The organism is Streptomyces siamensis, from assembly GCF_039543605.1.
GTDB lineage: Bacteria > Actinomycetota > Actinomycetes > Streptomycetales > Streptomycetaceae > Streptomyces > Streptomyces siamensis.
The window spans coordinates 57,672-173,014 of sequence record NZ_BAABKB010000048.1; the positions used below are offsets into that span (position 1 = coordinate 57,672).

At 71.4% G+C, this 115,343-nt stretch carries 98 protein-coding genes and 1 pseudogene (2 of these 99 cut by a window edge); 31 read left to right on the top strand and 68 right to left on the bottom strand.

The annotated features are described in order from the left end of the window. The 6 genes from ABEB03_RS43045 to ABEB03_RS43070 all read right to left on the bottom strand — a co-directional run. A protein-coding gene (locus ABEB03_RS43045; RefSeq protein ID WP_345658547.1) for a glycosyl hydrolase family 95 catalytic domain-containing protein crosses the window boundary here: on the bottom strand, positions 1-1,495 show its 5' portion. It extends 1,046 nt beyond the left edge of the window; only the first 1,495 of its 2,541 coding nucleotides appear in the window; its start codon is at positions 1,493-1,495; its stop codon lies beyond the left edge, outside the window. Then, positions 1,492-3,477, bottom strand: a complete 1,986-nt coding sequence (locus ABEB03_RS43050; protein ID WP_345658548.1) for a beta-galactosidase — start codon at positions 3,475-3,477, stop codon at positions 1,492-1,494. The genes ABEB03_RS43045 and ABEB03_RS43050 overlap by 4 nt, the downstream gene beginning before the upstream one ends. Further along, entirely contained in the window at positions 3,477-5,708 is a 2,232-nt protein-coding gene (locus tag ABEB03_RS43055; protein ID WP_345658549.1) for a 1,4-beta-glucanase, read from the bottom strand. Before ABEB03_RS43055 ends, ABEB03_RS43050 begins: the two co-directional genes overlap by 1 nt. 279 nt (positions 5,709-5,987) lie before the next feature. Further along, on the bottom strand, positions 5,988-6,935 hold the full coding sequence (locus ABEB03_RS43060; protein ID WP_345658550.1) for a carbohydrate ABC transporter permease: 948 nt from the start codon (positions 6,933-6,935) through the stop codon (positions 5,988-5,990). Then, entirely contained in the window at positions 6,932-7,996 is a 1,065-nt protein-coding gene (locus tag ABEB03_RS43065; RefSeq protein WP_345658551.1) for an ABC transporter permease, read from the bottom strand. The genes ABEB03_RS43060 and ABEB03_RS43065 overlap by 4 nt, the downstream gene beginning before the upstream one ends. Positions 7,997-8,022: 26 nt before the next feature. After that, positions 8,023-9,699, bottom strand: a complete 1,677-nt coding sequence (locus ABEB03_RS43070) for an extracellular solute-binding protein (protein ID WP_345658552.1) — start codon at positions 9,697-9,699, stop codon at positions 8,023-8,025. A gap of 361 nt (positions 9,700-10,060) precedes the next feature. Here ABEB03_RS43070 and ABEB03_RS43075 point away from each other — a divergent pair, with 361 nt between their 5' ends. Continuing rightward, positions 10,061-12,904: a glycoside hydrolase family 3 C-terminal domain-containing protein gene (locus ABEB03_RS43075; RefSeq protein WP_345658553.1), complete on the top strand. Its 2,844-nt coding sequence runs from the start codon at positions 10,061-10,063 to the stop codon at positions 12,902-12,904. Positions 12,905-13,135: 231 nt separating this feature from the next. Here the strand turns inward: ABEB03_RS43075 and ABEB03_RS43080 are convergent, their stop codons facing one another. The 4 genes from ABEB03_RS43080 to ABEB03_RS43095 all read right to left on the bottom strand — a co-directional run bounded on the left by ABEB03_RS43080 (position 13,136) and on the right by ABEB03_RS43095 (position 20,141). Then, positions 13,136-13,582 carry an SRPBCC family protein gene (locus tag ABEB03_RS43080; RefSeq protein WP_345658554.1) on the bottom strand — a complete coding sequence of 149 codons (447 nt, stop codon included), beginning with the start codon at positions 13,580-13,582 and terminating at the stop codon, positions 13,136-13,138. Between the two features lie 220 nt (positions 13,583-13,802). After that, on the bottom strand, positions 13,803-15,248 hold the full coding sequence (locus ABEB03_RS43085) for an aldehyde dehydrogenase family protein (RefSeq protein WP_345658555.1): 1,446 nt from the start codon (positions 15,246-15,248) through the stop codon (positions 13,803-13,805). Positions 15,249-15,969: 721 nt separating this feature from the next. Beyond that, positions 15,970-17,628, bottom strand: coding sequence for a PucR family transcriptional regulator (locus ABEB03_RS43090; protein WP_345658556.1), 1,659 nt, complete (start codon positions 17,626-17,628; stop codon positions 15,970-15,972). Between the two features lie 119 nt (positions 17,629-17,747). Continuing rightward, positions 17,748-20,141, bottom strand: a complete 2,394-nt coding sequence (locus ABEB03_RS43095; protein ID WP_345658557.1) for a type IV secretory system conjugative DNA transfer family protein — start codon at positions 20,139-20,141, stop codon at positions 17,748-17,750. A 253-nt stretch (positions 20,142-20,394) separates the two neighbouring features. Here ABEB03_RS43095 and gabT point away from each other — a divergent pair, with 253 nt between their 5' ends. Both gabT and ABEB03_RS43105 read left to right on the top strand, forming a co-directional pair. Beyond that, positions 20,395-21,729, top strand: a complete 1,335-nt coding sequence (gabT, locus tag ABEB03_RS43100) for a 4-aminobutyrate--2-oxoglutarate transaminase (RefSeq protein ID WP_345658558.1) — start codon at positions 20,395-20,397, stop codon at positions 21,727-21,729. Positions 21,730-21,899: 170 nt separating this feature from the next. After that, positions 21,900-22,754, top strand: a complete 855-nt coding sequence (locus ABEB03_RS43105; protein ID WP_345658559.1) for a phosphatase PAP2 family protein — start codon at positions 21,900-21,902, stop codon at positions 22,752-22,754. Here the strand turns inward: ABEB03_RS43105 and ABEB03_RS43110 are convergent. From ABEB03_RS43110 to ABEB03_RS43145, 8 genes are all read right to left on the bottom strand, one after another. Beyond that, entirely contained in the window at positions 22,693-24,513 is a 1,821-nt protein-coding gene (locus tag ABEB03_RS43110) for a chitinase (protein WP_345658560.1), read from the bottom strand. The genes ABEB03_RS43105 and ABEB03_RS43110 overlap by 62 nt on opposite strands. Positions 24,514-24,621: 108 nt before the next feature. Continuing rightward, a complete protein-coding gene (locus tag ABEB03_RS43115) occupies positions 24,622-25,074 on the bottom strand; it encodes a bifunctional DNA primase/polymerase (protein WP_345658561.1) in 453 nt (150 codons plus the stop codon). Between the two features lie 191 nt (positions 25,075-25,265). Next, positions 25,266-26,693 carry an NAD(P)/FAD-dependent oxidoreductase gene (locus ABEB03_RS43120; RefSeq protein WP_345658562.1) on the bottom strand — a complete coding sequence of 476 codons (1,428 nt, stop codon included), beginning with the start codon at positions 26,691-26,693 and terminating at the stop codon, positions 25,266-25,268. A 21-nt stretch (positions 26,694-26,714) separates the two neighbouring features. Further along, on the bottom strand, positions 26,715-27,515 hold the full coding sequence (locus ABEB03_RS43125; protein WP_095936975.1) for an ABC transporter permease: 801 nt from the start codon (positions 27,513-27,515) through the stop codon (positions 26,715-26,717). Beyond that, positions 27,516-28,454, bottom strand: coding sequence for an ABC transporter permease (locus ABEB03_RS43130; protein WP_345658563.1), 939 nt, complete (start codon positions 28,452-28,454; stop codon positions 27,516-27,518). Then, on the bottom strand, positions 28,454-29,596 hold the full coding sequence (locus ABEB03_RS43135; protein WP_345658657.1) for an ABC transporter ATP-binding protein: 1,143 nt from the start codon (positions 29,594-29,596) through the stop codon (positions 28,454-28,456). Before ABEB03_RS43135 ends, ABEB03_RS43130 begins: the two co-directional genes overlap by 1 nt. Positions 29,597-29,601: 5 nt before the next feature. Then, positions 29,602-30,849, bottom strand: coding sequence for a polyamine ABC transporter substrate-binding protein (locus ABEB03_RS43140; protein ID WP_345658564.1), 1,248 nt, complete (start codon positions 30,847-30,849; stop codon positions 29,602-29,604). 80 nt (positions 30,850-30,929) lie between these two features. After that, a complete protein-coding gene (locus ABEB03_RS43145) occupies positions 30,930-32,456 on the bottom strand; it encodes a gamma-aminobutyraldehyde dehydrogenase (RefSeq protein WP_345658565.1) in 1,527 nt (508 codons plus the stop codon). A gap of 179 nt (positions 32,457-32,635) precedes the next feature. On the opposite strand from ABEB03_RS43145, the gene ABEB03_RS43150 reads away from it, so the two are divergent. Next, positions 32,636-33,217 carry an NADAR family protein gene (locus ABEB03_RS43150; RefSeq protein ID WP_345658566.1) on the top strand — a complete coding sequence of 194 codons (582 nt, stop codon included), beginning with the start codon at positions 32,636-32,638 and terminating at the stop codon, positions 33,215-33,217. An 85-nt stretch (positions 33,218-33,302) separates the two neighbouring features. On the opposite strand, the gene ABEB03_RS43155 is transcribed toward ABEB03_RS43150, so the two are convergent. Beyond that, positions 33,303-34,085 (bottom strand): DUF4190 domain-containing protein, encoded by a 783-nt coding sequence (locus ABEB03_RS43155; protein WP_345658567.1) that lies wholly within the window; start codon positions 34,083-34,085, stop codon positions 33,303-33,305. A 650-nt stretch (positions 34,086-34,735) separates the two neighbouring features. Here ABEB03_RS43155 and ABEB03_RS43160 point away from each other — a divergent pair. Beyond that, positions 34,736-35,849, top strand: a pseudogene (locus ABEB03_RS43160) (adenosine deaminase). A gap of 17 nt (positions 35,850-35,866) precedes the next feature. After that, positions 35,867-36,550 carry a glycerophosphodiester phosphodiesterase gene (locus ABEB03_RS43165; RefSeq protein ID WP_345658568.1) on the top strand — a complete coding sequence of 228 codons (684 nt, stop codon included), beginning with the start codon at positions 35,867-35,869 and terminating at the stop codon, positions 36,548-36,550. Positions 36,551-37,025: 475 nt separating this feature from the next. On the opposite strand, the gene ABEB03_RS43170 is transcribed toward ABEB03_RS43165, so the two are convergent. Beyond that, a complete protein-coding gene (locus ABEB03_RS43170; protein ID WP_345658569.1) occupies positions 37,026-37,667 on the bottom strand; it encodes an NADPH-dependent F420 reductase in 642 nt (213 codons plus the stop codon). 128 nt (positions 37,668-37,795) lie between these two features. Between ABEB03_RS43170 and ABEB03_RS43175 the strand changes: the two genes are divergently transcribed. Next, a complete protein-coding gene (locus ABEB03_RS43175; protein WP_345658571.1) occupies positions 37,796-38,155 on the top strand; it encodes a winged helix-turn-helix transcriptional regulator in 360 nt (119 codons plus the stop codon). 216 nt (positions 38,156-38,371) lie between these two features. Continuing rightward, the gene (locus ABEB03_RS43180; RefSeq protein ID WP_345658572.1) at positions 38,372-39,592 is read left to right on the top strand and encodes a serine hydrolase domain-containing protein; all 1,221 of its coding nucleotides are present in this window, start codon (positions 38,372-38,374) and stop codon (positions 39,590-39,592) included. Here the strand turns inward: ABEB03_RS43180 and ABEB03_RS43185 are convergent. Next, complete coding sequence (locus ABEB03_RS43185; protein ID WP_345658573.1) at positions 39,528-40,079, bottom strand: hypothetical protein; 552 nt, start codon at positions 40,077-40,079, stop codon at positions 39,528-39,530. The two genes, ABEB03_RS43180 and ABEB03_RS43185, sit on opposite strands and share 65 nt — an antisense overlap. 128 nt (positions 40,080-40,207) lie before the next feature. Next, entirely contained in the window at positions 40,208-41,572 is a 1,365-nt protein-coding gene (locus tag ABEB03_RS43190; RefSeq protein WP_345658574.1) for an FAD-dependent oxidoreductase, read from the bottom strand. A gap of 372 nt (positions 41,573-41,944) precedes the next feature. Between ABEB03_RS43190 and ABEB03_RS43195 the strand changes: the two genes are divergently transcribed. From ABEB03_RS43195 to ABEB03_RS43205, 3 genes are all read left to right on the top strand, one after another. Then, a complete protein-coding gene (locus ABEB03_RS43195; protein WP_345658576.1) occupies positions 41,945-42,334 on the top strand; it encodes a DUF6153 family protein in 390 nt (129 codons plus the stop codon). Positions 42,335-42,419: 85 nt separating this feature from the next. Further along, complete coding sequence (locus ABEB03_RS43200; RefSeq protein WP_345658577.1) at positions 42,420-43,082, top strand: DUF305 domain-containing protein; 663 nt, start codon at positions 42,420-42,422, stop codon at positions 43,080-43,082. Positions 43,083-43,454: 372 nt separating this feature from the next. Next, on the top strand, positions 43,455-44,738 hold the full coding sequence (locus ABEB03_RS43205; protein ID WP_345658578.1) for an FAD-dependent oxidoreductase: 1,284 nt from the start codon (positions 43,455-43,457) through the stop codon (positions 44,736-44,738). A gap of 24 nt (positions 44,739-44,762) precedes the next feature. Here the strand turns inward: ABEB03_RS43205 and ABEB03_RS43210 are convergent, their stop codons facing one another. The 4 genes from ABEB03_RS43210 to ABEB03_RS43225 form a co-directional block, all read right to left on the bottom strand. Continuing rightward, entirely contained in the window at positions 44,763-45,263 is a 501-nt protein-coding gene (locus ABEB03_RS43210; protein WP_345658579.1) for a hypothetical protein, read from the bottom strand. Continuing rightward, the gene (locus ABEB03_RS43215) at positions 45,247-45,738 is read right to left on the bottom strand and encodes an RNA polymerase sigma factor (RefSeq protein WP_028802489.1); all 492 of its coding nucleotides are present in this window, start codon (positions 45,736-45,738) and stop codon (positions 45,247-45,249) included. The genes ABEB03_RS43210 and ABEB03_RS43215 overlap by 17 nt, the downstream gene beginning before the upstream one ends. A 98-nt stretch (positions 45,739-45,836) precedes the next feature. After that, positions 45,837-46,448, bottom strand: a complete 612-nt coding sequence (locus ABEB03_RS43220; RefSeq protein WP_345658580.1) for a class F sortase — start codon at positions 46,446-46,448, stop codon at positions 45,837-45,839. Next, on the bottom strand, positions 46,445-46,834 hold the full coding sequence (locus ABEB03_RS43225; RefSeq protein WP_345658581.1) for a sortase-dependent protein: 390 nt from the start codon (positions 46,832-46,834) through the stop codon (positions 46,445-46,447). The genes ABEB03_RS43220 and ABEB03_RS43225 overlap by 4 nt, the downstream gene beginning before the upstream one ends. Positions 46,835-47,147: 313 nt before the next feature. Here ABEB03_RS43225 and ABEB03_RS43230 point away from each other — a divergent pair, with 313 nt between their 5' ends. The 5 genes from ABEB03_RS43230 (at position 47,148) to ABEB03_RS43250 (ending at position 52,650) form a co-directional block, all read left to right on the top strand. Then, on the top strand, positions 47,148-48,344 hold the full coding sequence (locus ABEB03_RS43230) for an exo-beta-N-acetylmuramidase NamZ family protein (RefSeq protein ID WP_345658582.1): 1,197 nt from the start codon (positions 47,148-47,150) through the stop codon (positions 48,342-48,344). Between the two features lie 145 nt (positions 48,345-48,489). Then, the gene (locus ABEB03_RS43235; RefSeq protein WP_345658583.1) at positions 48,490-49,482 is read left to right on the top strand and encodes a GNAT family N-acetyltransferase; all 993 of its coding nucleotides are present in this window, start codon (positions 48,490-48,492) and stop codon (positions 49,480-49,482) included. Further along, positions 49,479-50,819: an ABC transporter substrate-binding protein gene (locus ABEB03_RS43240; protein ID WP_345658584.1), complete on the top strand. Its 1,341-nt coding sequence runs from the start codon at positions 49,479-49,481 to the stop codon at positions 50,817-50,819. The genes ABEB03_RS43235 and ABEB03_RS43240 overlap by 4 nt, the downstream gene beginning before the upstream one ends. Further along, positions 50,813-51,784, top strand: a complete 972-nt coding sequence (locus tag ABEB03_RS43245; RefSeq protein WP_345658585.1) for a carbohydrate ABC transporter permease — start codon at positions 50,813-50,815, stop codon at positions 51,782-51,784. The genes ABEB03_RS43240 and ABEB03_RS43245 overlap by 7 nt, the downstream gene beginning before the upstream one ends. Beyond that, positions 51,781-52,650 carry a carbohydrate ABC transporter permease gene (locus ABEB03_RS43250; RefSeq protein WP_345658586.1) on the top strand — a complete coding sequence of 290 codons (870 nt, stop codon included), beginning with the start codon at positions 51,781-51,783 and terminating at the stop codon, positions 52,648-52,650. The genes ABEB03_RS43245 and ABEB03_RS43250 overlap by 4 nt, the downstream gene beginning before the upstream one ends. Before the next feature lie 90 nt (positions 52,651-52,740). Here ABEB03_RS43250 and ABEB03_RS43255 read toward each other — a convergent pair whose 3' ends face one another. Next, on the bottom strand, positions 52,741-53,931 hold the full coding sequence (locus ABEB03_RS43255; protein ID WP_345658588.1) for a polyamine ABC transporter substrate-binding protein: 1,191 nt from the start codon (positions 53,929-53,931) through the stop codon (positions 52,741-52,743). Between the two features lie 212 nt (positions 53,932-54,143). Further along, positions 54,144-55,583, bottom strand: a complete 1,440-nt coding sequence (locus tag ABEB03_RS43260) for a gamma-aminobutyraldehyde dehydrogenase (RefSeq protein WP_345658589.1) — start codon at positions 55,581-55,583, stop codon at positions 54,144-54,146. A 214-nt stretch (positions 55,584-55,797) separates the two neighbouring features. Here ABEB03_RS43260 and ABEB03_RS43265 point away from each other — a divergent pair, with 214 nt between their 5' ends. The 7 genes from ABEB03_RS43265 (at position 55,798) to ABEB03_RS43295 (ending at position 62,899) form a co-directional block, all read left to right on the top strand. After that, positions 55,798-56,313: an Lrp/AsnC family transcriptional regulator gene (locus ABEB03_RS43265; protein ID WP_345658590.1), complete on the top strand. Its 516-nt coding sequence runs from the start codon at positions 55,798-55,800 to the stop codon at positions 56,311-56,313. After that, positions 56,298-57,680, top strand: a complete 1,383-nt coding sequence (locus ABEB03_RS43270; protein WP_345658592.1) for an aspartate aminotransferase family protein — start codon at positions 56,298-56,300, stop codon at positions 57,678-57,680. The genes ABEB03_RS43265 and ABEB03_RS43270 overlap by 16 nt, the downstream gene beginning before the upstream one ends. Before the next feature lie 282 nt (positions 57,681-57,962). Beyond that, on the top strand, positions 57,963-58,700 hold the full coding sequence (locus ABEB03_RS43275; protein WP_345658593.1) for an ABC transporter ATP-binding protein: 738 nt from the start codon (positions 57,963-57,965) through the stop codon (positions 58,698-58,700). Then, on the top strand, positions 58,682-60,349 hold the full coding sequence (locus tag ABEB03_RS43280) for a hypothetical protein (protein WP_345658594.1): 1,668 nt from the start codon (positions 58,682-58,684) through the stop codon (positions 60,347-60,349). The genes ABEB03_RS43275 and ABEB03_RS43280 overlap by 19 nt, the downstream gene beginning before the upstream one ends. A gap of 95 nt (positions 60,350-60,444) precedes the next feature. Continuing rightward, on the top strand, positions 60,445-60,852 hold the full coding sequence (locus ABEB03_RS43285) for a VOC family protein (RefSeq protein WP_345658595.1): 408 nt from the start codon (positions 60,445-60,447) through the stop codon (positions 60,850-60,852). Positions 60,853-60,940: 88 nt separating this feature from the next. Continuing rightward, positions 60,941-62,056 carry an LOG family protein gene (locus ABEB03_RS43290; RefSeq protein WP_345658596.1) on the top strand — a complete coding sequence of 372 codons (1,116 nt, stop codon included), beginning with the start codon at positions 60,941-60,943 and terminating at the stop codon, positions 62,054-62,056. A gap of 159 nt (positions 62,057-62,215) precedes the next feature. Further along, positions 62,216-62,899 carry an LAETG motif-containing sortase-dependent surface protein gene (locus ABEB03_RS43295; RefSeq protein ID WP_345658597.1) on the top strand — a complete coding sequence of 228 codons (684 nt, stop codon included), beginning with the start codon at positions 62,216-62,218 and terminating at the stop codon, positions 62,897-62,899. Positions 62,900-63,047: 148 nt separating this feature from the next. Here ABEB03_RS43295 and ABEB03_RS43300 read toward each other — a convergent pair whose 3' ends face one another. The 5 genes from ABEB03_RS43300 to ABEB03_RS43320 all read right to left on the bottom strand — a co-directional run bounded on the left by ABEB03_RS43300 (position 63,048) and on the right by ABEB03_RS43320 (position 68,708). After that, positions 63,048-64,079, bottom strand: a complete 1,032-nt coding sequence (locus ABEB03_RS43300) for an ABC transporter ATP-binding protein (RefSeq protein WP_345658598.1) — start codon at positions 64,077-64,079, stop codon at positions 63,048-63,050. Between the two features lie 2 nt (positions 64,080-64,081). Next, positions 64,082-65,692 (bottom strand): ABC transporter permease, encoded by a 1,611-nt coding sequence (locus tag ABEB03_RS43305; protein WP_345658658.1) that lies wholly within the window; start codon positions 65,690-65,692, stop codon positions 64,082-64,084. A gap of 143 nt (positions 65,693-65,835) precedes the next feature. Next, a complete protein-coding gene (locus ABEB03_RS43310; RefSeq protein WP_345658599.1) occupies positions 65,836-66,936 on the bottom strand; it encodes a thiamine ABC transporter substrate-binding protein in 1,101 nt (366 codons plus the stop codon). A 250-nt stretch (positions 66,937-67,186) separates the two neighbouring features. Then, entirely contained in the window at positions 67,187-68,293 is a 1,107-nt protein-coding gene (gene rlmN / locus ABEB03_RS43315) for a dual-specificity RNA methyltransferase RlmN (RefSeq protein ID WP_345658600.1), read from the bottom strand. Between the two features lie 139 nt (positions 68,294-68,432). Continuing rightward, positions 68,433-68,708 (bottom strand): hypothetical protein, encoded by a 276-nt coding sequence (locus ABEB03_RS43320; RefSeq protein WP_345658661.1) that lies wholly within the window; start codon positions 68,706-68,708, stop codon positions 68,433-68,435. A gap of 437 nt (positions 68,709-69,145) precedes the next feature. On the opposite strand from ABEB03_RS43320, the gene ABEB03_RS43325 reads away from it, so the two are divergent. Further along, the gene (locus tag ABEB03_RS43325) at positions 69,146-69,940 is read left to right on the top strand and encodes a DUF1259 domain-containing protein (RefSeq protein WP_345658601.1); all 795 of its coding nucleotides are present in this window, start codon (positions 69,146-69,148) and stop codon (positions 69,938-69,940) included. Between the two features lie 338 nt (positions 69,941-70,278). On the opposite strand, the gene ABEB03_RS43330 is transcribed toward ABEB03_RS43325, so the two are convergent. Beyond that, positions 70,279-70,614, bottom strand: coding sequence for a hypothetical protein (locus ABEB03_RS43330; RefSeq protein WP_345658602.1), 336 nt, complete (start codon positions 70,612-70,614; stop codon positions 70,279-70,281). A 620-nt stretch (positions 70,615-71,234) separates the two neighbouring features. Further along, positions 71,235-72,986 carry an FAD-dependent oxidoreductase gene (locus ABEB03_RS43335; RefSeq protein WP_345658603.1) on the bottom strand — a complete coding sequence of 584 codons (1,752 nt, stop codon included), beginning with the start codon at positions 72,984-72,986 and terminating at the stop codon, positions 71,235-71,237. Positions 72,987-73,140: 154 nt separating this feature from the next. Between ABEB03_RS43335 and ABEB03_RS43340 the strand changes: the two genes are divergently transcribed. Beyond that, the gene (locus ABEB03_RS43340; RefSeq protein ID WP_345658604.1) at positions 73,141-73,479 is read left to right on the top strand and encodes a DUF6233 domain-containing protein; all 339 of its coding nucleotides are present in this window, start codon (positions 73,141-73,143) and stop codon (positions 73,477-73,479) included. Between the two features lie 109 nt (positions 73,480-73,588). After that, positions 73,589-74,329 carry a hypothetical protein gene (locus tag ABEB03_RS43345; protein WP_345658605.1) on the top strand — a complete coding sequence of 247 codons (741 nt, stop codon included), beginning with the start codon at positions 73,589-73,591 and terminating at the stop codon, positions 74,327-74,329. 227 nt (positions 74,330-74,556) lie between these two features. On the opposite strand, the gene ABEB03_RS43350 is transcribed toward ABEB03_RS43345, so the two are convergent. From ABEB03_RS43350 to rpsB, 6 genes are all read right to left on the bottom strand, one after another. Further along, positions 74,557-74,829 carry a hypothetical protein gene (locus tag ABEB03_RS43350; RefSeq protein WP_345658606.1) on the bottom strand — a complete coding sequence of 91 codons (273 nt, stop codon included), beginning with the start codon at positions 74,827-74,829 and terminating at the stop codon, positions 74,557-74,559. A 382-nt stretch (positions 74,830-75,211) separates the two neighbouring features. Continuing rightward, positions 75,212-76,351, bottom strand: a complete 1,140-nt coding sequence (locus tag ABEB03_RS43355; protein ID WP_345658607.1) for a phosphatidate cytidylyltransferase — start codon at positions 76,349-76,351, stop codon at positions 75,212-75,214. Then, complete coding sequence (frr, locus tag ABEB03_RS43360) at positions 76,351-76,908, bottom strand: ribosome recycling factor (RefSeq protein WP_028802465.1); 558 nt, start codon at positions 76,906-76,908, stop codon at positions 76,351-76,353. The genes ABEB03_RS43355 and frr overlap by 1 nt, the downstream gene beginning before the upstream one ends. A 189-nt stretch (positions 76,909-77,097) precedes the next feature. Further along, positions 77,098-77,868: a UMP kinase gene (pyrH, locus tag ABEB03_RS43365; protein ID WP_095936924.1), complete on the bottom strand. Its 771-nt coding sequence runs from the start codon at positions 77,866-77,868 to the stop codon at positions 77,098-77,100. Positions 77,869-78,059: 191 nt separating this feature from the next. Beyond that, positions 78,060-78,896, bottom strand: coding sequence for a translation elongation factor Ts (tsf, locus tag ABEB03_RS43370; protein ID WP_345658609.1), 837 nt, complete (start codon positions 78,894-78,896; stop codon positions 78,060-78,062). A gap of 96 nt (positions 78,897-78,992) precedes the next feature. Next, the gene (rpsB, locus tag ABEB03_RS43375) at positions 78,993-79,904 is read right to left on the bottom strand and encodes a 30S ribosomal protein S2 (RefSeq protein ID WP_345658610.1); all 912 of its coding nucleotides are present in this window, start codon (positions 79,902-79,904) and stop codon (positions 78,993-78,995) included. A 270-nt stretch (positions 79,905-80,174) separates the two neighbouring features. Here rpsB and ABEB03_RS43380 point away from each other — a divergent pair, with 270 nt between their 5' ends. Beyond that, complete coding sequence (locus ABEB03_RS43380) at positions 80,175-80,870, top strand: murein hydrolase activator EnvC family protein (RefSeq protein WP_345658612.1); 696 nt, start codon at positions 80,175-80,177, stop codon at positions 80,868-80,870. A gap of 158 nt (positions 80,871-81,028) precedes the next feature. Here the strand turns inward: ABEB03_RS43380 and ABEB03_RS43385 are convergent, their stop codons facing one another. The 18 genes from ABEB03_RS43385 to proS form a co-directional block, all read right to left on the bottom strand. After that, positions 81,029-81,586 carry a TetR/AcrR family transcriptional regulator gene (locus tag ABEB03_RS43385; protein ID WP_345658659.1) on the bottom strand — a complete coding sequence of 186 codons (558 nt, stop codon included), beginning with the start codon at positions 81,584-81,586 and terminating at the stop codon, positions 81,029-81,031. A gap of 140 nt (positions 81,587-81,726) precedes the next feature. Continuing rightward, on the bottom strand, positions 81,727-82,569 hold the full coding sequence (gene whiG / locus ABEB03_RS43390) for an RNA polymerase sigma factor WhiG (protein WP_028802460.1): 843 nt from the start codon (positions 82,567-82,569) through the stop codon (positions 81,727-81,729). Positions 82,570-82,842: 273 nt separating this feature from the next. Continuing rightward, a complete protein-coding gene (gene dprA, locus ABEB03_RS43395) occupies positions 82,843-83,988 on the bottom strand; it encodes a DNA-processing protein DprA (RefSeq protein WP_345658614.1) in 1,146 nt (381 codons plus the stop codon). After that, positions 83,985-85,610, bottom strand: a complete 1,626-nt coding sequence (locus ABEB03_RS43400) for a YifB family Mg chelatase-like AAA ATPase (RefSeq protein ID WP_345658616.1) — start codon at positions 85,608-85,610, stop codon at positions 83,985-83,987. Before ABEB03_RS43400 ends, dprA begins: the two co-directional genes overlap by 4 nt. Next, positions 85,610-86,011 (bottom strand): YraN family protein, encoded by a 402-nt coding sequence (locus ABEB03_RS43405; protein ID WP_345658617.1) that lies wholly within the window; start codon positions 86,009-86,011, stop codon positions 85,610-85,612. Before ABEB03_RS43405 ends, ABEB03_RS43400 begins: the two co-directional genes overlap by 1 nt. Before the next feature lie 178 nt (positions 86,012-86,189). Then, positions 86,190-86,498, bottom strand: coding sequence for a DUF2469 domain-containing protein (locus ABEB03_RS43410; protein ID WP_003965949.1), 309 nt, complete (start codon positions 86,496-86,498; stop codon positions 86,190-86,192). Between the two features lie 55 nt (positions 86,499-86,553). After that, on the bottom strand, positions 86,554-87,030 hold the full coding sequence (locus ABEB03_RS43415) for an NUDIX hydrolase (RefSeq protein WP_345658660.1): 477 nt from the start codon (positions 87,028-87,030) through the stop codon (positions 86,554-86,556). A 76-nt stretch (positions 87,031-87,106) separates the two neighbouring features. Next, positions 87,107-87,880, bottom strand: coding sequence for a signal peptidase I (gene lepB / locus ABEB03_RS43420; protein ID WP_345658618.1), 774 nt, complete (start codon positions 87,878-87,880; stop codon positions 87,107-87,109). 258 nt (positions 87,881-88,138) lie between these two features. Further along, positions 88,139-89,074 (bottom strand): signal peptidase I, encoded by a 936-nt coding sequence (lepB, locus tag ABEB03_RS43425; protein WP_425589388.1) that lies wholly within the window; start codon positions 89,072-89,074, stop codon positions 88,139-88,141. After that, entirely contained in the window at positions 88,968-90,059 is a 1,092-nt protein-coding gene (gene lepB / locus ABEB03_RS43430; protein WP_143658532.1) for a signal peptidase I, read from the bottom strand. The genes lepB (ABEB03_RS43425) and lepB (ABEB03_RS43430) overlap by 107 nt, the downstream gene beginning before the upstream one ends. Further along, a complete protein-coding gene (gene lepB, locus ABEB03_RS43435; protein ID WP_345658622.1) occupies positions 90,052-90,768 on the bottom strand; it encodes a signal peptidase I in 717 nt (238 codons plus the stop codon). The genes lepB (ABEB03_RS43430) and lepB (ABEB03_RS43435) overlap by 8 nt, the downstream gene beginning before the upstream one ends. An 83-nt stretch (positions 90,769-90,851) precedes the next feature. Further along, positions 90,852-91,202, bottom strand: a complete 351-nt coding sequence (rplS, locus tag ABEB03_RS43440) for a 50S ribosomal protein L19 (RefSeq protein WP_028802452.1) — start codon at positions 91,200-91,202, stop codon at positions 90,852-90,854. A gap of 132 nt (positions 91,203-91,334) precedes the next feature. Continuing rightward, entirely contained in the window at positions 91,335-92,156 is an 822-nt protein-coding gene (gene trmD, locus ABEB03_RS43445; protein WP_028802451.1) for a tRNA (guanosine(37)-N1)-methyltransferase TrmD, read from the bottom strand. Beyond that, positions 92,156-92,698 (bottom strand): ribosome maturation factor RimM, encoded by a 543-nt coding sequence (gene rimM, locus ABEB03_RS43450; RefSeq protein WP_345658624.1) that lies wholly within the window; start codon positions 92,696-92,698, stop codon positions 92,156-92,158. The genes trmD and rimM overlap by 1 nt, the downstream gene beginning before the upstream one ends. A gap of 84 nt (positions 92,699-92,782) precedes the next feature. Then, entirely contained in the window at positions 92,783-93,022 is a 240-nt protein-coding gene (locus tag ABEB03_RS43455; protein WP_149515387.1) for an RNA-binding protein, read from the bottom strand. Positions 93,023-93,024: 2 nt separating this feature from the next. Further along, entirely contained in the window at positions 93,025-93,444 is a 420-nt protein-coding gene (gene rpsP, locus ABEB03_RS43460) for a 30S ribosomal protein S16 (protein ID WP_345658625.1), read from the bottom strand. Positions 93,445-93,740: 296 nt separating this feature from the next. Next, positions 93,741-94,337, bottom strand: coding sequence for a hypothetical protein (locus ABEB03_RS43465; protein ID WP_028802448.1), 597 nt, complete (start codon positions 94,335-94,337; stop codon positions 93,741-93,743). Between the two features lie 250 nt (positions 94,338-94,587). After that, complete coding sequence (gene proS, locus ABEB03_RS43470; protein WP_345658626.1) at positions 94,588-96,003, bottom strand: proline--tRNA ligase; 1,416 nt, start codon at positions 96,001-96,003, stop codon at positions 94,588-94,590. A gap of 198 nt (positions 96,004-96,201) precedes the next feature. On the opposite strand from proS, the gene ABEB03_RS43475 reads away from it, so the two are divergent. Further along, positions 96,202-97,062 (top strand): SAM-dependent methyltransferase, encoded by an 861-nt coding sequence (locus ABEB03_RS43475; protein ID WP_345658627.1) that lies wholly within the window; start codon positions 96,202-96,204, stop codon positions 97,060-97,062. Positions 97,063-97,076: 14 nt separating this feature from the next. Here the strand turns inward: ABEB03_RS43475 and ftsH are convergent, their stop codons facing one another. The 6 genes from ftsH to nsdA all read right to left on the bottom strand — a co-directional run bounded on the left by ftsH (position 97,077) and on the right by nsdA (position 107,086). Then, on the bottom strand, positions 97,077-99,011 hold the full coding sequence (gene ftsH, locus ABEB03_RS43480; protein ID WP_345658628.1) for an ATP-dependent zinc metalloprotease FtsH: 1,935 nt from the start codon (positions 99,009-99,011) through the stop codon (positions 97,077-97,079). A 294-nt stretch (positions 99,012-99,305) separates the two neighbouring features. Continuing rightward, entirely contained in the window at positions 99,306-100,856 is a 1,551-nt protein-coding gene (gene ffh, locus ABEB03_RS43485) for a signal recognition particle protein (protein WP_345658630.1), read from the bottom strand. Positions 100,857-101,125: 269 nt separating this feature from the next. Further along, entirely contained in the window at positions 101,126-103,573 is a 2,448-nt protein-coding gene (locus ABEB03_RS43490; protein WP_345658632.1) for a [protein-PII] uridylyltransferase, read from the bottom strand. A gap of 25 nt (positions 103,574-103,598) precedes the next feature. Further along, positions 103,599-103,937: a P-II family nitrogen regulator gene (locus tag ABEB03_RS43495; RefSeq protein ID WP_086730248.1), complete on the bottom strand. Its 339-nt coding sequence runs from the start codon at positions 103,935-103,937 to the stop codon at positions 103,599-103,601. Beyond that, positions 103,934-105,274, bottom strand: a complete 1,341-nt coding sequence (locus tag ABEB03_RS43500; protein ID WP_345658633.1) for an ammonium transporter — start codon at positions 105,272-105,274, stop codon at positions 103,934-103,936. The genes ABEB03_RS43495 and ABEB03_RS43500 overlap by 4 nt, the downstream gene beginning before the upstream one ends. A 336-nt stretch (positions 105,275-105,610) precedes the next feature. Continuing rightward, positions 105,611-107,086 (bottom strand): transcriptional repressor NsdA, encoded by a 1,476-nt coding sequence (nsdA, locus tag ABEB03_RS43505; RefSeq protein WP_345658634.1) that lies wholly within the window; start codon positions 107,084-107,086, stop codon positions 105,611-105,613. 446 nt (positions 107,087-107,532) lie between these two features. Here nsdA and ABEB03_RS43510 point away from each other — a divergent pair, with 446 nt between their 5' ends. Further along, a complete protein-coding gene (locus tag ABEB03_RS43510) occupies positions 107,533-108,195 on the top strand; it encodes a bifunctional DNA primase/polymerase (RefSeq protein WP_345658635.1) in 663 nt (220 codons plus the stop codon). A 195-nt stretch (positions 108,196-108,390) separates the two neighbouring features. Here ABEB03_RS43510 and ftsY read toward each other — a convergent pair whose 3' ends face one another. Continuing rightward, entirely contained in the window at positions 108,391-109,599 is a 1,209-nt protein-coding gene (gene ftsY / locus ABEB03_RS43515; protein ID WP_345658636.1) for a signal recognition particle-docking protein FtsY, read from the bottom strand. Between the two features lie 109 nt (positions 109,600-109,708). On the opposite strand from ftsY, the gene ABEB03_RS43520 reads away from it, so the two are divergent. Beyond that, positions 109,709-111,295 carry a cytosine permease gene (locus ABEB03_RS43520; protein WP_345658637.1) on the top strand — a complete coding sequence of 529 codons (1,587 nt, stop codon included), beginning with the start codon at positions 109,709-109,711 and terminating at the stop codon, positions 111,293-111,295. A gap of 47 nt (positions 111,296-111,342) precedes the next feature. Further along, a complete protein-coding gene (locus ABEB03_RS43525) occupies positions 111,343-112,311 on the top strand; it encodes an LLM class flavin-dependent oxidoreductase (protein ID WP_345658638.1) in 969 nt (322 codons plus the stop codon). Positions 112,312-112,420: 109 nt separating this feature from the next. Here ABEB03_RS43525 and ABEB03_RS43530 read toward each other — a convergent pair whose 3' ends face one another. Then, complete coding sequence (locus tag ABEB03_RS43530) at positions 112,421-113,839, bottom strand: sugar porter family MFS transporter (protein WP_345658639.1); 1,419 nt, start codon at positions 113,837-113,839, stop codon at positions 112,421-112,423. A gap of 272 nt (positions 113,840-114,111) precedes the next feature. Then, positions 114,112-115,343: the 3' end of a chromosome segregation protein SMC gene (gene smc / locus ABEB03_RS43535; RefSeq protein WP_345658640.1), read on the bottom strand. 2,344 nt of this gene lie beyond the right edge of the window; the window shows 1,232 of its 3,576 coding nt (coding positions 2,345-3,576); its start codon lies beyond the right edge, outside the window; its stop codon occupies positions 114,112-114,114.

Sequence of the window (115,343 nt, forward strand, 5' to 3'; positions counted from 1 at the left end):
GCGCGTTGTCGCGCCACTGGGGGATCTGGGCGTGGATCAGTGCGGCATGCGCCTCGGTGACCTCCGGGAGCGCCGCCGCTGCCGCCGACGCGGTCTGGAGGTTGAGGTTGGCGTCCGTGGTGAACGCCCCGGACCAGGCGGTGTCCCAGTCGCCCGTCCACAGCCCGGTCAGTCGGGGCGGCAGGGTGCCGGCCGCGGACAGCAGGTGGTGGCGGCCGGCCGCGAAGAGCCGCTCCAGGAGAGCGGGGCTTTCGGGGCGGCGGATCAGCTCCGAGCCCTGCAGGGCGCGTTCGGCGGGGTCGGCGCGCAGGTCCAGCGTGACCCGCCGGTAGGCGGGGCGGTGCAGCGCGATGTGGCGGGCGAGCAGCCGGGCGTACGCGTCACCGCCGTCCGGCGCGGCATCTTCCGTCCGGTGCCGGTCCTGGTCACGGCGCCCGTGGCGGACTTGATCCCGGTCCCGGTCGCGCTCCCCGTCCCCGTGGCGGACCTGGTCCCGGCGCCCGTCCCGGTCCCGATCGTCGGGCCGCTCCGGATCGTCGTGGCTCTCGTCCGGGAGCAGCAGGTCGCGCAGCGCGCGGGCCTCCGCCGCCGCGTCCAGTTCACCCGTGTGCCGCCTCACCCGCGTCAGCAGGAGGACCGAGCGGGCGCCCTCGATCCGGACGCCGGGCAGCGCGGTCCGGGTCCGGCCGCCGGAGACGACGACGAGCGTCACCCCGGTGTACGCGCGGTCGCTGTCGGGGTAGCGGGCCCGCAGGGTGAGTACGGCGCCCTCGCCGGTCAGGACCGTGCCGTGCCCCACCGCGAGGCCTGCGGGGGCCCCGGGCAGCCGGTGGTCCAGGGTCACGTCGACGGTGAGGTCCGTGTCGGTGACGTACTGGACGACGACGTCGTCGGCGCGGGAGACGAAGACGTCGCTGCGCCAGCCGCCGCACACGGCGCCGACGACGCCGGTGGTGAAGTCGGCCTCGCGCCGGTAGGCCTGCCACCGCGCGGCCGGGCGGCGCAGCCGCACCTGGAAGGCGGGGTGGAAGGGCTGCACCCACAGCAGCGGGCGCCCGTCGGTGAAGTCCTCCCCGGCCGTGACGTCTCCGGCCAGCAAGCGGTCCTGAAGCTCCGTGAGACGGTCGGCGAGCGCCGGGGGCCGGGCGTCCGCGCTGCCGTTCGGCCTGACCAGGCGGTGATGGTTGACGATGATCCGGTCGGCGTTCGGATCCCCGAACACCATGGCGCCGTGTGTGCCGTTCCCGCTCAGGAAGGCGTCCTCCCAGCGGGCGGCGGGCAGCGGCTCCCAGGTGCCGTGGACGGGCCCGGTGCGGTCGCTCGTCCCGGGCACGGAGGAGGCCGGGTCGCCGTCGCGCCCGCTGGTCCGCCGGGCACCATGGCCCGAGCCGTGCGCGGACCCACTGCTGTCGCGCGTGCGGCCGATCGCGGACCCACTGCTGTCGCGCGTGCGGCCGATCGCGGACCCGCTGCTGTCACGGGTGGGGCCGGTCATGGCTGGAGCACCACCGCTCCGTGGCGCTCCAGCAGCACCGAGCCGGTCACAAGGTCGCCGGTGAGCAGGTCCCGATGGCGGCCCGGCACCTCGACCGTGACCGCGTCGGGCCGGTGGTTGAGCAGGAACAGCAGCGCGCCGCGCCGGACGGCCTCGACTCCGTCCGGAAGGCCTTCGAGCACCGGGCGCAGGCCGGCACGGTCCGCGACGCCGGTCAGCAGGGCCCGCAGCGCGTCGGGTTCGGGCAGGGTGGAGAGGTACCAGGCCGTGCCCCTGCGCAGCACCGCGGGCAGCCCGTCCAGTTCGCCGCCCTTGTACCCGGCCTCGACGACCGCGTCGTCCTCGGCCTCCAGCTCCTCGGACCACAGCGTCCCGCGAAAGCCGTCGCACTCGGCGCTCTCCCCCGCGTCCAGCGGCCACCACTCGTGCAGCGTGCGGATGCCGAAGAGCTCGCGGAGCCGGGCGTCCATGCCGCCGGGCCGGACCCGGTCGTCCTCGTCGGCGACACCGGCGAGGAAGCCGCAGACGAGGGTGCCGCCGTCGCGTACGTGGGCGAGGAGGTTGTCGATCGCGGCGTCCGTGAGCAGGTAGGGCTGCGGGGCGACGACGAGCCGGTACGCGGACAGGTCCTGCTCGGGGTGCGCGAAGTCCGTGGTGAGGTGTGCCTCCCACAGGGCGCGGTGCCAGGCCCGCAGGACCTCGGGGTAGTCGACCTCCTGGGAGAGGCGGCCGTCGTGTTCCCCCGCCCACCAGGAGTTCCAGTCGTGCAGCACGGCGACGTCGGCGGTGATGCGGGTGCCCGCCACCTCCGGGCCGATCACGGCGAGTTCGGCGCCGAGCTGCCTGACCTCCTGGAAGGTGCGCCCCCGCTCCCCCGCGTGGCCGACCATCGCCGAGTGGAACTTCTCGGCGCCCTGCCGGGACTGGCGCCACTGGAAGTAGCAGACGGCGTCGGCGCCGCGCGCCACGGCCTGGAGGGACCACAGCCGGTTGAGGCCGCGCGGCCTCGGGTGGTTGACGCCGCGCCAGTTGACCGCTCCGGCCGCCTGCTCCATGAGCATCCAGGGGCCGCCCGCCGCCTGGGAGCGCGTCATGTCCTGGACGAGCGCCCCGTACTGGGCGCCGAGGGGGTCGCGCGGGTCGGGATAGAGATCGACCGAGACGACGTCCTCCTCCCGGGCCCACCGCCACGCGTCCTGTCCCGCCCACAGGGGCATGAAGTTGCTGGTGACCGGGATGTGCGGGGTGTGCCGGCGGACGATGTCCCGCTCGGCGACGAAGCACTCCAGCAGCATGTCGGAGGTGAAGCGGCGGAAGTCGAGCACCTGCGTCGGGTTCTTCATGTAGTGGGCGTGGCGGGGCGGGAGGATCTCGCTCCACCGGTCGTAGCCCTGGCCCCAGAAGGCCGTGCCCCAGGCGTGGTTGAGGGCGTCGAGGGTCTGGTATCTGTCCTGGAGCCAGCGACGGAAGGCGGCGGCCGCCTCGTCGCCGTAGTCGTAGGTGCAGTACTCGTTGTTGATGTGCCACATCGTGAGGGCCGGGTGGCCCGCGTACCGGGCGGCCAGGTCGTCCGTGATGGCGGCGGCGTATCTGCGGTAGACGGCGCTGGAGTGCGAGAAGTGCTGGCGGGAGCCCCACCATTCGGTGCGGCCCTCCGCGTCGCGGGGCAGGGTCTCGGGGTGCAGGCGGCCCATCCACGGCGAGGGCGAGGAGGTGGGGGTGGCGAGGACGACGCCGACGCCGTGGTCGTGCATCAGGTCCATCAGCCGGTCGAGCCAGCCGAACTCGCGTGCCCCGGGACGTGGTTCGAGCTTCGCCCAGGAGAAGACGCCGAGGGTGACGGAGTTGACGGCGGCCTCCTTCATGAGGCGGACGTCCTCGTGCCAGGTTTCTTCGGGCCACTGCTCGGGGTTGTGGTCGCCTCCGAAGAGGATGCGGCCGCGGGTCGCGTCGGCGAGGCTCGGCCGCTGGTGTGCGCGCATCAGACCGGGTCTCCGTACTGGATGCCCCGGCCGTTGGTGCCGAGGTACACGCGGCCGTGGATACGGGGGTCGCCGGTGACGACCTCACCGGTCCAGCCCCACTGGTGGGCGTCGTCGTTGATCCGGATCCAGGTCCGGGCGGTGTCGTCGGAGCGGAGGACCGCGGTGCCCGGCCCGGTCGAGCCGACCTGGTAGAGGGCGGGGTAGTCCGCGCCGTCGGCCGCCTTTCCGAAGCCGAGGGTGTACGAGGCCCAGCAGCTGGTCACCTTGTCGAAGGCCGTGCCGCCGTCGGTGGAGCGGTACAGCCCGTTCCACTTCAGGCTCAGCCACAGGTCGCCGATGCGTCCCGGCGCCGCGGCCAGCCTGAACTGGTCGTCCCCGGAAGGCAGTCCGCCGGCGCGGGCACCGAAGGAGCTGCCGCCGTCCGTGCTCGTGTACAGCGTTCCCGTGTCCGTGTCGTACGCGTAGAACACGGTCGGGTCCACCGGGTCGGCGACCGGCGTGGCGCCCTTCGGGAAGGAGGGGACCTCGGCCCAGGTGGCGCCGCCGTCCGTCGAGCGGTGCGCCGCGTACTTGGTGCCGTCCCAGTGGACGAAGGACCACAGCAGGACGCCGCCGTCGGCGCTGACGGCGATCGGCCCCGGCGCGTCCTTGCCGAGGGCGGGCTGCGCCGGGAAGGGTGTCCAGGTCCGCCCTCCGTCGTGGGAATGGGCGCCGTTTCCGTTGTCGCCCCAGCCCGTGCGGACGACGTACGACGGCTCTGCCGCGGCCTGTGCCAGTCCCGTCGCCGTGCCGGACACGGGGTTCGTGGCCATGCCGCGCGAGGGGGACGCCGTGAGCCGCTCGTGGTGGAGGACGCCGATGTCCCCGACTCCGCTGATCAGATGCGCCGCGCCGGACGGGGGCGAGATCAGCAGGCGCACGGCCGACTCCTCCAGGCCCCGGATCTGCGGCGCCCAGTGCCTGAGGTCGCGGGTGGCGTAGAGGGTCGCTCCGGTGCCGTACACGACATGCCCGGAGTCGTACGGGTCGACGGCCACCGCCTGGATCCACCAGCCGAACTTGGGGGAGTCACCACCCCACTTGAGGTAGGGGGTCTCGGACACGTCGAGGACGGCCGTGTCCTTCAGGGAGGTCCAGGTACGGCCGCCGTCGGTGGTCCGGAACACGGTGTCGCCGTCCGCCCAGCGGTTGTTGGTGGACACCACGGCCGTGCCCGCCCTGCGGACGTCGGCCGCGATCCCGCCGTAGGCGAACGTGTCCGCCGAGCCGTCGGCCGTGGTGCCGCCCGGCCGGACGGGGGTCACCTCGGTCCATGTTCCGGTGGCGGTGCGCAGCTTGTGCACGCTGCCGTCGGTCTGGCCGTTGGGGCCGGGCGCGTCGCCGTACGTCACGTACAGCTCCCGTGTGTGCGGGTCGTACGCGGCGCGGAGCGGGATCCTGGCGGAGCTGCCGGCGGGCTGACCGGGGACGGCTTCCCAGCGGGTGCCGTCGGCCGTGCGGTAGAGGTTCGGCGTGCCCGGGGTGCCGTCGCCGTCGCCCCAGCCGGCGTAGACGGTGCGCCCGGCCGCGGCGAGGAACGTGACGCCCTGTCCGGTGGGGCTCGCCTTTGCCGGGAAACCGGTCGCGGCGGACCAGGTGGCCCCCCGGTCGGTGGACCTGAGCAGCCCGTCGTGCCGGGTGCCCAGCCACAGGACGGAGCTGTCGCGAGGATCGACGAGGAGGCGTTCTCCCGTGCCGCGCCCGTCCTCGTTGGCGCCGAGTTTCACGGACAGGTCGGTGCGCGCCCAGGTGCTGCCGCGGTCCTCGGAGCGCAGGACGGCGCCGTTGCCCGCCCAGGACTGCGCGTAGGTGCCGACGGCGAGGTACAGGCGGTCCGGGTGGGCGGGGTCGACGGCCAGTGCCTCCACGCCGAGCAGGTTCCAGTCGTCCCAGCCGAGGTGGTCGGTCAGCGGCGTCCAGCGGGCCGCCCGGTCGTCCCAGCGGTAGGCGCCGCCGATGTCGGTGCGGGCGTAGGCGAGACCGGGTACGGCGGGGTGGAAGAGGACACCGGTGACGAAGCCTGTGCCGCCGACGACGACGTTGCGCCAGCGGTACGGCGCCGGGTCCGCGTCGGCTCCGTCCGTCGGACCGCCCGGCGTCGCCGCGGCGACGCCGGGCATGGCGGCGACCACAGCCGCGGCGGCACTTCCGGCAAGCACAACTCGTCTGCCCGGTCGGGGCGTACGCATGACACACCTCGTTCGTGAAGGAGGAGAAGAGACATGGAAGGCACCGATCAAGGGCGGCAAGGGCAGCACCGTCAGGGGCGCGGGGAACTGCGCGACCGGCCACGACGCACCCGCGCCGGAAGGACGACCGGACCACCCACGGCCGACGTACCGAACCGGCCGGAGCAACGAGCAGAACGGACGGACCGGACCGACCGGAGCGGCGAACCGAAGGAGAGCGGTCGAAGCGGACCGGCCGGGCCGGAACCACGAAGCGAAGCAGAGCGGGCGGACCCCAGGTCAGCCCTTCACGGCCCCGGTGAGCATCCCCTTCTTGAAGTGCCGCTGGACGAAGGGCGAGAGGACGGCGACGGGCAGCAGCGCCAGCACCATGACGGCCATCTGGATGGCGAGCGGTGACAGTTGCCCGGTGTTCACCTGGGTCGCGAGACCGACCGGCCGCTCCTGCTTCTGCACCAGCTGGATCATGACGTTCTGCAACGGCATCATGTCCTGGTCGGTGAGGTAGATGGAGGCGTTGAACCAGGCGCTCCAGTACCCGACCGCGTAGAAGAGGGAGATCACCGCGAGCACGGCCCGCGACAACGGCATCACGATCTTCCAGAGAATGCGCCAGTCGCCCGCGCCGTCGATGCGTGCGCTGTCGACCAGTTCCGGCGAGATGCCCATGAAGAACGCGCGCAGTACCAGGATGTTGAAGACGCTGACCGCGCTCGGAAGGATCAGCGCGAGGTAGGTGTCGGTGAGACCGAGCGCCTGCACCAGCAGATAGGTGGGGATGAGTCCCGCGCCGAAGAACATGGTGGCGAGCAGCAGCATCAGCAGCCAGCGGTGACCGAGCGAGCCGATGCGCGACAGTCCGTACGCGCACAGGACCGAGACGGCCATGCTGAAGAGGGTGCCGACCAGTGTCACCCCGAGGCTGACCAGGGCGGCCCGTTGCACCTGGCCGCCGCCGAGCAGCTCCTGGTAGGCGATGAAGGTGACGCCCTTGGGGATCACCACCAGGCCTCCGGCGGCGTCGATGGTCTTCTTCGACTGCAGGCTCGTGACGATGACGATCCACAGCGGGAAGAGGATCGCGAGGGCGGCGAGCGTGAGGGCGAGCCCCTTGCCCGCGATCCCGGCCCTGCTCGGTTCCTCCTCCCAGGGCGGCCGGGGCGGCGCCGCCCACCGGCCCGGCGGGCGGGCGGGCCTGACGGCGGACTTGTCGATGACGGCGGTCATTTCTTGTACACCCCCTGCTCACCCATGAGATGGGCGACCTTGTTGGCGGTCAGGACGAGTCCGAGGCCCACGACGCCCTTGACGAGGCCGGCGGCAGCGGCGTACCCGAAGTCCTGGTTGCGGATGCCGTTCCACCACACGTAGGTGTCGAGGACCTCGGAGGCCCCGGGGCCCACGGAGTCGCGCTGGAGCAGCAGTTGCTCGAACCCGACCGTCAGCGCGTCGCCGACGCGGAGCACCAGCAGCAGGGCGATCACCGGGCGCAGCGCGGGCAGCGTGACGTGCCACATCCGCCGCCATCGTCCGGCGCCGTCCATCGCGGCGGCCTCGTACAGGTCGTTCGACACGGACGAGAGGGCGGCGAGGAAGACGATGATGCCCCAGCCCGCGTCCTTCCAGACGCCCTCCGCCGTCACCAGGAACTTGAAGATCCCCGGGTCGGTCATCAGGTCGATGCCCTTGTGTCCGTGCTGGCGCAGGGTCTGCGCGATGATGCCCGCGCCGCCGAAGATCTGCTGGAAGACGGTGACGACGAGGACCCACGAGAAGAAGTGCGGAAGGTACATGATCGCCTGGGCGACCGCCCGGACCCGGGGCCTGACCACGCTGTTGATGAGCAGCGCGAGCAGGATCGGGATCGGGAAGTAGAGCACCAGCTGGAGGAAGAAGAGCACGAAGGTGTTCTGCACCGCGTGCCAGAACGCCGAGTCCTCGAAGATCCGCTGGAAGTTCTCGAAGCCGACCCAGGGGCTCTGGAGCATGGCGACGAAGCCGTTGTCGCTCAGGTACGGGTCGTAGTCCTGGAAGGCGACGACGTTGCCGAGCACCGGTATGTAGGTGAAGACGAGGACCAGCGCGACCGCCGGCAGCGTCATCAGGATCAGGGTGCGGTCGCGTCGGAACCGCAGCCGCAGATCCAGCCGGCCGGTACGCCGCCCCGCCCGCCTCGCCGCACGTCTCGCGGCCGCCTTCCCGGCGCTCCCGCCGGGCGTGTCCCCGCCCGGCGTCCGCCCGCCCGTCTTCGCCTCGGCCCTGCTCCGGGGCACCGTGCTGTGCGACACGGCCTCCTCCTTGCCTCAGCCCTGGGTCACTTGGCCGCGGAGCCGTTGTCGTCGAGCAGCTTCTTGTACCAGGCGCGCAGGCCGTCGCCGCCCTTCTGCTTCCAGTCGGAGACCGCCTGCTGCATGTCGGCGATCTTCTTGCGGCCGCGCACGATGTCGTCCTCGAGCTGCTCGAAGTCGTTGGCGAGGTTGGTCCACCGGTTGGGTTCGGTGACGGTCAGGCCGTAGAAGGACGACTTCTTGGTGAAGGCGCCCATGCGCTGCTGCCACTCGACCTGGAGCCTGGCGATCTCGGGCAGGTCGGGGTGGGCGAGGTAGGCGGCCGGGTCGCCGGTGTAGTCGTAGGCGCCGTTGACCTCGTTGGTGCCCTGCGTGGTCTTGGTGGGCAGCCCCTTCTTGAGCTCGAAGTCGGCACCCTCGACGCCGTAGTCGGTGAGCATGCGCTCCTTGGTGCCGAAGGGGGCGGCACAGAAGTTGGCCAGCGCGAGGAAGTCCTTGATCTGCTGCTCGGACGCCTTCTTGTTGACGAAGGTGAAGATGTTGGCGGGCTGGACGGCCCACAGGGTGGGGTCGCCGCCGTCGTGGCCGAAGATGTCGAACGCGGCCATCTCGAAGTCGGCGTTCTGTGTGCGCTGTTCGGCGGTCTTGCCGTACCAGTAGGAAAGGTCGCCGTTGAAGACGAGCACCTGCCCGGCGCCGAACCGGTTGGACGCGTCGCCCTTGACGGCCTTGGCGTCGGGGTGCACCACGCCCGCCGCGTAGAGCTTGCGGGTCCACTCCAGGGCTTCGAGGTACTCGTCGGTCTCGATGCGGTTGATCAGCTTGCCGCCGTCGAGGTTCCACCACAGCGCCTTGTCGCTGCCGGACAGCACCCCGAACATGTTGAAGGCGGTCCACTTCAGGTCGTCGCAGGCCCACACCTTCGCCCTGGCGCTCGTCGCGTCCTTGGCCCAGGACAGGAACTCGTCCGCGCTCTTGGGGAGTTGGTACCCCTTCTTGGCGAAGAGGTCCTTGCGGTAGAAGGGCGCGATGTTGTTGACGTACGAGGCGGGCATCGGGATCGCGCGGAGCTTCCCGCCGAAGATGGCGCGCTGCCAGGCGTCGGTGGGGACGGCCGCGAGGTTCGGGTAGTCCTTGACCTTGTCGCCCGACAGGTACGGGCCGAGGTCGGCGAACTTGGCGTTGACGGCGCTGGGGATCTTGCCCATCAGGTTCCAGCCCGGGACGACCACCATGTCCGGGATGTCGCTGGAGGCGAGGACCGCGCCCAGCTTCTCGTCGTAGGTGTTGCCGTCCTGGTTCTGCCAGGTCACGTCGACGCCGACGGCCTCGTTCATGGCCTTGTAGTAGGCGTTGCCGTTGGACGGCGGGGTGCCCCACAGGGGCGCCATGACCTTCAGCTTGCCGCCGCTGCCGAGCTTCTTCGGCACCGACGACTTCAGCCCGTCCAGGGCGATCGCCTGGGTGAACCCCGCCGCCGAACCGTTCTTCGCCGGAATGTCGGGCGTCACGACGCTCGACGCCACGAAGGCCGGAAGGATCTTCCGGGCGTCCTTGCCGGAGGTCGTGCCCTCCTTGTTGCCGTCCTGCCCGCCGCAGGCGGTGAGCAGCGGCATGCCGCCGGCCACGGCGGCCGCGGCGACCGCCGTGGAGGCGAGGAAGCTTCTCCGGCTGGGAGCGGAGGTGGCGGAGTTCGGCGTCATTGCGTCAACCCTTCGTGGCGCACAGCAGGACACCCGGCGGTGGAGCCGTCGGCTGCGGTGTCTTGAGTGGAACTGGCTGAGCTGAAGCGGTCCTCGGAGATGCGGACTCCTGAGCGGCAGTCCCGCCAGTCGAAGCGCTTCGATGTTGCTGCGAGGTTAAGTGAACACCTGGGGACGCACAAGAGTCGTTTCCAAGATTCCTCGGAGGTGTGGACCAATCCGCGGCTGCCTTCTGGCACTTGACAACACAGCGAGGAATCGGAGTTGTTGCACCGAGGTGTCTTGACACCTGCCCCTCGGTCGAACCAGCATCGAAGCGCTTCGAAAGCTCCTCGTCGCTCCGTCGCAAAGGGATCACCAAGTGACCGCACAGACGCCTCCTACGCCGCCTTTCCGTGATCCGCGGCTGCCGTTCGCGAAGCGCATCGACGACCTGCTGGTGCGGCTCACCCTCGACGAACGCATCGCATTCCTGCACCAGTTCACGCCCGCCGTGGAACGGCTCGGCATCGCCGCCTTCCGGACCGGGCAGGAAGCCCTGCACGGGGTGGCCTGGATGGGCCCCGCGACCGTGTTCCCGCAGGCCGTGGGGCTCGGCGCGACCTGGAACGACGACCTGGTGCGCCGGGTCGGCGAAGCGGTCTCGGCGGAGGCTCGCGCGATGCGTGCCCGCGACGACCGCGTCGGCCTCAACGTCTGGTCCCCCACCGTCAATCTGCTGCGCCACCCGCTGTGGGGCCGCAACGAGGAGGGCTACTCGGAGGACCCCCGGCTCACCTCCGCCATCGCCACGGCGTACACGCGGGGCCTGCGCGGCGACCACCCGCTGTACTGGCGCACGGCGCCCGTCCTCAAGCACTGGCTCGCGCACAACAACGAGACGCGACGCGACACCACGTCGTCCTCGGTGCGCCCGCGCGTGCTGCACGAGTACGACCTGCCCGCCTTCCGCGCGACCGTCGAGGCGGGCGCGGTGGCCGGGGTGATGCCGGCGTACAACCTGGTCAACGGCCGCCCCAATCACGTCTCGCCGTACCTGCGCGAGCAGTTGCGCACCTGGACCGACCAGGAGCTGCTGGTCTGCTCGGACGCGGGCGCCCCCTCCAACCTGGTGGACTCCGAGCACTACTTCGACACCCACGAGGAGGCGACCGCCGCCGCCGTCCTGGCCGGCGTCGACAGCTTCACGGACCACGGCACGGACAGCTCGCGGATCGTCGCCCGTGTCCAGGGTGCCCTCGTCCAGGGCCTGTTGAGCGAGGCCGACATCGACGCCGCGGTCCGTCGCCAGCTGGACGTCCGCTTCCGGCTGGGCGAGTTCGACCCCGAGTCGGACCCGTACGCCGACGCCGAGGACTTCGACACCCCGGCCCACCGCGCGCTCGCCCAGGAGGCCGCCGAACAGGCGATCGTCCTGCTCAAGAACGACGGGTTGCTGCCGCTCGGCCCGGACGTCCGCGTCGCCGTCGTCGGGCTGCTCGCCGACGAGTGCAAGCTCGACTGGTACAGCGGCACGCTCATCCACCGCTCGACGCCGCTGGAGGGGCTGTACGAGCGGTTCGGCGCCGATCGCGTGCACTTCGCCGAAGGCGTGGACCGGGTCCGCCTGCGGACCACGCAGGGCACGCACCTGTCGGTGCCCGCCACCGACGGCGCCGCGGACGAGGTGAGCGGCGCCGCGGGCGCTCTGGACCCGGCCCTGCTGTCCGGCCGCACCGACCTGCCGCCGCTCACCGCCGACGGCCCCGGCACCGAGTTCGCGCTGATCGACTGGGGCGAGGGCGTGCTGACCCTGCGCGCCCCGGACGGCCGCTACCTGTCGGTCGCCGAGGACGGCTTCGTGCGTGCCTCCGCAGACCGGCCCGGCGGCTGGGTCGTCCAGGAGACCTTCCGCCTGGAACCCTCTCGGTCCCATGAGAACGGCCACCTCCTGAAGCACCTGGGGACGGGCAGGTACGTCACGGTCGCCGCCGACGGCGTGAAGGTTGCCGCGGAGAACCCGGCCGTCCTCTTCCTCGACTTCACCGAGCGGGGCACGGACGCCGTGGCGCGCGCGGCGGCCTCCGCGGACGTCGTCCTCGTCGTCGCGGGCAACGACCCGCACATCAACGGCCGCGAGACGGAGGACCGCACGACCCTGCGGCTGCCCGCGCACCAGGAGCGGCTGCTGCGCGCCGCCCGCGCCGCCAATCCGGCCACGGCCCTCGTCCTGGTGTCCGCGTACCCGTACGCCGTCGACGTCGCCGCGCTGCCGGCCGTCCTGTGGACCGCGCACGGCGGACAGGCCGCGGGCACGGCCCTGGCCCGCACCCTCGCCGGGGACGTCTCGCCCGCGGGCCGTCTTCCGCAGACCTGGTACGCCTTCGACGACGACCTGCCCGACCTCCTCGACTACGACGTGATCGGTGGCCGTCAGACCTACCTCTACTTCGAGGGCACGCCGCTGTTCCCCTTCGGGCACGGCCTGTCGTACACGTCGTTCGCCTACGCGGACCTCCGGGTCCGCAGGCACCCGGGCGGCCTGACGGTCTCGTTCGGCGTCACCAACACCGGCGGGACCACCGCCGACGAGGTGGCCCAGCTCTACGTGCGCGCCGTCGCCCCTTCCGTACCGCGTCCCCGACGCGAGCTGGCGGCGCACCACCGCGTCCGTCTCGCACCCGGCGCCTCGGCGGAGCTCTCCTTCGAAGTTCCCTGCTCCGCCTTGGAGTTCTGGGACGTGGCACTCAGCCGCCCGCGCCTGGAACCGGGTGGGTACGAGCTGCTCGCCGGTGCGTCCAGCGAGGACGTGCGGCTGCGTACGACGGTCGAGCTCGACGGTGAACCGGCCGTGCCCCGCCCCGTCCTCGAACACGGCCTGAACGCGGCCGACTTCGACGAACAGCGGGGGGCCGTCCTGGTCGACCGTACGCGGACGGCGGGGGACGCGGTGTCACCGGTGGACGGCGGAACGGCCGAACTCGTCTTCACCGCGTGCGACTTCGGCACCGGGGTCACGGACGTCTCCGTCGAGGCGGCGGGCGAGGGCGTCGTGGAACTGTCGCTGGACGGCGGCCGGTCGTACGTCGCGCTGACCGTCGCCTCGACGAAGGGGCCGTACGACTACGCGACGCTCGGCGCCGCCGTCACCGCCGACGGTGTGCGCGACGTCCACCTCAGACTGCGCGGACCGCTGCGGCTCGCGCACGTCGGCTTCTCCGGCTGAGGGTCCGCGGAAGCCGACGGAGGGCCCGGCACCGGGACACGGGTGCCGGGCCCTTCTCGGGGGGGGCGGGGCCGACAGGCGTGAGGCATCGGTGTCGGGCCTCCGGCTACGCGGCTCACGCACCCGGCCGCAGGGCCGGCAGGAGGAGGCATCGGTGCCGGGAGTCACGCACCCGGCCGCCGTCGGCCGGGGGCCGGGGCGGCTGCCGGCGGTGGCGGGGGCGGGCCCGACTCAGGAGGCCTCCACCGCCGCCTTGATGCGCCGGCCGAAGGCGTCCGCGTCCTTGCGCGCCGCGCTCAGCGCGAACCCGACCAGGAGCTTGCCGATGCCATGGCCTTCGAGGACGTTGAAGATCCTGACGCGCGTGGTGCCCTCACCGGTGGACTCCAGGTCGTAGCCGCCCTCGTCGGCCGTCACGACGTTCTTCGAGATCTCCGCCCAGCGGATCCGGTGGGGCGCCTCGAACGCGGTGATCCGGAACTGCCGGCCCGTCTTCATGCCGGCGTCCTTGACCGTGCTGGTGAAGACCGTGCCCACGGCCGTGGGGCCGTCCGGAGTCTTCGTGATCTCCTGGACCCGGGGGCTGAACTTCGGATCGTTCGTGCCCGCGGCGAGAAACGCGAAGACCTCGTCGATGGGACGGTCGACCTCGGTTGTCGCCTCGAACTGACCGGCCACGGTTCCTCCTGTGATGCGATCGGTTGATCCTCGTCCGAGGGCACGCGTCCGTGCCAGGCGCCTTCAGCCTACGAGCCGGACCGCGCCACCGCGCCCTGTTGCCGATTCCACCCGCCGGAGCACCCGCGGGCGGCCGTCTCCATGTCACGACATGCGGGCATACGCCGACGGCCGGAGCCCCCGCACAGCGGGCTCCGGCCGTCGGCTCGGGACGTGTGGGTCAGAGGGCGAGGCCCGTCAGAACCATCACGCGCTCGTAGGTGTAGTCGTCCATCGCGAAGCGCACGCCCTCGCGGCCCACGCCGGACTGCTTCACACCGCCGTACGGCATCTGGTCGGCGCGGTAGGACGGCACGTCGCCGACGACGACGCCGCCCACCTCCAGCGCACGGTGGGCGCGGAAGGCCGTCTGCAGGTCGTGCGTGAACACACCCGCCTGGAGGCCGTACTTGGAGTCGTTGACCGCCGCGAAGGCAGCGGCCTCGCCGTCCACCTTGCGCACGGTGAGGACGGGACCGAAGACCTCCTCGCAGGAGATCGTGGTGTCCGCCGGGACGTCGGCGAGCACGGTCGGCGCGTAGGAGGCGCCGTCCCGCTTGCCGCCGGTGAGCACACGGGCGCCGGCCGCGGCGGCCTCGTCCACCCACGCCTCGACGCGCTTGGCCGCGTCCTCGCTGACCAGCGGGCCGACGTCGGTCTTGTCGTCGGAGGGGTCACCGGTGACCTGGGCCTCGACGGCGGCGACGATGCGGGGCAGGAGCCGGTCGTACACCGACGCGTCGGCGATCACGCGCTGCACGGAGATGCAGGACTGGCCGCCCTGGTAGTTCGAGAAGGTCGCGATGCGGGTCGCGGCCCAGTCGAGGTCCTCGTCGCTGGCGAAGTCGGCCAGGACGACGGCCGCGCCGTTGCCTCCGAGCTCCAGGGTGCAGTGCTTGCGCGGCACCGAGTCCATGATCGCGTAACCGACCTTCTCGGAGCCGGTGAACGAGATGACGGGCAGGCGCTCGTCCTGGACCAGAGCGGGCATCCGCTCGTTCGACACCGGCAGGATGCTCCAGGAACCGGCCGGGAGCTCCGTCTCGGCGAGCAGGTCACCGATGATCAGGCCGGACAGGGGGGTGGCAGGGGCCGGCTTCAGGATGATCGGCGCGCCGGCGGCGATGGCCGGGGCGATCTTGTGGGCGCACAGGTTCAGCGGGAAGTTGAACGGCGCGATGCCGAGGACGACGCCCTTGGGGAAGCGACGGGTGAGGGCGAGGCGCCCCTGGCCACCGAGGTCGGTGTCGAGGCGCTGGGCCTCGCCGCCGTTGAAGCGGCGGGCCTCCTCGGCCGCGAACCGGAACACCGACACCGCGCGGCCGACCTCGCCGCGCGCCCACTTGATCGGCTTGCCGTTCTCCGCGGAGATGAGCTGCGCGATCTCCTCGGTGCGCTCGACCAGGCGCTTGCTGACGTGGTCGAGGGCGGCGGCGCGCACGTGGGCCGGGGTGGCGGCGAACTCGTCCCGCACGGCGTACGCGGCGGCGACGGCCTCCTCGACCTGGGCCTCGGTCGGCACGCTGACCTGTCCGACGACTCGGCCGTCCCACGGCGAGGTGACGTCGAACGTGGTCTCACCGGTGGCCTGGCGGCCGGCGAGCCAGAAGGCGTGGGTGGAAGTCATTGTCGAGTCCCGGCCCTTCCGTGTTGGGGGGTGTCGCTGGATGGTCCTGCGCTTTCACGATCCACGGTAGGGCCGGGGCGCGGGACGGTCGCTTGTCCGAGTCGTAGCAGTCAGCGGGTGGGATGCTCCGCTTTGGCACGGTGGGCGGTGTGTGCCTGTTCCCCAGGGTCTCCGCCCCCGGACCCCCTGATCGGCCTGGACGACCTCGTCCTCAAGCCCCGGACGGGCTGCGGCCTCGCCGCCGCCGGGCGGGACGGGGCGACCCGGTCACCAGGTGGGCTGGCGCTCGCCTCCGGCGGTGCTTGCCCGGCGGAGACCGGGGCCCCGGATCGGCCTGGACGGCCTCGTCCTCAAGCGCCGGACGGGCTACAGCCTCTCTGCCCCCGGACGGGCTACGACCTCGCCGCCGCCGGACGGGTCGGAGCGACGCGCTCGCCGGACTTGTTCGAAGCGGCCCGGCCACCAGGCCGGCTGGCGCTCGCCTCCGGCAGCGCATGCCCGCCGGAGACCCGGGCCCCGGATCGGCCTGGACGGCCTCGTCCTCAAGCGCCGGACGGGCTACAGCCTCTTTGCCCCCGGACGGGCTACGACCTCGCCGCCGGGCGGGGCGCAGCCTCTCCGCCCTCGGACGGGCCGAACCGAACCGCTCGCCGGACGAGCCGCAGCCTCGCCGCCGCCGGACAGACCGGAGCCACCCGTTCGCCGGGTGGGCCGGAGCGGGCTACTCCCCCGGTGCCGACGTCGCCTTCAGGGCCAGCCAGAGTTCCATGCGTACGTCGGGGTCGTCCAGGGAGCGGCCGAGGATCTCCTCGACGCGGCGCATGCGGTAGCGGAGGGTGTGCCGGTGCACTCCGAGGTCGGCGGCCGCGGCGTCCCACTGGCCGTGGCGGGACAGCCACGCCCGGAGTGAGGCCACCAGGTCGCCCCGGCCGGTCGCGTCGTGCTCGTGCAACGCGCGCAGCAGGCCGTCCGCGAAGGCCCGCACCGCGTCGTCCGCGAGCAGCGGCAGGACCGAGCCGGCCGCCAGCTCCTCGTGCTCGACGAGGAACCGTCCGCGTCGCCGCGCCACCGACAGGGCCTGCTCGGCCTGTTTGTAGGCGGCCGTCGCGGCGATCGGGCCGGCGGGCGCCGACAGCCCGACCACGAGTTCGTCCTCGTCCCCGGCGGGCTGTTCCCGTACGGCGGCGCGTGAGGCCTCCAGCGCGGCGGCGTACTCCCCGCACGAGGCGACCGCCGCGCCGCCGTCCACGGCGAGCACGACGAGCCGTTCGCCGTCGGGCACGACGAGGACGGACTCCCCGGAGCGCGCGGCGGCGGACTCGACGATCTCGGCGAGCCCGCCGAGCGGGTCGCCGTGGGTGTCGGGCACGGTGACGGCGGTCTGCGCGGGCGCCGCCGCGCCCACGCGCGCGTGTCCGTCGGCGTGCGCCCGCGCGGCCGACGCGGACGCCGATTCGGCGAGGATCAGCCGGAACGGGGCGTCCAGCAGCTCCCCGTACAGGTCCCCTGCGACGGCGCGGGCGTGGTCGGGCTCCCCGGCGAGCAGCATGCGCAGCACGGCGGCGCCGATCCGCTGTTCGGCCGCGTGCAGCGACCGCGACCGCTCCGTGGTGAGCGTGAGCAGGGCGATCGCCGAGTGCACGGCGTAGCGCTCCGCCGTGCCGAGGGCGGCGGCGGTGCCCACGGCGAGCGCGGCGCGCGGCCGTCGCCCGGTGCCGAGGGAGTGGAGCTCGACCCGGTCGTCGCCGCCGACGACGGAGCTGGCGGGCGCGGGCCGCTCCCGCAGCCGCTCCACGTCCGGGGTGAGCCGCGCGGCCCGGCGGCCCGCCCACTCGGGTGCGGTGGCGACGACGGCTCCGGAGGCGTCGTAGAGCGCCGCCCATCCGTCGACCTGTCCGGCGAGCGCGGCGAGGAGCCCCTCGGGTCCGTCGCTGAGGGCCTGCTTGGTGAGTTCGCGCTGCGCCGCGAACCCGGCGGTGACGGCCCGGTACTGGTCGGCGGCGATCGCGGCGGAGACGGCCTTGCTGATGGCGAGGAAGGGCGTGCGCCGGGGCACTTCGAGCAGCGGCAGCCCCTCCTCCTCGGCGGCGTCGACGAGTGCCTTCGGGATCTCCTCGTAGTTGACGCCGACGGCGAAACCGAGTCCGACGACCCCCGCCCCCACCAGGCGCTTCACATAGCGGCGCATGGCCTCCGGGTCCTCCGCGTCCAGCTTGAGCGCGGTGATCAGGAGGAGTTCCCCGCCCTCCATGTACGGCACGGGGTCGGAGAGCTCGCTGACGTGCGCCCAGCGGACGGGCACGTCCAAGCGGTCCTCGCCCGCGCGCACGGTCAGCTTGAGCGCGGAATGGTGGACGAGCGAGGCGAGCGTGGGGGGCATGGGGCGGGCCTTCAGGTCTGTGTGATCTCTGTGATCTTTTGGCCGCGGCGTATGAACGACCTGTGTCGATTCTGCCTCACCGTACGGTCGCCGCGTGACCCGATGCCCCTTCGTCCTGCTCAGCCGCGTAGATCCACCAGGAGGGGCGGTGCGTGCTCCCCCTTCACATTGGTCAGCGACAGCACCGCGTGCCCCGGTGGCACCGCGTGAGCCAGTTCGGACGCGGACCAACGCTCCCGCTCGACCTGGCGCACGGTGACGGCCTCCGTGGTGATGGCCTTGCCGGTGACCAGCTTGCGCAGGGCGTGCATGGCCCGGGTCATCGGCTGGTCGGCGAAGACAGCGTGCTGGGCGACATCCTTGGTCTCGACCCACTCCGTGCCCCAGGCGTCGGCGAACCGGGTGCCGTCCCAGGTCGTCACCCCGGCCAGCGCCATCCGGCAGCCGACCGCCCCGTACAGCGGTCCGTGCAGCGCCTCCGGTACGTCGGAGACCGTGCGCAGCGCGAGCACCACCCCGGCGTTCTGGGAGCGCAGGCGCTGAATGCGCCGTACCGACCCGGAGGTGACGGTGCCGGTGGCGTCGTCGAGGACCAGGGTGAGGAAGTGGTCGCGGGAGTCCTCCCGGGCGACCCCGGTGAACTGGGCCAGCACCAGCCGGGCGATCAGCCGCGCGGCCTCCTCGTGGCCGTGCTGGGGCAGGTCGATGCGGACCCGCAGCGGGTGGTGGACGACGGCCCGCAGCGAGAACGGGCGGATCGTGTCGCCGCCCGTGCCGAAGAAGCCGGCGAAGGCGGGCCGGTCGAGCAGGGCGAGCCGGTCGGCGAGCGCCGGGCCGGGGTCGCCGGGGCCGCCGGCCTGCCGGGCCCGGGCGTCGAGTTCGCGGCGCATCACCGCGTGCTCGGCGCCGGCCAGCCGCTCACGCAGGTCGGCGAGGGCGGCGGGGTCCCCGTCCAGCAGTTCCCGCAGGACGGGCAGCGCCGGGAAGCGGCCGTGCGCGGCCTGGTACGGGCCGAGCACCTGGGCCAGGGGGCGGGCCGCGCGCTCGGCGCCCACTCCGTCCAGGTCCCCGGCCAGTGCCTCGGCGAGGAATCCGGCCGCCTCGTCGGGGTCGGCGCTCTCTGCGTAGGGGTCCAGGTCGTGGACGGAGGCGGGGTCGCCGACGCGCACCACCACGTCGTAGGCCGAGTCGGGGCCCAGCTCGCCGCCCGGGGCGCCGACCGCGACGACGGCGCAGGCGCCGGTGAGGGCCTGGAGCGTCAGGGACTCCGCCACCGGGGCGAGCACCCGCCGGGTCTTGCCCGCGCCCGACGGCCCGACGAGCAGCAGCGAGGTGCGCAGCGTCTCCGGACCGAGGGCCGCGTCGACGCCGCCGTAGGCCAGCGGGGTGCGCTCGGCCTTCACCCACCGTCCGATGCGTACCTGCCCGGTGAGCAGGTCGTGCCGGGCGGCGCGGTGGGCGAGGTCGCGGGCGCCCGAGGGGTGCGTGAAGGCGGCGGCGCCCTGCCGCAGCACCGTGTCTGTGAAGTCGGCGAGCCGGCCCAGGCGCCGAGCCCCGGTCCAGCGGTGCTCGATCCGGGCACAATCCACGTCGTTCATCCGCCCGGCGAGCACCTCGGCGGTGAGCGCGTCGGCGACCTGCTGCTGTCCGGCCTCGCGCAGCTCGGGCCAGCGGGCCCGGGGCTGCTCGGCCGCCGGGGCGGGGTGGCCGTCCTGCGCGGCGCGGCGACGGGCGTCGCGCCGGGCCCGGAGCAGCGGCAACCAGTCACCGAGCAGGGCGCAGGGCCACAGCACGAGGAGGACGACCAGGACGTCGAGGACCTCCTTCGACGGCGATTCGTACACCCCGTACCCGCCGGTGATCAGCACGATCAGGGAGAACAGGGGGGTCATCACGGGCACCGGGTCCCAGCCGACGACCGGGAAGGCGTCCGGGAAGACGAAGCTGAGGACGACCAGGGCGAGCAGCGCGGCGAGCAGGGCCCGTGCGGGCTGGGGCTTGCGGCCGACGTAGTGCCGCACGACCGCCCACCAGCCGCCCAACCGGATCACGGCGTAGACGATCACCGCGAAGGAGAGACCGGCGTAGACCTCCAGCGCCTCCACGCCGGGGTAGGGCACCGCCTCGCCCTTGAGCGCCTTGGGTGTGGCCAGCGTGCCGCCCCACCACCAGTCGTCCGGGGTGAACAGGCGCAGCAGCGTGAACTCGTAGGGGACCTCACCGCGCCGCCAGAAGGACCAGACGATGATCCCGAGGGCCACCGGGACCAGCATCCCGGCGACCGTCATCGCGGAGAGCCGCTCCGCCTTGCGGGCCGCCTTCGGGCGCCGGTAGCCGAAGCGCCAGATGCCGGGTTCGGCCTCGGGCCGGTTCGCGTTGAGCCAGTCGGCCACCCGTGCGCCGGGGCTCCGCCCCGGCTGCGGGGGCACCCGTGTCGCGTCCGCGGGTCCCGCCGGGCGCGGCACCGGGTCCGCATGCGTGCCCCGCGCGTCCTGCGTCCCGTCGCTGTTCATCGCCCTTGCCCCCTGACCAGCCGTTCCGTCCACCATCAGCGAGTCAATCTAACGCCCCCGCAAGGGGAGTTCACCGCATACGCGGCCGGGCTCGCGGGGATGCACGGTTGCTCCGCTATGTCCACCGCGGACAAGCGTCCTCCCGGACAACGCCCACATGGAGCATGCCCAGTCCTCACCTACCGTCCTAGCCTGCGAGAAAAGAAGGCAAGCGTCCGAAACACCCCCAAGCAAGATCATCAGGGAGCCCCTCATGACCGCACTTCCGCAGGAGCGCCGCGTCGTCACCGCCATCCCCGGCCCGAAGTCGCAGGAGCTTCAGGCCCGCCGTACCGCCGCGGTCGCGGCCGGTGTGGGCTCCGTGCTCCCCGTGTTCACCACGCGCGCGGGCGGCGGCATCATCGAGGACGTCGACGGCAACCGGCTGATCGACTTCGGCTCCGGCATCGCCGTGACCAGCGTCGGCGCCAGCGCGGAGGCCGTCGTGCGCCGGGCTTCCGCCCAGCTCCAGGACTTCACCCACACCTGTTTCATGGTCACGCCGTACGAGGGCTACGTCGCCGTCGCCGAGGCGCTGGCCGAGCTGACCCCCGGTGACCACGACAAGAAGAGCGCCCTGTTCAACTCCGGCGCCGAGGCAGTCGAGAACGCCGTCAAGATCGCCCGCGCGTACACCAAGCGCCAGGCCGTCGTCGTCTTCGACCACGGCTACCACGGCCGTACCAACCTCACGATGGCGCTGACCGCGAAGAACATGCCGTACAAGCACGGCTTCGGTCCCTTCGCTCCCGAGGTCTACCGCGTTCCGGTGGCGTACGGCTACCGCTGGCTGACCGGCCCGGAGAACGCCGGCGCCGAGGCGTCCGCCCAGGCCATCGACATGATCAACAAGCAGATCGGGGCCGAGAACGTCGCCGCGATCATCATCGAGCCGGTCCTCGGCGAGGGCGGCTTCATCGAGCCCGCCAAGGGCTTCCTCCCGGCCATCAGCAAGTTCGCCAAGGACAACGGCATCGTCTTCGTCGCGGACGAGATCCAGTCCGGCTTCTGCCGCACCGGCCAGTGGTTCGCCTGCGAGGACGAGGGCATCGTCCCGGACCTGATCACCACCGCCAAGGGCATCGCGGGCGGCCTGCCGCTCGCCGCCGTCACCGGCCGCGCCGAGATCATGGACGCCGCGCACTCGGGTGGCCTCGGCGGCACCTACGGCGGCAACCCGGTGGCCTGCGCGGGCGCGCTCGGCGCGATCGAGACGATGAAGGAGCTCGACCTCAACGCCAAGGCGAAGGCGATCGAGGCGACGATGAAGTCGCGCCTGTCCGCCATGCAGGAGAAGTTCGACATCATCGGCGACATCCGTGGCCGTGGCGCCATGATCGCCATCGAGCTGGTCAAGGACCCGGCGACCAAGGAGCCGAACCCCGAGGCGACCGCCGCCCTGGCCAAGGCCTGCCACCAGGAGGGCCTGCTGGTCCTGACCTGTGGCACCTACGGCAACGTCCTCCGCTTCCTGCCCCCGCTGGTCATCGGCGAGGACCTCCTGAACGAGGGCCTCGACATCATCGAGCAGGCCTTCGCCCGCGTCTGACGCCCCACCCGCCCCGGCACCGGAACACGGTCCACCGGCCCCGCCGGGTTCCGGTCGGTTCCGGTGCCGGGGCATTCGGCGTAAGGGCGTGTGAAGAACGTGTGCGAGGTGCATGACGGGACGCGATTCCGTCTGTCGGAGCCGCACCCCCTGTCGTAGGTTCTACCCAGATGAGAGATACACCCCGCCCACAGGGGACTGTGGGTGACACCGGGTCGGGGCCTCCCCAGCTTCAGCCTGGTCGTGCCCTCGCGCACACACCCGGGGCTTCCGGCTCCGGATCTCCTCACCGATCGGACAGTCGCCCGCCCCAAACCCCCCGGGGCGCGCGGCAATCCGATCAGGACGGCCGCCCCGGAACCACCCCCCCTGTTCCGGGGCGGCCGACCTTCCTCCTCGGTCTTCCGGTTCTCCTCTTCGCGCTGATCACCTGGCAGGTGGCCGCCCATGGCGCGCTCGCCCGGGCGGACGAGCGCCTCAGCGGCCGGCTGGTCCGCCCGGACCGCACGGCCGAGCTCCTCGCCGACCTCGGCAACATCGCCGTCGCCGTCCCGGTCCTGGCCGTCGTCCTCGTCGGTGTGGCCGTCCGTGCCCGCCGTGCAGGCGCGGCCCGCTGGTGGCTCGCACCCACCGCAGCGGCGGTGCTGATGGCGGCCGTACCGGCACTGATCGTCCCGCTGAAGGAGCTCGTCGCCCGTCCGGGACCCCCGGTCATGGGCCCCGGCACGGGCTTCTTCCCCTCCGGCCACACGGCCACGGCCGCCATCGCGTACGGCGCCGCCACGCTGCTCCTCCTTCCCCGTCTGCGCACTCCGGGCGCCCGTCGCGCTCTGGTCGCCGCCTGTCTCGTCGTCAACGCCCTGGTCGCCTGCGGTCTGGTCCGCCGCGGCTATCACTGGCCGCTGGACGTGGTGGCGAGCTGGTGCCTGTGCACGGCGCTGCTGACGGGACTGTGGATGTTCCTCAGCCGAAGTAGCGGTCGAAGTTCGTCGAGAACTCCCAGCTCCCGAACCGGTCCCAGTTGACCGACCAGGTCATCAGGCCGCGCAGCCCCGGCCAGGTGCCGTGGGTGGCGTACGAGCCGCAGTTCGTCTTCTTGGTGAGGCAGTCGAGGGCCTTGGTCACCTCCGCCGGGGCGACGTAGCCGTTGCCCGCGTTGGTGGAGGCGGGCATGCCGATGGCGATCTGGTCGGGGCGCAGCGGCGGGAAGACGTTGTTCGCGTCGCCCGCGACCGGGAAGCCGGTGAGGAGCATGTCCGTCATGGCGATGTGGAAGTCCGCGCCGCCCATGGAGTGGTACTGGTTGTCGAGGCCCATGATCGGGCCGGAGTTGTAGTCCTGGACGTGCAGCAGGGTCAGGTCGTCGCGCAGGGCGTGGATGACCGGGAGGTACGCGCCGGCGCGCGGGTCCTGGCCGCCCCACTTGCCCGTGCCGTAGTACTGGTAGCCGAGCTGCACGAAGAAGGTCTCTGGGGCCATGCTCAGGACGAATTTCGAGCCGTACTTGGCCTTCAGGGTCTTCAGCGCCGAGATGAGGTTGACGACCACCGGTGTGGTCGGGTGCTTGAAGTCGGTGTCGCTCGCGTCGAGGGAGAGCGAGTGGCCCTCGAAGTCGATGTCGAGGCCGTCCAGGCCGTAGGTGTCGATGATCTTCGAGACCGAGGAGACGAAGGTGTCGCGGGCGGCCGTGGTGGTGAGCTGGACCTGGCCGTTCTGACCGCCGATCGAGATCAGCACCTTCTTGCCCGCGGCCTGCTTCGACTTGATCGCCGCCTTGAAGTCGGCGTCGCTCTCGACGGTGGGGCACTCGGTGGCCGGGCAGCGGTTGAAGCGGATGTCTCCCGAGGTGACGGAGGTCGGTTCGCCGAAGGCGAGGTCGATGACGTCCCAGCTGTCGGGCACGTCGGCCATACGGGTGTAGCCGGCGCCGTTGGCGAAGCTGGCGTGCAGGTAGCCGACGAGGGCGTGCGGGGGAAGGTCCGAGGAGCCGCCGCCGGAGCCCGCCGAGGTGGTGGCGGTGACCGTCGAGGACTTCGCGGACTCGCCGGCGTCGTTCGTCGCGGCGACCTGGAAGGAATAGGCGGTGGACGGCGTCAGTCCGCTCACGGTGGCCGAGGTGCCGGTGACGGTCTGGACCTTGACTCCGTCGCGGTAGACGGCGTACCCGGTGGCGCCGGCCACCGCGGACCAGGACAGGGCGACGGACGAGGAGCTGACGGTGCCGACGGTCAGGCCGGTGGGCGCGGCGGGCGGCTGCCCCGCGTCGACGCCGGGGCCGACCAGGGAGACGTCGTCGGCGTAGTAGGTGCCGGTGCCGTACCAGCCGTGCGTGTAGAGCGTGACCTTGGTGGTGGAGGGCCCGGTGCGGAAGGTCGTGGTCAGCTTCTGCCAGTCGGCGGCCGACTGGGTCCAGGTGGACACGTCGGTGGTGCCGGTGCCGGTGGCGCCGAGGTAGACGTAACTGCCCCGGACGTAGCCGGAGAGGGTGTACTGCGCGTCGGGTTTGACGGTCACGGTCTGCGAGCACTGCGCGTAGTCGCTGCCGGCCGGGGTCGCCTTCAGCGCCGAACTGCCGCTCCTGACGGGTGAGGTGACGGTGCTGCCCGCCGTGCAGGTCCAGCCGTCCAGGCCCGACTCGAACCCGCCGTTGCGGGCGAGGTCCGCGTCGGCCGCACGGGCGGCCGACGAGAGCGCGGCAAGGCCGGGCACGGCAAGGGCGGTCGCCGTGCACACGGCGATGAGTCTGCGACGCGAGAACGGTCCGGTGCGTCCGGTGCGATCCACAACTGCCTCCGGGCATGGGGGAAATGGGAGGGTGGAGCGCGCCCAACTTGGTCCAGACCAATTCGGTTGTCAAGACCTCTGACAGGCGCGGGACCCACCCGCGCGCCTCTAGCGACCCTCGTTCCCGGCCAGCCCCGCCGCCGCCTCGTGCATGGCCAGTTCGAGCAGTGCCGGATCGGTGAGCGTGCCCGAGCCGTCGGGCGGAACCAGCCAGCGGACCCCACCGGTCGACCGGCCCGGGTAGGGCACCACGATCCACGTGCCGCTGCCCGCCGTGCGCACCCCGGTGCCGAGCCACCGCGCCGCGGTGCCCGCGGGCACGAAGAACCCCATCCGGGCGTCGCCGAAGTCGACGAGCACGGGCCCCGGCTGGTCGATCACCCGGGTGAGCACGTCGAGCGTCGGATAGCCGAGTTCGCCCGGCAGGATGAGCACGTCCCAGGCCCGGCCGGCGGGCAGCAGGGCGACTCCCATCGGGTTGCGCTCCCACTCCCATCGGCAGGCCTCGGGGTCCGGTGCCACCGACGTCAGCCACTCGACCGCCGCCTTCGCCCCTGTCATGACGGAACCTCCCTCTCTGCTGCGACGCCGGTCGCGTCACAGGGGAGAGGGAGGTTCGGGCCGGGCATTACGCGGGTTCTGGCTGCTTGTGGGCAGTGAACCGGGTCACACCGTGCGAGCAGGGCGTGCGCCGACGGATCAGGAACGCCTCCACGCGCCCCGCCCGCCGGCCGGCTCACCCCGCCCGTGGGTCAGCTGTCGAAGCCGAGCCCCAGCCTGTCCATCGCCCGCAGCCACAGATTGCGCCGACCGCCGTGCGCGTCCGCCCGCGCCAGCGACCACTTGGTCAGGGCGATCCCGGTCCAGGCGAAGGGCTCGGGCGGGAAGGGCAGCGGCTTCCTGCGGACCATGTCCAGTTCGGTGCGCTCCGTCCGCTCCCCCGCCAGCAGGTCGAGCATCACGTCCGCACCGAACCGCGTCGCCCCCACTCCGAGGCCCGTGTACCCGGCCGCGTACGCCACCTTGCCCTGGTGGGCGGTGCCGAAGAAGGCCGAGAAACGCGAGCAGGTGTCGATGGCGCCGCCCCAGGCGTGCGTGAAGCGGACGCCCTCCAACTGCGGGAAGCAGGTGAAGAAGTGCTCCGCGAGCTTCGCGTACGTCTCCGGACGGTCGTCGTACTCGGCGCGCACCCGGCCGCCGTACGGGTAGATCGCGTCATAGCCGCCCCACAGGATCCGGTTGTCGGCCGACAACCGGAAGTAGTGGAACTGGTTGGCCGAGTCGCCGAGGCCCTGACGGTTCTTCCACCCGACGGACGCCAGCTGGTCCGCCGTCAGCGGCTCGGTCATCAGGGCGTAGTCGTAGACCGGGACGGTGTAGGAGCGGACGCGCTTGACCAGGTTCGGGAAGATGTTGGTGCCGAGGGCGACCCGGCGGGCGCGGACCGAGCCGTACGGGGTGCGGACGGCCATCCCCGCGCCGTACGCCTTCAATTGGAGCGCGGGCGTGTGCTCGTACACCCGCACGCCGAGCCGGAGGCACGCCTCCTTCAAACCCCAGGCCAGCTTGGCCGGGTGGAGCATGGCGACGCCCCGGCGGTCGTACAGGCCGGCCAGGAAGGTCGGCGAGTCGACCTGTTCCCGCACCGCGTCGGTGTCCAGGAACTCGACGCCGTCGGCGAGGCCGGCCCGCTCCAGCTCCGCGTGCCAGTCGCGCAGCTCGGACGCCTGGTGCGGCTCGGTGGCGACGTCGATCTCACCGGTGCGCTCGAAGTCGCAGTCGAGGGAGTAGCGGGCGACCGTCGCCTCGATCTCGTCGAGGTTGCGGGCGCCCAGCTCCTCCAACGTGCCGATCTCGTCCGGCCAGCGGGTGAGACCGTTGGCCAGGCCGTGCGTGAGGGAAGCGGCGCAGAAGCCGCCGTTACGGCCGGAGGCGGCCCAGCCCACCTCACGGCCCTCGACGAGGACCACCTCGCGCCCGGGATCGCGCTCCTTGGCGAGCAGCGCGGTCCACAGTCCGCTGTAGCCGCCACCGACGACGAGCAGATCACAGGTCTCGGCGCCGGTGAGCGCGGGCTCGGGGTGGGGCTTGCCGGGGTCGTCCAGCCAGTACGAGACCGGCTGGACGTCGGAAAGAGACTTCGTCCACTGATTACCACGGGTCATGGCGCTAGGGGCCATGATTTCAACTCCCTACGAGCGTTATGCCTTTTGCTTGTTCCGGCGATTTCCTACGACCATGCCGGCCAGGACGAACAGTACGGCGACGAGGAACATGGCCGTACCGATGACATTGATCTGAACGGGTGTTCCGCGCTGCGCCGATCCCCACACGAACATGGGGAAGGTGACGGTCGAACCCGCGTTGAAATTGGTGATGATGAAGTCGTCGAAGGAGAGCGCGAAGGACAGCAGCGCGCCCGCCGCGATACCGGGTGCCGCGATGGGCAGGGTGACCCGCAGGAAGGTCTGCACGGGACCGGCGTACAGGTCCTGCGCCGCCTGTTCCAGGCGCGGGTCCATCGACATCACCCGTGCCTTGACCGCGGTGACGACGAAGCTGAGGCAGAACATGATGTGGGCGATCAGGATCGTCCAGAAGCCCAGCTGGGCACCGAGGTTGAGGAAGAGCGTGAGCAGCGAGGCCGCCATGACGACCTCGGGCATCGCCATCGGCAGGAAGATCAGCGAGTTGATCGCTCCCCGCGCGCGGAAGCGGTAGCGGACCAGCGCGAAGGCGATCATCGTGCCGAGGACGGTCGCTCCGACCGTCGCCCACAGGGCGATCTGGAGGCTGATCGAGAGCGAGCCGCACATGTCGGCGACGCCGCACGGATCCTTCCAGGCGTCCGTGGAGAACTGCTGCCATTCGTAGTTGAAGCGTCCCTTCGGTTTGTTGAAGGAGAACACCGTGACGATGACGTTCGGCAGGAGCAGGTATCCGAGCGTCACCAGTCCAGCTATGACGACGAGATGGCGCTTGAGCCAGTTGACGAAGGCCATTTAAACCAGATCCTCCGTCCCGGACCTGCGGATGTAGAGGGTGACCATGAGGAGAATCGCCGCCATGAGGATGAACGAGAGGGCGGCGGCCGTCGGATAGTCGAGCACACGCAGGAACTGCGTCTGGATGACGTTTCCGATCATGCGGGTGTCGGTGGAGCCGAGGAGTTCGGCGTTCACGTAGTCGCCGGAGGCCGGAATGAACGTGAGCAGCGTGCCGGAGACGACACCGGGCATCGACAGCGGGAAGGTGACCTTCCGGAAGGTCGTGAACGGCTTGGCGTACAGGTCGCCCGCCGCTTCGTGCAGCCGCCCGTCGATGCGCTCCAGCGAGGTGTAGAGCGGCAGGATCATGAACGGCAGGAAGTTGTACGTCAGACCGCAGACCACCGCGAGCGGCGTGGCCAGGACGCGGTCCCCCGACGTCATGCCGAGCCAGCTGGTGACGTCCAGGAGGTGCAGCGAGTTGAGGGCGCCGACGACCGGGCCGCCGTCGGCGAGGATGGTCTTCCAGGCCAGCGTGCGGATCAGGAAGCTGGTGAAGAACGGCGCGATCACCAGGATCATGATCAGGTTGCGCCAGCGGCCCGCGCGGAACGCGATGAGATACGCCAGCGGGTACCCCAGCAGCAGGCACAGGATCGTCGCGGAGCCCGCGTAGAGCACCGAGCGCACGAACTGCGGCCAGTACTCGGACAGGGCGTCCCAGTAGGTCGCGAGGTGCCAGGTGACCTTGTAGCCGTCCTCCAGGGAGCCCGTCTGCACGGACGTGGAGGCCTGGTAGATCATCGGCAGCGCGAAGAAGACCAGCAGCCACAGGATGCCGGGCAGGAGCAGCCAGTACGGCGTCCAGCGGCCCCTCTTGCGCGGGGGCTTGCTCTCCGGGGTCTTCGTGACGGTGGGGTCGAGAGGCGGCGGCGCCTCCGTGAGCGTCGACATCAGGCGGCCTCCTCCTCGACGCCCGCGTCGATGTCCTGAGCCGCGTCCAGGCCGAAGGTGTGGGCCGGGTTCCAGTGCAGGACGACTTCGGCGCCGGGCACGAGCCGGGAGTCGCGGTCGATGTTCTGGGCGTAGACCTCGAACTCGGGGCAGACCGGGCTGTCGATCACGTACTGCGTGGAGACGCCGATGAAGCTGGAGTCGGCGATCCGGCCCGTGATGCGGTTGCGGCCGGCCGGGATCTCGCCGGCGTCCTCGGCGTGCGTGAGGGAGATCTTCTCCGGGCGCACCCCGACCAACACCTTGCCGCCGGTGGTCGCCGGGGCGGAACATCGCGCCTGGGGCAGGGTGAGCTTGCCGCCGCCCGCCTTGAGGACTATCTCGTCGCCGCCGCGGGAGTCGACCTCGGCCTCGATGAGGTTGGAGGTGCCGAGGAAGTTGGCGACGAAGGTGGTCTGCGGGTTCTCGTACAGGTCGGCGGGCGCGCCGAGCTGCTCGACACGGCCCGCGTTCATCACGGCGACCGTGTCGGCCATCGTCATGGCCTCCTCCTGGTCGTGCGTGACGTGGACGAAGGTGATGCCGACCTCGGTCTGGATCCGCTTGAGCTCCAGCTGCATCTGGCGGCGCAGCTTGAGGTCGAGGGCGCCGAGGGGCTCGTCGAGGAGCAGCACCTTGGGGTGGTTGATCAGCGCGCGGGCCACGGCGACGCGCTGCTGCTGGCCACCGGAGAGCTGGTGAGGCTTCTTGCGTGCCTGCTCGCCCAGCTGCACCAGGTCGAGCATCTCCTCCACCTGCTTCTTCACCGACTTGATGCCGCGCCGGCGCAGACCGAAGGCGACGTTCTCGAAGATGTCGAGGTGCGGGAAGAGGGCGTAGGACTGGAAGACCGTGTTCACCGGGCGCTTGTAGGGCGGCAGGTGGGTGACCTCCTGGTCGCCGAGGAAGACGGTGCCCGAGGTCGGGTCCTCCAGGCCGGCGATCATGCGCAGGGTGGTGGTCTTGCCGCAGCCGGAGGCGCCGAGCAGGGCGAAGAACGAACCCTGCGGCACGGTCAGGTCGAGCGGGTGCACGGCCGTGAAGGAGCCGTACGTCTTGCTGATCCCGGAGAGGCGGACGTCGCCGCTGTTGTCTGTCGTCATCATCGTCACGCCCCTGTGAGCTTCGCGAACTTCGCTTCGTAGGCCGTCTCTTCCTTCGGCGACAGTGCGCGGAAGGAATGCGACTTCGCGGCCATGACCTTGTCGGGAATGATCAGCGGGTTGTCCGCCGCGGATTTGTCGATCTTCGCGAGGTAGGGCTTCACTCCGTCGACGGGCGACACGTAGTTGATGTACGCGGCGAGTCGGGCGGCCGGCTCGGGCTCGTAGTAGTAGTCGATGAGCCGCTCGGCGTTCGTCTTGTGGCGCGCCTTGTTCGGGATCAGCATGTTGTCGGTCGACGTCATGTATCCGCTGTCCGGGATGACGAAGTCGACGTCCGGGCTGTCCGCCTTGAGCTGCACGATGTCACCGCCCCAGGCCACGCAGGCCGCCAGGTCGCCCTTGGTGAGGTCGGACGTGTAGTCGTTGCCCGTGAAGCGCCGGATCTGACCCTTGTCGACGCCCTTCTGGATACGGGCGATCGCCGCGTCGTAGTCGTCGGCGGTGAACTTCTCCGGGTCCTTGCCCATGTCGAGCAACGTCATGCCGATGCTGTCGCGCATCTCCGACAGGAAGCCGACGCGCCCCTTGAGCTTGGGGTTGTCGAGCAGGTCGGAGACCGACCTCACCTCGATGCCGTCGAGCGCCTTCTTGTTGAAGGCGATGACGGTGGAGATGCCCTGCCACGGGTACGAGTAGGCGCGGCCCGGGTCCCAGTCGGGGTTGCGGAACTGCGCCGACAGGTTGGTGTAGGCGTGCGGCAGGTTGGCCGGGTCCAGTTTCTGGACCCAGCCCAGGCGGATCAGGCGGGCCGCCAGCCAGTCGGTGAGGACGATGATGTCGCGTCCGGTGTCCTGGCCCGCGGAGAGCTGCGGCTTGATCTTCCCGAAGAACTCGTTGTTGTCGTTGATGTCCTCCGTGTACTTGACCTTGATGCCGGTCCGGCGGGTGAACGCGTCGAGCGTGGGGTGGTGTTTCTCGCTGTCGTCCACGTCCATGTACTCGGTCCAGTTGGAGAAGTTGACGGTCTTCTCCTTGGCCGAGTGGTCCTCGGCGGACGTGCCGCCCTGCGTCTTGCCCGCCGCGGGGATCCCGCAGCCGCTCAATGCCCCGAGACCGCCCACGGCGAGGGCTCCGCCCGCGGAGGCGCGCAGCAGCGAACGGCGGGTGAGGGAGGCCCTGCCGTTCCGGAAGCTGCGCCGCATCGCGGCCAGTTGAACCGGGGACAGGCGTTCGGGCTCGTGGTGCTCCATGCTCTGATGCCCTTTCGGAAGGGTCGCGGCCGTGGTCGCGGCCTGGTCTGCCGCTCGGCCGTGGCCGAACGTCGCACCGGCTAGGGCCGGTCCCCGAAGATGGTGCGGTGCCAGTCCTTCTCGGCCACCGCGGTGTTGTCGAACATGACGTGCTTGACCTGTGTGTACTCCTCGAAGGAGTACGCGGACATGTCCTTGCCGAAGCCGGACGCCTTGTAGCCGCCGTGCGGCATCTCGCTGATGATCGGAATGTGGTCGTTGACCCAGACGCAGCCCGCCTTGATCTCGCGGGTCGCGCGGTTCGCCCGGTACACGTCGCGGCTCCAGGCGGAGGCCGCGAGCCCGTACGGGGTGTCGTTGGCGAGGGCGATGCCCTCGTCGTCGGTGTCGAAGGGCAGCACGACGAGCACCGGACCGAAGATCTCCGCCTGCACGATCTCGCTGTCCTGGGCGGCGTCGGCGACGAGGGTGGGCGCGTAGTACGCACCCCTCTTGAGGTCGCCCTCGGGGACGACCCCGCCGGTCACCACGCGCGCGTAGCCGCGGGCCCGGTCGACGAAACCGGCGACGCGGTCGCGCTGGGCGTGCGAGATCAGCGGGCCGAGGTCGGTGCCGGGGGCGAACGGGTCGCCCAGCCGCACGCTCTCCATCAGGGCGGCGGTCCGACGCACGAACTCGTCGTGGAGGGGCCGCTGTACGTACGCGCGCGTGGCGGCCGTGCAGTCCTGGCCCGTGTTGATGAGCGACCCCGCGACCGCGCCGTGCACGGCGGCGTCCAGGTCGGCGTCGTCGAAGACCACGAAGGGGGCCTTGCCGCCCAGTTCCAGGTGCAGCCGCTTGACGGTCGAGGTGGCGATCTCGGCGACCCGCTTGCCGACGGCGGTGGACCCGGTGAAGGAGGTCATCGCGACGTCGGGGTGTCCGACGAGGTGTTCGCCGGCCTCCTTGCCCAGGCCCGTGACGATGTTGACGACACCGTCCGGGATCCCCGCCTGCGTGGCCGCCTCGGCGAACAGGAGCGAGGTGAGCGGGGTCAGTTCGGCCGGCTTCAGGACGATCGTGTTGCCCGCGGCGATGGCCGGGAGGATCTTCCACGCGGCCATCTGGAGCGGGTAGTTCCACGGCGCGATGGAGCCGACGACGCCGATCGCCTCACGGCGGACGTACGACGTGTGGTCGCCGGAGTACTCCCCCGCGGACTGGCCCTGAAGGTGCCGGGCCGCGCCCGCGAAGAACGCGGCGTTGTCGATGGTTCCCGGCACGTCGAACTCGCGCGTCAGCTTGAGCGGTTTGCCGCACTGGAGGGACTCGGCCTGGGCGAACTCCTCGGCGCGCTCGGCGAGCACGGCGGCGAAGCGGTGCAGCGCGTCGGAGCGCTCGCCGGGGGTGGCGCCCGACCAGCCGGGGAACGCCTCGCGCGCGGCGGCGACGGCCGCGTCGACGTCGGCGGTGCCCGCCAGCTCGTACGTGTAGATCTCGTCGCCGGTGGCGGGGTCGACGACCGCGTGCATGCGGCCGGAAGTGCCCTTGGTCAGCCGGCCCGCGATGTACTGCGCGCCGTCCGCGAAGCGGTCCTGCGCCTGGAAGCGATGGCCCGGATTGTGCATGTCGCTCTCCTCCGCCGTCCTCCCCGTCTCCGCGAGGGGTCGGCGTAGCTCCAGCTCGATTTGAGTGCCGATCCTGACAGAGCCAAGGGACGCCAACAAGTGATTCCGTTGTTGCCTTTTGGTTACGCGACGGAATCTGTCGACCAGGTGTCGAGTCACGTTGGTAAAGGCGGGACGGAATGTCAGTGGTGCGTGCCACAGTGGCGTGCATGGGGAAGATCGATTCTTGGGAAGCGCTGGTCAGCAAGGTCGAATCGGGGGCGAGGGTCAAGTACCTGCACTTCTGGGGTCACCGTCCGCGACCGGACGGCAGTGTGGGCGCGAGCTGTCTGAGCCAGTGGTGGCCGTCGCCGTTCGTGGTCGAAGGCGTCTCGTACGCGACGGCGGAGCACTGGATGATGGCCTCGAAGGCACGGCTGTTCGGCGACGCGGAGGCGGAGCGCCTGGCGGTGGACGCCGCGAACCCGGCGCTCGCCAAGAAGGCCGGACGGCTGGTGCGCGACTTCGACGACGTCATATGGGAGCGCGAGCGGTTCGGGATCGTGGTGGAGGGCAGCGTCCACAAGTTCCGGGCCCACGCCGATCTGCGCGAGTTCCTGCTGGGCACCGGCGAGCGGGTGCTCGTCGAGGCGAGCCCGCTCGACCGGGTGTGGGGCATCGGACTGGCGGCGGACGACGAACGGGCCGCCGATCCCGCCCGGTGGCGGGGACCGAATCTGCTCGGGTTCGCGCTGATGGAGGCCCGGGACCGGCTCCGCTAGCGCGCCGTCCCGCGGCGCACCCGACACGGTCGAACCCTCGCCGGCAACAAGGACCGCCACACCGCAGCGGTCTCCGTGGGGTGTCCTACCGGGACCGCTCGGTCACGAGCGAGGTGGAGAAGCCGCCGTCACCGCCCGGGTCGCCGTCGCCGTCGCCGTCGGGGGTCACGATGAGGAAGACGAGCATCGCGATCCCCAGGGCGATGCCGACGGCTCCGCAGATGATCCCGGCCAGGGCCTGTCCCGGGTTCGTGGCCTCGCCCCGGCTCGCCTTGCGCCGCCCGATCGCCCCGAAGATCACCCCGAGGACGCCGAGGACGATGGCGAGCGGCCACAGACAGAAGACGGCCGCCGCGATGATGCCGAGCACCAGACCGGCGGTGCCCATGCCATTGCTCGGCGCGGGTGTCCCCGGCCATCCGTAGCCGGGGAAACCCTGGTAGGGGCCCTGCGGCGGGGCGGGGGCGTAGTGCGCGTGGTCGTAGGGGAACCGGCCGGGGCCGTCGGGGGCTGTCGGAGGCGGCGGGACCGGCTCTCCCGGCGCGGGCTGCGGGTATGGAGTGGGGGGCGCGAAGGGGTTGCCCGGGGCGCCCGGCATCGGGCCCGGCATCGGGCCGCCCGGAAAGGCCGACTGTGGCGGCGGGGCGAAGGGGTTGTCCCAGGCGCCGGGCGTACCGGGCCCCGGCGCGCCGGGCACGGAGGTGGCCGTGGGCCCGTCGTGCACGGGGTGCGGCGCCGGTGCGGAGCCCCACCCGGAGGGCACCGTGTCCGTGGGCTCCGCGGGCGGAGCCCACGGATCGAACGCCTGCGGCGGAGTGCGGTCCGGCTTGTCGAGCGACACCGGGTCCGCTCCCGCACGCTCCGGCACGGGGCCCGGCTCCCACCCTCGGGGCTCGACCGGCGCGGGGTTCTCGCCCGGCGCGGCGGGCCAGTCCGCGGTGTAACCCTGTCCCGGCTCGGGAGCCTGAAACGACCTGCGCGTCTCCCCTGACGCAGACCGCTCCCCAGGAGCGGCGGGCCAGTCCGCGGTGTAACCCTGTCCCGGCTCGGGAGCCTGAAACGACCTGCGCGTCTCCCCTGACGCAGACCGCTCCCCAGGGGCGGAGGGCTCGTCCGAGGTGTGGCCCTGTCCCGGCTGAGGGGCCTGGCCGGCTGTGTCGTCGTGCCCCGGCTCGTAGGCCTGGCCCGACGCAGGGGGCCGATCCGACGTGGGGGCCTGTTCCTGCGTGCCCGTCTCCTCCGTCACCGACGGCCCGCCCTGTCCCGATACAGGGGATTCTCCCGACTCGGCCGCTTTGCCCGCCGCGGAGGCCCGTTCCGACGTGGGCGGCGCGCTGTCCGGGGACGGGCCGCCCGGTGAGGCCCAGGCGGCGGTGTCGCGGGGCGCTTCCGGCGTCCGGGCGTCGTCGGGCATGCGCGAGTCCCCTCAGTCGTACGTTCCGTCATGCTAAGGCCCGGGACCGGAGCCGGGCCGCCCGGGCGTCCGCCTACGATGATCCCCGAGTCACCGATCAGCCGATCACCCGCGTCCCGCCGACCACGGTCCGGGACGCCGTTCCGGGGAGGAACCTTGACCGACCACCACATCGCACGCGACGGCGCCCACGATCTGCACGCCTTCATCGCCGGACTGCCCAAGGCCGAACTGCACGTGCACCACGTCGGCTCCGCCTCCCCGCGCATCGTGTCCGCCCTGGCCGCCCGGCACCCCGACTCCAAGGTGCCGACCGACCCCGAGGCCCTCGCGGACTACTTCACGTTCACGGACTTCGCCCACTTCATCCAGGTGTACCTGTCCGTCGTCGACCTGATCCGCACCCCCGAGGACGTGCGGCTGCTGACGTTCGAGGTCGCGCGGGACATGGCCCGGCAGCAGGTCCGCTACGCCGAGCTGACGATCACTCCGTGGTCCTCCACTCGTCGCGGCATAGACGAGCGGGCCTTCATGGACGCGATCGAGGACGCCCGCAAGGCGGCCGAGGCCGAGCTCGGCGTTGTCCTGCGCTGGTGCTTCGACATCCCGGGCGAGGCCGGGCTGGAGGCCGCGGAGGAGACGGTGCGGCTGGCCACCGACGACCGACTGCGCCCGGAGGGACTGGTCTCCTTCGGGCTCGGCGGCCCCGAAATCGGAGTACCGCGGCCGCAGTTCAAGCCGTACTTCGACCGGGCCATCGCCGCCGGACTGCGTTCCGTGCCGCACGCCGGCGAGACGACCGGTCCCGAGACGGTCTGGGACGCGCTGAACGACCTGCGCGCGGAGCGCATCGGACACGGCACGAGCTCCGCCCAGGACCCGAAGCTGCTCGCCCACCTCGCCGAGCACCGCATCGCGCTGGAGGTCTGCCCGACCTCCAACATCGCCACCCGCGCGGTCCGCACCCTCGACGAGCACCCGCTCAGGGAGTTCGTGGAGGCCGGGGTGCCCGTCACCGTCAACTCCGACGACCCGCCGATGTTCGGCACGGACCTCAACAACGAGTACGCGGTCGCCGCCCGTCTCCTCGCCCTCGACGAGCAGGGTCTCGCCGCCCTCGCCAAGAACGCGGTCGAGGCCTCGTTCCTGGACGCGGACGGCAAGTCCCGCCTCGCCGCCGAGATCGACACCTACGCCTCGACCTGGCTCACTCCCTGACCCGACACAATGGGCCCATGCGCACCGTGACTGCCGTGGCCCATCGCGGCGCCCCCTATCGCGTCCGTGAGAACACGCTCGACTCCCTGCGTTCCGCGCTCCGACTGGGCGCGGACGCGGTGGAGATCGACGTACGACTCACCCGCGACGACGTACCCGTCCTGCTGCACGACGCGACGCTGAAGCGGCTGTGGGAGCAGGACCGTCCGCTGCGCTCGCTCTCCTCCGACGAGGTGCGCGGGCTCACCGGGGGCGGCGTGCCGACGTTCGCCGACGCCCTGGCCGCGACCGGGGACAGCCGGATCATGGTCGACCTGCCCGGCCCGGTCGACGTGAGGGCGGCGCGCACGATCGTCGACGTGGTCCGGGCGTGCGGCGCGCAGGAGCGGGTGTACTACTGCGCGGGCGCCGAGGCGATGCTCGCGGTGCGAACCGCCGATCCCGGCGCGGAGATCGCGCTGACCTGGACGACGCTCGCGCCGCCGCGGCCCGGCCTCCTCGCCGCCGTGCGTCCGCGCTGGCTCAACTACCGTTTCGGACTGGTGACCCGGGAGCTCACCGCCCGCGTCCACCGCGGCGGCCATCTGCTCTCCGTGTGGACGCCGGACACCCGCCGCTCCATGCGGCGCCTGCTCGACGTGGGGGTCGACTCCATCACGACGAACCGCATCGACGCGCTCTGCTCCCTGCGCAGGGACTGAGCCGGCCGGGGCACGTGCGGCCACCGCGCGACGACAGGCCACCCCGCCACCGGAGTTCAGGGACGCGCCCCGTGCGGGACGTGGCCGAGGCCTTCGTGTGGCCCGCGCGGTACGTGACCGAAGCCGTCACGCGCGCCGCGCGGACCGCACCACCCGCGCCGCGCGGCCCCTCACCGCCGCCGTCGCGCGGGCCGTGACCGAGACCCTGGTGCGGTCCACGCGGACCGCACCATCGCCCGCGCCGCACGAAGCATGGCCGAAACCGCCGCACGGACATGGCCCACGCCATCACACGCGCCGCACGGAGGGTGACCGACGCCATCACTCGCGCCGCGCCATACGTGACCGAAACCGCCGCACGGATCGTGACCGACGCCGTCGCGCGCGCCGCACGGAACGAGACCGGAGGCGTCTCTCGGACCGTGACCGAATCCGCCGCACGATCCGTCGGTCGTCGCGCCGGCGAGCCCCGGTGTCAGCGCTCGCCCGCGAACTCCCGGGGCGGGGCGATGGCCTGGGCGTCCGCTCCCTCTCCGACCCACAGTCCGATCAGCAGGGCCGCCGTCGCCTCCAGCAGACCGGCCCTGGCCGTCCCGCCGGCGTCCAGTGGCTCGCACCCCAGGTCCCGCACGAGCCGGCGGACGACGTCGAGCGCCTGTGCGTCGTCGCCGCACAGCGGGACCGCGAGCGGGCGCCCGGAGAACACCGGCGGTGTCAGCCGCCAGACGTCCTCGTGGCAGAGGTTGAACGCCTTGACCACGCGGGCGCCGGGCGCGGCGGCTGCGACGCGTTCCGCGGCCGACGGTCCGCCCGCGGTCCGCAGGGCGAATCCCGGTCCCACCGGATTGACGCAGTCGATCAGCACCCTGCCGCGCAGCGGCTCTTCGAGACCGGCGACGACCTCGGTGACGGCCGCGTACGGCAGTGCGAGCAGCACCGCGTCGGTGCCGAACTCGGCCGCCTCGCGCAGATCTCCGGCGCGCCCGCCGATCCGCCGGGCCAGCCGGGCCGCCCGGCCCGGATCCCGTGCGCCCACGCACACATCGTGCCCGGCGCGCGCCCACTGCGTGGCGAGCGCGTCCGCCATGTTCCCCGCGCCCAGCGTCCCGATCCTCATCCGCCTCGTGTCCCTTCCGTCGTCGCGGCACCGCATCCGTGCGCGGTCGTCGCCGTGCCGGCATCCGCGCGGTCGCCATCTGTGGCTCGGGGACGACAGTAGGAAGCCGCTCGGGCACCATTCGGTAAGTGACCACCGACGCCTTCCTCGCCGACTGCCGGGCCCGGCTCGCCTTCGACCTGCTGGGCAACACCTGGAACTCCGTGGTGCTGTGGGCACTGCGGCACGGGCCGCGGCGCCCGGGGGAACTGCGCGCAGCGATCGGCGGGATCAGCGCGAAAGTGCTGACGCAGACGCTGCGCAGGCTGGAGTTCAACGGCCTGGTGACCCGGTGTGCGTACGGCGGTTCGCCGCCCAGGGTGGAGTACGGCCTCACGCCGCTGGGGCGGACGTTGCTCGACCCGATCGAGGCGTTCGGGACGTGGGCCCACGTCCACGGCGACGAGGTGATGGCCGCGCAGGAGCGGGCCGAGGGGGCCGGGGAGTGACCGCACGGGGTTCTGAGGACGGGCCGGGCGTGAGGGCGGGCACGAACGGCCGCTGGAGGAAGGGGTCTCGCGGCGGGGATCGGCACGGCCCTTAGGGGCGACCCTCGGGCGGGCGCCAGGGACCGCCCCCTCCCTGGTGAGGATCCGGCGGACAGCGGGCGGACGGAGGATGAGCGGCATCGATCCCGACCGTCCCACCGCCCGCAGGAGTGCCCGATGCCCCACCGCCGTACCGCAGTTGTCGTCGCCGCCGCTGTCTGTCTCGGCCTCGCCGCCGGACCGCTCAGCGCGCCCGCGTTCGCCTCCCCCACCGCCCGCGGCCCCGTGGCGAGCGCGCAGCGGACGGGCGGACCCGACGCCGTGGCGCTGCGTGCCGCGCTGGCCGGCCTCCCGGACGGGGACGCGACCGCCGCTCTCGTGCGCGTCGGCGGCACCGACGGCGCATGGCGCGGCAGCGCGGGCGTGCACGATCTGCACAGCGGGCGGGCGGCCGACCCGGACGCCCGGTTCCGGGCGGGCTCCACCACGAAGGTCGTCACCGCGGCGGTCGTCCTCCAGCTGGCGGCCGAGGGCCGGGTCGACCTGGAGGCCCCCGTGCAGCGCTATCTCCCCGGCCTGCTGACGCCCGCGTTCGAGCCCGTCTCCGTACGCCAGTTGCTGAACCACACGAGCGGCATCCAGGCGGGCGACGGCTTCGGCGACTCCTTCGAGGACGCGTACGCGCACCGCTTCGACACGCTCACACCGCGGCAGGTCGTGGCCTCGGCGGTGGCCAAGGGGCCGGAGTTCCGGCCGGGGAGCCGGCAGGAGTACCTGAACATCAACTACACCGTCCTCGGCATGCTGATCGAGAAGGTGACCGGCCACTCGTACGCGCACGAGGCGGAGCGGCGGATCCTGCGGCCCGCCGGGATGCGCCACACGTACTTCCCCGGCACGGATCCCCGTATCCGCGGGCCGCACAACCACGGGTACCAGGCCGTGCCGAAGGGGGACGGCACGACGGAGTTCGTCGATGTCACCGACTGGAACCAGGCGGACCGGTGGGCGGCCGGCGACATGGTCTCGACGACCGCCGACCTGGAACGGCTGATCACCCGCCTCTTCCGCGGAGACCTCGTTCCCGGACCGCAGCTGGAGGAGATGTTCACCGTGCCGGCGGGCATCGAGGGCGCCGACATGAGCGCGGGGCTCCAGCGCTTCGAGTACGGCGGCACGGTCTACTGGCTCAAGTCGGGTGCCCGGTACGGCTACAGCACGGCCGTCGCGGCCACCCGGGACCTGTCGCGCACCCTCGTCTACTCGGTGAACTCCACCGACGCGAAAGGCGAGTCCATGAATCCGGTGGCCCAGCGGATCGCGATGGCCGCCCTCAGGCAGCCGGAGCCGGCGGGACGTGCGGACCGGGAGCCGGCGAAGGAACGGGGTTCGCGGTGAGCGCCTCCAGCCGCTTGATCCTCTTGCGGACGATGTGGAGCGGGATCACTCCGAGGACACCGAAGGACATGTCGATCACGCTCCACCAGAAGGGAATTCCGCGGATCGGCCCGCAGATCAGGGCGAGGGGGACGATGCCGGCGCAGGCGATCATGCCGAGCTCGACGACCCAGATGTTGCGGACCGGGTCACGGTAGGGCCCCCAGAACGCGGTGGCGATCACCAGGTGGGCGAAGGCCAGCCAGTCCGTGCCGTACAGCAGGAACGGGTAGTCGGAGTCGGCGGCGTCCAGCCCCTGCCGCACCCGCTCGATCCAGTCCGTCAGTGCGGGCAGGTGCTCCGGCACGGACAGGGCCCTCAACAGGTCCTCCGTCCAGCGCAGTTCGTGCACCAGGGGGAAGGCCGTGGCGCCGCTGAGCACCAGGCAGACGACAAAGAAGACCAGCCATGCGCGGATGCCCTTGAGGAGGGCGGCTCTGTCGCTCATGGCAGCAGCGTACGCCCATTCTTGAACGTGTTCAAAACTGTCCCCGTCCGAGCGGCGGACCGGGCGCGCCGGGAACGACGGAGGCCCGGACCGTCATGGTCCGGGCCTCGCGTGCTTCAGCCGAAGCCCTAGGCGCCGCTCGCCTTGAGCATGTCCTCACGCTCGACGATCTTCACGCGGTCGCGGCCCTGCGGCTCACCCAGCGCCTTCTCCGCGGCGTCGAGCCGGTACCAGCCGTCCCACGTGGTGAAGCGCACCTCCCGCTCCGCGAGGAAAGCGTCCACGGCCTCCGGCTCCGGCGACACCGGGGTGTGCAGCCGGCCGTTCGCGTGGTCGTCCAGCAGGCTGGCGACCGTCTCGTTGGCGTCACCCTTGGTGTGACCGATCAGACCCACCGGGCCGCGCCGGATCCAGCCGGTGACGTACGTCGACCGGAGGTGCTCCCCGCTGTCCTCGATCACGCGGCCGGCCTCGTCGGGGACCGTGCCCGAGTCGACGTCCCAGGGCAGCTTGGGCAGGCTGTCGGACAGGTAACCGACGGCGCGGTAGACGGCGGTGACGTCCCAGTCCTTGAACTCGCCGGTGCCCTTCACGTTGCCGGTGCCGTCGAGGGCGGTGCGCTCGGTGCGCAGCCCGGCGACCTTGCCGTCCTCCCCGAGGATCTCGGAGGGCGACTCGAAGAAGTGCAGGAAGAGCTTGTGCGGCCGGTCCCCGGTGTCGCGGATGGCCCAGTTCTCCAGGGTCTTGGCGACCATGTCGGCCTGCTTGTTGCCGCGCCGGGTGGCGATGGAGCCCTCGTCGTAGTCGATGTCCTCGGGGTCGACGACGACCTCGATGTTCGGCGAGTGGTCGAGCTCCCGCAGCTCCATCGGGCTGAACTTCGCCTGGGCGGGGCCGCGACGGCCGAAGACGTGGACCTCCAGCGCCTGGTTGGCCTTGAGTCCCTCGTGGACGTTCGGCGGGATCTCGGTCGGCAGCAGCTCGTCCGCGGTCTTGGCCAGCACGCGTGCCACGTCGAGCGCCACGTTGCCGACGCCGAGGACGGCGACCTTGCGCGCGTCGAGCGGCCAGGTCCGCGGCACGTCCGGGTGCCCGTCGTACCAGGAGACGAAGTCCGCCGCGCCGTACGAGCCGTCGAGGTCGATGCCGGGTATGTCGAGCGCCCGGTCGGCGGTGGCGCCCGTGGAGAAGATCACCGCGTCGTAGAACGCGCGCAGGTCGTCCAGGTTGAGGTCCCGCGGGTAGTCGACGTTGCCGAAGAGCCTGATCTGCGGCTTGTCGAGCACCTGGTGCAGGGCCGTCACGATGCCCTTGATGCGGGGGTGGTCGGGCGCGACGCCGTAACGGATCAGACCGAACGGGGCCGGCATCCGCTCGAAGAGGTCGATGGACACTCCGGGCTCGGCGGCCACTGCGGATTTCAGCAGCGCGTCGGCGGCGTAGATACCGGCCGGGCCGGCTCCGACAATGGCTACCCGCAGAGGGCGAGGCATGATCAGGTTCCCTTCGAGCAGGGGCAGGCGGACTCGACGGGAAGCCTAAGCTAAGGCAAGCCTAAGTCAGTAGTCGGGTCCGGGCTATGACCCCATAAGGCAGCCTTATGGGGCGAGGGCCCCGCTCCACGACGGCCCCCCGACCCCGGCGGGCCCGTGCCCCGCACGGCCTGTGCGGCCTTTCCCGTCCGCCCGGCGACGACCCGCACGCACACTCGCCGCACCGGACGCGGCATGGAGTGCATCACCCGGCACACGGGGCGCGCGCACCGGGTGGCCGCCGGGCCGTCGGTCGGGCGACGCCGGGCATGGCGCCGGTCCGCTCTTCGGGCCGCGCCGGACGCCGTTCCGACGGGCCCTAGGATGAACCCGATGAAGAGCCGCGAGCAGGCCCCCGCTCCCCGACCGCCCGTGCGGCGGTGGCGGACGCTGCTCGTCCTCGGCCTGCTCGCCGGACTGCTGGGCATGCACGCCCTCGCCCCCGGCGGCGTCCCGGAGCACCGTCACGCCCGGCCCATGGCGGCCACCGCCACCCCGCACGACGACTGCCCCGACGGCCACTGCGGCGGAAGCCACGTCCGGCACGCCGACTCGACCTGCGCGTCGGGGGCCGTCGGCGGCGGACCGGTGCTGCCCGCGCTCGCACCCGACCCGATGGCCGCCCCCGCCCGCGCCGACGCCGCGTGCCCGTCCACGACCGATGCGCCCGACGGCGCACGCGCGCCACCCTCACTCGCCGAACTCCAACTCCTGCGGATCTAGAGGCACCCGGCACCGCGCCGACACCGGCGCGGCGCTCACGCACGCCCGGATCAGTACGTCACCTTCCCTTTGCAGGAGTTCACGCATGTCCGACAAGTCGACCCGCGCACGCCGCGCCGCTCTCGTCGTGGTCACCGCGACCGCCGCGCTCGCCCTCACCGCCTGCGGCGGCGACAGCGGCCACTCGGCCCACTCCACCAACTCCCCGTCCGCGACCGCCGGCCCGTCCACCGGCCCCCACAACGCGCAGGACGTCTCCTTCGCGCAGGGCATGATCCCGCACCACCGGCAGGCAGTGGAGATGGCGGCGCTCGCCTCCGACCGGGCCGCCTCCGCCGAGGTCAAGGACCTCGCCGCACGTATCGAGAAGGCCCAGGACCCGGAGATCGCGACCATGACCGGCTGGCTGAGGTCCTGGGGCGCGAAGGTGCCCGCCGCGGGCTCCTCGGCCTCCATGCCCGGCATGGACCACTCCGGCCCCTCCGACCACTCCGACCACTCTGGAATGCCTGAAATGTCCGGAATGATGTCCACCAAGGACATGGCCGCGCTGAAGGCCGCCTCCGGCAAGGAGTTCGACGCCATGTTCCTGGCCATGATGGTCGAGCACCACAAGGGCGCCGTCGAGATGGCCGGCACCGAGAAGGCCAAGGGCAGGTCAGCACCTGCCACTTCGCTGGCCGACGACATCATCACGGCCCAGAACGCCGAGATCACCGAGATGAACAAGCTGCTCGGCAAGGGCTGACGCCGCTTCAGGGGGCCGGTGCAGGCTCCGGCCCCCTGTCGGCCCGAGGCGCTCCGGATCCGCCGGCGGCGACCGGCATGCTCCGAATCCACCGGCGGCACCCGGCACGCTCCGGATCCACCGCCGTCGCCCGGCCTCCTCGTCGTACGCGCCTGCCGTGTCCGATGGGGCGGTGGGGAAACGTGAGGCGTCGCATGTTCACGGTTCGACCATATTTTGGGCAACGTGCGCCGATATCGCTGTGCGACGGCGGGATACGGGCGACACTGAGCGGCGGAGGGGGGACAGGCGCGACGAGAGCTCTGCGGACGCGCCATCCCGACGTGTCGCGCCGCCTTGGGGAAGGCGGCGCGGGGACCAGCGGGGGGATGCATGACGCAGTCGCTTCCTGAGCAACGCCCTGCCCGGGAGCGGGCGTTCGCGGGGAGTGGACCGCCTCCGGTCGTCGTGATCGGGGCCGGCCCGTACGGACTGTCGGTGGCGGCGCACCTGCGGGCCGGCGGCGTACCGGTGCTCGTCTTCGGTGAGACGCTGGGCAGTTGGCGGCACGCCATGGCCACCGGAATGTTCCTGAAGTCGACACCGGACGCCGTCGATCTGTCCGCCCCGGTACCCGGTGCCCGGCTGGCGGACTTCCGCCGCGCACACGGCGAGCCGGAACTGACCGAGCTCACGCCGATCCCGTGCGACGTCTTCGTGCGCTACGGGCAGTGGTTCCAGAAGCAGCACGTCGGCGAGGTGGACCCCGCCCGGGTCGTGAGCGTCGACCGGGCCACGACGGACTCCGGGTTCACGGTCCGGCTGGACGACGACCGGGAACTCGCCGCCGCTGCCGTCGTCGTGGCCACCGGCCTGAACGGACTCGCGCATGTTCCGGCGGAGTTGACGCACCTGTGCCCCGACGGGGCGGGGCGCGGGGCTCTCGTGTCGCACACGAGCCATCACACCGACCTGTCGCCGTACGCGGGCCGCCGCGTCGCCGTGATCGGCGGCGGCCAGTCCGCGCTGGAGAGCGCCGCGCTGCTGCACGAGGCCGGCGCCGAGGTGCAGGTACTGGTCCGCGAGGACCATGTGCTGTGGGGCAGTACGCCGGGCTCGGCCCGCGCCCGGTGGCGGCGGATGGCCCGGCCCTATTCACCGCTGGGCACGGGCTGGATCCTGGCCGCGGTGTGCAGGGCTCCGGGCGCGGTGCGGCGGCTGCCCGCCGCGGTCCGGATGCTGCTGTTCCGTCGTGCGCTCGGCCCGTCGGGCGGCTGGTGGCTGCGGGACCGCGTGGAGGGCGTGCTCCGGGTGCGCACCTCGTGCCGGGTCACCCGGGCCGAGGCCGCCCGGTCCGGGGTGCGCCTGGAGGTCGCCGGACCACGCAGTGCGTCCGAGGCCCTCACCGTCGACCACGTGCTCGCGGCCACGGGTTACCGGCTCGACCTGGACGCGGTGCCCTTCCTGTCCCCCACGGTGCGCGGTGCCCTGGCGTGCGTCCCGGGGTCGAAGGCACCTCGTCTGAAGGCCGGCTTCGAATCCTCCGTCCCCGGCCTGTACTTCGCCGGCTCGCTCGCCGCCCCGACGTACGGGCCGATGATGCGGTTCGTGGCCGGTACGGAGTACGTCGCCACACGTATCGCCGCGCACGCCGCCCGACGGGTCAGCGCGCCCTGACCGCGGCCCGGTTGCCGCCGGGGGCTACCGCCGGGGGTCGCTCCCGGGTGTGCTCGCCCCGCTCCGGACCGCCGACGGCGCGACGGTCGGCGTCGCCGAGGCGTCGGGGGTGGGCACGACCCGGTCGTCCGAGGCGCGGGACCCCCCGGTCTGCCGGCTCCGGGTGGGACGGGACGTGACCGAGCCGGTGGGCCGCGAGGGGACGGGCGACGCGGACGGAGTGGGTGTCGGCGACGGGGCGGGAGGCACCGTACGGCCGTCGGCGGGCGGCGGTGCCAGGGGGACCGTCGGGGAGGCGGGGGCCGAGGGCCCCGCCAGGTGGAGAGGCAGCGCGACGAGGGCGGCGACGGCGCAGGACACGCCGAGCCCGGCCGCGGCACGCAGCAGCCTGCGGCGGGCCGCGGCACGACGGACCGCCTCGTAACGGCCGGCGGGCGGTCCGAGGAATTCGGCGGGCGGCCGCAGGACGGCCGCGAGGGGGTCGTCGGGTCCGGACTCCGGGCCGTCGTCAAAGCGTGTGGTCAAGGCTTCTCCTCAGGTGGACACGGAGCAGTTCCCGGGCCGCGTGGAGGTCGGCCTTGACGGTTCCTTCCTTGCGCCCGGTCAGTTCGGACACCTCCCGGATCGGCATGTCAGCGTAGTAGTGCAGCAGGATCGGGACGCGCAGTCGTTCGGGCAGCGACTGCACCAGCAACCGCACCGACGGATCCGCCTGTTCGGTGTGGGGGCGGACGGCCGCCTCGGTGGTGGCACGGCGTACGGCCCTGCGTTCGCGCTCCAGCTTGCGCCAGTGGTCCCGGACGAGGTTGGCCGCGGTGACGTAGAGGAAACCGCGCGGCTCCTCGACGGACGTCCAGCGGGCCCACAGCCGGGTGAACGCCTCCGAGGCGATCTCGTGGGCCGTCTCGTCGTCGTCGACGAGACGGCGGCACCAGCCGGCGAGGCGCGGGTAGAGGGCGGCGAACAGTTCGGACGCTGCCTTGTCGCGGGACCGTTTCAACGCTCTCCATGGTCGTGATGGCACTCGTACGGCACTCGTGGGGGAGGATGCCGGGCCGACGGCGTACGTTCCGCCGGCCCGGCACGGCTGCCGTCGGGTCAGGGGGTGGTGGAGCTCAGCGCGGCGAAGACGATGACGTTGTCGAGATATCCGTCACCGGTCCGGAAACCGCCGCAGGTGATCAGGCGCAGCTCCGGGCGGTCCACGTCGCCGTACACGTCGTCCGCGGGGAAGTCCGCCTTGGCGACGGTCCGTACGTCGCTGACGCTGAACTCCGCCGCCGTGCCGTTCTCCAGGCGCGTCACGATCCGGTCGCCCCGGCGCAGCCGTGCCAGCCGGCGGAACACCCCGTCGCCGTAGGCCCCGACCGTGACGTGGCCGAGGATGACCGACGGGCCGGTCTGACCGGGTGTCGGGGAGTGCCGGTACCAGCCCGCCCGGTCGTGCGCGGTGACGGGAGGCACCTGCACGGTGCCGTCCGCCGCCAGGCCGAGCCGTACGACCGGGGTGTCGACCCCGATGGCCGGGATCCGCAGCCGGACCGGGGCCGAACGCGCGAGGGCGTGCGGCGCCGTGGAGGAGGCCCGCGACGGCGCGGGCGCGCTCCGGGTCCGCCGCGGGGCCGCCGTCCCATGGGCCGGCCGGCCGCAGCCCGCGAGCAGCGCGGCCGCCGTCGCCGTACCGAAGGCGCGCCTGGAGAGCGGGGTCATGCCCCGGTCGCCCGGCGGCGGCGTACGACGAAGACCGCCCCGCCGCCCGCGACGAGCGCCGCGGCGGCGGCTCCGCCGATCAGACCGCTCCCGGACCGGGATCCCGAGGTCTCGGCAGCCGTCACGCCGGTGTCGGGCGCACCCGACGGCCTGACGGAGACCTGCCCCGGGGACGGTGCTCGGGTGGGCGCCGGGCTCGACGCGCGTGTGGGCACCGGGCTGGGCGCGCGGGTGGGCTCGGCGCTGGGCACCGGGGACGGCTCGCTGCTCGCCCGGGTGGGGGCGGCGCTCGGGCTCGGGGACGCACCGTCGGCGAACGCGGGCACGGTGCCCGCCAGTACGGCGGTGCACGCGAGTGCCGCGGCGCTGAGGACAGTTCGGCGCATGGGATCGCTCTCTCTCGTCGGTCCGCCCGGCCGGTGCCGGGCGGGATCACGGATCGAGCGGAGAGACGAGGCGGCACCGGGGCAGGTTGTAAAGAACAGGCAAAGTCACCGGCCGTTCGCATTCCCGGGGTCCGCGGGGAGGGGAACAGGTCATGGGCTGCCCCGACCTCAACAGGGGGGCGAGGTGCCGGTCCCGGCGACCGCGTCGCGGCGCGTCCGGCTCGACGTGCCCCGCGGTTCCCCAGAATTCGCGGACATCCCAGTACATTTCCAGCTATCGCTGAGAGAGGTCACCGGCAGACGGGGGCAGAGGATGAGCACGGACGGCCGCGCCGCCGTGACGACCGGGATCGCACGACTGCACGCCTCGCCCGGACTCGCCGGACCCGGCCGCATCGGGCTCGTGACCAACCACACCGGCGTCCTCCCCGACCTGCGTCCGGCCGCGCCCGCACTGCTCGACGCCGGCATGCGGCTGGTCGCCCTGTTCGGTCCCGAGCACGGGCTGCACGGAACCGGCCAGGCGGGCGAGAGCGAGGCCGCGCAGGCCGACCCCGCGACCGGACTGCCGGTCCACGACACCTACCGGTGCGACGGCGAGCGCCTGGACGAACTGCTGCTCGACAGCGGCGTCGACGCCCTGGTGTACGACCTCCAGGACATCGGGGCGAGGTTCTACACCTATGTGTGGACCATGTTCGACCTGCTGGTCTCGGCGGCCCGCACGGGCGTGCGGTTCGTCGTCGCGGACCGGCCGAATCCCCTCGGTGGACTCGTCAGCGAGGGCCCGCTGCTCGACCCCGGATGGGCCAGTTTCGTCGGACGCGCCCCGATGCCCGTCCGGCACGGCCTCACCTGCGGTGAGGTCGCCCGCCTCCTGAACGCCTCGCTCGTCCCCCAAGTGGCAGGCACCGCAGCCGACTTGACGGTCGTCGAGGCGGCCGGCTGGCGGCGCGCCGCGGGCGCGGAGGCCACCGGCCTGCCCTGGGTGGCGCCCTCGCCGAACATCCCGACGCCCGCGACCGCCACCGTCTACCCCGGCACCTGCCTGTTCGAGGGGACGAATCTCTCGGAGGGCCGGGGCACCACGCAGCCCTTCGAGATCGTCGGGGCCCCGTACATCGACGCGCGGTTCGCGCCCGCGCTCGCCGAACTCGCCCTGCCCGGAGTGCACTTCCGTGATCTGCGGTACGTACCGACCTTCCACAAACACGCCGGACGGCCGCTGCGCGGGGTCCAGCTCCACATCACCGACCGCGAGGCGTTCGCCCCCGTACGCACCGCCGTCGCGATGCTCGCCACGCTGCGGCGCCTGTACCCCGAGGACTTCGCCTGGCGCAGCGCGGACGGCGGCGAGGAGGCGACCGGCCACCGTCACTTCGTCGACCTGCTGTGGGGCTCCGACCGATTGCGGCGCACCGTCGACGCGGGCGACGACCCGCTGCCGCTGTGCGATCCACCGGGGCCGCCCGGCCGATGGGCCGGGGACGACGTGCTGCTCTACGCCTGAGACCTCCCGCCCCGGCCGCGCCGCCCGGCTCGCCCTCGCGGACCGCGTGCCGAGCGCCGCGGCACGGAGCGCCCCGCACCGAAGCAGGGCTGCGGTCGACGCCCGACGCCGTCCGCGACCCGCGTATGGAAGGACACCCCCGTCGATGACCGACCGCACGACGACACCCACGACGACCTCACGGACCGGGACGCGTGGCTTTCGCGCGGGCGACGGCCCGCAGTTGATGGAGGCGTGGCGCCGCAGTGCGCCGGCCGACGCGATCACCCCGGACCGCTTCCGCTCCCTGGTGCTGCTCGACGCCAACTTCGATCCGGAGGGCCTGCGGGTCGCCGTCGACGGCGACCGGATCGTGGGCGCGGCCTACGCGGTGCGCCGTCTGACGCCGATGGCCGGCACCGATCTGGAGCCGGACCAGGGCTGGATCCCGTTCTTCTTCGTCGACCCGGCAGTCCGCGGACGCGGCATCGGTCGCCGCCTGCTGACCGACGCCCTGGAGTGGCTGCACCGGCACGGCCGCACCCGGGTGGACTTCTCCTCGTACACACCGAACTACGTCCTCCCCGGCCTGGACGCCGAGGCGTACCCGGAAGCGGCCGGGCTCCTCGAATCCCTGGGCTTCCGCACGCTGTACGAGGCGGCGGCGATGCACCGCGACCTGGTCGGCTATCGCATCCCGGAGGACGTCGCGCGCCGCCGCGACGAACTGACGGCGTCCGGACACCGGTTCGCCACACCGCGCGACGACGACCTGGTGGACCTGTTCGCGCTCGCCGGGACCCACTTCGGCCCGGACTGGGCGTGCACGATCCGGGAGTCGCTGGCCGCGGGCACGCCGCTGGACCGGATCGTCGTCGCCCGGGACCCTTCGGGCCGGCTGGTCGGCTGGGCGATGCACGGCACCTTCGACAAGGTGGACGAGCGGTTCGGCCCGTTCGGCGTACTGGAGGACCTGCGCGGCACCGGCCTGGGCAAGGTCCTGCTCCACCTGGTCCTGGAGCGGATGCGGGCGCGCCGTGCGCACTCCGCGTGGTTCCTGTGGACTGGCGAGCAGTCCCCCGCGGGCCACCTGTACCGCAGGACCGGTTTCACCACGACCCGGGTGTTCCGGGTGATGCGCCGGGAGACAGACGGATGACGCCGTCGCGCCGCACCGGTGGCCTGAGCCGGCGCCACTTCGCGCTCGCGCTCCCCTCGGCGCTGCTCGTCTCCGGATGCGCCGGACCGCACCGGGGCACCGGGCGGCCCGGTGATCCGATCGTCCTCACCCTGCTCTCGCACTACGCGAGCGGGGAGGCGGCAAAAGCCCTGCGCGGTCCGGTCGACGAGTGGAACGCGCTGCACGACCGGGTCAAGGTGCGGACCAAGGCCGTCGAGTTCACGGACCTGCTGACCACGTTCATGGTCCGGCAGGCCGCGGGCCAGGGCGCCGACATCCTGCACCCGTACTGCCTCTGGAACGGCCAGCTCGTCCAGGCCGGCGTCCTGCGGCCCGCGCCGCCCGGGCACGCCGAGGAGATCAGGCGCGACTACGGCCGGGCCGCGGTCGGCTCCTCGTCGGTGGGCGGCACGGTCTACGGCTACCCCACCGAGGTCCAGACGTACGCCCTGTACTACAACAAGCGGCTGCTGCGCGAGGCCGGTGTCGCTCACCCCCCGCGCACCTGGCGGGAGTTGGAGGAAACGGCGTACCGCACCGCGAAGCGGGACGGGTACGGAAACACGCTGGTCCAGGGGTTCGGGCTGTCGACCTACGACGACTCCACCACCGTCGGCCAGACGCTCGCCCTGCTCAACGCCGCCGGCGGAGCGTTCGTCGCCGCGGACGGCAGGAGCACCGCCATCGACTCGCCGGCCGGCCGGGCCGTGTTCGACCTGGAGCACCGCCTCGTGGCCAAGGGGGCGAGCGCCCCCGGCGTCAACGTCTACAAGGCGTTCCAGTCCGGGCAGGTGGCCATGGTCATCAGCGCCGGCTGGTGGACCGGGAGCCTGAAGGCCCAGATGGGCGAGGGCTACCGTGACGTCGGCGTCGCGCCGCTGCCCGTGCCCGCGGCGGACGACACGCGCGCCACGCTCGCCACCGGCTTCATGCTGGGGGTCAACGCGGCCAGTGAACACCCGCGCGAGGCCTGGGAGTTCCTGCGCTGGCTCAACACCGAGAAGGTGGGCGTGAAGGGCGCGGGCAAGGGCGCGACGGCGACCCGGATGAGCGCCCTCCAGGTGTCGGTGGGCTCCCTGACGGGCCGCGCCGACGACATGCGGACGCTCCTCGGCAAGGGCGGCGATCCGAATCTGCGCCCGTTCCTCGACGCGCTGGGATACGCGGTGCCGGAGCCGAACGTCCCGGGCGCGCAGCAGGCCAAGTCGCTGCTCCGCAAGAACATCGAGGCGCTGTGGACCGGTCAGCAGTCGGTCGACGAGGCACTGCGCACCACCCGCCGCCAGGTCGATCAGGAGGTGTCGCGCTCATGGTGAACACCCTGGCGCCCGAGACCACGGAGCGGGCCCGTGGTGTGCGGTCCGCCCGGCTCCCCGTAGAGGACCGAAGGCGGACCGGGCCCCGCGCCCGGCGCCGCCAAGTGGCCGTCGCCTATCTCTTCCTGGCGCCGACGCTGCTGTTCTTCGCCGTCTTCCTGATCCTGCCGCTCGGCTTCGCACTGCTGCTGTCGATGTCCCGCTGGGCCGGGTTCGAGCTCGGCGACATCGATCCGGTCGGCCTGGACAACTTCACCGGCCTGTTCGCAAAGGGGTCGACGTTCCTGACGCCGATCCTCACCAACACCCTGCTGTTCGCCCTGGGCACCGTGGCGCTCGCGCTCGCCGGATCGGTGCTCGTGGCCACCTCCATCGACAAGCTCCGGTTCCAGGGCCTGTGGCGCACCCTGTACTTCCTGCCGATCGTCACGACCGTCGTCGCCGTCGGCAACGTGTGGAAGTACATGTACGAGCCGGGAGGCCTGGTCAACGGCGTCCTGAACGCCCTCGGGCTCGGCTCGGTGGCGTTCCTCCAGGACCCGGACACCGCGCTGCCCTCGGTCGTGGTCGTGCAGGCCTGGGCGTCGCTCGGCTCGGCGATCCTCGTCCTGACCGCCGGGCTGAAGTCCATTCCGGAGTCGTACTACGAGGCCGCCGCGCTCGACGGCGCCGGGCCCGTCACCGTCTTCTGGAGGATCACGCTGCCGCTGCTGCGGCCGTCCCTGCTGTTCGTGTGCATCACCCAGTTCCTCACCGGCCTGCAGTCGTTCGCGCTGATCATCGTGATGACCAAGGGCGGACCGGGGGACGCGACCAACGTGGCCGCGCTGGAGATGTACCGGCAGGCCTTCAGTTACGGCGACTGGGGCGCCGCGAGCGCCGCCGCCTTCGTGCTGTTCGTGGTGGTCCTCGTGGTCACCCTGGTGCAGTTGTGGATCTTCCGGCGCAAGGGAGAGGACTCATGATCCGCCGCCGTTTCCCGTGGCTGTCGTATCTGGTGGTGGTGACCGGCGCCGTGCTCACGGTGGTGCCGTTCCTCGACATGGTGATGACGTCCTTCAAGGGGCCCGGTGAGGCGGGCACGCTGCCGTACCGGTTCCTGCCCGAGGCGTTCGACCTGTCCAACTACCGGGCGGCGGTCGACCAGCTCGATCTGCCGGTGCTCTTCCGCAACAGCGTCGTCGCGACCGCCCTGACCACCGGATCGGTGCTGCTCACGTCGTCCCTGGCCGGCTACGCGCTCGCCAAACTCCGCTTTCCCGGACGGAACTTCATCTTCCGTCTGGTGCTGTCGACGATGATGTTCCCGCCGTTCCTCTTCTTCATCCCGCACTTCCTGATCCTGGTGCACTGGCCGCTCGCGGGCGGCAACGACCTGTTCGGCCGCGGCGGTGCGGGCCTGACCGTCAGCATCGCGGCGCTGGCCGTGCCGTTCCTCGTCAACGGCTTCGGGATCTTCCTGACGCGGCAGTTCATGCTCTCGATCCCGGACGAGGTCCTGGAGGCCGCGCGCATCGACGGGGCCGGCGAGTTCGCCGTGTGGTGGCGGATCGTGGTGCCGCAGACCAAGCCGGTCGTGGTGACGCTCGGGCTGCTGACCTTCGTCGACGCCTGGAACGAGTACATCTGGGCACTGCTCGTGTCGACCGCCAACCCGGAGGTGATGACCCTGCCCGTCGGCATCCAGCTCCTCCAGGACCACGTCGACCCGACCCGCACGATGCCGATCGTCATGGCCGGCCTCGTGCTGAGCGTCCTGCCGGTCCTGATCCTCTTCCTGCTGCTGCAGAAGCACTACATCCGCGGCGTCATGCTCAGCGGCCTCAAGTAGAGAGGGCGCGCCGGCGGGCGCGAAGCGTGGAGAGAGCGCGCCGGCGGTCCAGAAGGGCGACGGTGCTCGACGGGCCGGCCCGCACCGTGGCTAGAGCCCGGCGATGGCGTTCCAGCGCTTCGCGAACTCGGCGCGCTCGCCGGACTCGATGTCCCGGGCGATCGCGAGCCGCTTGCGCATGGCCGCGTCCGGGAAGATCAGCGGGTCCTCGGCGAGGGCGGCGGTGTCCTTGTCCTTGGAGGAGGCGAGGACGTCCTGGGCGGCGGGGACCGGACAGACGTAGTTGACCCAGGCGGCCAGCTCGGCGGCGACCTCCGGCTCGTAGTAGTAGTCGACGAGCTTCTCCGCGTTGGCCTTGTGGCGGGCCAGGTTGGGGATCATCAGCGACTCCGACCAGAGTTCGGCGCCCTCCTCGGGGACGACGAAGCGGATGTCGGGGTTGTCGGCCTGGAGCTGGATCACGTCGCCGGAGTAGGCCTGACAGGCCAGGACGTCGCCGCTGGAGAGGTCCTTGATGTAGTCGTTGCCGGTGAAGCGCCGGATCTGCCCGCCGTGCACGTGCTTCTCGACCTGGTCGCAGACCCGGTGGAAGTCGTCCGCGGTCCACTGGGTGATGTCGACCCCGTTGCCCTGCATGAGCAGCGCGAAGGCCTCGTCCAAGCCGGAGAGCAGGGTGACGCGTCCCTTGAGGTCGTCGGCCCACAGGTCGGAGACGTGCCGGATCTCGCGACCGAGTTTGCGGTGGTTGTACGCGATCCCGGTGATGCCCGACTGCCAGGGCACCGTCGACTTGCGGCCGGGGTCGAAGGCGGGCGAGCGCAGCAGCGGGTCGAGGTACTTGGTCACGTTGGGCTGCGCGGCCCGGTCCATCTCCTGGACCCAGCCGAGACGGACGAAGCGGGCGCACATCCAGTCGCTGATGACGATCAGGTCGCGGCCCGTCCGCTGGTGGTTCATCAGCGACGGACTGATCTTGCCGAAGAACTCGTCGTTGTCGTTGATCTCCTCGATGTAGTCGACGGAGATGCCGGTGCGCTCCTCGAAGGCGTCCAGGGTGGGCCGCTTGCCGGTGTCGTCGTCATCGGTGTCGATGTAGAGCGGCCAGTTCGCCCATGTCAGCCGTTTGTCCGCGGCGGAGAGGTCCGCTCCGGTCCGGTCGCCGGGCGCGACGTACGCGGCGGGCACCCCGCAACCGGCGAGGGCGCCGAGCGCCGCGCCCCCGCCCAGGGCGCGCAGCAGGGACCGGCGGGACAGGGCTGAGGTGTTCCGAATCGCTGGCACGCGGGCAGCATGCCGCCGACGGCTCCGCGCGGACAATGGACGCTGCGTCGAGCGGTCGCGCGCCGACCCGACACCCTGTCGATCATCGGCCCGGACCGGGCGGACCGTGTACGACAGTGCGGCCCCGGACGGTCGATTCCCGTCCGGGGCCGCACTGTTGGCTTCACGTGCCCGGCCGCCCTGGCGGCGGCACGGCCCGTGGCGGCGGAAGGTCAGCCGTCGAGCGAGGTCATCACGTGCTTGATGCGCGTGTAGTCGTCGAAGCCGTACGCCGACAGGTCCTTGCCGTAGCCGGACTTCTTGAAGCCGCCGTGCGGCATCTCGGCGACCAGCGGGATGTGGGTGTTGATCCAGACGCAGCCGAAGTCGAGCGACTTCGACAGACGCATCGCGCGGGCGTGGTCCTTGGTCCACACGGAGGAGGCGAGGGCGTAGTCGACGCCGTTCGCCCACTCGACGGCCTGCGTCTCGTCCGAGAAGGACTGGACGGTGATGACCGGGCCGAAGACCTCGTTCTGGATGATCTCGTCGTCCTGCTTGAGGCCGGAGACGACGGTCGGGGCGTAGAAGTAGCCCTTCTCGCCGACCTGGTGGCCGCCCGCCTCGACCTTGGCGTGGGCGGGCAGGCGCTCGATGAAGCCGGAGACCTGCTTCAGCTGGTTCGGGTTGTTCAGGGGGCCGAAGAGCACGTCCTCGTCGTCCGGCTGACCGGTCTTCGTCTCGGCGGCCGCCTTCGCGAGCGCGGCGACGAACTCGTCGTGGATGGACTCCTGGACGAGTACGCGGGTGGCGGCCGTGCAGTCCTGGCCGGCGTTGAAGAAGCCGGCGACGGAGATGTCCTCGACGGCCTTGGCGATGTCGGTGTCCTCGAAGACGACGACCGGGGCCTTGCCGCCGAGCTCCAGGTGGACGCGCTTGAGGTCCTTGGACGCCGACTCGGCGACCGACATGCCGGCCCGCACGGAGCCGGTGATGGACGCCATCGCCGGGGTCGGGTGCTCGACCATCGCGCGGCCGGTGTCGCGGTCGCCGCAGATGACGTTGAAGACGCCCTTGGGGAGGATGCCGCCGATGATGTCGGCGATCAGGACGGTGGAGGCGGGCGTGGTGTCCGACGGCTTGAGGACGACCGTGTTGCCGGCCGCCAGCGCCGGGGCGAACTTCCACACGGCCATCATCATCGGGTAGTTCCACGGCGCGACCTGCGCGCAGACGCCGACCGGCTCGCGGCGGACGATCGAGGTCATGCCCTCCATGTACTCGCCGGCCGAGCGGCCCTCGAGCATGCGTGCGGCGCCCGCGAAGAAGCGGATCTGGTCCACCATCGGCGGGATTTCCTCGGAGCGGGTCAGCCCGATCGGCTTGCCGGTGTTCTCGACCTCGGCCGCGATGAGCTCCTCGGCCCGCTCCTCGAAGGCGTCCGCGATCTTCAGGAGGGCCTTCTGGCGCTCGGACGGCGTGGTGTCGCGCCAGGCCGGGAAGGCCGTGGCGGCGGCCGCCATCGCGGCGTCGACGTCGGCCTGTCCGGAGAGCGGCGCGGTCGCGTACGCCTCACCGGTCGCGGGGTTGACCACCTCCGTGGTCCGCCCATCGGCGGCATCGCGGAACTCTCCGTCGATGTAATTGCGCAGACGACGCAGCTCGGTGCTCACTGCCCGGCCCTCCTGTCAGATGTGCGTTGACTCAGCTGTCCGGTTACCTGGGACACCCAGGTGTCCACTACCTGAGATACCTGAGGGGCCCACCCTAATCCGTGGATCCACGTTTTCAACACCCCTGGTCCGGCCAGAGCTGCGAAATCCGCAAGACACGTGCTCGTAAACAACGAATTTCATCGCTACGGCCTTGCGGAACTGTCGATACGTCGTGCACAGTGAGGCCGTGGCCAGTCGAAGCGCAGACCCCAGGGACTCCCGCGAGTCCAGGAACGGCACCCCCCAGCTGGATGCCGTCTCCCTCGCCATCATCGAGCAGCTGCAGCAGGACGGGCGCCGCCCGTACGCCGCGATCGGCAAGGCCGTGGGCCTGTCCGAGGCGGCCGTGCGCCAGCGCGTCCAGAAGCTGCTCGACCAGGGCGTGATGCAGATCGTCGCCGTCACGGACCCGCTCACCGTGGGCTTTCGTCGGCAGGCGATGGTGGGCATCAACGTCGAGGGTGACCTCGACCCGGTGGCCGACGCGCTGACCGCCATGCCGGAAGTCGAGTACGTGGTGATGACCGCGGGCTCGTTCGACCTCCTCGTAGAAGTCGTCTGCGAGGACGACGACCACCTGCTGGACGTCATCAACAAACGCATCCGGGCCCTGCCCGCGGTGCGCTCCACCGAGAGCTTCGTCTACCTGAAGCTCAAGAAGCAGACCTACATGTGGGGAACCCGATAGCCGTGAGCACCAAGGACCTCAGCAAGACCGCGTACGACCACCTGTGGATGCACTTCACCCGCATGTCCTCGTACGAGAACGCGCCCGTTCCCACCATCGTCCGGGGTGAGGGCACCTACATCTACGACGACAAGGGCAAGAAGTACCTCGACGGTCTTGCGGGCCTGTTCGTGGTCCAGGCCGGCCACGGCCGCCGGGAGCTGGCCGAGGTGGCCGCCAAGCAGGCCGCCGAGCTGGCCTTCTTCCCCGTGTGGTCCTACGCCCACCCCAAGGCCGTGGAGCTGGCCGAGCGCCTCGCCCACCACGCGCCCGGCGACCTGAACAAGGTCTTCTTCACCACCGGAGGCGGCGAGGCCGTCGAGACCGCGTGGAAGCTCGCCAAGCAGTACTGGAAGCTGCGCGGCCACCACACCAAGTACAAGGTCATCTCGCGTGCGGTCGCCTACCACGGCACCCCGCAGGGCGCCCTGTCCATCACCGGCCTGCCGGCCCTGAAGGCCCCCTTCGAGCCGCTGGTGCCCGGCGCGCACAAGGTCCCCAACACGAACATCTACCGCGCCCCGATCCACGGCGACGACCCGGAGGCCTTCGGCCGCTGGGCCGCCGACCAGATCGAGCAGCAGATCCTCTTCGAGGGCCCGGAGACGGTCGCCGCCGTCTTCCTGGAGCCGGTGCAGAACGCCGGCGGCTGCTTCCCGCCGCCGCCCGGCTACTTCCAGCGGGTGCGGGAGATCTGCGACCAGTACGACGTGCTGCTCGTCTCGGACGAGGTCATCTGCGCCTTCGGCCGCCTGGGCACCACGTTCGCCTGCGACAAGTTCGGCTACGTGCCGGACATGATCACCTGCGCCAAGGGCATGACCTCGGGTTACTCCCCGATCGGCGCGTGCATCGTCTCCGACCGCATCGCCGAGCCGTTCTACAAGGGCGACAACACCTTCCTGCACGGCTACACCTTCGGCGGCCACCCGGTCTCCGCGGCGGTGGGCCTCGCCAACCTCGACCTGTTCGAGCGCGAGGGCCTCAACCAGCACGTGCTGGACAACGAGAGCGCCTTCCTCAGCACCCTCCAGAAGCTGCACGACCTGCCGATCGTCGGCGACGTCCGCGGCAACGGCTTCTTCTACGGCATCGAGCTCGTGAAGGACAAGGCCACCAAGGAGACCTTCACGGATGAGGAGTCGGAGCGCGTGCTCTACGGCTTCGTGTCCAAGAAGCTCTTCGAGTACGGCCTGTACTGCCGCGCCGACGACCGCGGTGACCCGGTCATCCAGCTGTCGCCGCCGCTGATCTCCGACCAGTCGACCTTCGACGAGATCGAGGGGATCATCCGTCAGGTGCTGACGGAGGCGTGGGCGAAGCTCTAATCCACGCGCGGGCCGTGCGCCCGAGGCGCGTCCCCGGGGTCGTGACCCCGGGGCGCGGCCTCGCGGCCACGGCGCCCCTGCGAAGCTCCGGTCTTCCTCCTGGTTGATCAACACCGGCCCCGGTGCCCCCCGTTCGAGTGAGAATGGGCGGCCCGGGGCCGCGTGCTGTCCGGCCTCCCGGCCCCGACTCCCTAGCGTGCCCAGTGACCGATCGGCCCTGCCTTCGTTCCCCCGTCCGGGGGACTTGGCCTGGCAAATCAGATCTGAACCGAGGTGTACGCGATGGTGGCCCCGCCGGACAACGACGTGCTCTGGGCACGCGCCCTGCACGTCAATCACAACGGCTCGCCCGCGCTCAGCGGTGTCTCGCTCGGTGTCCGAGAGGGCGAGATCCTCGCCGTCGGCGGCCCGCGCGGCAGCGGCAAGACGACCCTGCTCCAGTGCCTGTCGGGCCAGCTGCTGCCGCAGGAGGGCGAGGTCTGGTTCAACAGCGTGCCCGTGCACACCATGGGCCCGCTCAGCCGCGAACGCATGCGCCGCGACCGCTTCGGCTGGATCGACCCGGCCCCCGTGCTGATCCCCGAGCTGAACGCCTGGGAGAACGCCGCGCTGCCGCTGATGCTGCGCGGCACCGGACGCAGGGCCGCCAAGACCACCGCCCTGGAGTGGCTGGAACGGCTCGACATCGGGGGCTGCGCCCGCAAGCGCCCGCACACCCTGCTCCAGGCGGAGCGGCAGCGCGTCGCCATCGCGCGGGCCCTCGTCTCCGCCCCCACCGTGCTCTTCGCCGACGAGCCGACCGCCTCCCTGCACCGCGCCGACCGCACCCATGTGCTGCGCACGCTCACCGCGGCCGCCCGCTCGCACGGCATCACGGTCGTCCTCGCCACGCACGACGCGGACACCGCGGCCCTCGCCGACCGCACGGTGTCGCTCCTCGACGGACGGCGCGTGAACACCGTCCACCTGCCCCCGGTCACCGAGACGGAAGGCCGGGCCGCGTGCTCGCTCTCCGTCTAGCCCGCGGCGCACAGCCCCTCGTCCAGGTCCGCCGGCTGCTGGTGGCCGCCGCCTCGACGGGTACCGGGTTCCTGCTGCTGTGCACGCTGGGGTACGCGATGACGCACCCGGACGGCTCGACCGGCTCGGCGCTGCGGCTCGCCTGGTGCGCGGTGCCCGTGGCGACGACCGTGTACTTCGCCGTCGCGGTCGCCCGCACCGACCCCGGCACCCGGCCGCGCCCCGGCCTCGCGGCCATCGGGCTCGGCCCGGGGCGCCTGATGGCCATCTCGGCGGCCACCACCGCCCTGTCCACGACTCTCGGCTCGCTGCTCGCGCTGCTCCTGTTCCTGCATCTGCGGGGCGACCTCACGGGCATGCCCCTGGGCGGCACCGCGGCGGAGTTCCTCGCCACGGACAGCTCCCTGCCGCTGCCCGCGGCTCTGACCCTGCTGGCGCTGGTGCCGATCGCGGCGTCCGCCGCGGTCGCGGTGGCCCTGCGGCCGCGGGGCGGCAGGCCGCGCCGCGTCGTGGACTCCTACGGCCGCACCTGGATCACGGCACGGCAGATCGCGGCGAGCGGCTCCGCGGGCCGCGCCGCCGGCCGGACGGAACGCGTCACGGCGGACACGGCCGGGACGGACACCACGGCGGGCTCCGCCGGTGCGGACGCCCCCGGACACACCGGCACGCCCGCCGCCTGGCGCCCCGACGGCGACGCGGCGGCACGCACCGACGGGGAGGCCTCCCGCGTGCCCGACGCGCACTTCTACTCCGACATCCTGGACGCCGTCGCCGACGACGACATGGCCGACGCGGGTCCCGACTTCCACTGGACCGCGGAGGCGTACGGCGACACGGAGCGCGACCGCACACAGGCGCACGCCGACACGGAGGTCCAGGACGAGCGCAGGGGCCGTACGCGGGCCGGCCGCCGGCGGGGCTCCCAGGACCCCCGCCCCGACGCGCCGGACGCCCAGGAGGCCGCCGAAGCCCCCGCTCGCCGCCGTCGGCAGATCCGCCCGGCCGTCGAGTTCGACCCGCGCCGCCTCCCGCCCGTCGAGACCACGCCCGGCGGTCTGCCCTGGGGCGCGGCGACGGTCGCGGCGGGGCTCGCCGTGGAGACGTACGCGGGCCGCTCCCCTTCCGCCGCCGGGCTCACACTGCCCGGCGGATTCGCCGACGGCCCGGCCGGGGTGCTGGTCGGCTGGGTGCTCACCGCGCTCGGCCTGGCCATGGCGGGACCGGCGCTCACCTATCTGTGCGGCCGGCTGCTCCAGGCCGTACGGCCGGGCGCGCTGCGGCTGCTCGCCGGACGCGTCCTCCAGGCGGAGTCCCGGCGCATCGGGCAGCCGCTCGGCGTGGTGTCCGCGGTGGCCTGCGGCGGCTACGCCATGGCGACGCTGTACACCGGTGAGCAGCCCGGGTTCGGGCCGCTGACCACCCTGGGAACCCTGCTGGTCGCGGGGTCCACCCTGCTGACGCTGGCGACGGCCGCGGTAGAGGCGAAGCAGGCGCGCGCGGACACCACGGCCGCCCTGCTGCGGCTCGGGGCGCCCGCCACCGTGCTGCGCGGCGCCGCGGCGCTCCGGGTCGCCGCGCTGCTCGCCCTGTTCGCCCCGCTCACCTGGGTGATCGCCGAACTCGCCGCACTGCCCCTGGTGCAGTGACAGCCCGTACGAAAAAGGTCCGCGCCCGGCGATGAGTTCCGCGCGGACCCGCGGTCTACCTCTCCGAACGCCACATCACCGACGGGAGACCTCGCATGTACCAGCAGATGATCTTCGTGAACCTGCCCGTGGCCGATGTCGACACCTCGAAGAAGTTCTTCACGGAGCTCGGCTACACGATCAACCCGCAGTTCACGACCGACGACTGCGCCTGTGTCGTGATCAGCGACACCATCGTCGCGATGATGCTGAGCAAGCAGCGCTACGCGGACTTCACGAAGAAGCAGATCGCGGACGCGACGAAGACCAGCGAGGTGCTGCTGTGTCTGAGTGCCGAGAGCCGCGAGAAGGTCGACGAACTGGTCGACGGGGCGATCGCGGCGGGCGGCTCGGCCAGCGGCGAGACGCAGGACCACGGCTTCATGTACGGCCGCGCCTTCGACGACCCGGACGGCCACACCTGGGAGGTCATGTGGATGGACCCGGCGGCCGTCCAGGGCTGACCCGCACGCCCCGCGCACCCCGGTCGGCACGGGACGGATTTCCGTCCCGGCCCCGGGGTGCGGGCCGTTCAGGCCCTAGCATGACCGGGTGCAGCCGACACCACCACACACGTCCGACGACCGTGAGATCGAGTCCCTCGCCGAGTTCGACGAGGTCGTCGCGGCGGGCCGTTCGCTCTCCGGGTTCCGGGTCCAGGCCGTCGATCTGACGGCCCGTACGAAGACGCTGCTGTCCGTGGACAGCGCGGGAGCCGTCTTCCTCGGCTGCCCCATGGCCCCCGAGGCGGCGGCCGCGGTCCGGACCGCGGGCGCCCTGGTCTTCCCGCCCGTGCCCGGGCTGCCCTTCGATCCGTACCGCGGCGTGCTCTACTCCCCCGACGAGCTCTTCGAGGCGCTCGACACGGGCTACGGGTCGACGCCGGACGCCCGCGCGTACGCCTGGTTCCAGCAGACCAGGGCCGACGGGGACATATTCGCCTCGATGCTGCGCTCCGTCCACGACGATGCCGTCTCGGACGCGCTCGACGAACTCCTCGCCGGCGCGCGGGTGGTGGGCGTGATGGGCGGCCACGCGATGGCACGCGGCACCGAGGAGTACGCGGGGGCCGCGCGCCTCGGCCGGGAGCTGGCGCGTGCCGGTTACACGGTCGCCACCGGCGGCGGACCCGGCGCGATGGAGGCCGCCAACCTCGGTGCGTACGCGGCCCCCTTCGACGACCGCATGCTCGGCGAGGCTCTGCAACTGCTCGCCAAGGCGCCGTCGTTCGGACCGTCGGTGACGGACTGGGCGCGCGCCGCCTTCGACGTGCGGGAGCGGTGGCCCTCCGGCGGCGCGTCGGTCGGCATCCCCACCTGGTTCTACGGCCACGAGCCGCCCAACGCGTTCGCGGCGCACATCGCCAAGTACTTCGCCAACGCGACCCGCGAGGACGGCCTGCTGGCCCGCTCGAACGCCGGCGTCGTCTTCCTGCCGGGCGCGGCCGGAACCGTGCAGGAGATCTTCGACAACGCGACCCCGAACTACTACGAGTCGCGGGGCGAGCCGACCCCCATGGTCCTGGTGAACCAGACGCACTGGACCGAGAAGTACCCCACCTGGCCGCTGCTCCAGTCACTGGCCCGGGACCGCTCGATGGAGTCGCGCATCACGCTCGTGGACCGTATCGAGGACGCTCCGGAGGCGCTCAAACACCTCGGTGGTTAATGACAAGGCAAAGCCGACGTCCGCGCAGGGCCTACGCATTGACAGCCCTTAGGTGACGCTTATAAACCTGTGAGACTCCTGGGGGTGCTGTTGTCGCAGCACGCTTCACAACAAATCCCCCCTCACCCCCCGCAGTTGCGCAATCTGTGAAGGGCAATCGTGTCCATATCTCGCCGTACCGCACGTTCCGTGCGCATCCTCGGTGTTGCATCCGCCTCGGCCGCGCTCGCGCTCGGTGTCGCGGGCAACGCACTCGCCTGCAACATCCGTGACTTCTCGGCCGTCGCCTCCTGCGACGACAACGGGAAGGGCATCATCACCGTGACCGACACCGACTCCTCGGGCAAGGACGCAGAGGTCTCGGTCTACCTCGAGTCGAACGGCGCCGACGAGAAGCTGGTCGGCACCAAGACGGTCACCGGCACCCGCGAGGGCGCCACCGTGACGTTCTCGGAGGACTGGTCCCCGAAGGCCGTGTACCGCGTGCACATCAAGGCCGGGAACATCGTCGACGAGGACATCTCCCCGAACCTGACCGCGCCCTCCGAGGCCTGCAAGTCCACGGAGACGCCGTCGCCTTCGGAGACCCCCAAGCCGTCGGACACTCCCAAGCCGTCGGAGACGCCTTCGGACGAGCCGACCCCGTCGGCCTCCGAGAGCACCACCGCTCCCGCGACGACCGGGGACAACTCCCCGTCGCCCGCGACCGGTGACTCCAACCTCGCCGAGACCGGTGCGAACTCCAACACCGGCATGATCGCCGGTATCGCCGGCGCGCTCGTCGTGGTCGGCGGCGGAGCGGTCTTCTTCGGCATGCGCCGTCGCGCCTCGAAGGCCGGCTGACGCACCACCGTAAGCAGGTGTGGCCCGTCTCCTTCCCGGGGACGGGCCACACGCGTGTCTGCGGGCCGCAGGCGGTCTGCTGGGCCGTCTCCGGGGCAGTCGGCGGCGCGGGAGCGGTTCATTCCCGAGCGACGGCGCGAAGCGCACGCTAGGCGCCGCCCGGCCCCCCGAGCACGGCGATCTCGGCGGCGTCGAACGCCACTCCGACCACGTCACCGGGCGCCGGCGCGTCGCGCAGCGCGCACGCCGCCTCGAGCCGCGGCGCGCCCTGCGGTTGGAGCTGTACGGCGACATGGGTGCCCCGGAAGGTGCGTGCGGCGACGGTGCAGCGCAGCCCGTCGGCCCGGTCCACGAGCCGTACGCCCGCGGGCCGCACGAGGAGCGTGCCGGTCCCCTGCCGGGAGCCCTGCGGCACCGGCACCTTGCCCCACGGCGTGTCCGCGGCCTCGCCGCTCACCGTCGCCTCGACGACGTTGTCGAAGCCGAGGAAACGGGCCACGAAGGCGTCCGCGGGACGCTGCCAGACCTCCAGCGGCGTACCGGACTGGGCGATGCGGCCGTCCCGCATCACCACGACCCGGTCGGCGAGCGCGAAGGCCTCGCCCTGGTCGTGCGTGACGGCCAGCACCGTCGTGCCCAACTCACCGAAGAGCTGGCGCAGTTCGACGACGAGCCGCTCGCGCAGGGATCGGTCCAGCTGACCGAGGGGCTCGTCCAGCATCAGCAGACGAGGGCGCGGGGCGAGTGCGCGGGCCAGCGCGACCCGCTGCTGCTCACCTCCGGACAGCTCCCCGACGGGCCTGGACGCGGCCCCCGGAAGGCCGACGAGCTCCAGCAACTCCCGAACGCGTGCGGCCTGCTCGCCCCTCGGCGCGCCGTGCATCCGCAGCCCGAAGGCGACGTTGCCGCCCACGTCCCGCTGCGGGAACAGCTGATGGTCCTGGAACATCAGGCCCACGCCCCGCTTGTGCGCGGGGACACCGCCCAGATCCCGGCCGTCCAGGCACACTCGTCCGGCGTCCAGCGGCTGAAGTCCCGCGACGGCCCGGAGCAGTGTCGACTTGCCGCTGCCGCTCGGCCCGAGCACGCAGACGATCTCGTGCTCCGCCACGTCGAGACCGACGGCGTCGAGCGCGGCCCGCGCGCCGAAGCGCACGGTCGCGCCTGCGAGTTCGAGCATGGTCAGAACTCCCCCGTCCGGTCCGTCCGAACCCGCTCCAGGAGCAGCAGCGCCACCGCACACACCACCATCAAGATCGTCGAAAGGGCCATCGCCTGGCCGTAGTTGAGATCGCCCGCCCGCCCGAGCAGACGTGCCACCGCGACCGGCAGCGTCGGGTTGTCCGGCCGCGCGATGAACACGGTCGCCCCGAACTCGCCGAGCGACACGGCGAAGGCGAACCCGGCCGCGACCAGCAGCGCCCGCCGCACCATCGGCAGGTCGACCTCCCGCCACACCCGCCAGGGCGAGGCGCCGAGCACGGCCGCCGCCTCGCGCAGCCGCCCGTCCACCGCCCGCAGCACGGGCAGCATCGTCCGCACCACGAAGGGGACCCCGACCAGCGCCTGCGCGAGCGGCACCAGGATCCAGCTGCTGCGCAGGTCCAACGGCGGCTCGTCGAGCGCGATGAGGAACCCGAACCCGACCGTCACGGCGGAGACGCCGAGCGGCAGCATGAGCAGCGCGTCGAAGCCCCGCACGAGACGGCCCGCGTCACGGCGGGTGAGGGCGGCGGCCGCCAGCCCGCCGATGACGACGGCGATCGCGGTGGCGGCGAGGGCGTACTCCAGCGAGGTGCCGATCGCCGTGACCGGCGCGACGAGGAAGGCACCTCCGTCGTCGGAGGCCAGCGCCCTGTAGTAGGCGAACCCATGGCCGCCAGGCGTGTCGAGCGAGCGCTGGACGAGCACCCCGAGCGGAAGCACGAGCAGGACGGCGACGCTCGCGAGCACTCCCCCGAGCAACGCCCACTGGCCCGCACCCCGCGGCCGGCGCGCTGTCGTCTCCGGGGCCACCAGGCGCAGCGCGGTCTCCCGGCGCCGCACCGTCCCGGCGTGCACGGCGAGGATCGCGCCCACCGCCACGAACTGGACGAGCGTCAGCACCGCCGCCGTGGCGAGGTCGAAGATCTGCGAGGTCTGCCGGTAGATCTCGACTTCGAGGGTGGAGAAGGTGGGACCGCCGAGGATCTGCACCACGCCGAAGGAGGTGAAGGTGAAGAGGAACACCATGAGCGCGGCGGCCGCCACGGCCGGGCTCAGCGCCGGAAGCGTCACCTTGCGCCAGGCCGCGAACCGCGAGGCGCCGAGCATCCGCGCGGCCTCCTCCTGGCGGGGGTCGAGCTGCGCCCACAGCCCGCCGACGGTCCGTACGACGACCGCGTAGTTGAAGAAGACGTGCGCGAGCAGAATGGCCCAGACCGTGGTGTCGAGCCGCACACCCCACAGCTCGTCGAGCAGACCGCCTCGGCCGACCAGCGCCAGGAACGCCGTGCCGACGACGACGGTCGGCAGCACGAAGGGCACCGTCACCACGGCTCTGAGGACCTGCTTGCCCCTGAAATCGAAGCGCGCGAACGCATACGCGCCGGGGAGCGCGATCAGCAGCGTGAGCGCCGTCGAGGCGAGCGCCTGCCAGGTGGTGAACCAGAGCACGTGCCGGATGTCGGACTGCGTGAGCACGTCCGCGATCCGCTCCAGCCGCCACTGTCCGTCGGTCTTCAGGCCGCGGGCCACGATCGCGGCGACGGGGTAGGCGAAGAAGACGGCGAAGAACGCGACGGGCACGGCCATGAGGCCGAGCCGGGCCGCGTTCGCGCGCCCGACCGGCCCGCGCCGCCGGCCGTGTCCCTCGCCTCCGAGGCCGCCGCCTCCGCGCCGCCCGCTCCCGGTCTCCCGGGGCGTCGGCGCCTTGGCCACGGCCTCGGACGCGTCGGCTACTTCAGTACGAGCGAGGTCCACGACTTGACCCACTGGTCACGGTTGGCGGCGATCCTGTCGGGCGCCATGGTCTCGGGGTTCTTGGCCTGCGGGCCGTACCGGTCGAACTCCGCGGGCACCTGGGCGGCTTCCCGCACCGGGTAGACGAACATGTTCAGCGGCATGTCGTCCTGGAACTCCTTGGTGAGCATGAAGTCGATGAGCGCCTTGCCGCCCTTGGCGTTCCCGGCGTTGCTCAGCAGCCCGGCGTACTCGACCTGGCGGAAGCAGGTGCCGGTGGCGACCCCGGTCGGCGCCGTCTTCGGCTTCGGGCTGGCGTAGATCACCTCGGCGGGCGGGGACGAGGCGTACGAGACGACCAGCGGCCGGTCGCCCTTGGCCTTCTTGCCGCCGGCGGACCCGGAGAACTCCTCGTCGTAGGCCTGCTCCCAGCCGTCGACGACCTTCACGCCATTGGCCCTGAGCTTCTTCCAGTAGTCCTGCCAGCCGCCCCCGTTCGAGCCGGAGGTGTTCCCGTCGCCGTACTTCGCGGCGGTGCCCAGCAGGAAGCCGAGGCCGGGCGAGGACGTGGACGCGTTCTCGGTGACGAGGAGGTTCTTGTACTCGGGCTTGATCAGGTCGTCGAAGGACTGCGGGGGCGTCAGCTTGTGCTCGCTGAAGTAGGCCTTGTCGTAGTTGACGCAGATGTCGCCCGAGTCGACGGGCGTGGCCCGGTGCTTGTCCTGATCGACGCGATACTGCGGAAGCACCAGGTCCGAGCCCTTCGCCTCGTACGGCTGGAAGAGCCCGTTGTCGAGGGCGCGGGAGAGCAGGGTGTTGTCGACGCCGAAGAAGACGTCGCCCTGCGGATTGTCCTTGGTGAGGATCGCCTTGTTCACGGCCTGCCCGGCGTCACCGTCCTTGAGGACCCTGACCTTGTAGCCGGACTGCTTCTCGAAGTCCTTGAGCACGCTCTTCGACACGGCCCACGAGTCGTGGCTGACGAGCGTGACGGTCTTCGGGTCCGCCGAGCCGCCGCCGCCCGACGACCCGCACGCGGACAGCGTGGCCAGGCCGAGGCCTACGGCCACTGCTGCGAACTTCCTGGTGGTGCTCACTGATTTCCTCCTGGGTGACCAGGAAGAGACGCGGCCCCGCCCGGGACCTCTGACAGTTCCCGGGCAGGGCGCAACAGCTTGAGTGATGACCGAACTTCCTACCCAGAATGACCTGGGCAAGGTTCAGAGGGTCTGCGGTCTGTCCCGCACTCTCAGCGCTGTGGCGCTCCCCTGTCGGAATATGAAGATGTACGTACAGCCCTCAGCGTACCGTCTGGCCCCCGCGGGCCCGGCGCGCGGCGCCCGAGGTCTAGCGTTCGGTGGCCGCGAGCTGTCCGCACGCCCCGTCGATCTCCTGACCGCGGGTGTCCCGGACGGTCACCGGCACGCCGTGGGCGGCGATCGCCTCGACGAACGCCTTCTCGTCCTCGGGCCGCGAGGCGGTCCACTTCGATCCCGGGGTGGGGTTCAGCGGGATGAGATTGACGTGCACCGGCTTGCCCTTGAGCAGCCGCCCGAGCCGGTCGCCGCGCCATGCCTGGTCGTTGATGTCGCGGATGAGGGCGTACTCGATGGACAGACGGCGCCCGGACTTGGCCGCGTACTCCCATCCGGCGTCCAGCACCTCGCGCACCTTCCACCGCGTGTTGACGGGCACGAGCGTGTCGCGCAGCTCGTCGTCGGGTGCGTGCAGCGAGATGGCCAGCCGGCACTTGAAGCCCTCGTCGGCGAAGCGGTGGATGGCGGGGACCAGCCCCACCGTCGACACGGTGATGCCGCGCTGCGAGAGTCCGAGCCCGTCCGGCTCGGGGTCGGTGAGGGCACGGATCGCACCGACCACCCGCTTGTAGTTGGCGAGCGGCTCACCCATGCCCATGAAGACGATGTTGCTCAGTCGCGCCGGGCCGCCCGGGATCTCGCCGTCCCTGAGGGCGCGCATGCCGTCCACGATCTGGTGCACGATCTCGCCGGTCGACAGGTTCCGGTCGAGGCCGGCCTGGCCGGTCGCGCAGAACGGGCAGTTCATCCCGCAGCCGGCCTGGGAGCTGATGCACATGGTCACCCGGTCCGGGTATCGCATCAGCACGGACTCGACGAGCGTGCCGTCGAAGAGCCGCCACAGGGTCTTTCGGGTGGTGTCCTGGTCGGTGGACAGGTGCCGCACGACGGTCATCAGCTCGGGAAGCAGCGCTTCCTGGAGCTTGCCGCGCGACGCGGCCGGGATGTCCGTCCACTCCGCGGGGTCGTGCGCGAACCGCGCGAAGTAGTGCTGCGAGAGCTGCTTGGCGCGAAACGGCTTCTCGCCGATCGCGGCGACAGCCTCTTTGCGCTCGGCGGGCGTGAGATCGGCAAGGTGCCGCGGCGGCTTCTTGGCTCCGCGCGGGGCGACGAAAGTGAGTTCTCCGGGCTTAGGCATGGCGTTACCAGTGTCGCAGATCAACTCCACCGCCCCAGGCCGGAGCGGGGTGGGGACGGTCACCCGTGGGCGCCGTCTGTCAGCTTTGGTCGGCCTCGCACGGCCCAGGAACGGCCCGGCGCGGTACTCGGTCGGAGCGTCATGGCGTCGCGTACCGCGCCCACTGGTGGCCGAGAAAATCGAACGCATGCTTGAATTTGGCATGCGATCGTTCCCCGACGACCTTGCCCAGGCGCAGCAGGAGTGGAGTGCCACCTACCGGCAGCTTGCCGAGCGGCCCGGCCGTACCGAGCTGCGCCGGTGCCGACCCGCCGCTCCTCTCTCTTGCGGGGATCATCGGAACCTTGATCGGCAGTTCCCCGTGACTCCCCGCCTGATCCGAGATGTACGTGTTTCCGGTGTGATCGGGCTCCACATTGTGTGATGCTGTGACATGCCACTTTTGGCGCAATAGGGGGTTATTGGCTGTTTAAGCCGTCATGCTGCGCCTATCGATCACGGCTCGTCGAGAGGATCCGGCGGGCCTCTCCACCATGTGGTTGGGATGGCGAATACATGGCTACTGAAGCGAGGCCGGTGTCGGCCGGAACAGATGCAGGGGCATCACGACGCCGCGTCCTGACCACGGCTGCCCTGGGATCGGCATTCGCGGCACTGCCGGGACGGGCTGTCGGCGCCGAGCCGGGCGCCTCACACGAAGGGGCGCATGGCGGCACGGATCACGACCGCGGCGGTGAGCGCGCAGGCGCTGACGGCAGGGCCGGCCGGGATGCCGGCACGTTGGTGCGTCCGGTCGAGAGCACGGCGAGGGACTGGGCTCACGTTGCGGCGGAGCTGGGCCGCGAGGGAAGCATGCTGGGCAGGCAGATCTACCGGACGGCTTTCCCCCGCACCGACCTGCATGTCGTCTCCCACGGCGTCACCGTGTCGCCGCAACTCGCCATCGGCTCGCACGTGTCCTTCATCCGCTATGCCGACAACACCATCCTGACCATGGGAGAACTGGCCGTCACCGAGACGGAGTTGAACCGTGTGACCGGCGCACTGCAGTCACACGGCATCGAGCAGACGGCTATTCACAACCACCTGCTCGCTCACACTCCCCGTCTCGTGTGGATCCATACGCACGGGCACGGTCCGGATGCCCTGACCTTGGCCCGCGGCCTGCGCGCCGCGTTCGCCTGCACAGGCACGCCGCCCGCCAAGTCCTCGACGACTCCCGCAGAGAAGCTGAAGCTGGACACAGCGGGCATCGACGCCGCCCTGGGCACCGCAGGTACCGTCTATGGCAGCGTCTACAAGTCCGTCTTCCGGCGCCGCGAGACGATCACCGACGGCAGCTACATCCTGCCGCTCGGTTCCGGGGCGACCACGGCCCTCAGCTTCCAGCCGGTGGGAGGAGGCTGTGCCGCGGTCAGCGGGGATTTCGCCGTGCTGGCCGGGGAGGCGCAGGACGTGCTGGACGCGCTCCAGCGCGGCGGAATCGGGATCGTCGAGTTGCACAACCATGGCCTGGCCGACACGCCCCGCATGTTCTTCATCCACGTCTGGGCCGTCGGAAACGCCGTGAAGCTTGCGCGGGCCCTGCGCCGTGCGGTGGCTGTTACCAACGTCGCACCCGCCGGTGGGGCAGAAGGGGGCGAGTAGCGGTTGACCGAAAGCCCACGTACATCCACTACGAGGTCTTCCGGCCGACACGCCGGCCGTGACCACCAGATCACCGACTACGTCGACGTTCAGATCAGGAAGGTGAAGCGGCCTCCGCACGGCCCATCTGACACGTAAGTGGCACGGCGCCGAAGAGCCGCTGAGAATGATCAAGGCCCAGGCATCCGGATTCACACCGGTTGACCTGGGCCTTGTTCGTGTCCTGAGACCGGTGGGCGCCGACGGTTTCGAACCGCCGACATCCGCCGTCTAAGTTCGATCGCGAGGCTTAGATGGAGCCTTGGCGCTCTTGCTGGTCCAGCGTTCGCGAAAGCCTTCTAGCGTCCGTCGGCGCGCTTCCGGGTGGCGATCACGGTGGCGGCCGTGCCCGCCGTTCCGTACAGCGTGTACAGCAGGCCCTGGCCCAGGAGGTCGCCGCGCTTCACCTCCTGGGCGTACTTGAGCTGGTCGTACGTGGCCGTGCCGGTCGAATCGCCGCCGCGGACGCTGTAGTCGAGCGCGCAGGTATAGCCCTGCCGCATGGGGCCGGGGTGGTCCTCGCCGTCCTCGCCCAGCTGGAGCCCCGGGCAGTCCGGGACGCCGTGGGCCGCCCCGGCCCTCAGCAGGGTGATCACCCCCCACGCAAGCGGGACGAGGAAAAATGCGATGAACACTCCGCGTGACCTCATTGCGGCACCCTAGTGCCGTGCTCCAGCCAGCCACTTCCTCAACCACAACCCTCCCCGGCTCCCATCCCGTCCGCCGTCGACCCACACGTATGTGGAGCGGGCGTGGCTCATGGCGTCCAGGTGGAGCGCCCCACTGTACGAACGACCTGGACGCCATGGGCCGCGTCTGCTCGGCTCTGCCTGGGTCGGCGGTGGACGGGACGGGAGCCCCCGCGCACGCCACAACGGACCCACGGGCGGAATCGGCACCCCCTCCATCCCGGTGCCGGCCGATCCCCGCCGGAGGCCGGTTCAGCGCGCTGGTTCCAACGGAGCCGGCGCGGTCTTCAGTGACCGCGGCAATGCACTGCGACTCCGGCACGCGCGACGAGAGGCCCGTCCCCGGTGTCGGGAACGGGTCTCCGTTCTGCGGGATCCTGAGGGCACGTGAACCCTGCCCCTCCATGCGAACCACGGTCCGTTGACGACGAGCTGTTGCCCCGGAACCCGTGCTCGGTGAGGTCGGTCCGCCGGCCGGCCGCTGGGCAACGCCGCGTCGTGCCTTGGCAGCCCGCTCGGGTTCGTGCGGTCCGTGCCATGCAAGTCTGCGAAGACGGGCCGGCGGTCTACGGGCCGAGGTAGGTGCTGGGCGAGAGCCACGTCGGGCGGGGCAGGCCGAAGTGCTCCTCGAGCATCAGCTCGGCCTGGGTGAGCGCGCCGTAGACCCATCCCTGTCCGGTCGACCAGGCGTCTCCGCAGACGTACAGGTTGGCGTCGGGGAGCGGGTGGCGCATGCGTGGCATGATCTCCCAACTCTTCGCCCCCACCTGCCAGAAGTGGAAGGCCGCTCCGTACGGGTCCTGCACCCAGTCCTGGAAGTAGGCCGACGTCGGGTCGGGGACACGGGCGTCGGGGCCGTGCAGCTCGCGCAACTGCCGCTGCGCCTCGTCGACCAGCGCCCCCGGCGCCGAAGCGTCCATCGGCCGGGGCGGCCGGGTCACCGCCACCGGGGCGAGGCGGTGCGGCCGCGTCAGCAGCTCGTTCCAGAACTCCACGTCGCTGAGGTCGTTGTAGGAGGCCAGCAGCAGGGCGTTGCGGTTGGCCGGGTCGGCCCCGGGCTGCTTCCCCTCGACGCCCCAGTAGTAGGTCTGGCGCAGCGGCAGATCGGTCACCGAGCGGCCGGCGCGCAGGCCGAGATCCTCCCACCACGGCCGGTCGTAACCGAGGAAGAGCTTGGAGGCGGGCCTCGGGACGATCGAGCCGAGGTCGGACAGGAACCGGTCGCTGGTGAAGAGGAAGGTGTCCGGGTCCAGCAGCTCGATCGAGCGCTGGGGCATCGCCAGGACGACGTGGCGTGCCCGGACCGTGAGCGGCCGGCCCGTGGGCCAGACGGAGAGAGCGAGGGCCAGCACGTCCTCGCCGTGGACGGTCTCCCGGTCGATCCGGCGCACCTGGTGGTGGAGGTGGACGGTCCCGCCTTCCGCCTCGAACCGCCGGACGAGTTCCTCGGGCACCGTCTGGTAGCCGTTGCGCAGCAGCAGGTACTGCGGTGCCGGGGAGCCGACGAAGTCGGCCACCGACGCCTCCATGGCCTCGATGCTGTTGACGTTGGCCACCACCGATCCGTAGCCGAAGCCGTCTCGGAGGAACGACCACCCCTCTTGCCCGACCGCGTCGAGCAGCAGGTTCCAGAACCCGATGTCGTAGAGGTGCCGGCCGTCGACCGACGCCGTCGGCTTGATCTTGTCCCACGCCTTCTGGTTCATCCCGGCGGCGCCGGGGACGAAACGCTCGATGACCGACACGAGCGCGTCGTCCGGCGACTTGCCCCGGATCGCGGCCGGCAGGTCGTAGGGCACGACCGTCGGGTCGTTCCACTGGGCCTGGGTGAAGCGGTGCCGGCGCAGGTAGACGAGGTTCTGCGGCTCGTCGACCGGGAAAGGGTCGGTCGGCAATCCGAGATGCTCCACGAGGTCGGCCACGACCGGCTGGTTGTCGAGGTAGCGCATCCCGCCCAGCTCGGCGTGCAGATGCGGCATGCCGGGCGGCGTCACCGAGAAGAGCCGGCCGCCGACGCGCTCGCTGCCCTCGAACAGGTGCACCCTGAGGGGGCCGCGGCCACTCCGCCGAAGCTTCTTGAGCGCGTTGCTGTGCTCGGCTTCCGGGCCGAGCAGACGCCAGGCGGCGTACGCCCCGGACACCCCGGCGCCGATGACCGCAACGTCGACGACGTCGGCCTCGTCGGCCTCCTTGCCCCGCGAACGCGCCCGCGCCGGCGCCCCCAGTGCTCCGTCGACGATGGCAGCGGCGCCGAGAGCCCCGGTCCCCTTGAACACATCGCGGCGCGTCAGTTCGCCCATCTCCGGCCCTCTCAGCATGGATGTCTTCGGTAGGTGACTGGCTGTGATCGCGCCATAACCTACCAATCCCGGCATTTTCGAGGTGTCAGCGAGCAGCGACGGGCGAGTCGCAGGGGTGCGGCTCCCGAGGCGAGGAGTGCCCCCGACGCGATGCGGCCATAGAATCGAACACGTGCACGATGACTTGCCGCCCGACCTGCCGAGGCTCCGCACGCTGGAGACGTGGCTGATCCTCTCGCTCACCCGGGTACAGCGACGCATCGCCGACATCGAGCGGCGCGAGGTGGAGCGGGACCGCGGCCGGCAGGCACGGCCACAGGTGCCCGACTGGCTGCTCGAAGTCGGCATCGGCAGCGAGAGGCCGCCGGTCGCGGTGCACGTGGGCGGCTGCCACATGGCCGGCAGACGCGTACGCGGCATCCCGCGCGACCAGGCGCTGCGGGCCCTCACCGAGGGGGTCGACGCCTGCTCGCACTGCCGGCCGGACAGCGAACTCGGGGTCCTCGACTGAGCCGGACCTGCACCGCCGTACACGGCCGCGCACCGCTGCGGCGCGGGGCCGACCGCGGCGTCGCGGGGCGCACGACCTCGGGGAATGCCCCGGCTCTACGATCCCGCGTATGACCAAGTTCATCGTCACGGTGTGCCTGCCACCGACCAAGCCACGGAAGCTTCCGGAAGCGATAACCGCCGCCATGGCGCCCTACGACATCAACCTCACCGACGAGTGGAATCCGGTCGGCGAGTGGGACTGGTGGACCATCCGCTCCGGCGCGAGCACCCCGTACCTCGTCCTGCCGGCCCACGACGGCGACCGCCGGCTCGTCACGGCCTCCACCGTCCCCCGCAGGAAGGCGGACCTCGATCCCCTCGGGCCGCTGGAGTGCTCCGGCGGGCCAAGGGGGATGCTCGACTTCGACGCGATGCGGCGACGGTCGGCGCACAGGTACGACGCGCTGCTCGCCGCCTGGGAGGAACTGACCGCGCAGCACCCCGAGGCCCAGCCGCTGTCCCACTTCGTCGCCCGTCACGACTCCGACCCCGACGGCTACTCCCGTGAGGACGCCAAGAGGGATCATCTGGCCCAGCCGCTGGTGCAGGAGGTGGCGCAGCGGGCCGTCGCCGGCGATCCGCACTTCGGCATGTCGTTCCTGCTGAACGATCCGATCGCGTACTTCGCGCAGGAGCACGAGGAGGCCCGGCGGTCGGCGGTCCTGAGTGCCGTGCCCGGCTTCGCCCTGCTCGCCCTCGACGGCACGTGGTCGGACGGGCAGAGCGACGGCTACTGGGAGCGGGCCAACGCGTACCTCGACGACCTGCATGCCGAGGCTGTCGTCCTCGATCTGCTCTGCCACTGCTGACGGCGGCGTGCCCTCACGTGCGGCCGCCGGATCGCGGCGGCCGTGGCGGACGGCCACCCCACCGATCGCTGCGGCCGGGACGGACGGCCACCCGGCCGGGACGGCCGCCGCAGCGAGCACCGTGGTCGTGGCATGCGGCCACCCCACCGGTCGCAGCGGCCGGGGTGGTCAGCCCCCGCGTCGGCCGCTCACCTCTCAACGGCCTGGGCCGGTCGCGAGGCGGGACGTCACGGCGGGTTGGCCGCGAACCGGCAGGCACCGTTCGCGGCACCGCCCGGCACGCCGACAGCGGTCAGGGCGCTCACACAGCCCTTCAGGTCGTTGTGCACGCCTTGGGTGCACGCCGCCGTGACGGCGTCCGAGACCTGGACGCCCGCCTGCTGGACCATCTTCGTGCAGGCCGGGATGTCCGCGTGGGCGGCGGGGGCGACGAAGGCCACGCCGCCGAGTACAAGGGGCAGACCGATGAGGACACCGGCGATACGGGCCGACATGCGCATGGGGACACCTGCTCTTGGGGGTCGGGGCTCGTGCGTGCTCGGCGCCGAGCACCGGACACGGCCTGTGTACGGCCGCGGCCCCGGGCCCCCGCACCCGTCGGCTCGGCGGAGCGCCCTTCTCTTTCCGACGCTAGATCACTCGCCCCGCACCCGCACTCCGGCCGACGACGGCACGCACCTCCGACCCGACGACGGCACGCACCTCCGACCCGACGACGGCACGCACCTCCGGCCCGGCGGGGGCACGCGCCCCGGCAGGGTGGCGGCGCACAACCCGGCACGGCGGCCGCACCCGGCCCGGCACGGCACGGAAAGGGCCCGCCGTTCCGTGGAACGACGGGCCCTCGCCCTCAAAACAGCAGGCCGGTGACGGACGTGGAGGTCAGCCGGAGCCCACGAAGATCACCAGGAGCAGCCAGACCACCGGAGCCGTCGGCAGCAGGGAGTCCAGCCGGTCCATGATGCCGCCGTGCCCCGGCAGCAGCGTGCCCATGTCCTTGATGCCCAGGTCCCGCTTGATCATGGACTCGCCGAGGTCGCCGAGCGTGGCGCTGGCCGCGACCGCGAGGCCGAGGACCAGACCCTGCCACCAGCTGCCGCCGTCGATCAGGAACTGCATGCACAGCGCGCCCGCCGCCATCGCGAAGGTGACCGCTCCGAACAGGCCCTCACGGGTCTTTCCGGGGCTGATGCGCGGCGCCAGCTTGTTCTTGCCGAAGCGCCAGCCGATCGCGTACGCGCCCGTGTCGCTGACGACCGTCAGGAGCAGGAACGTCAGGACGCGGCGCGGCCCGTCGTCGGCGGTCAGCATCATGGCCACGAACGTCGCCAGGAACGGCACGTAGAAGGCCGCGAAGACCCCCGCCGTGACGTCCTTCAGATAGCCCTCGGGCGGCTCCGTCATCCGCCAGACCAGGACGGCCAGCGCGGTGAGCGCCATCGCCACCCAGGCACCCTCGGCGCCGCGGACATAACCGGCGACGACCATGGCCGCCCCGCCGAGTGCCAGCGGGACGAGCGGCGCCTTGATGCCCTTGCGCTCCTCCAGCCGCGAGGTGAGCTCCCACAGCCCCACCACCACGGCGACCGCCACCACGCCGACGAAGACGGCCTTGACGACGAACAACGACGCGACGATCACGACGCCGAGCCCGACGCCCACACCTATGGCCGCGCCCAGGTCGCGTCCCGCACTCTTCTTCTGTGGTGCGGGGGCGGGCTGGGGGGCGGCGCTGGGCATGGGCTCCTGCGGGCTCTGCGGGTGATGCGACGGCTCCCCGAGGGGCACCGTCGACGATGGTTCGTCGCGGAACAGGGGGCCACTCAGCCGAGCGGCCCCCGGGTCGTCATCCTGGTCTCCGCCGTGTGCGGGTTCGTCGGGCACGATGGGCATGGGCCGAGTCTGCTGCGCGTCATGCGCATCGTACGTGGGACCCGCCGGACCTGCCCCCTGGACAGGCCCCTGCTCGGACGGCCCCCAGTACCCGGCTTGTGGCGGCGCTCCCCAGGAAGAGTCGTTCATCAGACCTCGAGCAGCTCCGCTTCCTTGTGCTTCAGGAGCTCGTCCACCTGTGCGACGTACTTCGCGGTGGTGTCGTCGAGCTCCTTCTCCGCACGACGGCCCTCGTCCTCGCCGACCTCGCCGTCCTTGATCAGCTTGTCGATGGCGTCCTTGGCCTTGCGGCGCACGGAACGGATCGAGACCTTGGCGTCCTCGCCCTTGGTCTTGGCGACCTTGATGTAGTCCTTGCGGCGCTCCTCGGTCAGCTCGGGGAACACCACACGGATGATGCTGCCGTCGTTGCTGGGGTTGACGCCCAGGTCGGAGTCGCGGATCGCCTGCTCGATGTTGCGCAGCGCGCTCTTGTCGAACGGGGTCACCACAGCCATGCGCGGCTCGGGCACCGCGAACGAGGCCAGCTGGTTGATCGGCGTCAGTGCGCCGTAGTAGTCGGCCACGATCTTGTTGAACATCGCCGGGTGCGCACGGCCGGTGCGGATCGCGGCGAAGTCCTCCTTGGCGACCACGACGGCCTTCTCCATCTTCTCCTCGGCTTCGAGGAGGGTCTCTTCGATCACCACTTGCTCCTGCGTGTCTTGAGTAGGCCCGGCAGCTGTTTCCTCGTCGGGTCGGCGGCCGGCTGCGTCGCGTCTTATTCCTGCACGGTTCCGGACCGGCAGGACATTGTCCATCCCCCGGTCAGGGTCCGTCCTCGGCCGGGGTCCGTCCCCGCCCCGGGGTCGGTTCCCCGTCCGGGACGGTCCCCGTCAGGCCCGGCCGCTCTGGTCGCCCACGAGTGTGCCGATCTTCTCACCCTTGACGGCCCGCGCGATATTGCCCTCGGCCAGGAGCTCGAAGACCAGGATGGGCAGCTTGTTGTCCCGGCACAGCGTGATGGCCGTCATGTCGGCGACCTTGAGGTCACGGGTGATGACCTCGCCATAGCTGAGCGAGTCGAACTTGACTGCCTCGGGGTTGGTCTTGGGGTCGGAGTCGTAGACCCCGTCCACACCGTTCTTGCCCATCAGCAGCGCCTCGGCGTCGATCTCCAGGGCGCGCTGCGCGGCGGTGGTGTCGGTGGAGAAGTACGGCATGCCCATACCGGCGCCGAAGATGACGACGCGGCCCTTCTCCAGGTGGCGCACGGCGCGCAGCGGGATGTACGGCTCGGCGACCTGCCCCATGGTGATGGCGGTCTGCACGCGGCTGTCGATGCCCTCCTTCTCCAGGAAGTCCTGGAGCGCGAGGCAGTTCATGACGGTGCCGAGCATGCCCATGTAGTCGGAGCGGGCCCGGTCCATGCCGCGCTGCTGGAGTTCGGCGCCGCGGAAGAAGTTGCCGCCGCCGATGACGACGGCGATCTGGGCGCCGCCGCGCACGACGGCCGCGATCTCGCGGGCGATCTTGTGCACCACGTCGGGGTCGACGCCCAGCCCGCCGCCACCGGCGAACGCCTCACCGGAAAGCTTCAGCAGAAAGCGTCCCGCGCCTTTGCCGTCGTCGGTCTTCTCGCCCTTGTCGGCCTGGGTGGTGGTCATGGAGATCTCGCCTCTTTTACGTGTCGCACATACGAAGAAGGCCATTGCCGGTGGGGTGTCGTTCGCATCCCATGCTCGGCAATGGCCTCCTCGTCAGATCTGCTGTCGTCCGGCACGCACGCGTGGGTGCCGGCGTACCGGGACGACTGCTGTCGACCCTATCGGGGTCGCGCGTCGATCGCGGTACGGACTCAGATGCCGACCTTGATACGCGAGAAGCGCTTCAGGGCGACACCGGCCTCGTCCAGGATCTGCTGGACGGACTTCTTCTGGTCCAGCGCGTAGGGCTGGCCCAGCAGGGTGGCCTCCTTGAAGAAGCCGTTGACGCGACCCTCGACGATCTTCGGGAGGGCGGCCTCGGGCTTGCCCTCGGCGCGGGTGGTCTCCTCGGCGACGCGGCGCTCGGACTCGACGACCTCAGCCGGGACGTCCTCACGGGAGAGGTACTTCGGCGCGAAGGCGGCGATGTGCTGCGCGATGCCCTTGGCGAGGTCGGCGTCGGCCTTGTCCAGCTCGACCAGGACACCGATCTGCGGGGGCAGGTCGGGCATGGTGCGGTGCATGTACGACGCGACGTAGGCGCCGGAGAACTGGGCGAAGCGGTCCAGGACGATCTTCTCGCCCAGGTTGGCGTTGGCCTCGTCGACGAACGCCTGAACCGTCTTGCCGGACTCGATCTCGGAGCCGAGGAGCGCCTCGAGGTCGGCCGGGGCGGTCGCGGCGACGTGCTGCGCGATCTGGTTGGCGACGGCCTGGAACTTCTCGCCCTTGGCGACGAAGTCCGTCTCGCACTTCAGCTCGACCAGGACACCGGAGGTGTTGTCGTCAGCGATGATGGAAACCACAGCGCCGTTCTCGGCGGAGCGGCCCTCGCGCTTGGCGACGCCCTTCTGGCCCTTGATGCGCAGCGCCTCGACGGCCTTGTCGACGTTGCCGTCGGCCTCGTCCAGCGCCTTCTTGCAGTCCATCATGCCGGCGCCGGTGAGCTCACGGAGCTTCTTGACGTCAGCGGCGGTGTAGTTCGCCATGATTCCTGGAATCTCTCTCGGAGTCTGAAGATCTACGGGATGAACGGCGGGGGCTTCGTGGGCCCCCGCCGTTCACAAACCCGAAGGGGTGAGGGGTCAGGCCTGCTCGGCGTCCGCGGCCGGAGCCTCGGCGGCGGGGGCGACAGCCTCGGCCTCGGCGGCCGGAGCGTCGGCCTGCTCGGCGTCGGCGACCTTCTCCGTCTCGGCGGAGGTCTGGACCTCGGCCTCGTCGGCCTTCTTCTCGCCCTCGAGCAGGTCGCGCTCCCACGCGGCGAGCGGCTCGCCCGCGGCCTTGTCACCCTCGGCCTTGCCGGCACCGGAGCGGGCGATGAGGCCCTCGGCGACGGCGTCGGCGATCACGCGGGTGAGCAGGGTGACGGAGCGGATCGCGTCGTCGTTGCCCGGGATCTTGTAGTCGACCTCGTCGGGGTCACAGTTGGTGTCGAGGATGGCGACGACCGGGATGTTGAGCTTCCGGGCCTCGCCGACCGCGATGTGCTCCTTCTTGGTGTCCACGATCCAGACGGCGCTGGGCACCTTCTGCATCTCGCGGATACCACCGAGGGTCTTCTCCAGCTTGGCCTTCTCGCGCGAGAGCACGAGAAGCTCCTTCTTGGTGAGACCGGAAGCGGCGACGTCCTCGAAGTCGATCTGCTCGAGCTCCTTGAGGCGCTGCAGACGCTTGTAGACGGTGGAGAAGTTGGTGAGCATGCCGCCCAGCCAGCGCTGGTTGACGTAGGGCATGCCGACGCGGGTGGCCTGCTCGGCGATGGCCTCCTGCGCCTGCTTCTTCGTGCCGACGAACATGACCGTGCCGCCGTGGGCGACGGTCTCCTTGACGAACTCGTAGGCGCGGTCGATGTACGACAGCGACTGGAGCAGGTCGATGATGTAGATGCCGTTGCGCTCGGTGAAGATGAAGCGCTTCATCTTCGGGTTCCAGCGACGGGTCTGGTGACCGAAGTGGACGCCGCTCTCCAGCAGCTCCCGCATCGTGACGACGGCCATGGCCGTTCTCCTTGGTGTTCTCGGTTGTGCCGCGTGTGCCGGACGGCACGCGCGCCTGACGCCCGCGATGCGCCTTGCCACGAGGGACCGAGAGGCGCTGACACCGGTCGCTGACGACCAGGTGTCGGGGCGTGCGAAGTCGACCCGGTGACCCGGATCGCCATCAGAAGTGTACGGGACCCGAGAGGCGCCGGGTGACGCCGCTGTCCACAACCGGCCGGTACTCCACAGATCCCGGCCGTGATCGGCTCGTTGCGGGACGGTGGCGGCATGCGAGCGAAACGATGTGTGCGTACGTGGCTCGGGCTGTTGCTGGGTCTGGTGGCGACCGTCCTGGGCGCGGGCCCGTCGGCCCCCGCCCGGGCGAACGACCCCGCGCCCCCGGCGCCCGCCGTGTTCCCTGCCTCGGGCTCGGCCTCGGATCCGGGAGACGGTTCCACCGCCGGCCCGGCGCCGAGGCCTGCTACCGACCCGGTGCCGAGGTCTGCCGCCGACCCGGTGCCGAAGGTCGGCCGCGCCTGGCCCGTGGGCACGCGCCCTCCGGTCGTACGGGGCTGGGAGCCGCCGGCGACGGTGTACTCCCGCGGCCATCGCGGCGTGGACCTCGGGGCGGCCCCGGGTGCGCCGGTCCGTGCCGTCGCCGCGGGCCGGGTGTCCTTCGCGGGCCGGGTCGCCGGCCGTGGTGTCGTCTCGGTCGAACTGCCGGGCACGGGCACTCCGCCGCTGCGGACGACGTACGAGCCGGTGCTGGCGTCCGTGCGCAAGGGCGACGAGGTCGCGGCGGGCGACCTGCTCGGCACTGTCGAAGGCGGCGGCTCGCACTGTGCCAGGTCGTGCCTGCACTGGGGACTGCTGAGAGGCAGCACCTATCTGGACCCGCTGTCACTGCTCCCGCCCTGGCTGCTGCGCGCGGGCCCGTCACGCCTGCTGCCGGTGGCGGGGGTGCCGCGGACACCCACCACGTGAGGGAGACGGGCCCGGCATCGAGTCCGCGCACCACAGGTCCCGGCATCGGGTCCGCGCACCACAGGTCCTGGCGTCGCCTCCGCTTGCCACAGGTCCCGGTCTCGAGTCCGCGCACCACAGGTCCCGGCGTCGCCTCCGCCTGCCGGGAAGCGCCGGACTCAGCCCCGCACGCCCCGCAGAACCATGGAAACGGTCGCGTCGGTGATCGCGCCGGGTTCCTCCGCGGCGCCCAGTTCGATGCGGCGCACGGCGGCGTCGACGACGCCCTGGAGGAGCATCGCGGCCAGCCGCGGTTCCGCGTGTCCCATGTCGCCGAGCGCCTCGACGATCATCGCGACCAGGCTGCCGTGAGCCGCGCGGATCTTCTCCCGCGCTCCGGCGTCGAGCTCGCTCGCGGAGATGGCGACCACGGCGCGGTGCCGGCGGTCACCGACCAGCGCGAGCTGCTGGCGGACGTACGCCTCGACCTTGTTCTCGGGGGTGTCCGCCCGCTCCATCGCGGCGGAGACCTCGGCCGCCCACACGGGGAAGTCGACCTCGCACAGCTCCTCGACGACGGCCGCGCGGGAGCGGAAGTACTCGTAGACGGACGATCTCGCGAGTCCCGTGCGTTCGGCGAGGGCCGGGAAGGTCAGCGCCTCCGTCCCGCCCTCGGACAGCAGGGACCGCGCCGCGTCCAGCAGGGCGGCTCGCTGCATCGACCGGTGCTCGGCCACGGAGGCCGCTCGAATCCTTGGCACGTCAACCACTGTACGGACGGACCGCCCCGGACGGCAGCCACTCCGCCCACCCGGCGGTGGTGGCGGGGCCCCGACACCGGCGGGGCAGGGACGATTCGGCGTGCTCCCGCCACCCCTCAGCGGCCGAAACTCGCCAGCTTCGCCCGCAGCTGGAGCACCGACTTGGTGTGGATCTGACTCACCCTGCTCTCGGTGACCCCGAGCACGTTGCCGATCTCCGCGAGTGTGAGTCCTTCGTAGTAGTAGAGCGTGACCACGGTCTTCTCCCGGTCGGGCAGCGTGTTGATGGCCCGCGCGAGGAATCTGCGCAGCTCCCGGTCCTCGGCCACCTCGACCGGGTTGTCGGCCGCCGTGTCCTCCAGCGTGTCCATCAGACTCAGGCGTTCACCGCCTTCGCCGCCGACGTGCAGCAACTCCTCCAGGGCCACCACGTTCGCCAGGGACAACTGGCTGAACACCGCGTGCAGTTCCTCCACCGCGATGCCCATCTCGGAGGCCACCTCGCCCTCCGACGGGGTGCGGCGCAGGCGTGCCTCCAGCGTCGCGTAGGCCCGCTCCACATTGCGGGCCTTCTGCCGCACCGAGCGCGGGATCCAGTCCAGCGCCCGCAGTTCGTCGATCATCGCGCCCCGGATCCGGGTGATCGCGTACGTCTCGAACTTGATCTCCCGTTCGATGTCGAACTTCTCGATCGCGTCGATCAGCCCGAACACCCCCGACGAGACGAAGTCGGCCTGTTCGACATTGGCCGGCAGTCCGACGCTCACCCGTCCCGCGACGTACTTCACCAGCGGTGAGTAGTGCAGGATCAACTGCTCCCGCAGCCGGTCGTCACCCGTCGCCTTGTACGACCGCCACAACTCGTCGAGTGTCGCGGGAGCGGGCGGGCGCACGCTGCCGCCGTCGCGAGCGGCTGGCGGGATCGCCGCCCGGTCGGACCCGGAGGTGTGCTGGGGCATTCGTCGCCTTGTGCCGTTCTGCCGTGAACTGGGGCTGCCTGAGTGACCTGTCGGTCTGGTGTCGAGAACTGTCTGTCTGAGCCGGAATCCTCGTGAGCGTAGCGTGACTGAGGAGTCGCAGTGCGCGAAGAAGGGGGGATCACCCTCACGCGGAGTCACTTGACGTGACCTGCCTCCGCGTGACGGTGGTCGCCCTGCGTGACTGTCGGGAGGCGCCAACTGCGGGAAATCCCAAGGCTGTCGGCGTTAGCCCGGACGGCCGAACACGCTCGGTCAGCAGCCTCGGCGATCTTCATGGACGGGGATCATCGCCTGGCGTGTCAACTTCCAGCCGTCGCCGTGTCGTTCGACGAAACCAAGTGCTCGGAGTTCGTACAGCCTCCCGACCGCGTCGTCCGGTGTGGTCGCCGCGCCCCGGGCGATCTCCTCCGCTCCGGCCCGGCCGCGCGCCGGCAGCGCGGCCAGCACGCGTCCGGCGCCCGGGTCCAGCAGATCTCGTGGCAGCACGGGCCCGCGCCGGTCCGGGGCCAGCTCGCCGATGTCACCCACCAGCTCCACGACGTCCGCGGCGTCGGAGACGAGGACCGCGTCGCCGCGCAGCAGTTCGTGCACTCCGGCCGACAGTCCGCTCGTGGCCGGGCCCGGCACCCCCATGGTGAACCGCCCGAGGCGCTGCGCCGCGCGGGCCGTGACCAGGGCGCCGCTGCGATACGCCGCCTCGACGACCACCGTGCCCCGGGTGAGCGCGGCGATGACACGGTTGCGCAGCAGGAATCTGCTCTGTGTCGGATGGTCGCCGGGTGGCAACTCCCCCACCACGAGCCCCTGTTCCGCGATTCTCGTGATGAGGGTCGCGTGTCCGCGCGGGTAGGGCCGGTCGACGCCGCAGGCCAGCACGGCGACGGTGGCTCCGCCCGCCCCGAGTGCTCCCCGGTGCGCGGCGCCGTCCACGCCGTACGCGCCGCCGGAGACCACCACCCAGCCCCGCTCCGCGAGGCCCGCGCCGAGGCAGGCGGCCATGTGGGCGCCGTACTCGGTGCAGGCCCGGGCGCCGACGACGGCGACGGAGCGCAGCGCCCACATCCGCAGACTGGGGCTCCCGCGCACCCACAGGCCGGTGGGCCGGGCATCGCCCAGGTCGTCGAGCTGCGCGGGCCATTCGGGCTCGCCGGGGCAGACGTACCTCACTCCGGCGGCCCGCGCCTGGGCGAGGTCCTGCTCGGGGCGGACCCGCCCGGCCCGTCCCCGCAGCCCGGCCCATCGCTTCCCGGTCACCCCCGGCAGCGGTCTGCCCCCTTCGACCAGCCGCCGGGCCACCTCCACGGGCCCGAACTCGCGCAGCCATCGCCCGCCCACCTCGTCGCCCGGTTCGATGACGCGGGCGAGGGCGACGCGGGCCATACGTGCCTCGTCGCTCATGTCGGTGAGCCGATCGTCATCGGCACCCCTCGGGGGACGCCGGTGCGCAGCTGGAGCGCCAGGGCGACGTCACCGGCGTCGGGCCGGTCGTGCCCCGACAGGTCCGCGACGGTCCATGCGACGCGGAGCACACGGTCCAGGCCGCGCGCGGTCAGCAGGCCGCGCTCCAGTCCGCGCTCCGCCTCGTCCATCGCCCCGGGCAGCGCCTGCCAGCGGCTGCGCAGCTCGCGTCCGGGCATTTCGGCGTTGGTGTGCCACGGCGTGCCGGACAGACGGCCGGCGGCCCGCTCGCGGGCGGCTCGGACCCGGTCGGCCACCGTGCGCGTCGACTCGCCCCGGGCGCCGAGCGCCGTCAGCTCCGAGCGGGTGACCGGCTCGACCTCGACCCGCAGGTCGACCCGGTCGAGCAGGGGTCCGGAGAGCCGGGACTGGTAGCGACGGATGGCTGAGGGAGGGCATTCGCAACAGTCGTTCGTCGCGCTGAAGCGTCCGCACGGGCAGGGGTTGGCCGCCAGCACCATCAGGAACTTCGCCGGGAACCGCACGACTCCGGCGCTGCGTGCGATCACGACGTGACCCGCCTCCAGGGGCTGGCGGAGCGCGTCGAGGACGAAGCCGCTGAACTCGGGCGCCTCGTCGAGGAAGAGCACGCCGCGATGCGACAGCGACACGGCGCCGGGTCGTGCCAGGCCCCTGCCGCCGCCGACGAGCGACTGCATCGTCGCCGAGTGGTGCGGTGCGCAGTAGGGCGGGACGTCCACCATGGGCCTGCCCGGCGGCAGCAGTCCCGCGACCGAGTGGATCGCCGTCACCTCCAGGGATTCCTGCCGGTTCAGGGCCGGCAGGAGGGAAGGCATGCGCTCGGCGAGCATGGTCTTGCCCGCGCCCGGTGGTCCCTGCAGGAAGACGTGGTGTCCGCCCGCCGCGGCCACCTCCATCGCGGTGCGCGCCGACAGCTGGCCGACGACGTCCGCGAGATCGTGCCCAGGGTCGTGGTCGGGCAGGGTGGTGCCGCACAGACCGGTGGCCTCCCCCGTGCCGGGCACGCGCAGTCCGGCCAGCAGGGGGTCGGGGCGGCCCTGCTCGTCCGGGTCCTCCTCGGGCATCGGTTCGTCGGTGAGGGCCGCGATCAGCTGGCGCAGGCTGCGGACCCCGAGCACCGAGACCCCTGGGACGAGCGCGGCCTCGGCGGCGGCGCACTCCGGCACCACCACCTGCTCGTATCCCGCGTCCGCCGCCGCCAGCACGGCGGGCAGGACACCGCGCACCGGCCGGACCCGGCCGTCCAGGCCCAGTTCGCCGATCATCACGATGTCGGCGAGCACCCGTGGGTCGATCCGTTCGGCGGCGCCGAGCACCGCGCAGGCGACGGCGACGTCGAAGCCCGATCCGGCCTTGGGGACGGACGCCGGGCTCAGGCCGACCGTGAGCTTCTTCTGCGGCCAGTCGGCGCCCGAGTTGACCACCGCCGCCCGCACCCGGTCGCGGCTCTCCGTGAGGCTCTTGTCGGGCAGGCCGACCAGGGTGAAGGCCGCGACGCCGGGTTCCAGGTCGGCCTGGACCTCGACCACGACGCCCTCGACACCGACCAGCGCCACCGCACACGTACGCGCGAATCCCATCAGGCCACCCCCCGCGCGTGCTCGACGACGGGCGCGCCGCGGGCGGGCAGGACGACGCCGATCAGATCGATGCGGACGCCGCCGGGGGGCGCCCCTCCGTGTTCCTGGACCCAGCGTTCGGCGAGCCCTCGCAGTCGCTCGGCCTTGACCGGTGTGACGGCCGCCATCGGATGCTCGAAGGAGCCCGCCTTGCGGGTCTTGACCTCGCAGATCACCAGCGCGTCGCCGTCACGGGCCACGATGTCGATCTCGCCGGTCCTGCCGCAGCGCCAGTTGCGCGCCAGTACCTTCATGCCGGCCTCGGTCAGCCGGCGGGCGGCGAGGTCCTCTCCGTACCTGCCGAGTGCGCTGCGTGCCTGTCCGTACCTGCCGAGTGCGTTGCGTGCCTGGGACGAGTTCATGTCGGCACCACCTCCGGCGCCAACACTGCGGCCGTCCCGCCCCGCTTGTGGATCTTGGTGGACGAACGCGCGAATGTGGAAAACCCCGTCACCCGCAGGGGTGACCGCTCCACGTCAGGGACTCAGGGACTCCGCGGGGGGACCGCCGGCGACTCCCGGCACGCCGGCGCCTCCGTCATCAGCCGCCCGGAAGCTCCAGGTCGCTCTTGTTGAGCTCCTCGATGTTCACGTCCTTGAACGTCAGGACGCGGACCTGCTTCACGAAGCGTGCGGGTCGGTACATGTCCCACACCCAGGCGTCCGCCATGGACACCTCGAAGAAAACCTCTCCCTGGACCGAGTGCACCTGCATCTCGTAGTCATTGGTGAGGTAGAAGCGCCGTTCGGTCTCGATCACATATTTGAACAGACCGACGACATCGCGGTACTCCCGATAGAGCTTCAGCTCCATCTCGGTCTCGTACTTCTCGAGGTCCTCGGCGCTCATGGCATGTTCCCCTTCAGCCGTGCGTCCCCCTATTGTGCGCCAGCCCCGCGGGCCCCTAGACGATTTCCGTGTCGAGGACCTCGGGCGTGGCCGGGGGACCCTCGTCGAGCAGCCTGTGCAGCAGCTCGGCGAGCCTGGTCGGATACACCGTCTCATGTGCCTCGGTCAGTTCCTGGCACGTCCACCAGCGCGCTCCGGCGACGCTGCGCCGTTCCAGCTCCGTCAGACCGGCGGCCGCCGTCACCGTCTGGGTCGTACGGGCCAGGTAGTACCACTCGTCCTGGTCCCAGCGGCGGCCCGCGAACGGGAACGAGCACATGCGCCGCCACAGCACCGGGCCCAGTTCGACCTCGGTGATGCCGGTCTCCTCCGCGAGCTCACGGACCGCGGCCTGCTCCCGGGTCTCCTCGCCCTCCAGGCCGCCGCCCGGGGTGAACCACCAGTCGTCGGCGGGGTCGCCGGGCTCGTGCCCGTGCAGCAGCAGAATGCGTTCCTCGGGGTCGAGCAGCACCACGCGCGCCACCTTCCGCAGCCCGCCCCGGTACTCCTCGTCGGCGACGGCGGGCGAGGGCTCCTGCCCGCGCTCGCCCCTCGCGTCGTACGGCACCTCAGCGGGCACCGGCGAGCTCCGTGCGGGCCCCAGCCCGCCGGCGCGCCCGGTTGGCGATCGGGCCGTAGGCCGCGCCGCCCAGGACGAGTACCGCGCCGGCGATCACCGCCGAGACGATCAGCCGCAGGGGTCCCGGCTCGGAGAGGCTGCCCAGCGGCTCGAAGCCGGTCGGCCGCTCCAGCATGCCGTTCATCGGCCATACGACGGCGTCGACGCGTCCCTTGACGGCCTTGCGCGGCACGGTGCCGTTGGCGGCGTCGGTCAGGTGGGCGGTGGAGTCCAGGGAGCCGCTGCGCTCGTCGCCGAGCAGGAAGAGATTGCCCTCCGGGACCGTGACCGTCGGGATCTTCGTCAGCTCGGCCGCCGACCCCTTGGGCAGATACGACTCGTCGATCTGCTTCCCGTTGACGGTGAGCTTGCCGTCGGTGCAGCAGGCGACCTTGTCGCCGCCGACGGCGACCACGCGCTTGACCATGGGCACGTCGCCCCACGACGACTGCTTGAAGACGACGACGTCGCCGCGCTTGACCTCGCCTCCGTCGACCCGCTGTGCCAGCACGCGGTCGCCCGCGTCGATCGTCGGCGTCATCGAACTGGTGGGCACGGTGTACGGCCGATAGACCACCGCCCCCCAGGCGAACCCTCCGAGGAACAGCACAATGCCCAGCGCGACAGCCAGTCCGGACAGCACCTGTCCGGTCCGGCCGCCCACCGGGCCCTTGTCTGTGCCACCGCTGCGCGGGGCCGTACGCGTCGTGCTCTCGCCACCCATGGGTCCGCACCTTACCCGGGGGTACGGTCCGCGGTCAGCCCATGGCCGGCATCACGATCACCGGCTCCGGGACCACGCGGGCGGACTCGGGCCGCGCCGTCCGTCCGCCCGCGCCGCGAAACAACCCATCGCGGACCCTTGGGGTGCGCCGTCCCGAAGCCTCCGAAGACGGGTCCCGCACCGGCCGCGACGCCTCCGGGGCGTCCACAGCGGCCGCGACGCCTCCCGAGAGGCGCCCGTGCCGGCCGCTGCGCCCTCCTAGGACGCGTCCGTCTTCCGCCCGGACGCGTTGCGACGCCGCCCGAGCAGCACCAGCGGTACGGCTCCGACCAGCGCCACGGCGTCGGGCGAGGTCACGGCCGCGGCGGCCTTGCTGCTCAGACCGTCCTGGTCGAAGGTGTCCGGAACGGGCAGGGTGCCCCAGCGGTTGATGGGCCAGGCCTTCACGATGGCGCGCCCGACGACCTTGTCGACGGGAACCATGCCGTGGTGCTTGTCCATCTGGTTGTAGCGCGAGTCCTTCGAGTTCTGGCGGTGGTCGCCCATCACCCAGATCATGCCCTTGGGCACCTTGACCTTGAACTGGCCGCCGTCCTCGTCGACGCTGCACGGGGTGTTGCCCGGGTAGACGTACGACTCCTCGTTCAGCGCCTTGCCGTTGACGGTCAGCGGGCCGGAGCCCTTGCACTCGACGGTGTCGCCCCCGACGCCGATGACGCGCTTGATGAGGTCCTTCTCCTCGGCCGACGGCATCAGGCCGATCCAACTGAGCACCGTCTGCAGGGCGTTCGGGTTCGCCGTGGGCTCACCCGCGAGCCAGTTGTCGGGGTCGTGGAAGACGACGACCTCGCCGCGCTCCGGCTCGGAGCCGAACCACGGGGTCAGCTTGTCGACCAGGACGCGGTCACCCTGCTGGAGCGTGTTCTGCATCGAGTCCGAGGGGATCGAGAACGCCTGCACCAGGAAGGTCTTGATGAGCAGCGCGAGAACCAGGGCGATGCCGATCAGGATCGGCAGCTCCTTCCAGAAGGAGCGCTGCTTCTTCGACTTCGCGTCCCGCTCGGCCGCGGCTCCGCCGTCCTCGGCGTCACTCCCGGAATTCGACGCGTCCTCTACGGCCGGGGAAGCCGAATCGTCGGGCCGCTCCGGCTTCCCTTCGGGACCGTCTTGTCCGGACCGTGCGCCGACCGCCACATCCCCCACATCCACTCCTCACTCCGTGCCGCCGCCCACGCCGTATTCGGCGCAGGCCCACCACTCCCATAACGAGCGGGAGTTCCGCAGGGGTCGGGAGCGGGGTCAATCCGTCTGGATCCGCAGGGGCCACCCTATGCGACTGAGCGAGAACGGAGGTCGACCCTCCAGGCGCGTCGGCCACGGACGCGTACGTGCCCGGCTCCTCCAGGCTGGTCCAGTGTCCGAGGGGCCACGCGATGTACCTGGCGCGGCCGACGACCGACTTCAGGGAGACGGTGCCGCTGAACTTGTCGGAGCGGTGGTAACGGGAGTCGGCGGAGTTGGCGCGGTGGTCGCCCATGACGAACAGGCGCCCCTGGGGCACCTTCACCTCGAAGGCGAAGTCCGACGGTTTGTTGTCGGCGTGGATGTAGGGCTCGCTGAGCGGCGTGCCGTTGACGGTGACCCGGCCCTGCGCGTCGCAGCACTTGACCGTGTCGCCGCCGACCCCGACGACGCGCTTGATCAGGTCCTTCTCGTTGTCGGAGGGAAGCAGACCGATGAAGGTGAGCCCCTCCTTGACCTGTTTGACGACGACGGGGTCGTCCTTCTTCTTGGTCTCCTCGGCGGTGAGCCAGCCTCCGGGGTCCTTGAAGACCACGACGTCACCACGCTGGGGCTCGGAACCGAACCACGGGGTCAGCTTGTCGACCAGGACGCGGTCGCCGATCTGGATCGTGTTCTCCATGGAGCCCGACGGGATCACGAAGGCCTGGACGAGGAAGGTCTTGAGCACGAGCGCTATGAGGACGGCGACGCCGACGAGGAGGGGTATCTCCTTGATGGCCGAGCGGCGCCTGCGCCGCTTGACCTTGCGCTGGAGCTTGCGCCGCTCGGCGCGTCCGGTGCGCGCGACGCCTCCGGAGGCCCGCCGGGTGCCGGTGGGCAGCAGGTTCTCGGCGGCGCTGGTCGGCACGCCGCGCGGTTTGCCGCGGTTACCCATGGGCACCGTCCGCGGCGGGCACGCGCGCGTAGGCGTCGGGGCGCGTCAGCCGCGTCCAGTGACCGGCGGGCCAGGCGACCCAGTCGGCCCGGCCGATGACGTCGTCGACGGGGACCATGCCGCCGCCGGGTGAGCCCAGGTGGTCGCGGGAGTCGCTGGAATCGCTGCGGTGGTCACCGAGGACGAAGAGAGTGCCGGCGGGCACGACGACGTCGAAGGCGACGTCGGACGGGCTGTCCCCGTGATGCACGAACGCCGACTCGTCGACCGACTGGCCGTTCACTTCGAGCCTCCCTTCCTGGTCGCAGCAGACCACATGGTCTCCCCCCACACCGACCACGCGCTTGATGTAGTCGGCGTCTCCGAAGTAGCCGGTGCCGTCGAACACGACGACATCGCCCCGTCGCGGCTCGGCACCGAAACGGTACGCCAACTTATTTACGAGAACGCGGTCCCCGATCCTCAATCCGGACTCCATCGAGCCGCTGGGAATCTCGAAGGGCTGCATCACGAAGCGGCTCACGAGGAGCAGGAAGGCCAGGCAGGCCAGTACGGTCAAGGTGATCCGTCCGCCCGGGAGCCAGTCGGCGACGCGGTCCACCAACGCGAAACGCGACCGTCCCTCCGGCCCCTCTGTGTCCGGGATCTCCTCGGATCCGGAAGGGCGGGAGGAGCGGTCGCGCTCCACATGCTGTGCTTCGGTGTCCATCGGAGCCAGATGTTATCCGGCCCCGCTGTGACACCTTCGCGCCGACGGGTTCACCTGCGGTTTCCCCGTGCGGCGGCGCGAGATCAGTTCTCGCGCTTCTCCTTGATCTTCGCCGCCTTGCCGCGCAGGTCACGCAGGTAGTACAGCTTGGCGCGACGCACGTCACCGCGGGTGACGAGCTCGATCTTCTCGACGATCGGGGTGTGCACCGGGAAGGTGCGCTCGACGCCGACGGAGAACGAGACCTTGCGGACCGTGAAGGTCTCGCGGACACCGGCGCCCTGGCGACGGATGACTACGCCCTTGAACTGCTGCACACGGGAGCGGTTGCCCTCGATGACGCGCACGTGGACGTTGACGGTGTCACCCGGGCGGAAGGCCGGGATGTCGCTGCGCAGCGACGCGCTGTCGACGGAGTCGAGCAGGTGAGACATTTCGTCTGCTTTCTTCGTTGATGCCACAGGTCATCAACGGGAGATAGGTTTTCCGGAAGTCGCTGCCGCGCCGGGACGGGCGTCGTGTCCCCCTGTGGCAGGGGCGCACGCCGGACGACGTACAGCAGCGCCCTATTCTTCCACGGCCTCGGGCGTGCGCCAAAATCGGCCGTCGGGGCCCGGCTGCCAGCCGAGGATCGAGAGCATCTCGCGGTCCTTCTTGTCGAAGACGGCGGGGTCGCAGCGCTCGATCAGGTCGGGACGGTTGGCCGTCGTACGGCGCAGCGCCTCGTCGCGGCGCCAGCGGGCGATCTTCCCGTGGTGGCCGCTGAGCAGCACCTCCGGGATCTCGCGGCCGCGCCAGGCCGGAGGCTTGGTGTACACCGGGCCTTCCAGGAGGTTGGCCATGGCTCCGGGGGCGAAGGAGTCGTCGCGGTGGGACTCGGCGTTGCCGAGGACACCGGGCAGCAGCCGGGCCACGGCCTCGGTGACCACCAGGACGGCCGCCTCGCCGCCGGCGAGCACGTAGTCGCCGATGGACACCTCGTGGACGGGCATGCGGGTGGCGTACTCGTCGATGACCCGGCGGTCGATGCCCTCGTAGCGGGCGGGGGTGAAGACCAGCCAGGGGCATTCGGAGAGCTCGACGGCGAGTTCCTGGGTGAAGGGGCGTCCGCTGGGCGTGGGAACCACCAGGGCGGGACCGTGGGAGCCCGTCTCGTAGCCGTCGGCCAGGACGGAGTCCAGCGCGTCGCCCCAGGGCTCGGTCTTCATGACCATGCCGGGGCCGCCGCCGTACGGGGTGTCGTCGACGGTGTTGTGCCGGTCGTACGTCCACTCCCGCAGATCGTGCACGTGCACGTTCAGCTGTCCACGCGCGCGTGCCTTGCCGACCAGCGAGACGTTCAGGGGTTCCAGGTACTCGGGGAAGATCGTGACGACGTCGAGCCGCATTACGCCTCGTCCCTGGTGGAGGCGATCTCGGCGCGGTCGTCGATCAGTCCCGGCGGCGGGTCGATGACGGCCCGCTGCTCCGTGAGGTCGATGCCGGTGACGATCTCCTCGACGAACGGGATCATGACCTCGGTCCCGTCCGGCCGCTCGACCACGAACAGGTCCTGCGAGGGCAGGTGCGAGATCTCCGTGATCCGCCCGACCTCGACGCCGTCCGCGGTGACCACGTCCAGGTCGATCAGCTGGTGGTCGTAGTACTCCTCGGGGTCCTCCGGCGTCTCCTCCGGATCGACGTCGGCGATGAGCAGGGTGTTGCGCAGCGCCTCGGCGGCGTTCCGGTCCCGTACGCCTTCGAAGCGCAGCAGGAGACGGCCGCTGTGGACGCGGCCCGTCTCGATGGTCAGCGGTCCGGCGGAGGCCGGGTCGGTGAGCAGGACGGCGCCCGGTCCGAGCCTGAGTTCCGGCTCGTCCGTACGCACCTCCACGGTGACCTCGCCCTTGATGCCGTGGGCGCGGCCGACGCGAGCGACTACCAGCTGCACTGTGCTTGATCTCCTGTCGATACGACTACGGGCCGGGAAAGGCTCGTAAGCCCTCCCCGGCCCGAGCCGGTGCTGCCTGTTACGTCAGCGGACGTGGTCCACGTCGACGAGGTCGACACGGACGCCGCGGCCGCCGATGGCGCCCACGACGGTCCGCAGAGCGCGCGCGGTGCGGCCGTTGCGGCCGATCACCTTGCCGAGGTCGTCGGGGTGCACCCGGACCTCGAGTACGCGCCCGCGGCGCAGGTCGCGCGAGGCGACCTGCACTTCGTCGGGGTTGTCGACGATGCCCTTCACGAGGTGCTCGAGAGCCTCCTCGAGCATGCTCAGGCCTCGGTCGACTCGGACTCGGCCTTGGCCTCGTCCTTCTTCTCAGCCTTCTTCTTCTGGGTGATGGCCTCACCCTTGCCCTCGTCCTCGCCGCCCAGGGCCTCGAAGGACGGGCGCGTGGCCTTCGGCTCGGCCACGAGCAGCGGAGCCGGGGCCGGCAGGCCCTTGAACTTCTGCCAGTCGCCGGTCAGCTTCAGGATGGCGAGCACGGGCTCGGTCGGCTGCGCGCCGACACCCAGCCAGTACTGCGCGCGGTCCGAGTCGACCTCGATGCGCGAGGGGTTCTGCACCGGGTGGTACAGGCCGATCTCCTCGATGGCCCGGCCGTCACGGCGGGTACGGGAGTCGGCGACGACGATGCGGTAGTGAGGCGAACGGATCTTGCCCAGACGCTTCAGCTTGATCTTGACTGCCACGGAAGTGGTGTCTCCTGGTCTTGACGTGGTTGGGCACGGCGAGATGGCCGCGTGGGGTTGCGGTACCCGAGTGCCCGATGGACGCGTCAGCCGGAGGAGAGAGGGGTCCTGTGCGGCTGTCGAGTACAGCTAGCCATTGTGCCACATCCCTGCGGGTCGCCTTCACCCGCGGGGTGCGCCCGGCCATGGCTCGTCGGCACCCGGCGCCGGCCCCCGGGCGCCCGTCACGCCGCCCGGCGCCCCATGGTGCCGCCGTCCTGGATGGCTGAGCACGGCTGCCACGAGCAGCCGTGCTCTCAGGACGCCGCCGCGCCCACCACTTCGGGGATCCGGAAGGGCTTGCCGCACCCTCCGCACACGATCGGCGCCTGGGCCAGCACCGATGGGACGACGCGCACATTGCGGCCGCAGTCGCACACGGCCTTGACGCGGACGCCCCCTCCGGAGGAGCCGTGACGCGCGGCCGGGCCGCGGAACGACCGGGCGCTGTCGGCGGCGGTCGCGGCCGAGTGCGCCTTCAGCGCGCGCTGGAGCCGCTCGATGGTCGGGCGGTACCGGCGCTTCGCCTCGGGGTTGAGCGTGACCAGGGAGAAGCCGCTGCTGGGATGCGGTTCCTCGGGGTGGTCGAGACCCAACTCCTCGGCGATCGCGAGGAACCTGCGGTTGTGATACCGGCCGGCGCGCGAGGTGTCGCGGACTCCGCGGGCGGCGGCGATGCCGTGGACTGCCTCGTGAAGCAGTCGTTCGAAGGAGAGTTCGTGTCCGCAGGCGGACGACGACTCCCCGATCAGGGACTCTGGCGCGGCAAGATCGGGCAGCTCGGGGTGGTGCCGCTGAATGTCGGCCCACGCCCCTGCCAGCTCTGCGGCGAGAACAGGTGGTGTCGTGCTCACGTCGTGACAACGAGCCGGGGTGCCTCTGTGTTCCTATTCCGGGGCATCCCAAATAATTTGCACGTACCCGTCAGTTGCCGCTGATGTGTCCTGACGAGGGCGGGTGCGCTGATCTGCGGAGAAGCCTCACAGCTCGTACCAAGGCGGTACGTAGGGACACGTACGCCCCGGCGCGTAGACGGGGTCGGCGCGCCGGGGCACCTGGAGTCAGCAGATGCGCAAGAGGCCTTTCGGTCGGCCTGGGACCTACTCAGTAAGCGCGCGCCACGACGGCGACGTTACCCGGTGCGTCGTCGGCGTCGGGCACCGACCCGTCCTCGGCGACCAGACAGCGTACGGTCACGGAGTGCTCGGCGAGCTTGGCCTCGCCCTCTTCGCCGAGGTCGGCCCAGGGGATGCGGGCCCAGCCGCCCGCGGCGGCGGCCTCGACGGCCTCCTCGATCGTCGTCACGTCCGAGGTTCGGGACTCGCGGCGCTCGCGCGACTGCCTCAGCAGCAGCGCCTGGTCCTCATCGAGGACCGTGGGGAGCAGATCCGTCAGGGCGTCGATGGCGACCGGCTCCTTGCCTCCGGGGATGCGCCGGGCGAGCATCGCGGTGCCGTTCTCCAGGTCACGGGGCCCGACCTCGATGCGGACGGGTACGCCCTTGAGTTCCCAGTCGACGGCGCGGCGGCCGAACGGGGTGTCCGTGCGGTCGTCCACCTGGACGCGTACGCCCGCCGCCTTGAGCCGGTCGCCGATCTCGCGGACCTTGGCCAGAACCGCCTCGTCCCCCTTGATCGCGAGGACGACGGCCTGCACGGGGGCGAGCCGCGGGGGCACCCGCAACCCGTTGTCATCGCCGTGCGACATGATCAGGCCACCCACCATGCGGGTCGAGGACCCCCAGGAGGTCTGCCAGACGAGCTCCTGCTTGCCCTCCTTGGACAGGTACTGGGTGTTGAAGGCCTTGGCGAAGTTCTGTCCGAGCTCGTGGCTGGTGCCCATCTGGAGGGCCTTGCCGTCGCCCATCATCCCTTCGAGCGTGAGGGTGTTGATGGCGCCGGCGAACCGCTCGCTCGCCGTCTTCCGGCCGAGGACGACGTCGATGCCGAGGACGTTCACCATGAAGTCGGCGTACACCTCGCGGTGGATGTACGCGGCGTAGTCCCGGGCGTCCTCGTAGGTGGCGTGGGCGGTGTGGCCCTCCTGCCAGAGGAATTCAGTCGTACGGAGGAACACACGCGGGCGCATCTCCCAACGCACCACGTTGGCCCACTGGTTGATCAGCAGCGGCAGGTCGCGGTAGCTCTGCACCCACTTGGAGAAGTAGTCGTTGATGATCGTCTCGGAGGTGGGGCGGACGACGACCGGCTCCTCCAGCTCCTTGCCGCCGCCGTGCGTGACGACCGCGAGCTCCGGGGCGAAGCCCTCGACGTGCTCGGCCTCCTTCGTCAGGTACGACTGCGGGATGAAGAGCGGGAAGTACGCGTTCGAGGCACCCGCTTCCTTGATGCGGGCGTCCATCTCCTGCTGCATCCGTTCCCACAGCCCGTACCCGTACGGTCGGATGACCATGGTGCCGCGCACCGGGCCGTTGTCGGCCAGCTCGGCCTTGTTGATCAGGTCCTGGTACCAGCGGGGGAAGTCGTCCGCCCGGGGCGTGAGAACGGGTGCCTTTGCCATGCGGCGATCGTACGGGCCCACGTTGCCGGAATGTGAATTCTCGCGGCGGGCGCGGTCGGTGGACAAGCCGGGCCCCGCAACCCCTGGACGCCGGGTCGAGTGCGGAGTTACCTGACATACGGGGGGAGTGCGAGCGCACTGCACGGGGGGCGGCGAAACAGGCAAGGCGGCAACTCTCGGCGGATTGGGGCGCTTTCGATGACACCTACGCTCGTGCGGCAGCAACTGCCTCACGCGGGTCCATCGCCTCGCGTGGACCTGTGTGCACGCGCGCGTGACTGGGCCGAGATCCAGGAGCGGATGCTGGTGCCGCTCTACGAGGCCGTCTACGAAAGACTGGAAGTGGGCCGTGGGACACGGCTGCTGGGACTGGGGTGCGGATCGGGACTCGCGCTGCTGATGGCGGCGGCGCGCGGTGCGACGGTGACCGGTGTCGACTCCGCGTCGCCGGAGCTGACGGCCCTGGCGCGCGAGCGGCTGCTGCCGGAGGGATGGTGCACGCGCGCGCGTGCGGACACCCGGCTGGTGGACGGCTCCCCCGAGGACGCGGCCGTCGCCGCGGGGACGCCGGCGTACAACCTGGTGACCGCCTTCGAGCCGGTCGGATGCACGGCCGGGGACTCCGAGGCACTCGGTGCGCTGCTCGGCCGGGCGGCACCACTCGCGGAGCGGGGGACGCCCGTGGTCCTCGTGGGATGGGGGCCGCCTGAGCGCTGCGCCACCTCGGGCGTACTGCGGATCGCCGCCAAGCTGGCCGATCCCCTGCCGGGGGCGGGAAGCTGGCGGGCGGCCCGGCGTGACGACCTGGAGGACGTCGCTCAGCGGGCCGGGCTGCGGCCGGACGGGTCGGGGCGGGTCGCCTGCCCCTTCGGGTACGCCGACGTGGACAGCGCGGTGCGGGGACTGGTGTCGACGGGGCTGTTCGACGCGGCGGTCGAGGCCACCGACCGGGCACAGGTCGACAAGGAGCTCGCCGAGGCGCTGCACCCGCACCTGCGGCAGGACGGCACGGTGTGGATGCCGAACGTCTTCCGGTACCTGATCGCCCGCACGGTCTGACGGGCACCGGACCGCTACGTCTCCTTCGTCAGGCGGGTGATGCCCGCGATCCGGTAGGCGTCCGCCTCCTCCAGGGTCTCGTTCGCGAGGAGCGCCTCGGCCAGCGCGTCGAGTTGGCCGCGGTGGTCGCGGAGCTTGCGGCAGGCCTCCTCGTAGCACTCGTCGACGATGCGGCGCATCTCCCCGTCGATCACGTCGAGGGTGCGGGGTGCCGCGGCGAGCCCGTAGGCCTGCTGGGCGTCGGTCGGCAGAGCGGACAAGCGGCCGACGCGGTCGCTCATGCCCCACCGGGCGACCATGCCGCGGGCGATGTTCGTGACCTGCTCCAGGTCGTTCTCCGCGCCCGTGGTGACCACTCCGTAGACGACCTGTTCGGCGGCCATGCCGCCGAGGGCTCCGATGATGCGGCCGCGGAGGTACTCCTCCGTGTACGCGTACCGGTCCGACTCCGGGGTGGAGAGCGTGACGCCCAGGGCGCGGCCGCGCGGGACGATGGTGATCTTGCGGACCGGGTCGGCGCCCGGTTGCAGCATGCCGAGCAGGGCGTGGCCGCTTTCGTGGTACGCGGTGCGACGGCGTTCCTCGTCGGGCATCACCAAGGGGCGTTCGGCGCCCAGCTGGACCTTTTCCAGCGCCTCGGAGAGGTCCGTCCGCGTCACCTGCCGCTGCTTGCGCTTCACCGCGAGGAGGGCCGCCTCGTTGGCGAGGTTGGCGAGTTCCGCGCCGGTCATGCCCGGGGTCGTACGGGCCACCTGGGAGAGGTCCACGTCCGGGGCGAGCGGGATGTCACGGGTGTGGATCTCCAGGATCGCCTCCCGGCCGCCGCGGTCGGGGGGCGAGACGGTGACGACCCGGTCGAAGCGTCCGGGGCGGGTGAGCGCCGGGTCCAGGATGTCGGCGCGGTTCGTCGCCGCGATGACGACGACGCCCTCGGAGCCGGAGAAGCCGTCCATCTCGGTGAGGATCTGGTTCAGCGTCTGCTCGCGTTCGTCGTGACCGCCCATGCCGGAGCCGCCGGCCCGCGCCCGTCCGATGGTGTCGATCTCGTCGATGAAGATGATCGACGGGGCCATCTTGCGGGCCTCGGCGAACAACTCGCGGACACGTGAGGCGCCGACGCCGACGATCATCTCGATGAACTCGGAGGCCGACGCGGAGAAGAACGGTACGCCCGCCTCGCCGGCGACGGCGCGGGCGAGCAGCGTCTTCCCGGTGCCCGGCGGGCCCGTCAGGAGCACTCCGCGAGGCATCTTGGCGCCCATCTTCCGGTAGGCGTCGGGGTTCTTCAGGAAGTCGACGACGTCGTTGAGCTCGCCCTCGACCTCGTCGATGCCCGCCACGTCGCCGAACGTGGTGCGCTCGGCGCCCGGCTCCAGCTCGACGGGCTTGGGCGGCGGCTTGCGGCCGAGCATGCCGCCCGTGCCGCCCATGCCCGCTCTCATCCGCCGGGCGATGAAGATCCACAGGACGATCAGGAGGATCATCGGGGCCAGCGAGATCAGCAGATTCGCCAGGAAGCTGCGGTGCTGGACGACCGGCTGCGCGGTGACGGTGACGTTGTTCTTGGTGAGGTCCTGCCAGAGCTGGTCGTCCGCGAAGGAGGGACGCTGGGTGTTGAACTTGGTGTACTTGCCGCCCCCGTCGGGGTTGTCCTGTGCGGTCTTGAGCTGCCCCTGGATCGCGTCGCCCTTGGCATAGATCTTGGTGACGTTCCCGGCGTCGACCTGCTTGTTGAACTCCGTGTAGGAGATCGTCGGCTCGTCGCCCTCGTTGAAGAACGACAGCACGAAGTTGGCGATCAGGAACACCACGAGGGCGGCGAGGACCAGCCGCCACCAGCCGCCGCGCATCTTCCGCCCGCCGGGCGCCGGTTTCGGCTTCTCCTCCGGGGTGCCCTCGGTGCGCCAGGGCTGGTCGGGAGACTTGCGAGGCGGCGCAGGATTGGCCATATCGGGACGTTACGACACGTGTGCGACACCGGCACCCCAGCGGGCCCCTGCGCCGACACCCCAGCCGGCCCCGAAGCCCGGCACCCCTGCGACCCCCCGCCCCGACATCGGCACCGGAGCCGGCGCCGGACACCTCCGCAGACGCGACGGGAGGCCGCTCATCCGGCGGGCGCGGCACCTGGGCGGGCCCCTCCGACATACGCCGAGGGCGCCCCTTCGGAGAGGGGCGCCCTCGATGACGTACGGGAGCCGGCCGGCCCGGTGCGGGCCGACGGCCGGGGACTTCGCGAGCCGTCAGCCCATGAACTTCTTGAACTCGTCCGGGAGCTCGAAGTCCTTGCCGCCCTGCTGCGGCAGACCGAAGGCTCCGCCCGGCTGCGCACCCGCCTCGCGGCGCGCGGCGGCCTCTTCCTCCTGCTGCTTGCGCTTCATCGGGTTGCCGGAGCGCTGCTTGCCCTTGGCCTGCTTCGCCTTCTTCTTGGTGCGGCCGGGGCCGCCACCCATGCCCGGCATCCCGGGCATACCCGGCATGCCGCCGCCCTGGGCCATGCGGGACATCATCTTGCGGGCCTCGAAGAAGCGCTCGACCAGGCTCTTGACGGCGCTCACCTCGACGCCGGAGCCCTTGGCGATACGGGCGCGGCGCGAGCCGTTGATGATCGTCGGCTCCTGGCGCTCGGCCGGGGTCATCGACTTGATGATCGCGGCCGTGCGGTCGACGTCGCGCTCGTCGAGGTTGTTGATCTGGTCCTTGATCTGGCCCATGCCCGGGAGCATGCCGAGCAGCTTGCTGATGCTGCCCATCTTCCGGACCTGCTCCATCTGGGCCAGGAAGTCGTCCAGGGTGAAGTCCTGGCCCTTCTTGGACGCCAGCTTGGAGGCCATCTTCTCGGCCTCTTCCTGGCTGAACGTCTTCTCCGCCTGCTCGATCAGGGTGAGCAGGTCACCCATGTCGAGGATGCGGGAGGCCATCCGGTCAGGGTGGAAGGCGTCGAAGTCGTCGAGCTTCTCGCCGTTCGACGCGAACATGATCGGCTTGCCGGTGACCGAGGCGATGGAGAGGGCCGCGCCGCCTCGGGCGTCACCGTCGAGCTTCGACAGCACCACGCCGTCGAAGCCGACGCCGTCGCGGAAGGCCTCGGCGGTGTTGACCGCGTCCTGCCCGATCATCGCGTCGACGACGAAGAGGATCTCGTCCGGCGAGACCGCGTCACGGATGTCGGCGGCCTGCTGCATCATGTCCTGGTCGATGCCGAGGCGGCCCGCGGTGTCCACGATCACGATGTCGTGGACCTTGGTCTTCGCGAACTCCATGGAGTCCCTGGCGACCTTGACCGGGTCGCCGACGCCGTTGCCCGGCTCGGGCGCGTAGACCGCGACACCGGCGCGCTCGGCGACGACGCTGAGCTGGTTCACCGCGTTCGGGCGCTGGAGGTCGGCGGCGACGAGCAGCGGCGAGTGGCCCTGGTCCTTGAGGTGCTTGCCGAGCTTGCCCGCGAGGGTCGTCTTACCGGCACCCTGCAGACCCGCGAGCATGATCACGGTGGGCGGGTTCTTGGCGAACCGGAGGCGGCGGGTCTCGCCGCCGAGGATCGTGACGAGCTCATCGTTCACGATCTTGAGAACCTGCTGGGCCGGGTTCAGCGCCTTGGAGACCTCGGCACCGAGCGCGCGCTCCTTGACGTTCTTGATGAAGGTCCGCACGACCGGCAGGGCCACATCGGCCTCGAGGAGCGCGATACGGATCTCGCGTGCGGTGGCGTCGATGTCAGCTTCGGACAGTCGGCCCTTGCCCCGCAGGTTCTTGAACGTCGCTGAGAGGCGATCGGAGAGAGTATCGAACACGGCGCTCGTCGGTCCTCAGGGGTCGGGGGCGAAGGGAATCGCCCTCCAGGGTATCTGGCCGCGTGCGGTGCGGTCTCCACCGCGTTCGTACGAGACCGGGGACGGCCCGGGACAACGGCCCGGATCCGGCCGTGCGCGCGGCTCCCCGCCGGGCCGGCGCGGGCGCACCGACCACGCCGGGTACAGGGCCGTGCACATGCGCGGAACACGGCCGGGCCCACCCAGGCCGGTCCACAGGTGGGCCCGGCCGGGCCGGATCCGGCCCGGGCTCAGGTCCGCAGTGCCTCCTCCAGGGCGCGGGCCACCGCGGCGGCCTCCTCCCCGGGGAGGGGCGCTCCCTTCGTGCCGGTCACATAGAACGCGTCCACGGCGTTCGCGCCGAGCGTGGAGACGTGCATGCTCCGCACCCGGACCTCCGCGTCCTCCAGGGCCCTGCCGAGGCGGTGCAGCAGTCCGGGTGCGTCGTGCGCGCGGACCTCGATGACGGTGGCGTGCCGGGAAGCCGCGGGGGCGACCGTCACCCGGGGCGGCGGCGCGACCGTGCCCCGGCGCCGCGGGTAGGCGGCGTCGCGCTCGGCGAGGCGGGCCGCGATGTCGAGGGAGCCGTCCAGGGCGCGGACGAGGTCGGCACGCAGCCGGGCGGCCTGGGGCAGCGAGCCGTACTCGGCGGCGACCCGCCAGTCGAGCAGCAGCACCGAGCCCTGGACCTCCTCGGGCAGATCCAGGGCGCGCAGCCCCGCGGTGCGCACGGTCAGCCGGTGCATGGCGAGCACACCGGCGACCGCGGGAAGCACGCCGGGCTGGTCGGGCACCGCGATGAGGAGCTCCACGCCCAGTGGCTCCGGGTCGTCCGCGGGGGTGTCGGCGTCGGCCGGTTCCGTCTGCGCGCGCAGCGCCAGAACCGGGCCGCCGGTCCGGAACGCCTCGATCGCGAGCCGCTCCTGTTCCGCCGTGGGCGCCACGGCCTCGGGCTCCTCGGGATCGTCGCCCGCGAGCACCGCCGAGACCCGTTTGACCAGGTCGGCCACGAGGGAGCCGCGCCAGGACGACCAGGCGGCGGGCCCGGTGGCGAGCGCGTCGGCCTCGGTGAGGGCGTGCAGCAGCTCCAGGGTGCCCTGGGAGCCGACGGCCTCGGCGACCGAGCGGACGGTGGCCGGGTCCTCGAGGTCGCGCCGGGTGGCGGTGTCGACGAGGAGCAGGTGGTGGCGTACGAGAGTGGCGAGGACTCCCACGTCCGTGCGGTCGAAGCCGATCCTGGCGGCCACGTCGCGCGCGATGATCTCGCCGGCCACGGAGTGGTCGCCGGGCCAGCCCTTGCCGATGTCGTGCAGCAGGGAGGCGACGAGCAGCAGGTCGGGGCGGCCTACGCGCCGGGTGAGCTCGGAGGCGCGTACCGCCGTCTCGATGAGATGGCGGTCGACGGTCCAGATGTGCACGGCGTTGCGCTGCGGCCGGCAGCGCACCCGCTCCCAGTCGGGCAGCAGCCTGGTGATCAGCCCTTCCGCCTCCAGTGCCTCCCAGACCTCGATGGTCGGGCGGCCCGAGCCGAGAAGGGTGACGAGCTGCTCGCGCGCCTCCGCCGGCCAGGGGGTGGGCAGGGGGCGCGCCACGGCCGCCATGCGCCGCACGGCGTGCAGCGACAGCGGAATTCCGGCCTGCGCCGCGGCCGCCGCCGCCCGCAGCGGGAGCACCGGGTCGCGCTCCGGGCGTGCGGCACGGGCGAGCACCGCCTCTCCGTCCTGCTCGACCACGCCCTCCGCGAGGGGCGAGCGCTCGGGGACCGGCTTGCCGCCGCCGAGCATGGCGCGCAGACGCGGACGTACGGCGCGCGAGCGCAGCACCCGTCCGACCTCGCGCCAGGTCACGTCACTGGCGTACGAGATGACGCGGGCGGACTCGTACACCTGGCGCAGCAGGGTGTCGGCGTCCAGCAGCCCGAGCTCCGCGGCGACCTGGTCCTGTTCCTGGAGCGAGAGGCGGTCGGTGGCGCGTCCGGTGGTGAGGTGCAGTGCGTCGCGGACGTCGAGGAGGCGCCTGCGGGCGTCGGCGAGGCCCTCGCGGGGCGCGTCGGCGAGCCAGGAGGCGGCCACGGCGCGCAGGGCGGTGGCGTCGCGCAGACCGCCGCGTGCCTCCTTCAGGTCCGGTTCGAGGAGGTACTGGAGCTCGCCCTGGCGTTCGGCGCGTTCGGCGCACAGCTCCTGGAGCTCGGGCAGGCGTCTGGGTGCCTGGTTGCGCCAGTCGGCGAGCACGGCCGTGCGCAGTCCGGCGGTCAGGCCGAGGTCGCCCGCGATGTGCCGGGCGTCCAGCAGGCCGAGCTGCACCTTGAGGTCCTCGCCCGCGGTCTTGCGGGCCTCGGCGGGAGTGCGCACGGAGTGGTCGAGGGCCAGGCCCAGGTCCCAGACGGGGTACCAGACGCGGTCGGCGAGCGCGGCGACGCCGCCGGGGTCGCTGCCGTCGTGCAGGAGCAGCAGGTCGAGGTCGCTGCGGGGGGAGAGCTCTCCGCGGCCGTAGCCGCCGACGGCGACGAGGGAGACACCGCGCAGTCCCTCGGATCCGGCCGTGAACAGGCCGGTGAGCCAGTCGTCGGTCAGTTCGGCGAGGGCCGTACGGCGCGGCGGCCCGGACCGCGCCCCCTCCTGGAGGAGGCGCAGCCGGGCCGCCGCGTAGCCGCTGGGTCCCGAGTCCTCTGCTTCCGCACGCACGTCCGTACTCGTCACCCAGCGACTCCTGTCCTCGTGCTGATCAGAGCGCGTCCGGGCCGCGCTCGCCGGTCCGGACCCGGACTGCCGTGTCGACCGGGAGGGACCAGACCTTGCCGTCACCGATCTTGCCGGTCCGGGCCGCCTTGACGACGACCTCGATGAGCTGTTCGGCGTCGTCGTCCTCGGCCAGGACCTCGATGCGGATCTTGGGGACCAGGTCGACGGTGTACTCGGCACCGCGGTAGACCTCGGTGTGGCCCCTCTGTCGACCGTAGCCGCTGGCTTCGGTGACCGTCAGTCCGTGTACTCCGAAGGCCTGGAGGGCCTCCTTGATCTCGTCGAGCCGGTGCGGCTTGACGACGGCGGTGATGAGCTTCATGCGTCCACCTTCTTGGTCTGCGCGTCGGCGACCGGGGTCGGGACCGCGGTCCGGGCCGCGCCGCCACCGGCGCCGCTGAAGTCGTATGCGGTCTCGGCGTGCTCGGCCTGGTCGATGCCCGCGATCTCCTCGTCCTCGGTGACCCGCATGCCGATCGTCTTGTCGATCAGGAAGGCGAGGATCGCGGAGGCGACGAGGGAGTAGCCGAGGACGGCGAAGACACCGGCGCACTGCTTCCAGAACTGGTCGAGTCCGCCGCCGTAGAACAGGCCCTTGACGTCGGACTGGCCGCCGCCGCTGGCGAAGAAGCCGATGAGCAGGGAGCCGACGACACCGCCGACGAGGTGGACGCCGACGACGTCCAGGGAGTCGTCGTAGTTGAACCTGTACTTGAGGCCGACGGCCATGGCGCACAGCACACCGGCGATGGCGCCGACGGCGATCGCGCCGAGCGGGGAGACGGCACCGCCGGACGGGGTGATCGCGACCAGGCCCGCGACGGCGCCGGAGGCGGCACCGAGGGTGGTGAACGCGCCGTGCCGGATCTTCTCGTAGGCGAGCCAGGCGAGCATGGCGGCGGCGGTGGCGACCTGCGTGTTGACGAACATCAGCGCGCCGACGCCGTCGTCGTTGCCGAGCCACGATCCGGCGTTGAAGCCGAACCAGCCGAACCACAGCAGACCGCAGCCGAGCATGACCAGCGGGAGGCTGTGCGGGCGCATCGGGTCCTTCTTGAAGCCGACGCGCTTGCCGATGACGAGGATGACGCCGAGTGCGGCCGCACCCGCGTTGATGTGGACCGCCGTACCACCCGCGAAGTCGATCACGCCGAGGTCGAAGGCCCAGCCGCCGGTGCCCCAGACCCAGTGCGCGACGGGGAAGTACACGACCGTGGCCCACAGCGCGATGAACAGGGACCATGCGGTGAACTTCACGCGGTCCGCGAGGGCGCCGCTTATCAGGGCGGGCGTGATGATCGCGAACATCAGCTGGAAGACGGCGAAGACGTAGATCGGGATGGTGTAGCCGTCCCAGAGCTCCATCTTGCCGATGCCGCTGAATCCGACGAAGTCGGAGGTCCAGCCGACGAGGGAGCCCTTGTCGGTGCCGAAGGCGACCGAGAAGCCGTACAGCACCCACAGGATGGTGACGATCCCCATGCTGATGAAGCTCATCATCAGCATGTTCAGGGTGCTCTTGACGCGGACCATGCCTCCGTAGAAGAAGGCGAGTCCGGGTGTCATGATCAGCACCAGGGCGGAACAGATGAGCATGAACCCTGTGTTGGCGGCAGACAGCTTGGGTGCCTCTGCGGCAAGGGTGATGGCTGGTGCCATCGGCGTCTCCTCGTCGTTGGTACGGCCCCGTGCGGGCGAAGCCTGAGTGGTCGTGAGGGGTGGGCCGGTTATGCGCCATGAGATTGGCGCAGCGCGGTTTCGGTCGAAGCCCCTCGATGTTTCGCCGCAGTGACGAAGAGGTCCTGTGTGTTACGCGTCCATGAACTGCCTGCTGCCGGGCCGAGCGATCGTTATCGTGGCGCAACCTTCTTCGAAGGCAAAAGAACCGGCCACGGCGGGTCGTCCGATGACCTGGCATGGGGGAGCCGAGTCGGGCAGTTCGGGACGACCGGCCGTGGCCGGGGTACTGGGCGGGGCCGCTGCCGCGGCCCCGGGTCAGACCGCCTCTGCGGTCTCGGGCAGGTCGATGGCGAGCTGGTCGGTGAGGTCGATGACCTCGGCGAGGTCCCCGAAGTCGCGGACCGCGGCGTCGACCGTCTTTCGGATACGAGTGTTCACGCGCTCGGAGCGCACCTTCTTGGCGATCTTCATGGCGTCCTTGGCCAGCGCCACGCTCCGCTCGGGCTCGCGCTGCAGCAGGTGCACGGTGGCCAGGCCGACGAGGTTGAGCGCGTACGAGCGCTGGTGCTCGGAGTCCTTGGCGAAGCGGTCGACGGCCTCCTGCATCAGGGGCTCGGCCAGGGACGCGTACGTGGGGCTGCGGCCGGCCACGTAGGCGAGGTCGCGGTAGGAGTGGGAGTTCTCGCCGTACAGCTCGGCCTTCGAGAAGAAGCGGATCCAGTCGGGGTCCGGGTCGTCCCACTCGTCGACGTCGCAGAAGGTGTCCTCGGCCATCCGCACGGCGCGCTTGCACTTTCCGGGCTGGCCCATGTTGGCGTAGGCGCGGGCCTCCATCGCATACAGCATCGACTGGGTGCGCGGGCTCGCGCAGTCACGGCTGCCGTACTGCGCGAGATGGATGAGCTCGATGGCGTCCTCGGGCCGCCCGAGGTGGATCATCTGGCGGCTCATGCTGGACAGGATGTACCCGCCGAGCGGCTTGTCGCACGCTTCCTTCGCGGCGTGCAGCGCGAGCACGAAGTACTTCTGCGCGGTGGGCTGGAGTCCCACGTCGTAGCTCATCCAGCCCGCCAGCTCGGCCAGTTCGGCGGCGACCTTGAACAGGCGCTTCTCGGTGGCGGCGGGCTGGGGCTCCTGGAGCAGGTCCGTCACCTCGTGCAGCTGGCCGACGACGGCCTTGCGGCGCAGACCGCCGCCGCACTGTGCGTCCCACTGGCGGAACATCACCGTGGTGGACTCCAGCAGGTCCAGCTCCGGCTTGGAGAGCCGGCCGCCGCGGCGTGCCGAGGCCGGGGGCTCGGGCTCCTCGTGGGGTGTGGCGGGGGTGGGGACGAGCCAGCGCTGCATCGGCTCGATCAGGGCCGGTCCGGCGGACAGCGACAGCGAGCTGCCGAGGAAGCCGCGTCGCGCCAGCATCAGGTCGCTGCGCGAGTACTCGCTGATCAGGGCCACCGTCTGCGGGCCCGTCCATGGCAGGTCGACGCCGGACACGGACGGTGACTGGTGGGCGGCCCGCAGGCCGAGGTCCTCGACGGCGACGACGCAGCCGAACCGCTCGGAGAACAGCTCGGACAGGATGCGCGGGATCGGTTCGCGCGGGTTCTCCCCGTCCAGCCAGCGGCGCACCCGCGAGGTGTCCGTGGAGATGTGATTGGCCCCCAACTGGCGGGCCCTGCGGTTCACTTGACGTGCGAGTTCACCCTTGGACCAGCCGCTGCGCACGAACCATGAGCCGAGCAGCTCATTGGGGCGCTTGTCAGCGTTCGTACTGCTTCCGCCGTTGCCGCCCACTGGAACGCCCCCATCCCTGAGACCACTTGTACGCTGCGTGCGCCAAGCCCTATCAGAATGCCGGTAAATACGGCCGCCCGTCCCGTAGTTCTCACCCTTCGAACGGGAAGCCGACTTGCCCTTGGCATACCCACGAGTGCACACGCCCCCAGGACTCGTGTACTCAAAGTAATCCTACGATCACTGCCTCAGCCATGGCGATCCATGAAACGCCACCATTCGCCACCCCTTCGAATGAACTCCGTGCGGCCTGCGCGCGATTCACTTGACACAGCAAAAGCAGGGGTGGGTGGAGCGGTGTACGCCGGGGCGCGCGGAGCCGAGCACACCACCCGGTGCACCACAACGCGCCGCCTGGACCGGGCGGCACAGGGAATTCGGGAACAGAGGGTCACATTCCGATTCCTCCACGTAACCACTGGTGCGTCGGACCCGTTGGAGGGGGCATGGGCTTCACGATCGGCAGCAGCCGGGGGTTGCGCGAAATCCGGCCCGGCACGCGGCGCCGCGGCCGCTCGTCGGAGTGCACCGCCGTGGCCGAGTTCACCGGACTGTGGGGCTGGGACGCGGTCCCGGGCGCCCGTGCCGCCGCGGGGACGTGCTCGTGCGGCAAGGCCGGCTGCCCGGCCCCGGGTGCGCACCCCCTGGACTTCGCCCCCACCGTCCCGGCCGGCGCCACGCTCGACGAGGTCTCCGAGGTCTGGGCCGACTTCCCCGGCGCCGCGGTGATGTTGCCGGTCGGCCGCTCCTTCGACGTGATCGAGGTCGCCGAGCCCGCCGGGCGACGCGCACTCGCCCGCCTGGAACGGATGGGCCTCCCGCTCGGCCCGGTGACGGCGACGCCGGACGGCCGCGCGCACTACTTCGTCGCCCCCGGCGCCGCCGCCGAGCTGCCCGAGCTGCTCTACCGGATGGGCTGGGACGATCCGTCCCTGGACCTGCGCGGTCTGGGCCCGGGCTCCTTCATCACGGCGCCGCCCTCCGACCGCGGCGGCCTCGGCCCCGTCCGCTGGCTGCGCTCCCCCGCCCTCGACTCGGCGACCCGGCCGCCGCAGGCCCGGCTGCTCCTGGGCACGCTGGCGTACGTGGCGCACCGCTCGCGCGTCTAGGGGGTGCCGTTCGGACCCCCGGGGCCCGCGGTGATCCGAGCGACACTCCCCGGCCCTCCCCGCCACGGGGCCGCATGACGAAGCGCCCGCTCCCAACTGCACCTTGGGGGCGGGCGCTTCTCTTCGACGAACGGACGGCCGCGCTCCCGCGGCCCGGGCGTGCCCCGGGGGACAGGCCCTCGGCCGGGGGTGGTGTCACTCGCCGATGAGCGCGTCCACGAACGCCTCGGGCTCGAACGGCGCCAGGTCGTCCGCGCCCTCGCCGAGACCCACCAGCTTGACGGGCACGCCCAGCTCGCGCTGCACGGCGATGACGATGCCGCCCTTGGCGGTGCCGTCCAGCTTGGTCAGCACGATGCCGGTGATGTCGACGACCTCGGCGAAGACGCGCGCCTGGACCAGACCGTTCTGGCCGGTGGTCGCGTCGAGGACGAGCAGCACCTCGTCGAGCGGGGCGTGCTTCTCGACGACACGCTTGACCTTGCCGAGCTCGTCCATGAGGCCGGTCTTTGTGTGGAGCCGGCCGGCGGTGTCGATGAGGACGACATCGGCGCCCTCCTCGATGCCCTCCTTGACGGCGTCGAAGGCGATCGAGGCGGGGTCGCCGCCCTCGGGGCCGCGCACCGTGCGGGCACCCACGCGCTCGCCCCAGGTCTGCAGCTGGTCGGCGGCGGCGGCGCGGAAGGTGTCGGCGGCGCCCAGCACGACGCTCTTGCCGTCGGCGACGAGCACGCGCGCGAGCTTTCCGGTGGTGGTGGTCTTACCGGTGCCGTTGACACCGACGACCATGACGATGCCCGGGGTGTCGAGGTTCGAGTCGGTCTTGACCGCGCGGTCGAACTCGGGGACGAGGAGCTGGAGCAGCTCCTCGCGCAGCAGGCCGCGCAGCTCGTCCGGCGTCCGGGTGCCGAGCACCTTCACGCGCTCGCGCAGCCGCTCGACCAGTTCCTGGGTGGGCTGCACGCCGACGTCGGCGGTGAGGAGGGTGTCCTCGATCTCCTCCCAGGTCTCCTCGTCGAGGTGCTCGCGGGAGAGCAGCGTGAGCAGCCCCTTGCCGAGCGCGTTCTGCGAACGGGAGAGCCGGGCACGCAGGCGCACCAGGCGCCCGGCGGTCGGCTCCGGGATCTCGACGGCGGGCGCCTCGACGGGGAGGGGCTCCTCGACGACGACCGGCGCGGCGGCCGAGCCCTCGGGAAGATCCACCTCCTCGATCGTGCGGCGCTCTTCGTCGTGCGGTGCCTCGGCCTCGTCGCCGACGTGCGGCTCGGCCGGAGGGGCGGTGATGTCGGGGGCGGCCGGGGGCGGCGGGGGCAGCTGCTTGCGCCTGCGGCTGCCGATGACGAGCCCGCCGAGCGCGCCGATCACGACCACGGCGATGACTACAGCAAGGATGACGGTTTCCATAACCCACCCAGTATCGGCCATGGCCCTCACGGGAACCCAGCTTGTGTTTTCCTCCAGGGAACATAAGCCATTTAGAGGAATTAGTAGGACCAACGTACGATAGTGGGCCATGAGCTCCACCGCATCGACCGATGGCGCCCACCGACCTCGTGCCCGCGGCTTTCGCGAACCGCACGCCCCGCACTCCCCCGGAGCACATGCCCGCGCCGGTCGCGGTCCGCGCGACGAGGACACCCCGGAACCTCCCGCGGGGCACACCTCCGGCGCACAGGCGCCGCGCGCCCTGGAGACCCGGGGCATCGAGCCCGTCCCGCCCGGCGAGCGCCGGGCCAGGACCCGCGGGCTCTTCCCCACCTGGGTCGCCGCCAACATCACCGTCCTGCTGCTGACCATGGGGGCGAGCCTGTCCGTCACCTTCCGACTCAACATCTGGCAGGCCCTGGTCGTCGGCGTCGCGGCACCGGCCGTGTCGTACGGGCTGGTCGGGCTGATCGGCATCGCGGGCAAGCGGGGCGGGGCTCCGGGGATGGCGCTGTCGCGCGCGGTTTTCGGCCAGCGCGGGAACCTCCTGCCCGGCTCGCTGATCTGGGTCGCCCGGTGGGGCTGGGAGACGATCAACGCGGTGACCGGCGCCTACGCCCTGCTCACCGTGCTGGACATCCTCTTCGGCGTCAGGAGCAGCACGTCCCTGGTCGTCGCGGCCCTGCTGCTGTTCGTCGCCTCGACGTTCACGATCTCGGGGCTCGGGATCGGCGCGGTGCGCCGGTGCGCCAAGTGGGCGACGTACCTGTTCGGTGTCTTCTCCGTGCTCGTCCTCGGCCACCTCGTCGTCGACACGGACTGGGACAGGGTGTTCGCGCAGCCGGCGGGTCCCACGGCGCTGATGGTCACCGGGGTGGGGCTGCTCGCGGCGGGCGGCATGAGCTGGGTGCCGTCCTCGCCCGACTTCACGCGCTACCTGCCGCGTACGGCGTCGTCGGTGGCGATCGTGCGCAACACCGTCGGCGGAGCCGCGATCGTCGTGCTCCCGTTGATCCTGATGGGTGCGGTCATGGCGGTCTCCACCCCGGACCTCGCCTCGGCGCCCGATCCGGTCTCCTTCCTCGGCGAGGTCCTGCCGCTGTGGATGGCGGTGCCGTACCTGCTGATCGCCCTGGTCGGCATGGTGCTGATCAACGCGATGTCGATGTACTCGGCGGGCTTCACCGCGCAGACCCTCGGACTGAGGGTGCCGCGCCACTGGGCGGTCTCGGTCAACGCCGCGATCTCGCTGGTCCTCGGTGGCGTCCTGATGCTCGTCGCGACCAGCTTCCTGAGCTCGTTCCTCGCCTTCCTGTCGCTGCTCGCGGTCGCCTTCTCGGCCTGGGTCGGCGTGTTCGGCGCGGACATGCTGCGCCGCCCGGCGTACGACGGCGAGGCGCTGCTCGACACCACGCGCTCCAGCGCCTACTGGTACCGGGGCGGCTTCAGCCCGGCCGCGGTCGTCGCGTGGGCGGCCGGTCTGGGCTCGGGCGTGCTGTTCACCACGTCGGACTGGTTCCGCGGGCCGCTCGCGTCCGGCAATCCGGTCGGTGAGTACGGCCTCGGCTGGGTGGCCACCGCGGCGGTGTCGTTCCTGCTGTACGTCGTGCTGCCGAAACCGGCGGTCCGCGGGCCGGCGGATTCCGCCGAAGAGGCCACGACTATGGCCGTCTGACGCACCGTCAGCTAGCGTCCTCCCCCACACACGAAGGGGGGCACCCCATGCCCGTGACGGTCGTTCGCTTCAACCTCGTCGAGCCCGAAGCCACCCCCGCCTCCCTCAGCGCCCGCTACAAGGCGGCCGTCGAGATGGCCGCGTACGCCGACGACCGCGGCATCACCACCGTGCAGACCGAGGAGCACCACGGCGTCGCCAACAACTGGCTGCCCTCGCCGTTCGCGTTCGCGGGCGCCGTCTTCGGCGCGACCCGGCACATCGCGGTCACCGTGTCGGCGGTCATCGGCCCGCTGCACGACCCGCTGCGCCTCGCAGAGGACGTCGCGGTGCTCGACCTGCTCAGCGGGGGACGGCTGGTGACCGTGGCCGGGATCGGCTACCGGCCCGAGGAGTACGCCCAGTTCGACGTGGACTGGAAGCGGCGCGGCCGACTCCAGGACGAACTCCTGGAGACCGTGCTCAAGGCGTGGAGCGGCGAGGAGTTCTCCTACCGCGGCCGGACGGTCCGGGTGACCCCACGCCCGTTCTCCGATCCGCATCCCCTGCTGCTGGTCGGCGGTTCGTCGAAGGCGGCGGCCCGGCGTGCCGCCCGCCTCGGGCTGCCGTTCTTCCCGAGCGCGCACCTCCCGGAGCTGGAGGCGTACTACAAGGAGCGGCTGACCGAGTACGGCACCGAGGGCTGGACCATGATGCCCGCGGCCGAGACCCCGCTGCTGCACGTCTCCGAGGACCCCGACCGCACCTGGGCCGAGCACGGCGGGCACTTCCTGCACGAGGCCCGGACCTACGCCTCCTGGCAGTCGGGGGACATCCGCTCGGCGGTGAAGTCCGCGGCCACCACGGTCGACGAGCTGCGCGCCGAGGGCGTCTACCGCGTCCTGACGCCGGACGCGTGCGTGGCCCTGGGTCTCGACAACTACGTGCTGCACCCGTTGTCCGGCGGGATGCCGGTCGACGAGGGCTGGCGCAGCCTCCACCTGTTCTGCGAAAACGTGCTGCCCCGGCTCGCCTGAAGGGCTGAGCCGGGGCGGTACGCCTCTTACGAGTACGAGGAGAGGGGCAGCGGGGACTTGGCCCTTCTCCCCGAGTACGGGGACCTCTTCGGGAGGGCGGCTCCGAGGCCTAGCCCATCTCCTCCAGGGCCTTGCCCTTCGTCTCCTTCACGTACTTGAGCACGAAGGGGATGGAGAGGGCGGCGAAGATCGTGTAGATCACGTAGGTCGCGGAGAGGTTCCAGTCGGCCAGCGACGGGAAGCTCGCGGTGATGGCCCAGTTGGCGATCCACTGCGCGGAGGCGGCGACGCCGAGCGCGGCGGCGCGGATGCGGTTCGGGAACATCTCGCCGAGGAAGACCCAGACCACCACGCCCCAGGAGAGGGCGAAGAAGAGGACGAAGATGTGGGCGGCGATCAGGGCGACCCAGCCCTGGGTCGCCGGCAGCTTGCCGTCCACCAGGTCGAAGGAGAAGGCCCAGGCCTCCAGGCCGAGACCGATGACCATGCCCACGGAGCCGATGAGGGCGAGCGGCTTGCGGCCGATCCGGTCCACGAAGATCATCGCGATCACGGTGCCGACGATGTTGATGATCGACGTGGTGAACGAGTAGAAGAACGAGTCCGTCGGGTCGACGCCGACCGACTGCCACAGCGTCGAGGAGTAGTAGAACGCGACGTTGATGCCGACGAACTGCTGGAAGACCGAGAGACCGATGCCGACCCACACGATCGGCTTGAAGAAGAAGGAACCGCCGAGCAGGTCCTTGAAGGTCGACTTGTGCTCACGCTTCATGGCGTGCTCGATCTCGGCGACGCGGGCGTTCAGGTCGATCTTGTCGCCCTCGACCTCCTTGAGGACCTCGCGGGCGCGGTCCTGGCGGCCGGCGGAGATCAGGAAGCGCGGCGACTCGGGGATCGCGAAGGAGAGCAGGCCGTAGAGGACGGCCGGGACGACCATGACGCCGAGCATGACCTGCCAGGCCTCCAGGCCCATCAGGTTGCCGCGCTGGTCGCCGCCCGCGGCGTTCAGGATGCCCCAGTTGACCAGCTGCGAGATGGCGATGCCGATGACGATCGCGGCCTGCTGGAAGGAGCCGAGGCGACCTCGGTACGCGGCCGGGGCGACCTCGGCGATGTAGGCGGGGCCGATCACGGAGGCCATGCCGATGGCGAAGCCGCCGATGATGCGCCAGAAGGCGAGGTCCCACAGCGCGAAGGGCAGCGCCGAACCGACGGCGCTGATGGTGAAGAGGACCGCGGCGATCTGCATGCACCGGATGCGGCCGATGCGGTCGGCTATGCGGCCGGCGGTGGCGGCGCCGATGGCGCAGCCGATCAGCGCGATGGCGATGACCTGGGCCAGGGCCGCGGAGCCGATGTCGTAGCGGCTGCGGATGGCCTCGACGGCACCGTTGATCACGGCGCTGTCGTAACCGAAGAGGAAACCGCCCATGGCGGCCGCCGCCGCGATGAAGATGACATGCCCGAGATGTTCGGGGTGAGCCGACCTGGCTCCTGACTGAGGTGCCTGCGCTGTGCTGGTCACGGGTAACTCCTCGGGCCACCGGCGTCACTGCCGGGGGTGGGGGGCGAGCCCTTCGCTGGTGGTTCCAGTGGCGCACAGGTTCACGCCGCCCACCACCTGAAGGTAAAAGCAACGTTGCAGAGACTATGCCTTCAAGTTTCGAAGTCAACAGGCGGCAAGCTATGAATTTTGCCCACGGCTTCGACAGAGTTGTGTTCAACACTTGAAGTCAGAATGAAGGCAGCAGGAAGCCCAGGTCAAGACCGGTGTGGGCTACACGCACTTTTGTGGTGCTAGCGGAGACGCTGGCTGATGACCTTCGACACACCGTCGCCCTGCATGGAGACGCCGTACAGCGCGTCGGCGACCTCCATCGTGCGCTTCTGGTGCGTGATCACGATCAGCTGCGAGGCCTCCTGGAGCTCCTGCATGATCCGGATCAGCCGCTGGAGGTTGGTGTCGTCGAGCGCCGCCTCGACCTCGTCCATCACATAGAACGGACTCGGCCGGGCCTTGAAGATCGACACGAGCATCGCCACCGCGGTCAGGGACCGCTCCCCGCCGGACAGCAGGGAGAGCCGCTTGACCTTCTTGCCCGGCGGCCGGGCCTCGACGTCCACACCCGTGGTGAGCATGTTGTCGGGATCGGTCAGGATCAGCCGCCCCTCCCCTCCCGGGAACAGCCGGCTGAAGACCCCCTCGAACTCCCGGGCCGTGTCGCGGTACGCCTCGGTGAACACCTGCTCGACGCGCTCGTCGACCTCCTTCACCACCTGAAGCAGATCGGCACGCGTCTTCTTGAGGTCCTCAAGCTGCTCGCTGAGGAACTTGTGACGCTCCTCCAGCGCGGCGAACTCCTCCAGGGCGAGCGGATTGACCTTGCCGAGCTGCTGATATGCCCGTTCGGCCGACTTGAGCCGCTTCTCCTGCTCCGCACGGTGGAACGGCCGGGGCTGGTTGCGCGGGTGCTCCGGATCCTCCGGCAGCTCCTCGCCCTCCGCGGGCAGCGACGGCGGCACCGGCTGGTCCGGACCGTAGTCCGCGACGAGCCCGGCCGGCTCGACACCGAGCTCCTCCAGCGCCTTCGACTCCAGTTGCTCTATCCGCAGCCGCTTCTCCGCGCCGAGCACCTCGCCGCGATGCACCGAGTCCGTCAGCTTGTCGAGCTCCGCCTTCAGGTCACGGCCCTCGCCCCGGGCGACGCCGAGGGCCTGCTCCCGGTGCGTCTTCGCGTTCTCCGCGGCGGCCCGCTCCTCCTCCGCACGGGTCAGCGAGACCTCGACGTGGGCGAGCAGTTGGCGCGCGCCGGAGGCGACGGCCTCGGCGACCGCGGCCTCGTGCCGCAGCCGGGCGCGCCGCTGCTCGGCACGCGCGCGTGCCTCGCGTTCGGCGCGCGCGGCCCGGTCGAGTCCGTCGGCACGTCCGGCGAGCCCCTTGACCCGCTCCTCGTGCGTACGCACCTGGAGGCGGGCCTCCATCTCGGTCTGCCGGGCATTGGCCCCGTCGGCGGCGAGCCGGTCGCGCA

What these genes read in the sequence shown, in the direction of transcription:
- ABEB03_RS43120 (WP_345658562.1), bottom strand. Translation starts at nt 26,693, where the DNA reads ATGGCCCCTAGCGCCATGACCCGTGGTAATCAGTGGACGAAGTCTCTT.
- ABEB03_RS43060 (WP_345658550.1), bottom strand. Translation starts at nt 6,935, where the DNA reads ATGACCGCCGTCATCGACAAGTCCGCCGTCAGGCCCGCCCGCCCGCCG.
- ABEB03_RS43085 (WP_345658555.1), bottom strand. Translation starts at nt 15,248, where the DNA reads ATGACTTCCACCCACGCCTTCTGGCTCGCCGGCCGCCAGGCCACCGGT.
- ABEB03_RS43170 (WP_345658569.1), bottom strand. Translation starts at nt 37,667, where the DNA reads ATGAGGATCGGGACGCTGGGCGCGGGGAACATGGCGGACGCGCTCGCC.
- ABEB03_RS43220 (WP_345658580.1), bottom strand. Translation starts at nt 46,448, where the DNA reads ATGACCCCGCTCTCCAGGCGCGCCTTCGGTACGGCGACGGCGGCCGCG.
- ABEB03_RS43095 (WP_345658557.1), bottom strand. Translation starts at nt 20,141, where the DNA reads ATGAACAGCGACGGGACGCAGGACGCGCGGGGCACGCATGCGGACCCG.
- ABEB03_RS43135 (WP_345658657.1), bottom strand. Translation starts at nt 29,596, where the DNA reads ATGACGACAGACAACAGCGGCGACGTCCGCCTCTCCGGGATCAGCAAG.
- ABEB03_RS43195 (WP_345658576.1), top strand. Translation starts at nt 41,945, where the DNA reads ATGAAGAGCCGCGAGCAGGCCCCCGCTCCCCGACCGCCCGTGCGGCGG.
- ABEB03_RS43145 (WP_345658565.1), bottom strand. Translation starts at nt 32,456, where the DNA reads ATGCACAATCCGGGCCATCGCTTCCAGGCGCAGGACCGCTTCGCGGAC.
- rplS (WP_028802452.1), bottom strand. Translation starts at nt 91,202, where the DNA reads ATGTCTCACCTGCTCGACTCCGTCGACAGCGCGTCGCTGCGCAGCGAC.
- ABEB03_RS43305 (WP_345658658.1), bottom strand. Translation starts at nt 65,692, where the DNA reads ATGGCCGTGCCCGTCGCGTTCTTCGCCGTCTTCTTCGCCTACCCCGTC.
- lepB (WP_345658618.1), bottom strand. Translation starts at nt 87,880, where the DNA reads ATGGGTGGCGAGAGCACGACGCGTACGGCCCCGCGCAGCGGTGGCACA.
- tsf (WP_345658609.1), bottom strand. Translation starts at nt 78,896, where the DNA reads ATGGCGAACTACACCGCCGCTGACGTCAAGAAGCTCCGTGAGCTCACC.
- rlmN (WP_345658600.1), bottom strand. Translation starts at nt 68,293, where the DNA reads ATGCCTAAGCCCGGAGAACTCACTTTCGTCGCCCCGCGCGGAGCCAAG.
- whiG (WP_028802460.1), bottom strand. Translation starts at nt 82,569, where the DNA reads ATGCCCCAGCACACCTCCGGGTCCGACCGGGCGGCGATCCCGCCAGCC.
- lepB (WP_345658622.1), bottom strand. Translation starts at nt 90,768, where the DNA reads ATGGACACCGAAGCACAGCATGTGGAGCGCGACCGCTCCTCCCGCCCT.
- ABEB03_RS43325 (WP_345658601.1), top strand. Translation starts at nt 69,146, where the DNA reads ATGCTGGGCAGGCAGATCTACCGGACGGCTTTCCCCCGCACCGACCTG.
- ABEB03_RS43115 (WP_345658561.1), bottom strand. Translation starts at nt 25,074, where the DNA reads ATGACAGGGGCGAAGGCGGCGGTCGAGTGGCTGACGTCGGTGGCACCG.
- gabT (WP_345658558.1), top strand. Translation starts at nt 20,395, where the DNA reads ATGACCGCACTTCCGCAGGAGCGCCGCGTCGTCACCGCCATCCCCGGC.
- ABEB03_RS43275 (WP_345658593.1), top strand. Translation starts at nt 57,963, where the DNA reads ATGGTGGCCCCGCCGGACAACGACGTGCTCTGGGCACGCGCCCTGCAC.
- dprA (WP_345658614.1), bottom strand. Translation starts at nt 83,988, where the DNA reads ATGAGCGACGAGGCACGTATGGCCCGCGTCGCCCTCGCCCGCGTCATC.
- ABEB03_RS43240 (WP_345658584.1), top strand. Translation starts at nt 49,479, where the DNA reads ATGACGCCGTCGCGCCGCACCGGTGGCCTGAGCCGGCGCCACTTCGCG.
- ABEB03_RS43130 (WP_345658563.1), bottom strand. Translation starts at nt 28,454, where the DNA reads ATGTCGACGCTCACGGAGGCGCCGCCGCCTCTCGACCCCACCGTCACG.
- ftsH (WP_345658628.1), bottom strand. Translation starts at nt 99,011, where the DNA reads ATGGCCAATCCTGCGCCGCCTCGCAAGTCTCCCGACCAGCCCTGGCGC.
- ABEB03_RS43510 (WP_345658635.1), top strand. Translation starts at nt 107,533, where the DNA reads ATGGGCTTCACGATCGGCAGCAGCCGGGGGTTGCGCGAAATCCGGCCC.
- ABEB03_RS43525 (WP_345658638.1), top strand. Translation starts at nt 111,343, where the DNA reads ATGCCCGTGACGGTCGTTCGCTTCAACCTCGTCGAGCCCGAAGCCACC.
- ABEB03_RS43205 (WP_345658578.1), top strand. Translation starts at nt 43,455, where the DNA reads ATGACGCAGTCGCTTCCTGAGCAACGCCCTGCCCGGGAGCGGGCGTTC.
- ABEB03_RS43050 (WP_345658548.1), bottom strand. Translation starts at nt 3,477, where the DNA reads ATGCGCGCACACCAGCGGCCGAGCCTCGCCGACGCGACCCGCGGCCGC.
- ABEB03_RS43335 (WP_345658603.1), bottom strand. Translation starts at nt 72,986, where the DNA reads ATGCTGAGAGGGCCGGAGATGGGCGAACTGACGCGCCGCGATGTGTTC.
- trmD (WP_028802451.1), bottom strand. Translation starts at nt 92,156, where the DNA reads ATGCGGCTCGACGTCGTCACGATCTTCCCCGAGTACCTGGAACCCCTG.
- ABEB03_RS43475 (WP_345658627.1), top strand. Translation starts at nt 96,202, where the DNA reads ATGACACCTACGCTCGTGCGGCAGCAACTGCCTCACGCGGGTCCATCG.
- ABEB03_RS43185 (WP_345658573.1), bottom strand. Translation starts at nt 40,079, where the DNA reads ATGAGCGACAGAGCCGCCCTCCTCAAGGGCATCCGCGCATGGCTGGTC.
- ABEB03_RS43235 (WP_345658583.1), top strand. Translation starts at nt 48,490, where the DNA reads ATGACCGACCGCACGACGACACCCACGACGACCTCACGGACCGGGACG.
- lepB (WP_143658532.1), bottom strand. Translation starts at nt 90,059, where the DNA reads ATGGGTAACCGCGGCAAACCGCGCGGCGTGCCGACCAGCGCCGCCGAG.
- proS (WP_345658626.1), bottom strand. Translation starts at nt 96,003, where the DNA reads ATGGCAAAGGCACCCGTTCTCACGCCCCGGGCGGACGACTTCCCCCGC.
- ABEB03_RS43105 (WP_345658559.1), top strand. Translation starts at nt 21,900, where the DNA reads ATGAGAGATACACCCCGCCCACAGGGGACTGTGGGTGACACCGGGTCG.
- ABEB03_RS43245 (WP_345658585.1), top strand. Translation starts at nt 50,813, where the DNA reads ATGGTGAACACCCTGGCGCCCGAGACCACGGAGCGGGCCCGTGGTGTG.
- ABEB03_RS43345 (WP_345658605.1), top strand. Translation starts at nt 73,589, where the DNA reads ATGACCAAGTTCATCGTCACGGTGTGCCTGCCACCGACCAAGCCACGG.
- ABEB03_RS43180 (WP_345658572.1), top strand. Translation starts at nt 38,372, where the DNA reads ATGCCCCACCGCCGTACCGCAGTTGTCGTCGCCGCCGCTGTCTGTCTC.
- ABEB03_RS43150 (WP_345658566.1), top strand. Translation starts at nt 32,636, where the DNA reads ATGTCAGTGGTGCGTGCCACAGTGGCGTGCATGGGGAAGATCGATTCT.
- ABEB03_RS43225 (WP_345658581.1), bottom strand. Translation starts at nt 46,834, where the DNA reads ATGCGCCGAACTGTCCTCAGCGCCGCGGCACTCGCGTGCACCGCCGTA.
- ABEB03_RS43405 (WP_345658617.1), bottom strand. Translation starts at nt 86,011, where the DNA reads ATGAACTCGTCCCAGGCACGCAACGCACTCGGCAGGTACGGACAGGCA.
- pyrH (WP_095936924.1), bottom strand. Translation starts at nt 77,868, where the DNA reads ATGACCACCACCCAGGCCGACAAGGGCGAGAAGACCGACGACGGCAAA.
- rpsB (WP_345658610.1), bottom strand. Translation starts at nt 79,904, where the DNA reads ATGGCCGTCGTCACGATGCGGGAGCTGCTGGAGAGCGGCGTCCACTTC.
- ABEB03_RS43190 (WP_345658574.1), bottom strand. Translation starts at nt 41,572, where the DNA reads ATGCCTCGCCCTCTGCGGGTAGCCATTGTCGGAGCCGGCCCGGCCGGT.
- ABEB03_RS43230 (WP_345658582.1), top strand. Translation starts at nt 47,148, where the DNA reads ATGAGCACGGACGGCCGCGCCGCCGTGACGACCGGGATCGCACGACTG.
- ABEB03_RS43140 (WP_345658564.1), bottom strand. Translation starts at nt 30,849, where the DNA reads ATGGAGCACCACGAGCCCGAACGCCTGTCCCCGGTTCAACTGGCCGCG.
- ABEB03_RS43285 (WP_345658595.1), top strand. Translation starts at nt 60,445, where the DNA reads ATGTACCAGCAGATGATCTTCGTGAACCTGCCCGTGGCCGATGTCGAC.
- ABEB03_RS43350 (WP_345658606.1), bottom strand. Translation starts at nt 74,829, where the DNA reads ATGCGCATGTCGGCCCGTATCGCCGGTGTCCTCATCGGTCTGCCCCTT.
- ABEB03_RS43200 (WP_345658577.1), top strand. Translation starts at nt 42,420, where the DNA reads ATGTCCGACAAGTCGACCCGCGCACGCCGCGCCGCTCTCGTCGTGGTC.
- ABEB03_RS43165 (WP_345658568.1), top strand. Translation starts at nt 35,867, where the DNA reads ATGCGCACCGTGACTGCCGTGGCCCATCGCGGCGCCCCCTATCGCGTC.
- ABEB03_RS43500 (WP_345658633.1), bottom strand. Translation starts at nt 105,274, where the DNA reads ATGGCACCAGCCATCACCCTTGCCGCAGAGGCACCCAAGCTGTCTGCC.
- ABEB03_RS43355 (WP_345658607.1), bottom strand. Translation starts at nt 76,351, where the DNA reads ATGAACGACTCTTCCTGGGGAGCGCCGCCACAAGCCGGGTACTGGGGG.
- ABEB03_RS43495 (WP_086730248.1), bottom strand. Translation starts at nt 103,937, where the DNA reads ATGAAGCTCATCACCGCCGTCGTCAAGCCGCACCGGCTCGACGAGATC.
- ABEB03_RS43400 (WP_345658616.1), bottom strand. Translation starts at nt 85,610, where the DNA reads ATGGGATTCGCGCGTACGTGTGCGGTGGCGCTGGTCGGTGTCGAGGGC.
- ABEB03_RS43455 (WP_149515387.1), bottom strand. Translation starts at nt 93,022, where the DNA reads ATGCTCGAGGAGGCTCTCGAGCACCTCGTGAAGGGCATCGTCGACAAC.
- ABEB03_RS43090 (WP_345658556.1), bottom strand. Translation starts at nt 17,628, where the DNA reads ATGCCCCCCACGCTCGCCTCGCTCGTCCACCATTCCGCGCTCAAGCTG.
- ABEB03_RS43070 (WP_345658552.1), bottom strand. Translation starts at nt 9,699, where the DNA reads ATGACGCCGAACTCCGCCACCTCCGCTCCCAGCCGGAGAAGCTTCCTC.
- ABEB03_RS43300 (WP_345658598.1), bottom strand. Translation starts at nt 64,079, where the DNA reads ATGCTCGAACTCGCAGGCGCGACCGTGCGCTTCGGCGCGCGGGCCGCG.
- ABEB03_RS43055 (WP_345658549.1), bottom strand. Translation starts at nt 5,708, where the DNA reads ATGCGTACGCCCCGACCGGGCAGACGAGTTGTGCTTGCCGGAAGTGCC.
- ftsY (WP_345658636.1), bottom strand. Translation starts at nt 109,599, where the DNA reads ATGGAAACCGTCATCCTTGCTGTAGTCATCGCCGTGGTCGTGATCGGC.
- ABEB03_RS43125 (WP_095936975.1), bottom strand. Translation starts at nt 27,515, where the DNA reads ATGGCCTTCGTCAACTGGCTCAAGCGCCATCTCGTCGTCATAGCTGGA.
- ABEB03_RS43250 (WP_345658586.1), top strand. Translation starts at nt 51,781, where the DNA reads ATGATCCGCCGCCGTTTCCCGTGGCTGTCGTATCTGGTGGTGGTGACC.
- ABEB03_RS43380 (WP_345658612.1), top strand. Translation starts at nt 80,175, where the DNA reads ATGCGAGCGAAACGATGTGTGCGTACGTGGCTCGGGCTGTTGCTGGGT.
- ABEB03_RS43410 (WP_003965949.1), bottom strand. Translation starts at nt 86,498, where the DNA reads ATGAGCGCCGAGGACCTCGAGAAGTACGAGACCGAGATGGAGCTGAAG.
- ABEB03_RS43520 (WP_345658637.1), top strand. Translation starts at nt 109,709, where the DNA reads ATGAGCTCCACCGCATCGACCGATGGCGCCCACCGACCTCGTGCCCGC.